This is a genomic window from Serratia sp. CY32780, from assembly GCF_052169135.1.
In the GTDB taxonomy this organism is placed as follows: Bacteria; Pseudomonadota; Gammaproteobacteria; order Enterobacterales; family Enterobacteriaceae; genus Serratia; species Serratia sarumanii.
Window position 1 is genome coordinate 1624540 of the sequence record NZ_JBJNLI010000001.1, and the last position, 113854, is coordinate 1738393.

At 61.0% G+C, this 113854-nt stretch carries 101 protein-coding genes and 1 riboswitch (2 of these 102 running past the window's edge); of the genes, 50 read left to right on the plus strand and 51 right to left on the minus strand.

Annotated elements, in window-relative coordinates; translation table 11 throughout:
- The 5 genes from ACJ8HH_RS07920 to ACJ8HH_RS07940 all read right to left on the minus strand — a co-directional run.
- Window positions 1-776: the 5' portion of an efflux transporter outer membrane subunit gene (locus ACJ8HH_RS07920; RefSeq protein ID WP_060451580.1), read on the minus strand. It extends 667 nt beyond the left edge of the window; 776 of the gene's 1443 nt are visible here — the first part of the coding sequence; it begins with the start codon at window positions 774-776; the stop codon falls past the left edge of the window.
- Between the two features lies 1 nt (window position 777).
- Window positions 778-3915, minus strand: a complete 3138-nt coding sequence (locus tag ACJ8HH_RS07925) for an efflux RND transporter permease subunit (RefSeq protein ID WP_060451581.1) — start codon at window positions 3913-3915, stop codon at window positions 778-780.
- 1 nt (window position 3916) lies between these two features.
- Window positions 3917-5059 carry an efflux RND transporter periplasmic adaptor subunit gene (locus tag ACJ8HH_RS07930; protein ID WP_033648354.1) on the minus strand — a complete coding sequence of 381 codons (1143 nt, stop codon included), beginning with the start codon at window positions 5057-5059 and terminating at the stop codon, window positions 3917-3919.
- A gap of 214 nt (window positions 5060-5273) precedes the next feature.
- Entirely contained in the window at window positions 5274-5954 is a 681-nt protein-coding gene (locus ACJ8HH_RS07935) for a class I SAM-dependent methyltransferase (RefSeq protein ID WP_060387771.1), read from the minus strand.
- 85 nt (window positions 5955-6039) lie between these two features.
- The gene (locus ACJ8HH_RS07940; protein WP_060451582.1) at window positions 6040-7170 is read right to left on the minus strand and encodes an agmatine deiminase family protein; all 1131 of its coding nucleotides are present in this window, start codon (window positions 7168-7170) and stop codon (window positions 6040-6042) included.
- 143 nt (window positions 7171-7313) lie between these two features.
- On the opposite strand from ACJ8HH_RS07940, the gene ACJ8HH_RS07945 reads away from it, so the two are divergent.
- From ACJ8HH_RS07945 to ACJ8HH_RS07955, 3 genes are all read left to right on the plus strand, one after another.
- The gene (locus ACJ8HH_RS07945; protein ID WP_033634584.1) at window positions 7314-8177 is read left to right on the plus strand and encodes a LysR substrate-binding domain-containing protein; all 864 of its coding nucleotides are present in this window, start codon (window positions 7314-7316) and stop codon (window positions 8175-8177) included.
- 161 nt (window positions 8178-8338) lie between these two features.
- Complete coding sequence (gene ggt, locus ACJ8HH_RS07950; RefSeq protein WP_060451583.1) at window positions 8339-10012, plus strand: gamma-glutamyltransferase; 1674 nt, start codon at window positions 8339-8341, stop codon at window positions 10010-10012.
- A gap of 206 nt (window positions 10013-10218) precedes the next feature.
- Window positions 10219-12513, plus strand: a complete 2295-nt coding sequence (locus tag ACJ8HH_RS07955) for an FdhF/YdeP family oxidoreductase (protein WP_060451584.1) — start codon at window positions 10219-10221, stop codon at window positions 12511-12513.
- A 63-nt stretch (window positions 12514-12576) separates the two neighbouring features.
- Here the strand turns inward: ACJ8HH_RS07955 and ACJ8HH_RS07960 are convergent, their stop codons facing one another.
- The 3 genes from ACJ8HH_RS07960 to ACJ8HH_RS07970 form a co-directional block, all read right to left on the minus strand.
- Window positions 12577-13347, minus strand: a complete 771-nt coding sequence (locus ACJ8HH_RS07960) for a DeoR/GlpR family DNA-binding transcription regulator (RefSeq protein ID WP_039566063.1) — start codon at window positions 13345-13347, stop codon at window positions 12577-12579.
- A 112-nt stretch (window positions 13348-13459) separates the two neighbouring features.
- A complete protein-coding gene (locus ACJ8HH_RS07965) occupies window positions 13460-14683 on the minus strand; it encodes an FAD-dependent oxidoreductase (protein WP_060451585.1) in 1224 nt (407 codons plus the stop codon).
- On the minus strand, window positions 14673-16076 hold the full coding sequence (locus tag ACJ8HH_RS07970; protein ID WP_039566058.1) for an NAD(P)/FAD-dependent oxidoreductase: 1404 nt from the start codon (window positions 16074-16076) through the stop codon (window positions 14673-14675). The genes ACJ8HH_RS07965 and ACJ8HH_RS07970 overlap by 11 nt, the downstream gene beginning before the upstream one ends.
- A gap of 257 nt (window positions 16077-16333) precedes the next feature.
- Here ACJ8HH_RS07970 and ACJ8HH_RS07975 point away from each other — a divergent pair, with 257 nt between their 5' ends.
- From ACJ8HH_RS07975 to ACJ8HH_RS07985, 3 genes are all read left to right on the plus strand, one after another.
- Complete coding sequence (locus ACJ8HH_RS07975; RefSeq protein ID WP_060430250.1) at window positions 16334-17794, plus strand: FGGY-family carbohydrate kinase; 1461 nt, start codon at window positions 16334-16336, stop codon at window positions 17792-17794.
- A complete protein-coding gene (eutH, locus tag ACJ8HH_RS07980) occupies window positions 17787-19019 on the plus strand; it encodes an ethanolamine utilization protein EutH (RefSeq protein WP_039566054.1) in 1233 nt (410 codons plus the stop codon). The genes ACJ8HH_RS07975 and eutH overlap by 8 nt, the downstream gene beginning before the upstream one ends.
- Before the next feature lie 101 nt (window positions 19020-19120).
- Window positions 19121-19477 (plus strand): DUF1937 family protein, encoded by a 357-nt coding sequence (locus tag ACJ8HH_RS07985; protein WP_039566053.1) that lies wholly within the window; start codon window positions 19121-19123, stop codon window positions 19475-19477.
- Between the two features lie 38 nt (window positions 19478-19515).
- Here ACJ8HH_RS07985 and ACJ8HH_RS07990 read toward each other — a convergent pair whose 3' ends face one another.
- Together ACJ8HH_RS07990 and ACJ8HH_RS07995 are read right to left on the minus strand one after the other, a co-directional pair.
- Window positions 19516-21441, minus strand: a complete 1926-nt coding sequence (locus ACJ8HH_RS07990) for a DUF3857 domain-containing protein (RefSeq protein WP_033648359.1) — start codon at window positions 21439-21441, stop codon at window positions 19516-19518.
- Window positions 21442-21564: 123 nt separating this feature from the next.
- Entirely contained in the window at window positions 21565-22134 is a 570-nt protein-coding gene (locus ACJ8HH_RS07995; RefSeq protein ID WP_033648361.1) for a helix-turn-helix domain-containing protein, read from the minus strand.
- 129 nt (window positions 22135-22263) lie between these two features.
- Here ACJ8HH_RS07995 and ACJ8HH_RS08000 point away from each other — a divergent pair, with 129 nt between their 5' ends.
- Complete coding sequence (locus ACJ8HH_RS08000) at window positions 22264-23160, plus strand: DMT family transporter (RefSeq protein WP_033648363.1); 897 nt, start codon at window positions 22264-22266, stop codon at window positions 23158-23160.
- A gap of 209 nt (window positions 23161-23369) precedes the next feature.
- On the opposite strand, the gene ACJ8HH_RS08005 is transcribed toward ACJ8HH_RS08000, so the two are convergent.
- The 4 genes from ACJ8HH_RS08005 to ACJ8HH_RS08020 form a co-directional block, all read right to left on the minus strand.
- A complete protein-coding gene (locus ACJ8HH_RS08005) occupies window positions 23370-23975 on the minus strand; it encodes a nitroreductase family protein (RefSeq protein WP_060451586.1) in 606 nt (201 codons plus the stop codon).
- A 69-nt stretch (window positions 23976-24044) separates the two neighbouring features.
- Window positions 24045-25343, minus strand: coding sequence for a c-type cytochrome (locus ACJ8HH_RS08010; RefSeq protein WP_060451587.1), 1299 nt, complete (start codon window positions 25341-25343; stop codon window positions 24045-24047).
- A gap of 27 nt (window positions 25344-25370) precedes the next feature.
- Window positions 25371-27629 (minus strand): xanthine dehydrogenase family protein molybdopterin-binding subunit, encoded by a 2259-nt coding sequence (locus ACJ8HH_RS08015; protein ID WP_060436337.1) that lies wholly within the window; start codon window positions 27627-27629, stop codon window positions 25371-25373.
- Window positions 27626-28099: a (2Fe-2S)-binding protein gene (locus tag ACJ8HH_RS08020; RefSeq protein ID WP_033634592.1), complete on the minus strand. Its 474-nt coding sequence runs from the start codon at window positions 28097-28099 to the stop codon at window positions 27626-27628. Before ACJ8HH_RS08020 ends, ACJ8HH_RS08015 begins: the two co-directional genes overlap by 4 nt.
- Window positions 28100-28585: 486 nt before the next feature.
- Between ACJ8HH_RS08020 and ACJ8HH_RS08025 the strand changes: the two genes are divergently transcribed.
- Entirely contained in the window at window positions 28586-29320 is a 735-nt protein-coding gene (locus ACJ8HH_RS08025) for a MurR/RpiR family transcriptional regulator (protein WP_060428033.1), read from the plus strand.
- 130 nt (window positions 29321-29450) lie between these two features.
- Entirely contained in the window at window positions 29451-30887 is a 1437-nt protein-coding gene (locus ACJ8HH_RS08030) for a 6-phospho-beta-glucosidase (RefSeq protein ID WP_086556920.1), read from the plus strand.
- 70 nt (window positions 30888-30957) lie between these two features.
- On the opposite strand, the gene ACJ8HH_RS08035 is transcribed toward ACJ8HH_RS08030, so the two are convergent.
- The 3 genes from ACJ8HH_RS08035 to ACJ8HH_RS08045 all read right to left on the minus strand — a co-directional run bounded on the left by ACJ8HH_RS08035 (window position 30958) and on the right by ACJ8HH_RS08045 (window position 35219).
- Window positions 30958-32136: a 4-hydroxybenzoate 3-monooxygenase gene (locus ACJ8HH_RS08035; protein WP_060428031.1), complete on the minus strand. Its 1179-nt coding sequence runs from the start codon at window positions 32134-32136 to the stop codon at window positions 30958-30960.
- A 4-nt stretch (window positions 32137-32140) separates the two neighbouring features.
- Window positions 32141-33490 (minus strand): MFS transporter, encoded by a 1350-nt coding sequence (locus ACJ8HH_RS08040; RefSeq protein ID WP_060451588.1) that lies wholly within the window; start codon window positions 33488-33490, stop codon window positions 32141-32143.
- Window positions 33491-33875: 385 nt separating this feature from the next.
- The gene (locus ACJ8HH_RS08045) at window positions 33876-35219 is read right to left on the minus strand and encodes a D-serine ammonia-lyase (protein WP_060426127.1); all 1344 of its coding nucleotides are present in this window, start codon (window positions 35217-35219) and stop codon (window positions 33876-33878) included.
- Between the two features lie 81 nt (window positions 35220-35300).
- On the opposite strand from ACJ8HH_RS08045, the gene ACJ8HH_RS08050 reads away from it, so the two are divergent.
- Window positions 35301-35447, plus strand: a complete 147-nt coding sequence (locus ACJ8HH_RS08050) for a hypothetical protein (protein WP_154618214.1) — start codon at window positions 35301-35303, stop codon at window positions 35445-35447.
- Window positions 35448-35477: 30 nt separating this feature from the next.
- On the opposite strand, the gene ACJ8HH_RS08055 is transcribed toward ACJ8HH_RS08050, so the two are convergent.
- The 8 genes from ACJ8HH_RS08055 to ACJ8HH_RS08090 form a co-directional block, all read right to left on the minus strand.
- A complete protein-coding gene (locus ACJ8HH_RS08055; protein WP_033634598.1) occupies window positions 35478-35951 on the minus strand; it encodes a VOC family protein in 474 nt (157 codons plus the stop codon).
- Between the two features lie 11 nt (window positions 35952-35962).
- A complete protein-coding gene (locus ACJ8HH_RS08060) occupies window positions 35963-36313 on the minus strand; it encodes a DUF1428 domain-containing protein (protein WP_060426124.1) in 351 nt (116 codons plus the stop codon).
- 104 nt (window positions 36314-36417) lie between these two features.
- Window positions 36418-37860, minus strand: coding sequence for a GGDEF domain-containing protein (locus ACJ8HH_RS08065; protein ID WP_033648375.1), 1443 nt, complete (start codon window positions 37858-37860; stop codon window positions 36418-36420).
- A gap of 433 nt (window positions 37861-38293) precedes the next feature.
- Window positions 38294-39613, minus strand: a complete 1320-nt coding sequence (locus tag ACJ8HH_RS08070; protein WP_033648376.1) for an NAD(P)/FAD-dependent oxidoreductase — start codon at window positions 39611-39613, stop codon at window positions 38294-38296.
- A gap of 249 nt (window positions 39614-39862) precedes the next feature.
- Window positions 39863-40552, minus strand: a complete 690-nt coding sequence (locus ACJ8HH_RS08075) for a GntR family transcriptional regulator (protein WP_033648377.1) — start codon at window positions 40550-40552, stop codon at window positions 39863-39865.
- Between the two features lie 96 nt (window positions 40553-40648).
- Window positions 40649-40954 (minus strand): hypothetical protein, encoded by a 306-nt coding sequence (locus ACJ8HH_RS08080; RefSeq protein ID WP_048321600.1) that lies wholly within the window; start codon window positions 40952-40954, stop codon window positions 40649-40651.
- Entirely contained in the window at window positions 40932-42434 is a 1503-nt protein-coding gene (locus tag ACJ8HH_RS08085) for an aldehyde dehydrogenase (protein ID WP_033648379.1), read from the minus strand. The genes ACJ8HH_RS08080 and ACJ8HH_RS08085 overlap by 23 nt, the downstream gene beginning before the upstream one ends.
- Before the next feature lie 9 nt (window positions 42435-42443).
- On the minus strand, window positions 42444-43346 hold the full coding sequence (locus ACJ8HH_RS08090; RefSeq protein ID WP_197766206.1) for a dihydrodipicolinate synthase family protein: 903 nt from the start codon (window positions 43344-43346) through the stop codon (window positions 42444-42446).
- Window positions 43347-43730: 384 nt separating this feature from the next.
- Here ACJ8HH_RS08090 and yddG point away from each other — a divergent pair, with 384 nt between their 5' ends.
- Together yddG and ACJ8HH_RS08100 are read left to right on the plus strand one after the other, a co-directional pair.
- The gene (gene yddG / locus ACJ8HH_RS08095; RefSeq protein WP_060425777.1) at window positions 43731-44648 is read left to right on the plus strand and encodes an aromatic amino acid DMT transporter YddG; all 918 of its coding nucleotides are present in this window, start codon (window positions 43731-43733) and stop codon (window positions 44646-44648) included.
- A gap of 216 nt (window positions 44649-44864) precedes the next feature.
- Window positions 44865-46250 carry an MFS transporter gene (locus tag ACJ8HH_RS08100; RefSeq protein ID WP_039566025.1) on the plus strand — a complete coding sequence of 462 codons (1386 nt, stop codon included), beginning with the start codon at window positions 44865-44867 and terminating at the stop codon, window positions 46248-46250.
- A gap of 30 nt (window positions 46251-46280) precedes the next feature.
- Here the strand turns inward: ACJ8HH_RS08100 and ACJ8HH_RS08105 are convergent, their stop codons facing one another.
- Window positions 46281-47300, minus strand: a complete 1020-nt coding sequence (locus ACJ8HH_RS08105) for a GlxA family transcriptional regulator (RefSeq protein WP_060425778.1) — start codon at window positions 47298-47300, stop codon at window positions 46281-46283.
- Between the two features lie 431 nt (window positions 47301-47731).
- Here ACJ8HH_RS08105 and ACJ8HH_RS08110 point away from each other — a divergent pair, with 431 nt between their 5' ends.
- Window positions 47732-47899 (plus strand): hypothetical protein, encoded by a 168-nt coding sequence (locus tag ACJ8HH_RS08110; RefSeq protein WP_164550866.1) that lies wholly within the window; start codon window positions 47732-47734, stop codon window positions 47897-47899.
- Between the two features lie 48 nt (window positions 47900-47947).
- Here ACJ8HH_RS08110 and ACJ8HH_RS08115 read toward each other — a convergent pair whose 3' ends face one another.
- The gene (locus tag ACJ8HH_RS08115) at window positions 47948-50377 is read right to left on the minus strand and encodes a DUF3772 domain-containing protein (RefSeq protein WP_048322081.1); all 2430 of its coding nucleotides are present in this window, start codon (window positions 50375-50377) and stop codon (window positions 47948-47950) included.
- Between the two features lie 450 nt (window positions 50378-50827).
- On the opposite strand from ACJ8HH_RS08115, the gene ACJ8HH_RS08120 reads away from it, so the two are divergent.
- Window positions 50828-52558, plus strand: a complete 1731-nt coding sequence (locus ACJ8HH_RS08120; protein WP_060451589.1) for an ABC-F family ATP-binding cassette domain-containing protein — start codon at window positions 50828-50830, stop codon at window positions 52556-52558.
- A gap of 188 nt (window positions 52559-52746) precedes the next feature.
- Here ACJ8HH_RS08120 and ACJ8HH_RS08125 read toward each other — a convergent pair whose 3' ends face one another.
- Both ACJ8HH_RS08125 and ACJ8HH_RS08130 read right to left on the minus strand, forming a co-directional pair.
- Entirely contained in the window at window positions 52747-53379 is a 633-nt protein-coding gene (locus ACJ8HH_RS08125) for a TetR/AcrR family transcriptional regulator (protein ID WP_060451590.1), read from the minus strand.
- A 22-nt stretch (window positions 53380-53401) separates the two neighbouring features.
- Window positions 53402-56506 carry an efflux RND transporter permease subunit gene (locus ACJ8HH_RS08130; protein WP_060451591.1) on the minus strand — a complete coding sequence of 1035 codons (3105 nt, stop codon included), beginning with the start codon at window positions 56504-56506 and terminating at the stop codon, window positions 53402-53404.
- Between the two features lie 178 nt (window positions 56507-56684).
- Between ACJ8HH_RS08130 and ACJ8HH_RS08135 the strand changes: the two genes are divergently transcribed.
- The gene (locus ACJ8HH_RS08135) at window positions 56685-57530 is read left to right on the plus strand and encodes an inositol monophosphatase family protein (RefSeq protein ID WP_060418779.1); all 846 of its coding nucleotides are present in this window, start codon (window positions 56685-56687) and stop codon (window positions 57528-57530) included.
- Here the strand turns inward: ACJ8HH_RS08135 and ACJ8HH_RS08140 are convergent.
- The 6 genes from ACJ8HH_RS08140 to ACJ8HH_RS08165 form a co-directional block, all read right to left on the minus strand.
- Window positions 57473-58849, minus strand: coding sequence for a cation diffusion facilitator family transporter (locus tag ACJ8HH_RS08140; RefSeq protein WP_043147506.1), 1377 nt, complete (start codon window positions 58847-58849; stop codon window positions 57473-57475). The two genes, ACJ8HH_RS08135 and ACJ8HH_RS08140, sit on opposite strands and share 58 nt — an antisense overlap.
- A 26-nt stretch (window positions 58850-58875) precedes the next feature.
- Complete coding sequence (locus ACJ8HH_RS08145) at window positions 58876-59055, minus strand: hypothetical protein (RefSeq protein WP_033634607.1); 180 nt, start codon at window positions 59053-59055, stop codon at window positions 58876-58878.
- 109 nt (window positions 59056-59164) lie between these two features.
- Window positions 59165-59257: a protein MgtS gene (mgtS, locus tag ACJ8HH_RS08150; RefSeq protein WP_004938109.1), complete on the minus strand. Its 93-nt coding sequence runs from the start codon at window positions 59255-59257 to the stop codon at window positions 59165-59167.
- A gap of 131 nt (window positions 59258-59388) precedes the next feature.
- Window positions 59389-60411 carry a magnesium transporter gene (locus tag ACJ8HH_RS08155; protein ID WP_060451593.1) on the minus strand — a complete coding sequence of 341 codons (1023 nt, stop codon included), beginning with the start codon at window positions 60409-60411 and terminating at the stop codon, window positions 59389-59391.
- A 77-nt stretch (window positions 60412-60488) separates the two neighbouring features.
- Window positions 60489-60662, minus strand: a riboswitch (M-box (ykoK) riboswitch).
- Between the two features lie 142 nt (window positions 60663-60804).
- Window positions 60805-62424, minus strand: coding sequence for an ABC transporter substrate-binding protein (locus ACJ8HH_RS08160; protein WP_039566014.1), 1620 nt, complete (start codon window positions 62422-62424; stop codon window positions 60805-60807).
- A 239-nt stretch (window positions 62425-62663) separates the two neighbouring features.
- Window positions 62664-64160, minus strand: coding sequence for an alpha/beta hydrolase (locus ACJ8HH_RS08165; protein WP_043147508.1), 1497 nt, complete (start codon window positions 64158-64160; stop codon window positions 62664-62666).
- 221 nt (window positions 64161-64381) lie between these two features.
- Between ACJ8HH_RS08165 and ACJ8HH_RS08170 the strand changes: the two genes are divergently transcribed.
- Together ACJ8HH_RS08170 and fusA are read left to right on the plus strand one after the other, a co-directional pair.
- Window positions 64382-64630, plus strand: a complete 249-nt coding sequence (locus ACJ8HH_RS08170) for a glycine zipper domain-containing protein (RefSeq protein WP_004938127.1) — start codon at window positions 64382-64384, stop codon at window positions 64628-64630.
- Between the two features lie 237 nt (window positions 64631-64867).
- A complete protein-coding gene (gene fusA / locus ACJ8HH_RS08175) occupies window positions 64868-66973 on the plus strand; it encodes an elongation factor G (protein ID WP_039566011.1) in 2106 nt (701 codons plus the stop codon).
- Window positions 66974-67000: 27 nt separating this feature from the next.
- On the opposite strand, the gene ACJ8HH_RS08180 is transcribed toward fusA, so the two are convergent.
- A complete protein-coding gene (locus tag ACJ8HH_RS08180) occupies window positions 67001-67969 on the minus strand; it encodes a DMT family transporter (protein ID WP_060418781.1) in 969 nt (322 codons plus the stop codon).
- Window positions 67970-68067: 98 nt separating this feature from the next.
- Window positions 68068-68895: an AraC family transcriptional regulator gene (locus tag ACJ8HH_RS08185; RefSeq protein ID WP_041035213.1), complete on the minus strand. Its 828-nt coding sequence runs from the start codon at window positions 68893-68895 to the stop codon at window positions 68068-68070.
- Between the two features lie 196 nt (window positions 68896-69091).
- On the opposite strand from ACJ8HH_RS08185, the gene ACJ8HH_RS08190 reads away from it, so the two are divergent.
- Entirely contained in the window at window positions 69092-70525 is a 1434-nt protein-coding gene (locus ACJ8HH_RS08190; RefSeq protein ID WP_039566006.1) for an NAD-dependent succinate-semialdehyde dehydrogenase, read from the plus strand.
- A 48-nt stretch (window positions 70526-70573) separates the two neighbouring features.
- On the opposite strand, the gene ACJ8HH_RS08195 is transcribed toward ACJ8HH_RS08190, so the two are convergent.
- The 3 genes from ACJ8HH_RS08195 to ACJ8HH_RS08205 are packed head-to-tail and all read right to left on the minus strand — an operon-like array spanning window position 70574 to window position 73440.
- Window positions 70574-71476: an alpha/beta hydrolase gene (locus ACJ8HH_RS08195; RefSeq protein WP_060451594.1), complete on the minus strand. Its 903-nt coding sequence runs from the start codon at window positions 71474-71476 to the stop codon at window positions 70574-70576.
- Window positions 71463-72359, minus strand: a complete 897-nt coding sequence (locus tag ACJ8HH_RS08200; protein WP_060451595.1) for an alpha/beta fold hydrolase — start codon at window positions 72357-72359, stop codon at window positions 71463-71465. The genes ACJ8HH_RS08195 and ACJ8HH_RS08200 overlap by 14 nt, the downstream gene beginning before the upstream one ends.
- 25 nt (window positions 72360-72384) lie before the next feature.
- Complete coding sequence (locus ACJ8HH_RS08205; RefSeq protein ID WP_039566001.1) at window positions 72385-73440, minus strand: sugar phosphate isomerase/epimerase family protein; 1056 nt, start codon at window positions 73438-73440, stop codon at window positions 72385-72387.
- A gap of 140 nt (window positions 73441-73580) precedes the next feature.
- On the opposite strand from ACJ8HH_RS08205, the gene ACJ8HH_RS08210 reads away from it, so the two are divergent.
- Entirely contained in the window at window positions 73581-74171 is a 591-nt protein-coding gene (locus tag ACJ8HH_RS08210; RefSeq protein WP_060425786.1) for a TetR/AcrR family transcriptional regulator, read from the plus strand.
- On the opposite strand, the gene ACJ8HH_RS08215 is transcribed toward ACJ8HH_RS08210, so the two are convergent.
- Window positions 74168-74470 carry a cupin domain-containing protein gene (locus tag ACJ8HH_RS08215; protein WP_047571614.1) on the minus strand — a complete coding sequence of 101 codons (303 nt, stop codon included), beginning with the start codon at window positions 74468-74470 and terminating at the stop codon, window positions 74168-74170. The two genes, ACJ8HH_RS08210 and ACJ8HH_RS08215, sit on opposite strands and share 4 nt — an antisense overlap.
- Before the next feature lie 78 nt (window positions 74471-74548).
- A complete protein-coding gene (locus ACJ8HH_RS08220) occupies window positions 74549-75481 on the minus strand; it encodes a LysR substrate-binding domain-containing protein (RefSeq protein ID WP_060451596.1) in 933 nt (310 codons plus the stop codon).
- 169 nt (window positions 75482-75650) lie between these two features.
- Between ACJ8HH_RS08220 and ACJ8HH_RS08225 the strand changes: the two genes are divergently transcribed.
- The 9 genes from ACJ8HH_RS08225 (at window position 75651) to ACJ8HH_RS08265 (ending at window position 83082) form a co-directional block, all read left to right on the plus strand.
- Window positions 75651-76601, plus strand: coding sequence for a branched-chain amino acid ABC transporter permease (locus tag ACJ8HH_RS08225; protein WP_060418792.1), 951 nt, complete (start codon window positions 75651-75653; stop codon window positions 76599-76601).
- Between the two features lie 10 nt (window positions 76602-76611).
- Window positions 76612-77724: an ABC transporter permease subunit gene (locus ACJ8HH_RS08230; protein WP_060451597.1), complete on the plus strand. Its 1113-nt coding sequence runs from the start codon at window positions 76612-76614 to the stop codon at window positions 77722-77724.
- Window positions 77721-78491, plus strand: coding sequence for an ABC transporter ATP-binding protein (locus ACJ8HH_RS08235; RefSeq protein ID WP_033648404.1), 771 nt, complete (start codon window positions 77721-77723; stop codon window positions 78489-78491). Before ACJ8HH_RS08230 ends, ACJ8HH_RS08235 begins: the two co-directional genes overlap by 4 nt.
- A complete protein-coding gene (locus ACJ8HH_RS08240; RefSeq protein WP_047567334.1) occupies window positions 78484-79197 on the plus strand; it encodes an ABC transporter ATP-binding protein in 714 nt (237 codons plus the stop codon). The genes ACJ8HH_RS08235 and ACJ8HH_RS08240 overlap by 8 nt, the downstream gene beginning before the upstream one ends.
- A 76-nt stretch (window positions 79198-79273) precedes the next feature.
- The gene (locus ACJ8HH_RS08245) at window positions 79274-80383 is read left to right on the plus strand and encodes a branched-chain amino acid ABC transporter substrate-binding protein (protein ID WP_371514366.1); all 1110 of its coding nucleotides are present in this window, start codon (window positions 79274-79276) and stop codon (window positions 80381-80383) included.
- A gap of 18 nt (window positions 80384-80401) precedes the next feature.
- Window positions 80402-80893, plus strand: coding sequence for an L-2-amino-thiazoline-4-carboxylic acid hydrolase (locus tag ACJ8HH_RS08250; protein ID WP_033634625.1), 492 nt, complete (start codon window positions 80402-80404; stop codon window positions 80891-80893).
- The gene (locus ACJ8HH_RS08255) at window positions 80890-82116 is read left to right on the plus strand and encodes a Zn-dependent hydrolase (protein WP_060437835.1); all 1227 of its coding nucleotides are present in this window, start codon (window positions 80890-80892) and stop codon (window positions 82114-82116) included. Before ACJ8HH_RS08250 ends, ACJ8HH_RS08255 begins: the two co-directional genes overlap by 4 nt.
- A gap of 81 nt (window positions 82117-82197) precedes the next feature.
- Window positions 82198-82545 (plus strand): ArsR/SmtB family transcription factor, encoded by a 348-nt coding sequence (locus ACJ8HH_RS08260; protein ID WP_004938187.1) that lies wholly within the window; start codon window positions 82198-82200, stop codon window positions 82543-82545.
- A 3-nt stretch (window positions 82546-82548) separates the two neighbouring features.
- Window positions 82549-83082, plus strand: coding sequence for an SRPBCC family protein (locus ACJ8HH_RS08265; RefSeq protein ID WP_033634628.1), 534 nt, complete (start codon window positions 82549-82551; stop codon window positions 83080-83082).
- On the opposite strand, the gene ACJ8HH_RS08270 is transcribed toward ACJ8HH_RS08265, so the two are convergent.
- Window positions 83083-84111, minus strand: coding sequence for a transporter (locus tag ACJ8HH_RS08270; RefSeq protein ID WP_033653089.1), 1029 nt, complete (start codon window positions 84109-84111; stop codon window positions 83083-83085).
- Window positions 84112-84297: 186 nt separating this feature from the next.
- Here ACJ8HH_RS08270 and ACJ8HH_RS08275 point away from each other — a divergent pair, with 186 nt between their 5' ends.
- From ACJ8HH_RS08275 to ACJ8HH_RS08295, 5 genes are all read left to right on the plus strand, one after another.
- Complete coding sequence (locus ACJ8HH_RS08275; RefSeq protein WP_033634630.1) at window positions 84298-85908, plus strand: inorganic phosphate transporter; 1611 nt, start codon at window positions 84298-84300, stop codon at window positions 85906-85908.
- Between the two features lie 26 nt (window positions 85909-85934).
- Window positions 85935-86849: a polyphosphate kinase 2 gene (gene ppk2, locus ACJ8HH_RS08280; protein WP_033648410.1), complete on the plus strand. Its 915-nt coding sequence runs from the start codon at window positions 85935-85937 to the stop codon at window positions 86847-86849.
- Window positions 86850-86969: 120 nt separating this feature from the next.
- Window positions 86970-87395, plus strand: coding sequence for a nucleoside triphosphatase NudI (gene nudI, locus ACJ8HH_RS08285; protein ID WP_033653086.1), 426 nt, complete (start codon window positions 86970-86972; stop codon window positions 87393-87395).
- 93 nt (window positions 87396-87488) lie between these two features.
- The gene (gene pbpG / locus ACJ8HH_RS08290; protein ID WP_033653085.1) at window positions 87489-88325 is read left to right on the plus strand and encodes a D-alanyl-D-alanine endopeptidase; all 837 of its coding nucleotides are present in this window, start codon (window positions 87489-87491) and stop codon (window positions 88323-88325) included.
- A gap of 138 nt (window positions 88326-88463) precedes the next feature.
- A complete protein-coding gene (locus ACJ8HH_RS08295) occupies window positions 88464-89450 on the plus strand; it encodes an MsnO8 family LLM class oxidoreductase (RefSeq protein ID WP_060451598.1) in 987 nt (328 codons plus the stop codon).
- Here ACJ8HH_RS08295 and ACJ8HH_RS08300 read toward each other — a convergent pair.
- A complete protein-coding gene (locus ACJ8HH_RS08300) occupies window positions 89447-90751 on the minus strand; it encodes an aminotransferase class I/II-fold pyridoxal phosphate-dependent enzyme (RefSeq protein ID WP_060451599.1) in 1305 nt (434 codons plus the stop codon). The two genes, ACJ8HH_RS08295 and ACJ8HH_RS08300, sit on opposite strands and share 4 nt — an antisense overlap.
- Window positions 90752-90817: 66 nt before the next feature.
- Between ACJ8HH_RS08300 and ACJ8HH_RS08305 the strand changes: the two genes are divergently transcribed.
- The 3 genes from ACJ8HH_RS08305 to pdxY are packed head-to-tail and all read left to right on the plus strand — an operon-like array spanning window position 90818 to window position 92631.
- Window positions 90818-91072, plus strand: coding sequence for a hypothetical protein (locus tag ACJ8HH_RS08305; protein ID WP_033634636.1), 255 nt, complete (start codon window positions 90818-90820; stop codon window positions 91070-91072).
- Complete coding sequence (locus ACJ8HH_RS08310) at window positions 91069-91785, plus strand: glutamine amidotransferase (RefSeq protein ID WP_039565986.1); 717 nt, start codon at window positions 91069-91071, stop codon at window positions 91783-91785. Before ACJ8HH_RS08305 ends, ACJ8HH_RS08310 begins: the two co-directional genes overlap by 4 nt.
- A 3-nt stretch (window positions 91786-91788) precedes the next feature.
- Window positions 91789-92631, plus strand: coding sequence for a pyridoxal kinase (gene pdxY, locus ACJ8HH_RS08315; protein ID WP_033653079.1), 843 nt, complete (start codon window positions 91789-91791; stop codon window positions 92629-92631).
- Between the two features lie 43 nt (window positions 92632-92674).
- Here pdxY and ACJ8HH_RS08320 read toward each other — a convergent pair whose 3' ends face one another.
- The 4 genes from ACJ8HH_RS08320 to ACJ8HH_RS08335 all read right to left on the minus strand — a co-directional run bounded on the left by ACJ8HH_RS08320 (window position 92675) and on the right by ACJ8HH_RS08335 (window position 96497).
- On the minus strand, window positions 92675-93388 hold the full coding sequence (locus ACJ8HH_RS08320; RefSeq protein WP_033634639.1) for a flagellar brake protein: 714 nt from the start codon (window positions 93386-93388) through the stop codon (window positions 92675-92677).
- Window positions 93389-93464: 76 nt separating this feature from the next.
- The gene (locus ACJ8HH_RS08325; RefSeq protein ID WP_033634640.1) at window positions 93465-94247 is read right to left on the minus strand and encodes an N-formylglutamate amidohydrolase; all 783 of its coding nucleotides are present in this window, start codon (window positions 94245-94247) and stop codon (window positions 93465-93467) included.
- A gap of 101 nt (window positions 94248-94348) precedes the next feature.
- Window positions 94349-96070, minus strand: a complete 1722-nt coding sequence (gene olsF, locus ACJ8HH_RS08330; RefSeq protein ID WP_033648417.1) for an ornithine lipid synthase OlsF — start codon at window positions 96068-96070, stop codon at window positions 94349-94351.
- A gap of 169 nt (window positions 96071-96239) precedes the next feature.
- The gene (locus ACJ8HH_RS08335) at window positions 96240-96497 is read right to left on the minus strand and encodes a hypothetical protein (RefSeq protein ID WP_139340178.1); all 258 of its coding nucleotides are present in this window, start codon (window positions 96495-96497) and stop codon (window positions 96240-96242) included.
- A gap of 260 nt (window positions 96498-96757) precedes the next feature.
- On the opposite strand from ACJ8HH_RS08335, the gene ACJ8HH_RS08340 reads away from it, so the two are divergent.
- The 6 genes from ACJ8HH_RS08340 to uspE all read left to right on the plus strand — a co-directional run bounded on the left by ACJ8HH_RS08340 (window position 96758) and on the right by uspE (window position 102286).
- A complete protein-coding gene (locus ACJ8HH_RS08340) occupies window positions 96758-97924 on the plus strand; it encodes an SIS domain-containing protein (protein ID WP_060451600.1) in 1167 nt (388 codons plus the stop codon).
- Between the two features lie 9 nt (window positions 97925-97933).
- The gene (locus ACJ8HH_RS08345; RefSeq protein WP_060451601.1) at window positions 97934-98788 is read left to right on the plus strand and encodes a tagatose bisphosphate family class II aldolase; all 855 of its coding nucleotides are present in this window, start codon (window positions 97934-97936) and stop codon (window positions 98786-98788) included.
- A gap of 306 nt (window positions 98789-99094) precedes the next feature.
- Window positions 99095-99406, plus strand: coding sequence for a hypothetical protein (locus ACJ8HH_RS08350; RefSeq protein ID WP_060451602.1), 312 nt, complete (start codon window positions 99095-99097; stop codon window positions 99404-99406).
- A gap of 219 nt (window positions 99407-99625) precedes the next feature.
- The gene (ogt, locus tag ACJ8HH_RS08355; RefSeq protein WP_004938274.1) at window positions 99626-100150 is read left to right on the plus strand and encodes a methylated-DNA--[protein]-cysteine S-methyltransferase; all 525 of its coding nucleotides are present in this window, start codon (window positions 99626-99628) and stop codon (window positions 100148-100150) included.
- A 281-nt stretch (window positions 100151-100431) separates the two neighbouring features.
- Window positions 100432-101196: an FNR family transcription factor gene (locus tag ACJ8HH_RS08360; protein ID WP_033634646.1), complete on the plus strand. Its 765-nt coding sequence runs from the start codon at window positions 100432-100434 to the stop codon at window positions 101194-101196.
- A gap of 127 nt (window positions 101197-101323) precedes the next feature.
- Window positions 101324-102286, plus strand: a complete 963-nt coding sequence (uspE, locus tag ACJ8HH_RS08365) for a universal stress protein UspE (RefSeq protein ID WP_033648422.1) — start codon at window positions 101324-101326, stop codon at window positions 102284-102286.
- A 54-nt stretch (window positions 102287-102340) separates the two neighbouring features.
- Here the strand turns inward: uspE and pntB are convergent, their stop codons facing one another.
- Window positions 102341-103735 carry a Re/Si-specific NAD(P)(+) transhydrogenase subunit beta gene (gene pntB, locus ACJ8HH_RS08370; protein ID WP_033634648.1) on the minus strand — a complete coding sequence of 465 codons (1395 nt, stop codon included), beginning with the start codon at window positions 103733-103735 and terminating at the stop codon, window positions 102341-102343.
- 10 nt (window positions 103736-103745) lie between these two features.
- Window positions 103746-105275 carry a Re/Si-specific NAD(P)(+) transhydrogenase subunit alpha gene (pntA, locus tag ACJ8HH_RS08375; protein ID WP_004938288.1) on the minus strand — a complete coding sequence of 510 codons (1530 nt, stop codon included), beginning with the start codon at window positions 105273-105275 and terminating at the stop codon, window positions 103746-103748.
- A 537-nt stretch (window positions 105276-105812) separates the two neighbouring features.
- Between pntA and ydgH the strand changes: the two genes are divergently transcribed.
- The 4 genes from ydgH to ACJ8HH_RS08395 all read left to right on the plus strand — a co-directional run bounded on the left by ydgH (window position 105813) and on the right by ACJ8HH_RS08395 (window position 109539).
- Window positions 105813-106763: a DUF1471 family protein YdgH gene (gene ydgH, locus ACJ8HH_RS08380; protein ID WP_004938291.1), complete on the plus strand. Its 951-nt coding sequence runs from the start codon at window positions 105813-105815 to the stop codon at window positions 106761-106763.
- Between the two features lie 244 nt (window positions 106764-107007).
- Window positions 107008-108399 (plus strand): basic amino acid/polyamine antiporter, encoded by a 1392-nt coding sequence (locus ACJ8HH_RS08385; protein WP_197766208.1) that lies wholly within the window; start codon window positions 107008-107010, stop codon window positions 108397-108399.
- A 225-nt stretch (window positions 108400-108624) separates the two neighbouring features.
- Window positions 108625-109110 (plus strand): hypothetical protein, encoded by a 486-nt coding sequence (locus tag ACJ8HH_RS08390; RefSeq protein WP_033634651.1) that lies wholly within the window; start codon window positions 108625-108627, stop codon window positions 109108-109110.
- Between the two features lie 33 nt (window positions 109111-109143).
- A complete protein-coding gene (locus ACJ8HH_RS08395) occupies window positions 109144-109539 on the plus strand; it encodes a pyridoxamine 5'-phosphate oxidase family protein (protein ID WP_043147521.1) in 396 nt (131 codons plus the stop codon).
- 99 nt (window positions 109540-109638) lie between these two features.
- On the opposite strand, the gene ACJ8HH_RS08400 is transcribed toward ACJ8HH_RS08395, so the two are convergent.
- Window positions 109639-110049 (minus strand): hypothetical protein, encoded by a 411-nt coding sequence (locus ACJ8HH_RS08400; protein WP_033648426.1) that lies wholly within the window; start codon window positions 110047-110049, stop codon window positions 109639-109641.
- A 184-nt stretch (window positions 110050-110233) separates the two neighbouring features.
- Between ACJ8HH_RS08400 and folM the strand changes: the two genes are divergently transcribed.
- The 4 genes from folM to ACJ8HH_RS08420 all read left to right on the plus strand — a co-directional run.
- Complete coding sequence (gene folM, locus ACJ8HH_RS08405; protein ID WP_033648427.1) at window positions 110234-110956, plus strand: dihydromonapterin reductase; 723 nt, start codon at window positions 110234-110236, stop codon at window positions 110954-110956.
- Between the two features lie 75 nt (window positions 110957-111031).
- Window positions 111032-111757 (plus strand): two-component system response regulator RstA, encoded by a 726-nt coding sequence (gene rstA / locus ACJ8HH_RS08410; protein WP_033634655.1) that lies wholly within the window; start codon window positions 111032-111034, stop codon window positions 111755-111757.
- Window positions 111754-113058 (plus strand): two-component system sensor histidine kinase RstB, encoded by a 1305-nt coding sequence (rstB, locus tag ACJ8HH_RS08415; RefSeq protein ID WP_060425795.1) that lies wholly within the window; start codon window positions 111754-111756, stop codon window positions 113056-113058. Before rstA ends, rstB begins: the two co-directional genes overlap by 4 nt.
- 34 nt (window positions 113059-113092) lie before the next feature.
- A protein-coding gene (locus ACJ8HH_RS08420; RefSeq protein WP_039565964.1) for a carboxypeptidase M32 crosses the window boundary here: on the plus strand, window positions 113093-113854 show its 5' portion. 738 nt of this gene lie beyond the right edge of the window; the window shows 762 of its 1500 coding nt (coding positions 1-762); its start codon is at window positions 113093-113095; the stop codon falls past the right edge of the window.

Below are 113854 nucleotides of genomic sequence, written 5' to 3' on the forward strand. Positions count from 1 at the left end.
GGCAGCAGGCTTTCCGGCACGCTTTGCCCCACCGCCAAATCCAGCGCGTTTTTCGCCTGCGCGGCGCTGGTAGCGTAGCTGGCGGCGTCCGATCGCGCCTGCTGATAGACGGTTTCCGCCGACGCCACGTCAACCAGCGACGCAATCCCGTGCTGTTGATTGTTGCGCGTGACGTCCAGCGACCGTTTGGCGCTCGCCATCGTCTGCTGCGCCACCGCCAGATTGCTGCGCTCGGCCGCCACCGCCACCCAGTCGGTGACGATATCGGCGATCAGCGTCAGGCGGGTGCTTTTCGCCGCCTCCGAGTTCGCCAGATAGGTTTCGAACGCCGCGCGCGACAGGCTGGCGTTTTTGCCGAACAGATCCAACTCGAATGCGCTGACGCCGGCCGCGGCTTCGTAGCTTTGGCTCAGCGCGGTGGCGTTGCCGCTGCCGGTCAGCGCTCGCCCGCGGCTGCCGTCGGCGGTGGCATTGATTGTCGGGAACAGCGCCGAGCGCTGCTCGCCGTACAGGGCGCGCGCCGACGCGATATTGGCGATCGCCTCGCGCAGATCGCGGCTGCCGTTCAGCCCCAGCGCCACCACCTGGCGCAGCCGGGCGTCCTGGACATAGTCGCGCCAGGCGACGTCCGGGTAGCTCAGCGCCTGGTTGCCGCCGGCCTCGCCCTGCGGCAGGTTGGCGGGCACCGGCGCCGCCGGGCGCTGGTAGTGTGGATCCAGCGACAGGCAGCCGGTCAGCAGCAGCGGTAAAGTTAACATCATGACTCGTTGCAACACGTTATTCTCCTGCCTGTGACGGCGGGTTGGCGGGCCGACGGGCAAACATGCGGCGCACCAACACATAAAACAGCGGGACGAAAAAGATCGCCAAGGCGGTGGCGGTGATGGTGCCGCCGATGATGCCGGTGCCGATGGCGATGCGGCTGTTGGCGCCGGCGCCGCTGGATACCGCCAGCGGCAGCACCCCGGCGGTGAATGCCAGCGAGGTCATCAGGATCGGTCGCAGGCGCATGCGCGCCGCGTGGACCGCCGCGCCAATCAGCGTTTCACCCCGCTGGTGCATCTCCTCGGCGAACTCGACGATCAAAATGGCGTTCTTCGCCGACAGGCCGATGATGGTGAGCAGCGCCACCTGGAAGTAGATGTCGTTTTCCAGCCCGCGCAGGGTGATCGCCAGCAGCGAGCCCACCACGCCCATCGGCACCACCAACATCACCGCGAACGGAATCGACCAGCTCTCATACAGCGCCGCCAGGCACAGGAACACCACGATCAGCGAAATGGCGTACAGCGACGACGCCTGGCCGCTGGTCAGCCGCTCCTGATAGGACAGCTCGCTCCAGGAGTAGCTGCTGCCGGCGGAGAATGTTGCCGCCAGCTTCTCCATCTCGCTCATCGCCGTACCGGAGCTGACGCCGGTGGCGCCCTGCCCGGTGATCTCGAACGACGACAGCCCGTTATAGCGCGACAGGTTTTCCGGCCCGTAGATCCAGTGCGAAGACGCGAAGGCGGAGAACGGCGTCATGCTGCTGGCGCCCGACGCGTTGGTGCCGCGCACAAACCAGCGGTCGAGATCTTCCGGCTTGGCGCGGTACTGCACATCGCCCTGCATATAGACTTTTTTCACCCGGTTGCGATCGATAAAGTCGTTGATATAGGTGCTGCCGAACGCGCTGCTGAGGGTGCTGTTGACGTCGGCGGCGCTCAGGCCGAGCGCCTGCAGCTTGCCGTTGTCGATCTCCACCTGCAGCTGCGGGGTATCCGGCAAGGTGTTGGCGCGCACCGCCAGCAGCGATGAATTGCCGGCGGCCGCGGCAACGATCTGGTCGCGCATCGCCTGCAGCTCGGCGCGGGTGGTCGCCCCTTTGGCCTGCAGCTCGAAGGTGAAGCCGTCGGACTGGCCGAAACCGTCGATCGCCGGCGGGCTCATGGAGAAGACCTGGGCGTCGCGCAGCGTGGCGAAGTGCGCCATGGCGCGTTTGGCGATGGCGTCGGCGGTGTTCGCGCTGCCGCTGCGCTGGCTCCAGTCTTTGAGGCTGACGAACGCCATGCCGGCGTTTTGCCCGCTGCCGCTGAAACCGAAACCGTTAATGGTAAAAATGGTGCTGACGTTGGCCTTTTCCTGGTCGAGGAAATAGGCGGTCACCGCCTCGCTCACCGCCGAGGTGCGCGCGTTGGTGGCGCCGGCCGGCAAGGTGTACTGCACCATCACCGTGCCCTGATCCTCGTTGGGCAGAAAGCCGGTCGGCAAGCGCAGGTACATCACGGCGGCGGCGATCAACAGCAGGCCGTACAGCAGCAGATAGCGCGTCGGCCGGTGGATCACCCCGCCGACCTTGTCGGCGTACTTCTCCTGCAGCCGGTCATAGCCGCGGTTGAATTTGCCCAGCCAGCCCTTGTCGGTCTGCGCGTCGTGCGCCGGTTTCAGCAGCGTGGCGCACAATGCCGGCGCCAGCGTCAACGCCAGCACCACCGACAGCACCATCGAGGAGACGACGGTGATCGAGAACTGGCGGTAGATCACCCCGGTGGAGCCGCCGAAGAACGCCATCGGCAGAAACACCGCCGACAGCACCAGCGCAATGCCGACCAATGCGCCGGTGATTTCACGCATCGATTTCTCCGTCGCTTCGCGCGGCGGCAGCTTATCCTCGCGCATCACGCGCTCGACGTTTTCCACCACCACGATGGCGTCGTCTACCAACAGCCCGATCGCCAACACCATGCCGAACAGCGTCAGGGTATTGATTGAATAGCCGAACGCCGCCAGCACGCCGAAGGTGCCCAGCAACACCACCGGCACGGTGATGGTCGGGATCAGCGTGGTGCGCAGGTTTTGCAGGAACACGAACATCACCACCACCACTAACGCCACCGCTTCGAACAGCGTTTTCACCACCTCCTCGATCGAGATGTTGATAAAGTCGGTGCTGTCTTTCGGGTAGGCCACCTTGTAGCCCTGCGGCATCGCGCTTTGGTATTCCGCCACCTTGGCCTTCACCAGCTTGGCGGTGTTGAGGGCGTTGGCGCCCGCCGCCAGCTTGACCGCGATCCCCGCCGCCGGGTGGCCGTTGAGGTGCGCGCTGGCGGAGTAGTCCTCGTTGCCCAGCTCAATCCGCGCCACGTCGCCCAGCCGCACCAGCGCGCCGCTGCTGTCGCTTTTCAGGATGATATTGCGAAACTGTTCCGGCGTTTGCAGCCGCGACTGCGCCTTTACCGTGGCGGTCAGCTGCTGATCGGCGGCGGCCGGCAGATCGCCGATCTTGCCGGCGGACACCTGGGTGTTTTGCGCTTCGATCGCCGTCTGCACGTCGGAAGGCATCAGCGCATAGCTCGCCAGCTTGGTCGGATCCAGCCAGATGCGCATCGCGTATTCCGAGCCGAACACCTGCACGTCCCCCACGCCCTCGATGCGCGACAGCGGATCCTGCAGGTTGCTGACTAGATAGTCGGAGATATCGGCCATCGTCGCCTTGTCGCTTTCGTCATACAGCCCGACGATCAGCAGGAAGCTGCTCTGGGATTTCTTGACCGTCACGCCCTGCGCGGTAACCGCGCTCGGCAAACGGCTTTCCGCCTGCTGCACCTTGTTTTGCACCTGCACCTGAGCGATATCCGGATCGGTGCCCTGATCAAAGGTGACGTTGATGCTGACCGAGCCGCTGGAGCTGCTGGTCGAAGAAAAATACAGCAGGCCGTCCAGGCCGGTGAGCTGCTGCTCAATCACCTGGGTGACGCTGTTTTCCAGCGTTTCCGCGTCCGCGCCCGGGTAGGTGGCGGAGATGGAGATCTGCGGCGGCGAGACGTCCGGGTACTGCGAAACGGGCAACGAATTGATCGACATCAGGCCGCACAGCATGATGATGATGGCGATCACCCAGGCGAATACCGGCCGCCGGATAAAGAACTGCGCCATATCACTGCTCCCCGCGTTGGGTTTTGTCGACCGAAACCTCAACCGGCTTCACCGCGGCGCCGATCGTCACCTTGCTGGTGCCTTCGACGATCAGGCGATCGCCTTCGTTCAGCCCGCTGCCGATCAGCCAATTGCTGCCCACCACCCGTTCGGCGCTGACGGTGCGCTGCGCCACTTTGTTTTGCTCGTCCACCACCAACGCGGTGGCTTCCCCTTTGGCGTTGCGGGTTATGCCCTGCTGCGGCGCCAGAATGGCTTTGGGATCGACGCCGTTATCCACAGTGGCATGGACATACATGCCGGGCAGCAGCTCATGTTCGGGGTTGGGGAACACCGCGCGCAGCGTGACCGAACCGGTGGCTTCGTCCACCGCCACCTCGGTCAGCTCGAGCTTGCCGGCGTGAGCATAAGGCGTGCCGTCCTCCAGCTTGATGGCGACCGGCGTGACCGCGCCGCGCTGTAACGCCACCTGCTGGCGCCGCAGTTTAAGCAGTTGGGCGCTGGACTGGGTCAGATCGACATAGATCGGGTCGAGCGCGCGGATGGTGGCTAACGCATCGCTTTGGCTGGCGGTGACCAGCGCGCCCGGCGTCACCGACGAGATGCCGATACGCCCGGCGATCGGCGCCCGCACCTGGGTATAAGCGAGGTTGATGCGCGCCGTCTCCAGCGCCGCCTGATATTGGGCCACCGACGCCACGGCCGCCAGATAGGCGGCTTTGGCATCGTCCGCATCCTGCTGAGAAACGCCGTTCTCTTTCACCAGCGCCGCATAGCGCTGCGATTTGAGCCGGGTAGATTGCACCGTGGCCTGGGCGTTTTTCAGCTGGGCCGCGGCCTGATCGTAGCTGGCCTGATAGCTGGCAGGGTCAATTTGATACAATACCTGCCCGGCCTTGACCTCGGCCCCTTCGGTAAACAGCCGCTGCTTGATGATGCCGTCGACCTGCGGCCGCACGTCGGATGTCATGGTGGCGTTGACCCGGCCGGTCAACTCGCTGCTCAGGGTCACTGACTGGCCGCGCAGCGTGACCACGCCGACCTCCTGTTCTGCGCCCGCGCCGGCTGGCGCACCGGCGTTTTGCCCATCGCAGGCGGCCAACAACAGCGACAGCCCGAGCACCAAAAGCGTTTTCCTCTGCATTGCAATACGATCCCATTGAGAATGACTATTCTCAATATATCGAATGCCGACATTCGCTTCTGAAAGGGTTGCGTAAGGATTCGGTAAAATCTTGTCGAAGCGGGAAATGGTGGAGCAATATCGCTCAGCGTGGTTTCAGCAAACTGGCGCAGCGGTTTTTAGCCAATGCAATAAAGCGTTCCACTTCAGCCGGGGGCTGCGCCACGTAGGATTTTTAGGGTTTAACCAGCCTGAACACCGTTTTGGTGTGCCAATAGTAGTCGATTGCCGCCGCGATATCCGGCATCCACCCGTCCGGTTCATAGGGCACGAAGCCGGAAAAGCCCAGCCTGCGGGCAGAGACCTGGAACCCCGCGGCGGAGAAAATGCGCGCATAGTCGGCCAGCGACCGATCCTGCACCACGGTATGGGTTTCTGCAGCCACCCGTTCACGCCACTGCGGCCACAGCGGGTTGCCGGTGTGGCAACCGGTCACCGCATAGTAAACGCCGCCCGGCTTCAGCACCCGCAGTATATCGGCAGCATGCTGGGCAATATCGTCGATCAGATAGATGACTTCATGACTGAAGGCGATATCGAAATGGTCGTCCCAGCCGTTCAGCCGCGTATCGGTTTGATAAACCACCGGCAGATGCCCTTTCAGCCGGTTGGCTTCATCGACGGACCGGCGAGCGATATCAACGCCAAGCCCCTGCTGAAATGGGCGGAGCTGGTACAGCAGGCGCAGAAAACCGCCCTGATTGCAGCCGAAATCCAGCACCTTCACGCCGGACAGTTCGTTTTCCGCCACCAGGCCGATAAGATGCCGCCAGATGGGCGCATGGCCATCGGCCATGGCCTCTTCCGCGCGCGGATCGCGATACCAGGTGGGAATGGTCGAGGGTGAATCGGTCATGATTTTCTCCTTGTGTCAGCGCTAAGCCAACCACAGCCGATCGTGACAAACAACCCGGTGCGCATTTTTTGAACATTGCGCGGTATTACCGGCCGTGCCTTGGCAGTTGGCTGGTCACGCAGTGAATGCCGCCGCCGCCGGCCGCGATGGCGTCGATCTCCAACTGCACCACCTTGCGCTGCGGATAGAGCGCCGTCAGCAGCGCAAGCGCCGCCCGATCCGCCTGCGGATCGCCAAACTCCGGGGCGATCACCGCGCCGTTGATGACGAAATAGTTGATGTAGCCCGCCGCAAAATCCGGGTTGTTGCGGCTGAATCGGCTGTCGCGCGGCGCCAGCGGCGGCGAAAGCGTATGCACCTGCAGCCGGCGGCCGTCGGCGTCGGTCGCGGCTTTGAGGATCGCCAGATGTTGCTGGGTAACCGCATGGTCATAAGAGGCCGGATCGGTGTCCAGGTTGGCCACCACCACGCCCGGCCGCACGAAGCGGGCGTAAAAATCGACGTGGGCGTCGGTGATGTCCCGGCCTTTAATGCCCGGCAGCCAGATTATTTTGCGCAGGCCGAGCATCGCTTTCAGCTCCTGCTCCACCCGTTCCCGGCTCCAGCCCGGATTGCGGTTCGCATTCACCCAGCTGCTCTCGGTCATGATGCCGGTGCCGTGCCCGTCCACTTCGATACCGCCGCCTTCACCCACCAATGCGCTGCGGCGCAGTTGGGCTGCACCGTAGCGGTTGGCGGCAAACGCCGCCAGGCGCGCATCCCTGGCATGCCGCTGTTTATTGCCCCAGCCGTTGAAGTTGAAATCCACCGCTCCGAGTTCGCCGGCGCCGTTGACGACGAAATTGGCGCCGAAATCGCGCACCCAGATGTCATCCAGCTCGGTGACGACATAGCTGACGTTGTGACTGCCGCAGGTGGCCTCGGCCAATTGCCGTTCATTGCCGCGGCAAAATACCGTCACCGGCTGAAACTCGGCGATGGCGCGGGCGATACGCCCCTGCGCCGCCTGCACATCCGCCGTGAATTCGCCCCAGATGGCCCGCTGCGCGCCGAAGGCGAGAAACGCCCGCTGCTGCGGTTCCCCTTCGTCGGGCATCCGCCAGGCCGGATTAAGCGCAGCTTCTGCGTGACTGCGTAACGGAATGCCTAACGAGGCCGTCAAACCGACCCCGGCAACGGCGGAAAGCTGTTTAATAAACACGCGACGAGTTGACATTGAAGACCTCTTTTAATTATTTATAATTCAAAAAGTTAAACGAATAATTCACGTTTATGCGGTTGAATCTTATGCTAGTCTTCCCCTGGCACCGCGACAAACGATATATTTAGCGGATATCTGATTAGACAGGCTTATCGATAATGTTAAAACACTGGCCCCCTTTGAGCGCGCTGCGCGGTTTCGAAGCGGCGGCGCGCCTGGGCAGTTTTCATCAGGCTGCCGAAGAGCTGCACCTTACCCAGTCGGCCATCAGCCAGCAGATCCGCAGCCTCGAAGCGTTTCTGGAGCAGCCGCTGTTCTTCCGCACCGGCCGCAGCGTGGCGCTGACCGACGCCGGCCACGATCTGTTCAGCACCGCGCAGGTGATGCTGCAACAGCTGGCGGTCGGCATTCGCCGTTTGGATCAGTACCGCAAACCCAACCAGCTGATCGTCAACACCACCCCGGCTTTCGCCCGCCACTGGCTGACGCCGCGGCTGGGCGACTTCAATCGGCAGCATCCGCAGGTCGACCTGTGGCTGTTCACCAGCTTTGAACCGCCGAATATGGCGACGGACAGTATCGATCTGGCGATCCGTGACGATCTCAGCGCGCAGGCGGACTGCACCTTTAACCTGCTCTGCAGCGACCGGCTTTATCCCGCCTGCCACCCCAGCCTGCTGGCGTTGGCGGCGGAGCAGCGCGTGACCCTGCACGGCGAACGGGAGATGGACTGGAGCCACTGGACGGTGGCGGGCGGCGCGCACGTCGGCCAGCGCGACAGCGGGCTGAACTTCTCCGATCCCGGTCTGCTGCTGGACGCCGCCTGCAATGGCCTCGGCATCGCGTTGGTCAGCCAACTGCTGGCGCAGCACGCGCACGACGCCGGGCTGCTGCAACCGTTAACCGAGCAACGCGTGCGCGGCGCCAACTGGGCGTGGCTGCTGCACCGCGACAGCGAACACAACCCGCTCGCCCGCCACTTCTGCCAATGGCTGCAGTCGGCGCTGCCCGCCGGCGCATAACGCGCCACGTCACGATTCGCCACTCTGGTCAGGCGGCCCCGCCTGACCGCTGCTACCTTCAATAAAGCGCCGCAACAGCCCGAAGAAAACGCGCTAACCTGCTGTTTCAAAATAATTAGTTGAATTCACCTGATAACTGAACATCGCTAAAAGGATCGTCTATGTCTGCCGGTTTATTGAAAACGATAGCTCTGAGCGTGGCCCTGGCCTGCCCCCTTCCCGCCGCCTTTGCCGCCGATCTCACCGCCGGTGCGGTCGCCGCCCCGGATCGGTATGGCGCTAACGTCGCCGCGCAGATTCTGCGGGCCGGCGGCAACGCGGTCGACGCAGCGGTCGCCACCGCCTTTACCCTGGCGGTCACCTACCCTGAAGCCGGCAATATCGGCGGCGGCGGCTTTATGACGCTGTACGTCGACGGCAAACCCTATTTCCTCGACTACCGCGAAGTGGCGCCCAAGGCCGCCGGCAAAACTATGTATCTGAACGAGAAAGGCGAAGTGATCGAAAATCTTAGCCTGGTGGGCAGCCGCGCCGCCGGCGTGCCGGGCACCGTGCTGGGGTTGTGGGAAGCGCATAAACGCTTCGGCAAGCTGCCGTGGGCCGAACTGCTGACGCCGGCGATCGGCTACGCCCGGCAAGGTTTCACCGTGGCGGATCAGCAGTATCAGTACCGTGAAGACGCCAACAAGCTGTTCGCCGGGAAAACCAACTTCGGCGACTATTTCGGCGCCATGAAGCCCGGCGCGGTGTTCAAACAGCCGGAGCTGGCGGCCACGCTCGAGCGCATCGCCAAGTCGGGCGCCGACGATTTTTATCACGGCGAAACCGCGCGCCTGCTGGTGGCGCAAATGCAGCGCGACAATGGGCTGATCGGCGCGGCGGATTTGGCCGACTATCGGGTGAAATGGCGTGAACCGATGCGCATCAGCTGGCGCGGCAACACCGTATATACCGCCCCGCTGCCCAGCTCCGGCGGCATTGCGCTGGCGCAGCTGCTGGGGATAAAAGAGGATCGCGCCGCCGATTTCAAGGGGGTGCCGCTGAACTCGGCGCGCTATATCCACCTGCTGGCGGAAATCGAAAAACGCGTGTTCGCCGATCGCGCCGACTACCTCGGCGACCCGGATTTCACTCACGTGCCGGAAGCGCAGCTGATCGCCCCCGACTACTTGAAGAAACGCGCCGCCGAGATCAACCCGACGGCGATCTCGCCGACCGAACAGGTGCGGCCGGGGCTGGAAACCCACCAAACCACCCACTTCTCGATCGTCGATGCCGCCGGCAACGCGGTCAGCAACACCTATACGCTCAACTGGGACTTCGGCAGCGGCGTGGTGGTTAAAGGCGCCGGCTTCCTGCTCAACGACGAGATGGACGACTTCAGCGCCAAACCCGGCGTCGCCAATGCCTTCGGCGTGGTGGGCAGCGACGCCAACGCCATCGAGCCGGGCAAACGCATGCTCTCCTCGATGAGCCCGACCATCATCACCCGCGACGGCGAGGTCAGCCTGGTGATCGGCACGCCGGGCGGATCGCGCATCTTCACCTCGATCTTCCAGGTGATCAACAACCTCTACGATTACCATCTGCCGCTGGCGCAGGCGGTGGCCGCCCAGCGCGTGCACCATCAGCTGTTGCCGAAGGACACCCTGTACTATGACAGCTTTGCCCCGCTGACCGGCAAACCGGCGGACGAGCTGAAAGCCATGGGCTACACCCTCGAAGACCAAGGCTGGAACATGGGGGATATTCAGGCCATCCGCATCGATGGCCGCACGCCGGAAACCGCGTCCGATCCGCGCGGCCGCGGCGTCGGCCTGGTGGTGAACAAGTAACGCCCCGGCGGCCCGCCTCCGGTTAGACGGGCCGCCGCTCTCCCCGCTCAGACTGCCGCTGCCCCCTTTTTCACTCATCTATACTGAATCGACAGGCCCGCGCTTAACGGCGACGGCGCCTGGGTTCCGTTTTGGACGATAAAGATAATATTCATGATAAATCAATCATCTGTAATTATCGTAAGCGATGTCGGAGGCAAGCAACCATGGCGAAAAGACGAGCAGTACCTGGAATTCATCCTTACGATGGGCCCGCCGGCGGTTGGGGCGCGCTGAAAGCGACGGCCATCGCCGTGCGCACGCAGATGGATACCTTGGAAGCGCCGGTGACGCTGATGCGCACCAATCAACCCGACGGGTTTGATTGCCCGGGATGCGCATGGCCGGATAAAGAACATCGCTCCACCTTCCAGTTTTGCGAAAACGGCGCCAAAGCCGTGACCTGGGAAGCGACCAGCAAACGCGTGACGCCCGAATTCCTGGCGCAAAACACCGTGACGTCGCTGCTGCAGAAAACCGATTATGAGCTGGAGGATTATGGCCGCCTGACCACGCCCCTGATCTATGACGCCGGAACGGACACCCTGCGCCCGCTGGCCTGGGACGAGGCGTTTCAACGCATCGCCGACGTGTTGCAGACGCTGCCGCCGGAGCAGGTGGAGTTTTATACCTCCGGCCGGGCGTCCAATGAGGCGGCCTACCTGTTCCAGCTGTTTGCGCGGGAATTCGGCAGCAATAACTTCCCCGATTGTTCCAATATGTGTCATGAGCCGACCAGCGTTGGCCTGCCGCAGTCCATTGGCATCGGCAAAGGCACCGTCTCGCTGGACGACTTTGACAGCGCGGAGCTGATTATCTCCATCGGGCACAATCCGGGCACCAATCACCCGCGCATGATGGGCACGCTGCATGAGCTGGCGCGCAAAAAGGTGCCGATCATCGTGTTCAACCCGCTGCGCGAACGAGCGCTCGAGCGTTTCACCGATCCGCAAAACGTCATTGAAATGGCGACCTACAGTTCGACCCCTATCGCTTCAACCTACTATCAGGTCAAAGCCGGCGGCGACGCCGCGGCGCTGAAAGGCATTGCCAAAGCGCTGCTGCAGCTGGATGAAACACAAGGCAATGCCGTGGATCACGCCTTTATTGCCGAGCACACGGAAGGATTTGCGGCTTTCGTCGCCGATCTGGCGGCCACCCGTTGGGAGGCCATCGAGGCGGAGAGCGGCCTGACGCGCCAGGATCTGGAACAGGTCGCCGCCGCCTACGCAAAATCCAACGCCACCATCGTGACCTACGGCATGGGCATTACGCAGCACAATAAAGGCACCGCCAACGTGCGCCTGATCGCCGATCTGCTGCTGCTGCGCGGCAATATCGGCAAACCGGGCGCCGGCATCTGCCCGCTGCGCGGCCACTCCAACGTGCAGGGCAACCGCACCGTCGGCATCACCGAAAAGCCCTCGGCCGATTTTTTGGCGAAGCTGGAAGCGGTGTTTGGCTTCACGCCGCCCAAAGCCCACGGGCATGATGCCGTGAAGTGCATGCAGGCGATGATCGACGGCGCCTCGAAAGCGTTGATCTGCCTGGGCGGCAACTTCGCCGTGGCGCTGCCGGACCCCGAGCAGAGCTTCCCGGCGATGAAAGCGCTGGAATTAAGCGTGCATATCGGCACCAAACTCAACCGCAGCCATCTGTTGGTGGCGAAACAAACCCTCATTCTGCCCTGCCTGGGGCGCACTGAGCTGGACATGCAGGCCGGCGGGCGGCAATCGGTGACGGTGGAGGATTCGATGTCGATGGTGCATGCCTCGTCCGGCAAACTCAAACCGGCGTCGGAACTGCTGCGTTCGGAACCCGCCATCGTCGCCGGCATGGCCAAAGCGGTGATGCACGCCAGCAAGGTGCCCTGGGATGAGCTGATCGAAGATTACGATGTGATCCGCGATCTGATCGAAAAAACCATTCCGGGCTTCGACGATTACAACGCGCGCATTCGTCAACCCGGCGGTTTCCGCATGCCGTTGCCGCCGACCGAACGCCAGTGGCCGACGGCGACGGGCAAAGCGATGTTTTCCGTGTTCAGCGGGCTGCATGAAGACGCGGCCATCGCAGAGAAAGACACGCTGCGGCTGATTACGCTGCGCAGCCACGATCAGTACAACACCACCATCTATGCCCTGGATGATCGCTACCGCGGGGTTTTCGGCCGGCGCGACGTTTTGTTCATGAATGACAGCGATCTGCAACGTTTGGGGCTGGAGCATGGCGACGTGGTCGACCTGGAAACGGCGCTGCCCGGCTGTACTCAGCGCCTGGAGGGCATCACGGTGATCGCCTACAACATCTCGGCCGGCTCGGTCGGCGCCTACTATCCGGAGGCCAACGTGCTGGTGCCGTTGCATTACATCGATGAGGAGAGCGGCACGCCTTCGTACAAATCGGTGCCAGTTCGCGTGACGCTGAGATCCAAAGAGGTGCGTGAGGTCAAGATCGCCTAGAGGAAAGCGGTTTGAAGGCCTTCTCCGGGTTGCTCGGCCCGGAGAAAGGCTGCTCATAACCCTTTATACCTGTGCGACCAACACATTGACGTTGGCCGGGAAAACCAGCCCCTCCAGCGCGTTGCCGCTGTCGGAGGTCACCAGATAATCGATCTCGGGCCATTTGGCCACCAGGGTCATCGCATGCCCGCGCAGCTTGTTTTCATCCGCCAGCACGATGCATTTGCGGCTCTGCGCAATCATTTTGCGCGCGATGGCCGCCTCATTGACGTTTTGATCCATCACCCCGGTCTGCACATTGACCGCGCCGGCGCCGATGATGGCGTAATCGGCGAAAAACGCCTCAATGTTATTCAACGCGATCGCCCCCAGGCACTCCATTTTGGAGCCGATGAACTGCCCGCCGATCAGCACCACGTCGATGGAGTCATTTTCCAGACAGACGTTGGCGATCAGCGGCGAATTGGTGATGACCGTCAGCTGATCGACGGTCGCCAACTGCCGGGCGAACTCCAGCGTGGTGGAGCCGAAATCCACGAACACCGTATCGCCCGGCTGGATCAGCGTCACCGCTTTCTCCGCGATGGCGCGCTTCTCGGCCTCGGCGATTTTGGCCCGTTCATTGAATTCATGCTCGAATTTGAACTGGCTGCTGACCGCGCCGCCGTGGATCTTCTTGATCAGGCGATAATCTTCCAGCTTGTTCAGATCGCGCCGAATGGTTTCCTGCGAAACCTGGAATTTATCCGCCAGCTCATTCACGTAAACCCGGCCGTTGGCCTGGATCAGCGCCAGTATTTCATTGCGCCTATCCACGGAATTAGAGATATCCATTCACATTACACTCGCTGCCTTAAGTAAGAGTGACTGCCTCCGCCGGACTCGCGGCGTCAACTGACCGAATACTACGGGTTTCATGGCGTTAGACGCAAGCCGTTGCCGTCGTTCACCCGGCGGATTCGATGCTGATGTGCAGCGCGTCACGCTCGCCGTCGGCCGGCAAAGCGATATTGCGCAGCAGGATCCGCCGTTCCGGCAGGCAGCGATGCGTTTTGCGATACAGCACTTCCTCGCCCAGCCGCACCACCACCGAACCGGACACCGCCCGCTCTACCCGCATATTGATCGTGACCGTGCTGGGTTTGCCGATCAGCGCCACGTTGGCAGGCGCGGTCAGGCGGATCCGCTCGTCGTGCCGCACCGGAAGCATTTGCCGCGCCGGCGGCAGCGTGCGCCGCAGCGAACGGGCAACGGCTTCGCCAACGCGCAGCCCTTCCTGATAACACTGGTCGCCCATGTCCGCCGGATGCAGCATGTTGCCGACGGCGAAATAGGCGGCGTCGGAACAGCGGCCGAACTGGTCTGTCAACGGGCAGCCGCTGTCCGGCCGCTGCGCCAGGTGGCTCTGGCGGATCAGCGTATACTCCCCGGTGAAGCGGCCGGTGAAGATCAGGCTGTCGCAGGCGATGCGCCGTTTCTCCCCGCGGCGGTTCTCCACCTCGATGGATTCGACCCGATCGCGGCCGGCAATATCGGTCACCCGCGAATAATAATGAATCGGCACCCCCATCATGCGCGCATAGAGCGCGCTCAGACGCCAGGCGACGGGTCTGCCGCCGCTTTCAATCATGGCGACGGCGCGCACGCCGGCGTTGCGCAGCGTCCACAGCGCGGAGAAACTGACCAGCTCGGTGCCGACCACCACCGGCGCCTTGCCCGGCTGCAGCCCGCGCAGATACACGAACTGCTGCAGCGCGCCGGCGGTCAGCACGCCCTGCGGCCGCAGGCCGCTCACCAGGCGCGGATGGCGCGGCGTCTCGCGCACGCCGGTCGCCAGGATCACCCGCTGCGCTTTCAAGGTGCTGACGCCGTGGCGATCCGTGATGGTCAGCTCGCCGTCCGGCTTGATGGCGAGCACCGTCACGCCGGTGCGGATCTCCACCTGCCCGGCGCGCGCCAGTATCTTATCGACATAGGTGGAGCCGAGCATCGGCCGGTAAAACGTTTGCAGCCCGAAGGTGGGGTGCCGGCAGTGTCTTGGCACGCCGCCCGCTTGTTGCTCCCGCTCCAGGATCACCACATCCTCGATCCCCGCCTGCCGCAGCGCGGTCGCCGCGGCGATCCCGGCCGGCCCGGCGCCGACAATCGCCACCTGATACTCAGTTTTCATCAATGCTCCCTACGGCCAGCGTCTGGCCAAAACGATCGCCCACCATTTCCGCCACCCGGCTGCTGCAATAAAAACCGTTGCAGCGCCCCATCATCACACGCGTGCGCCGCCGCAGCCCGCCGATGCACTCCGGCGGCACGGCGGAATCGAACGCCGCCTCGATTTCCCGCTGGGTCACCAGCTCGCAATGGCAAACGATGCCGCCGTTGTCCGGGCGCGCGTAATCGCGCAGCGCGTAGTCGGCAAGCATCGGCATCTGCGGCCAATGCACGGTCTGCGGCGCCGTCGGCGTGAAGCACGGCGTAAAATGGTCGCGGTAAAGCTGCTCCACATATTGCGCGATGCCGAGCGCCGCCGTCAGGCCGGTGGAACGAATGCCCGCCACGCAGATCCACTGCCGCTCGGGATAGTGCTGAATGCGATAGTGTTTCTGCTCTGTCGCCGGGCGCAATCCGGCATAGCTGGCGGTCACGCTGTAATTTGCCAGCGTGGGCAGCAGCCGTGTCCCCTGTTCGATCAGCTCGCGCATTTTGGTTTCGTCCACCGTCGCCGTCTCGCGATCCTGCTGTTCTTCGGCGGTCGGCCCCAGCAACAGATTGCCAAAGATGGTTTTCGACAGCAGCACCCCTTTGGTGATCGCCGTCGGTACCGGCAAGATGATGGCGTTGACCTGCCCGGCGGCGGCCTTGTCGAACACCAGGAACTGCCCTTTGCGCGGGCGGATTTCAAACTCGGGCTGATGGCAGAAACTTTCTACCCGGTCGCCCTGATTGCCGGCGCAGTTGATGACGATTTTGCCGTGAAACTCGCCCCGGTTGCTGGTTAGCCGCCAGCCGGTCGGCAAGCGTTCGGCGCCGGTCACCTCGGTATTGAAGCGATAGTCGCCGCCGTGTTTGACGCCCTGCGTCAGGTAAGCCAGCGGCGTGCTCCAGGGATCGATCACGCTCTCGCCCGGCACCTCTACCGCCGCCAATGCGCCGGGCGCCAGCTGCGGCTCACGGCGATACAGCTCGGCGGCGTCGATCTGCGCCACGTCCGGCACGCCGTTGTCATGCGCCTGCTGCACGATCGCGGGCAGCGCCGCCAACTGCTGCTCGTCCCAGGCCACGACCAGCGCGCCGGTGGGCAGCAGCGGCAGATTCATTCGTTCGCGAATGGCGATAAATTCTCGGTAGCCGGCCTGCATGCAGCGCAGCTCCAGGCTGCCGCTGGGCGCATCGAAGCCGGTATGCAGCAGCGCGCTGTTGGCTTTGCTGGCGCCGGACAGGATATCGCCCCCCTTTTCCAACAGCAGCGTACGGGCGCCCATCAGGCAGAATTTGCGGAATACCGCACACCCGACCACACCGCCGCCAATCACGACAATGTCCCAACCCGTTTGTTCTTCCATCATGCTGATGTCCCGTTTTGATGTGATAACCACAATAAAACCACACAATAACCGCATTTGAAATGACAAAAACAACATAACTCCCAAAAAAAAGCGGCAGAATGGGGTGATAAGCAAAAAGTATGAGGTCGATCACGCGGGGTTATTTTATCTTGTGATTTATGTTGCTTTAATGTGTGAAATTGAAGATAGATTATTAAAACAGTCACACAACCAACACCAGGCACAATAAAAAACAAAACCTATAAGAGAGCGAAGCAATGATGAATCAACGTTATGCCGCGATTGATCAGGGAACCACCGGCACCCGGGTCGTGGTGTTCGGCGAAGACGGCAGGCACCATTCGCCGGCCAGCATGCCGCACAAGCAGATCACCCCCAATCCGGGCTGGGTGGAACACGACGCCCTGGAGATTTTGGCGAATATCCGCCGCTGTCTCAGCCAGTGCGACATGGTGGACGCCATCGGTTTGGGGCATCAGGGCGAAAGCCTGCTGGCCTGGGACGCCGACAGCGGCCTGCCGCTGTACAACGCCATCGTTTGGCAAGATCAGCGCACCGAGCCGGAGATCCAGCGCCTGAAACGCGAAGGCGTCGAACCGCTGGTGATGGCGAAAACCGGCCTGCCGCTCGATACCTACTTCTCCGCCAGCAAGATGGGCTGGCTGATGAACAACGCCCCGGGGGCCAGGCAGCTGGCGCAACGCGGCCGCCTGCGGCTCGGCACCATGGACGCCTTCTTCCTGTTCCACCTGTGCGGCCGGCATCTCACCGACTATAACTCGGCCTCGCGCACCTCGTTGTTCAACATCCATACCCTGCAGTGGGACGAGGAGCTGTGCCGTTTGTTCGGCGTGCCGATCGACAGCCTGCCCGAGGTCAGAGACAACATCGGCCACTTCGGCGACGTGGCGCTCAACGGCAAGCCGGTGCCGCTGTCGGCCTGCATCGTCGACCAGTTTGCCGGCACATACGGCCACGGCTGCCATCAACCGGGGCAGATGAAGATCACCTTCGGTACCGGCGCCTTTTTACAGGCGATCACCGGGCCGCGCCCGATCGACGCCGGCGAGTCCGGCCTGTTGCCCACACTGTGCTGGAAGCTGCCCGGCAGCGAGCCGGTGTATGGCTTGGACGGCGGCGTTTATAACGCAGCCTCCGCCATTAACTGGGCGAGAAAGATCGGCCTGTTCAACGACTTCGATGAATTCGGCGATTTTCCGGCCCAGCCGGCCATCGCGCGCGGCCTGGCCTTTGTGCCCGCGCTTTCCGGGCTGGCCTGCCCGTATTGGGATCGCTCCGCCGCCGGGGTGTGGGCCGGCCTGTCGCTGGAAACCGAACGCAAGGATCTGCTGCAGTCGATCCTCGAAGGCATCGCCATGCGTTCCGCCGAGGTGATCAACGCCATGGATAAGTTGAAACCGATCGGCGACAGCATTTCGGTGGACGGCGGTCTGTCCGCCAACCGCTATTTCACGCAGTTCCTCGCCAACCTGATCCAAAAGCGCATCGTCACGCCCGCCAACAAAGAGATCACCGCTCAGGGCGTGGCGCAGTTGGCGCGTAAAGGGCTGGGTATGGAACAGCCGCTCAAGGTGCTCAACCGCTATGAAGTGACGGAGCCCGCCGAGGTCGATATGGCGGTCTGGTTCGCCCGCTATCAGGAAATCATCGCGCGCTCGCGCGGCTTACGTTCATCGCAGGAGGAGCACCATGGCTGAGTTCGGTAATTTCATCATCTATATCATCATGGCCGGCACCCTGATCGGCGCGCTGGCGTCGATCGTCAAACCGGAAGGTGAACTGGGGCGCGAGTTCGTCAACGGCATTCACGCCATCGGCCCGGTGTTTCTCGCCCAGGCAGGTATCATGGCGGCGATCCCGATCATCTCTTACCTGATCATGCACAGCATCGGCCCCTTCTTCTCGGCGCTGGGCTCCGACGCCTCAATCGCGGCGTTGGCGGTGATCGCCGTGGACATGGGCGGCTATCAGTTGGCCGACGCCATCGCCGCCAACCGCGACATGTGGATCGTCGCCATGCTGGTGGGGTACACCTCCGGCGCCAGCATCGTGTACCTGATCCCGGTCGGGCTTATCATGCTGAACCGCGACGACCATAAATATCTGGCGCTGGGCGCGATGGCGGGCCTGATCAGCATTCCGTTCGCCGTGCTGATCGCCCTGGTGACCATCACCTTCAATAACCTGCCGGTCAGGGAGATCATTTCCACCACCTCGCCCGCCGCGCACTACCTGCAGCTGGACTTCCTGCAGGCGCTGCGGCTGCTGTCGCCGCTGTTCGTCCTGTGTTTCCTGCTGGCGCTGGGCCTGAAGCTGCGGCCGGCGGCCATGGTGAAGGGGTTCCTGATCTTCGGCAAGGCGGCGGACGCCTTTATCAAACTGGTGCTGGCGCTGTGCATTATCGAGCATTTCACCGGCGTGTTTAAAAAGGTCTTCGGCGGCTGGGTATTCGATCCGTTATTCGCCGACAAAGACGAATTATTCCGCGCCATCGAGATTGCCGGTTACATCGGCATTATGTTGGCGGGCACATTCCCCATCTGTTATTTGTTCCAGCGCTATTGCCGCAAGCCGATGCATTTCATCGGCAAAAAACTCGGCTTATCAGATACCGGCGCGCTGGGCTTTATTATGGTGTTGGCCAATATCATCGCGGTTTATCACCTGTTCAAAGGCATGCGGGCGCGCGATAAGGTGCTGTGCGTCGCCTTCGGCATCTGTGCGCAGGCCACGTTGGGCGATCACCTGGCGTTTACCGCCAACTTCCAACCTTCGCTGGTGCTGCCGATCATGATGGGTAAATTCCTCGGCGGCATGATTGCCGTGCTGATCGCCATCAAGATCTCGGTGCCGGAAGCCGAATTGCTGGAAAAAGAACAGACGCAAAGGCAAGCGACGGCCATCGCCGCCGCCGCTCGCTGAATTTATCCCTGCACCATAAAAAATAAACGGGGCGCCGCCTCACGGGAAAACTGCGCCCTTTTTTTCCCCCCACGTTCTAGTTATTGAGAGAGAAAACGGTAATGAGAAAGATATTTTTGGCCTGCCCCTACAGCCACGCCGACGCCAACGTCGTGCAGCAACGCTTTATAGCGTGCAACGAGGTCGCCGCCGCTATCGTGCGCGCCGGCAGCGCCGTTTTTAGCCAGGTCAGCATGTCGCATCCGATCAACCTGTGTTTGCAAGAGCTCGACAAAACCGCCATCGGCAGGCTGTGGGCGCCGATCGACGCCCTGTTCATGGCGGCGATGGATGAGTTGATCGTGCTCGATTTGCCGGGTTGGCAAGAGAGCGGCGGCATCAAGCGCGAGATGGACTATTTCGCCGCGCGCGGCTGCCGCGTCAGCCTGTGGTCCGAGGTCGCGGGCGAGTTCAACTGAGGCGTGCGCCCCGCCGCTTAGCGCGACGGGGCATCGGCTTACTTGCCGGTGGCCAATTCGCCGTACACCACCTGGCCGCGGAAACCGCGCCGCACCTGCTGGAACAGCTCGCGGAACGCCGGGTAATCCTGCGCCTGGCACAGCGCCTCCTTGCCGCGAATGGCGTTCACCTGCAGCTGATGATTGACGATCACCTGCTGCCCGTCGCGCCGCCACGCCACGCGATAGTCGCCCGCCGCATTGCGGAACTGCCTGTCTTGCGGAATGGCGATGATCGGCACGTTGGCCGGCAGCTGCAGACGGTAGGTTTCGTCGTAGCGCTGCGCGCTGCAGTAGAACGGTGTTTCGTTGCCAGGCGCCGCCGTGGTGGTGTACAGCGTGCGGAACGATTTGCCGCCGGGCGGATTGGGCAGCGTCATGCCGCCCACCACGCCGAAATCGACGTAGTCGTCCGCCTTGAAGCGGAAGCGGTAACCGAACTGTTTTTTGAGATCCAGCGGATCGCTGTTCATCGCCACCTCGCCGCTGCCGTCGATGCCGGAGGCAGACATGATAGACGCTTCGGCCTGCGCCCGGTTCTGCCGGTTGATCTGCGAGAAGTAGCCCCGCAGGTCAATCTCTTCCACTTCGCTCAGCCGCCGCTCGGTTTGCCCGTGCAGATTGCCCGCTTTGTCGAACACGAAATCGACGCTCAGCGCGCTCTTGACCGGCTGCTCGTCGCTGCCCGGCGTACGCGCCAGTTTGGCGTCGCGCGTCAGCAGTACCGGCGCCCCCAGATCGCCTTCCGGCAGTTGCCCGAAGCGCGCCCACGGATTGGTGGAATCCAGGTACAGTTTGAATTCCGGCACGTAGGTGATGGCGTGATTAAAGCGGCTGAGCAGCGGCACTTTAGGCAGTATCGGGCCTTCGTCCATGCCGATCAGCACCGGCGAGCTTGCAATGCCTTTGGCGGCGAGCAACGCCTCCAGGATCACCACGTGATCCTTGCAGTCACCGTAGTGGTTGTCGAGAATGCTCTGCGCCGAATTCGGCTCCAGCCCGCCGTTGCCCAGATACACCGCCACGTAACGAATGTTTTGCGCCACCCAGCGATAGAGGGCCTCCGCCTGCTCGCGCCGATCGCTGATGCCGGCGGTGATGTTGTCCGCCAACGCCTGGATGCCCGGCGTCACCTTCGCCGCCGCGCCGGCCTTCAGCTGGTAGGCCTTGGCCAACTGCGGCCACTCGCGGTAGGTGCTGGCCATGATGGTCGGGCTGAAGGTCCAGCTGTCCGCCGCCCAGTTTTGCGATTTCATCGGCGCGCTGCGTGAATAATGCCAGCGCCAGTGCGCCTGCCCGTCGCGGATCTGCGGCTTGTCTCCGCCCGCCACGCCGCGCGTGAAAATATGCATCGGCAGCTTGGCGGGCGCCTGCAGGGTCACTTCGGCATCGTCGAACTGATCGAAAACGCTGAACGTCTCCCACAGGCCGAAATAGTCGGGGAAATACGGGGTGTTTTGCGTGCGGCGCAGCTCATACACCACGCGCGATCCCGGCGCCAGGTTGGAGAACACGATGACGCGCACTTTGCGGTCGGCATACAGCGGCGCCGTGGCGCTGGAGTAACTCTCCTGGGTATAGATGCGATCGGGCGCCACGTCGTGGCGCTGGCCGTCGGCGGTCAGCGTATAAGCGGCGACCACCTCCAGCGTTTCCATTTTTTCGCTGTAGCTCAGGCGGATCTGGCTGAATTTCTCGACCGCCGCCTTGGTCTTCAGCAGCACTTCGTAGCTTTCCGTCTTCACGTTGGTGGCGTTGGCGTTGACGCGGTAATCCGCGCGATAGCGTACGAAGCTGAAATCGTTGTTGGCCGTGTCGTTCTGGCCCTGATCCGCTGCGGCGGGCGGTGCGACGGCCAACACGGTGGCCGGGTGCGTCGCCGTCAAACCGGCGAATAACAGCAGGGAAGGAATAGCGATTTTCATCTTCGGTCCTTGAAGGGCAATAAACGGCGACGCCGGGCTACGCGCCCGTCCCGGCGTCAAAACAGGCGGGCACACTAATATAATTGAGAATCATTTTCAATAAACGAACCGTCAACGCCCAGGTTAGCCCTGTTCGATCAGCATCACGGCGGTGGTATCCGGCTCCAGCGCTTCGAAAACGTGCTCGCGATCGGCGGAATAGCTGATGTAATCGCCGGCGCTCAGCTCCTGCGGCTGGTCTGCCGGCCCCAGGCGCGCGCGCCCGCTGCTGATAATCACATGCTCGACGGTGCCGGGAGGATGCGGCCGGGAAAGCTTGGCTTCTCCGGGCTGCACCCGCAGCCGATAAATGTCGCGCTGCGCCCCCGGCGGGCAGGTGGCCAGCAGCGTGGCGGCGTAGTTACCCTGCTCCGACAGTGCCGGCGTTCCCTCATGGGCGCGGATCACCTGCACCTGCCTGCTCGGCTGTGAAATCAGCCGGCTGACCGGCACATCCAGCGCCATCGCCAGCGCCCATAGCGTTTCCAGGCTGGGATTGCCGCTGCCGGCTTCCAACTGCGACAGCGTGGACTTGGCGATGCCCGCGCGCTTCGCCAGTTCGGTGACGGACAGGTTCACTCGCTCCCGCTCGCGGCGGATCGCCGCCGACAAGAGGCCGATCGGCGTGATGTTCTGCATTAGGCTATCGCTCATTGTTCGCTATACCATCCACTTGTTCGACTTGACGAACACTCGTATTCATGTTCATCATAATGTTCGATTGTTCATTTTAATGATTGCACCGCTTTGCCGCAAGTGCGGGCAGGCAACGAGGGAAACCACATGAAAACGAAAACGCGCGGCGCAGTGCAAATGATCCTCGCCATGACCATCTCCGGCACCGTGGGGTGGCCGGTGCTCGTTTTAGGGCAGCCGCCCGCGACGGTGGTGTTTTGGCGCTGCGCGTTCGGCGCGCTGGCCATGCTGGCGACCTGCGCCGCACTCGGTCAGCTGAAATCAGGCGCGATCAACCGGCGCCAGCTGAGCTTCGCCATTCTGGGGGGAATAGCCCTGGTGCTCAACTGGACGCTGCTGTTTGCCGCCTATGCGCATGCCTCGATCGCGGTCGCCACCGTTACCTACCACGTTCAGCCGTTCATGTTGGTGGCGCTGGGGGCGCTGCTGTTCGGCGAAAAGCTGACGGCTAATCGGCTGGGCTGGCTTCTGCTGGCGTTCGCGGGAATGGTGTTGATCGTCACCGGCCGGCAAAACGGCGGCGGCGGCGATGACTATCTGCTCGGCGTGGCGCTGGCGCTGGGCGCGGCCCTGATGTACGCCATTGCGGCGGCGATCGTTAAACAGCTGGCCGCGCTGCCGCCGCAGCTGATCGTGTTGATTCAGCTGACCGTCGGCGCGCTGGTGATGGCGCCGTTCGCCGGCCTGGCCACGCCGCCTGCGGCCCCGATCGACTGGCTGCTGCTGGCGACCCTCGGCCTGGTGCATACCGGCTTGATGTCCACGCTGCTGTACGGCGCCATTCAGAAGATCCCCACCTCTCTGGTCGGCGCCCTGTCGTTCATCTACCCGGCGGTGGCGATCGTGGTGGACTGGGCGGCATTCGGCCACCGCCTCAGCCTGTTGCAGCTACTGGGCACGCTGGCGATCCTGGGCGCCGCGGCGGGCATGAACTTCGGCTGGCGGCTCTCGCCGGTCGCCCGGCGGGCTGATAAAACCGGTTAATCCCGTCCGGCGGGCAAGCTATGCACAATAAGGCATTCGTCTTGCGCCCGGCGCGGTGCTATTTATTTACACCGTGTAGGGTAGAAGGAGTGTTCTATGTGGCATCACCGCCTGCAACGGCGCATCCGTTTCAGCTACTGGAACGAACTGTGCGTCGTAAAAAAATAAGGGAAGGCGCAAGCCTTCCCTTTTGTCATTCACCGCTCAGCTCAGAAACGATCGGTTTTCACCACCTCGTCGAACGGCAGTTTGCCGATACGCGGATAAGGCTGCCCCGCCGCCTTGCCGATGGCGACCATCAGCGCGATCTGATAGTGCGCCGGTTTGTTGATGATCTCGCCCACGGCGTCGAAATCAAACCCGTCCATCGGGCAAGAGTCGTAGCCCTGCGCCTTGGCCGCCAGCATCAGCGTCTGGGCGAAGATGCCGCTGCTGCGCATCACTTCGTCGCGCTGCACCTGCGGCTTACCGCGATAATACTGATCGACGGCCGGGATCATGAACTGCTGTACCGGCTCCGCCGCCTCGGCCCAGACGTTTTTTACCTGTGACTCCCAGCTCGACAGATCGCCGCACAGCACGACCAGCATCGACGCATCGGTGACCTGTGTCTGCCCCCACGCCGCTTCGCGAATTTTCTCGCGCTGGGCGCGATCTTCGATCAGCAACGGGCGCCAGTGCTGCAGGTTAAAAGCGCTGGGTGCGCCCTGCAGCGCGATAGTCAGCAACGCTTTTTTCTCTTCGAGCGTCATCACGTGCTGCGCATCAAACTGTTTGGTGGCGCGGCGCTGGCGGATTGCGTCTAACGTATTCATTTTACTGCCCCTGTCCATGTGAAAGATCCTATTGTCGCCAACGCGACGCGGCTGTCCAGCCCCCGACGGCTATTTCTGCGCGGTTTCGGCGCGCAAACGGCTGACCTGCGCGGTCAGATCGGGCCACGGTGCCTGACCGGCGTAGTGCTGCCGCAGATAGTTGAGCAGGATGGCGATCTGCGCGTCATCCAGGTTATGGCGGAAGCCCGGCATATAGCCCAGTTCGGCGTTCGCCGGCCGCTGTATGCCATCCAGCACCACGCGAATGGCGTTGTCCGGCGCCTCGGCGAACAGGTTGGTGTTCAGCGCCAGAGAAGGCCGCACCCCCGCCATCTGCGCGCCCTTTTCCTGCGCATGACAAGCCATGCAGGCGCCGGAAAACAGCCGCGCGCCTTGCGAGCTCAGGGGCTCCACCTGCCGCTCTGCCTTAGCGTTCAACGTGGCCGCCGTCGCGCCCGCCGCCGTTTCAGGATGATAGCTGCGCAGATAGACGGCGATCGCCTGCAGATCGGCCTGCGGCAAGCGGGACAACCCTTCTTCGATCACCGGCGCCATCGGGCTGGCGGCCACGCCGTGGTTGGCCGAGTAGCCGGTACGCATGAAATCGACCAGATCCTGCTGCGTCCAATCGAGCGGCGCGGGCGAGCGGCCGGTCAACGCCGGCGCCATCCAGCCTTCCGCCACGCCGCCGGCCAGGTGGTCGCTACCGGTTTTCTCGCCGAACAACACGTTGCGCGGCGAGTGGCAGGCGCTGCAGTGCCCCAGCCCTTCGGCCAGATAAGCGCCGCGGTTCCAGGCGGCGCTTTGGGCCGGGTTTTCCTGCATCGCGCCCGGCGTCAGGAACAGCAGGTTCCAGGCGAAGATGCCCTGGCGGATATTGAACGGAAAGTGCAGATCGGTGGCCGGCGGCCGATAGTTGACCGGCGGTTGCGACATCAGGTAGGCGTACAGCGCCTGCAGATCGTCGTCACTCGTGCGGGTAAAGGCGGTATAGGGAAACGCCGGATAAAGGTAGCGGCCCTGGCGATCGACGCCGTGGCGCATGGCGCGTTCAAACGCCGCGTAGCTCCAGCTACCGATGCCGGTTTCCACGTCCGGCGTGATGTTGGTGGTGTAAATGGTGCCGAAGGGGATCGCCATCGCCAACCCGCCGGCGTTGCGCTCACCGCCCGAACGGGTGTGGCACACCGCGCAATCGCCGAGATCGGCCAGCGTTTTGCCGCGCGCAATCTGCGCCTCGCTAAAACTGTTCGTCGCGTCGGCGGCGAGCGGCGCGATTTCCGGTTGCCAACTGGCGACAACGCCGGCCACCACCACGGCGAGCACCGTAACCCCGCCCCACCCGGCGATCTTTTTCATCTTACTCATCTTTGCTGTCCTTGTTCGTGACGGGGATTAATGGCCGGCCTGGGCGCGCAGCGCGGCAAGCACCCGCGCCGGCGTAAACGGCACCTCGCGCAGCCGCACGCCGAGCGCGTCAAACAGCGCGTTGCCGATCGCCGCCGCGCTCGGCACCGAGGCGGATTCTCCGGCGCCCATCGGCGCTTCCTCCGGGCGATCGATCAGTTGGATATCGATTTGCGGCAGCTCGTCGAAACGCAGGATCGGATAGCCGCCCCAGTCCAATGACGTCACCCCCGTCTTGTTGAAGGTCACGAACTCTTTCAGCACCCGGCTGGCGGACTGGATGACGTTGCCGTGCACCTGATGGCGCACCCCGGCCGGGTTGATCATGCGGCCGCAGTCATGCGCCACGAAGATTTTATCGAGCGTGATCTGCCCGGAGCGGCGGTTGACGCTGAGATCGCACACCCAGGCCGCCCAGGCGGCGCCGAAGCCGGGGAATTTGCTGTGGAAATAGCGCGCGTAAGCGAAGCCGCGGCCGCTCACCACTTCGGCGCCGGCGGCGCGCGAGCGATGCGCCGGGCCGTCTTGCCAGTTCGCCTGCCGTTTCAGCGCTTCAATCAAGGCCACCGCGCGCGGATCGTTCAGATAGCGCAAACGAAACGCGATCGGATCCTCGCCGGCGCGCCATGCCAGCTCGTCGATCCAGGACTCATGGGCGAACACGTTGGGCAGCGCCGAAACGCCGCGCATCCACGAAGCCCGCACGATCGGCGCGGCGTCCTGGCAGATCACCCGCATGTGCGGATACTCGTATTGCGGAATGGCGGTGCGATCGCCCATCTGCTGCACGTCGGCCCGGTTGGCCACTTTGCCGGTCAGCACCAGCGGCAAGGTCACGGCATTGTTGGAGGGGTAGCTGGTTTTCAATTCGTAGGCCGCCACCCGGTTTTGCGCGTCGAGGCCACCGCGCACCCGAATCAGCTGGCCGGTGCCCTTCGGCTCCCAGCCTGATTCCTGTTCGCGCATCAGCTGCACGCGCACCGGCCGGCCGGTGGCCCGCGCCAGCAGCGCCGCGTCCGCCGAGACGTCGTCGGCGCAGTTGCGGCCATAGCAGCCGGAGGCCTCCATGCGGGTGATGTGCACCTGCCCAGGCGGCAGCTCGAGCAGCCTGGCGATGTCTTTGCGCAGATCGTGCGGGTTTTGCGTGCCGGACCACACCTGCGCCCGCCCGTCTTTGACTTCCGCCACCGCGCAGGAAGGGCCGATCGAGGCGTGCTGATGGTAAGGCCAGACATAGTCGGCCTGCACTGCGGTATGCAGCAATGCCAGCGCGGCGTCAGTGCCCGCGTCGTCGCGCAGCACGCGGTCGGTTTTCGGATTGGCCTCCAGCGCGGCGGGCAGCGCTTCCGGCGACAGATCCGGCAACCCGGCCCAAGGTTTCCATTCGGTTTTCAGTTGGCGCATGGCGGCGATCGCCTGCTCCTCGCGCTCGGCCACGATGCCGATGAAATCGTTGATCACCACCAGTTTCACGATGCCCGGCAGGTGCGCGATCGAGCTTTCATCCACCGACAGCAGGCCGCCGCCCAACGGCGCGCTGCTGTCGGCGCCTACGTATGGCGGACGCACCACCCGGCCATGCAGCATGCCGGGCAAGCGCAGGTCGTGGACGTAGGTCAGCCCACCGCTCACTTTGGCCGGAATATCGACCCGGGGCACGGCGCGGCCCACATAGCGGTTCTGCCGTTCGCTGTTCAGCTGCACGTTTTTATCCAGCATCACGTGCAGATTTTGCCCACTCGCCAGCTGCGCATAGCTCAGCGATCGCCCTGGGTTCCTGGTCACAAATACCTGCCCCGCCGCCGCCGTCAGCTGTTCGGCCGGCAGTTCGAAGGCTTTGGCCGCCAGCGCCGTCAGCAGGCACCGCACCTGCGCCGCCGCCTGTCGCAGCGGTACCGACGTCACCTGAAGGGTGGCGCTGGCGATGGTCGGCCCCTGATCCGGCGTGCGTTGCGTATCGCCAAGGATCATCGTGACTTGCTCGAACGGCACGCAAATTTCATCGGCGACGATCTGCGCCAGCGCGGTGCGAATGCCGGTGCCCAGATCGACGTGGCCATTGAACGCCGTTACCCGGCCGTCGGCGGTAAGGCTGATAAAGCTGTCCACCCGATCCAGCGGCAGATCGGCGGGCGATGCAACCGCCTCGGCGGCGAAGGCGCTCAATGGCGCAGGCAGCAGGCTGCTGACCATCACCACACCGCCGGCCTGCAGCAGCTGGCGGCGGGTCAGTTCGAGGCGGCTCATGCTTGCCTCCGCGCGGCCAGCAGATCGCGGGCGCGCTCGGCGGCGTGCAAGATCTCGATATGCGTGCCGCAGCGGCACAGGTTGTAGGCCAATTCTTTCTTGATGGTTTGTTCGTCGGCCTGCGGCTCCCGTTCGAACAGCGCGACCAGCGTCATGATCATGCCGTTGGCGCAGTAACCGCACTGCGCCGCCTGCTCATCGATAAACCCTTGCTGTACCGGATGCGGCGCTTCCGCGGTGCCCAGGCCTTCCAGCGTGGTGACGGATTTGTTTCCTACGGCGGACAGTGGCATTGAGCAGGAGCGTGCGGCGACGCCGTCGATCAGCACCGTGCAGGCGCCGCACTCCCCCAGGCCGCAGCCGTATTTGGGGCCGTTCAATTGCAGATCGTTGCGTAAAACATACAGCAGCGGGGTCTCGGGCGAGATATCGCCGAGTGGAACCACCCGGCCGTTAACATTGATTTCCATGGTGAAACTATCCCTTAAGCAAACGGATTTAATCCGTAACATCACTGCGATGAATAATTTCGCAGCGTGCTAATAATTATCATCAAAAGGCTTGATAATGTTAAGGGAATGTAGCCGTCGTGGCTTTAACGAAAAGTGGGTATTTTCTATAAATTTCCTATAGATAAGCTCGGTTTTATGATTGCAGCCCGTGATTATTGGCGTTCGCCAACGCGGCCTCGACGCCATAACTTTGCCGATCTTTCACTTTAGAAAGCAGAAACCGGCATTTTGCCGCCGGGATCCGCTGACTTATGCTAACCCGGTGTGATGAAACGCGTTTTCATGGCATGTCTTCCGGAACGTTTTGCTTTATTTGTTCGTCGTGAACCCTGGGCCGCGCCTGACTGGTGCGGCTTTTCTTTTTGCCCGGCAGTGCCAGCGGCGGTGAGTTTTGCTATGTTAAGCCGCAGATAAGCTTCCCGTTTTCAGCCGCCGGACCGACTCATGTTTACCCATAAAGCAATCGCCGAGCTCAACGCCCTGGAGCTGATGGTTTATAACTACGTCAGCAAACACAAGAATCAAGTGATGTACATGACCATCCGCGAGCTGGCCGAGGCCGCCGGCGTGTCCACCACCACCGTGCTGCGGTTTTGCAAGAAAATGGGCTGTGATGGCTATTCGGAATTTCGCATCCGTTTCAAGCTGTATCTCGAACAGAACGATGCGCCGCCGGTCGATTCCGGCATCGGCGAAATCCTCAGCTTTTTTAAAAGCGTCAGCAACGATGAGTTTAATCAGCTGATCGATCAGGCGGTGCAGCATATCGCCGCCGCCGAGCGAATTATTTTCGTCGGCATCAGCACCTCAGGCGCATTGGGGAAATATGGCGCGCGCTTTTTTTCCAACGTTGGGAAATTCAGCACTCACATCGACGATCCTTATTATCCCGTCAACAGCGACATGTATAAAAACGCGGTGGCGATCGTGCTGTCGGTTACCGGCGAAACCGAAGAGATCCTGCGGCTGGCCAGCCAGTTCAGCCTGCACCACTGCAAGATCATCAGCATTACCAACAACGAAACCTCTTCGCTGGCGCGGCTGGCGGACTTCAACCTCTCCTACCACGTTCCGCAGCATTTGATCGGCGGGCATCACAATATCACCACGCAGATCCCCGTGCTTTACATTATTGAAACCATCGGCAAACGGCTTGGGCATATTAATTCGGCCAAATAAAACAGGCTGTTTTTTTATTGTGACAAATCACTTTCCACGGTGATTTGTTATATCGTGACATTTCTTTCGCTCTTGCTACTCTATTCTCAACGCAGCGTTATTACCCTTCATTAAATAAACCGATGAGATATTGACGATGAAACAGTTGCCGAAGGATTTTCTGTGGGGGGGCGCGGTCGCCGCGCACCAGGTTGAAGGCGGTTGGGATCGGGGCGGTAAAGGGCCAAGCATCGCCGACGTGCTGTCCGGCGGCTCGCACGGCGTGGATCGCGTGATGACCGACGGCGTGCTCGACGGCTATCGCTACCCCAACCACGAAGCGGTGGATTTCTACGGCCGCTATAAGCAGGACGTGGCGCTGTTCGCCGAGATGGGCTTCAAATGCTTCCGCACCTCGATCGCCTGGACGCGCATCTTCCCGAACGGCGACGAAGCGGCGCCGAACGAAGCCGGCCTGCAGTTTTACGACGACCTGTTCGACGAACTGCTGAAATACGGCATCCAGCCGGTGATCACCCTGTCGCACTTCGAAATGCCTTACCATCTGGTGAAGGCCTACGGCGGCTGGAAAAATCGCCGGGTGGTGGAGTTCTTCGTGCGCTTCAGCGAGGTGGTGATGCGCCGCTACCGCGAAAAAGTGAAGTACTGGATGACCTTCAACGAGATCAACAACCAGAGCAACTACCGTTATCCGCTGTTCGGCTACTGCTGCTCCGGCGTGGACTACACCCGGGAAGACAACCCGGAACAGGCGCTGTATCAGGTGCTGCACCACCAGTTCGTCGCCAGCGCGCAGGTGGTCAAACTCGGCCATCAGATCAACCCGGAATTCAAGATCGGCTGCATGCTGGCCTGCGTGCCGTTCTACCCGTACTCCTGCAAGCCGGACGACGTGATGTACGCCGTCGAGGCGATGCACCAACGCTATCTGTATACCGACGTGCAGATGCGCGGTTACTACCCAAGCTACCTGCTGCGCGATTGGGAACGCAAAGGGCTGAAGATCGAGATGCAGCCGCAGGACGCGCAGATCCTGCGCGAGGGCTGCGCCGACTACATCGGCTTCAGCTATTACATGAGCAACGCCCTGCAGGCTAACGCGGTGGACGGCAGCGACGGCATGTTCGGCTTCCCGGGCAACGTGCCGAACCCGCACGTCAAGGCCTCCGACTGGGGCTGGCAGATCGATCCGGTCGGGCTGCGCTATTCGCTGAACGTGCTGTATGAGCGCTATCAGAAGCCGCTGTTTATCGTGGAGAACGGCTTCGGCGCCTTCGACAAGGTGGAAGCGGACGGCCGGATCAACGATGACTACCGCATCGACTATCTGCGCGCCCATATCGAAGAAATGAAGAAAGCGGTGATTGAAGACGGCGTAGACCTGATCGGCTACACGCCGTGGGGCTGCATCGACTGCGTGTCGTTCACCACCGGCGAGTACAGCAAACGCTACGGCTTCATCTACGTCGACAAACACGACGACGGCACCGGCACGCTCGAGCGCTCGCGCAAGAAGAGCTTCGACTGGTACCGCCGGGTGATCGCCAGCAACGGCGAACAGCTGTAACCGCACGCAGGCAATCAGGTGGCCCTGCTCGCCGCACGCCGCCCATGCCTCACGGCATGGGCATTTTCGCTTATAGTGCCGGGAATGGCGCCCCGACATAATTCTCCGCCAGCATCGTCATGGCGCTGCGCGATTTCACCGTGTACTGCAATTCTGACAGTTGCAGCCGATGCTCGAAAGGCGTGTCGTCCCGACGGGTATGCAGCATGTGGGTCATCCACCAGGAAAAATGCTCTGCGCGCCAGACCCGCTGCAAAGCGGTGTCGCTGTACTCGTCCAGCCGTTGCCAGTCGCCTCGCCGGTAAAACGTCTCCAGCGCCTGGGACAACAGGCAGACATCGGCCATCGCCAGATTCAGCCCTTTGGCGCCGGTCGGCGGCACGATATGCGCCGCGTCGCCCGCCAGCAGCAGGCTTCTGTAGCGCATCGGTTCTGTAACGAAGCTGCGCATGCCGACCACGTTTTTCTGGAAGATACGGCCCTTTTTCAGCGCCCAGCCTTCATGGTTTTCCAGCCGCTGTTCCAGTTCGTGCCAGATGCGATCGTCCGACCATTGATCGACCTGTTCCGCCGGATCGCACTGAAAATACATGCGCTGTACGCCGGCCGAACGGGTGCTGATCAGCGCAAAGCCGCGCGGATGGCAGGCGTAGATCAGCTCGTCGCTGGACGGCGGCGCTTCGACCAGAATGCCGAACCAGCCGAACGGATAGATGCGGGTGTAATCCTGCCGCAGCCCGCCGGGCATCGCCGCGCGGCTGATGCCGTGGAATCCGTCGCATCCGATGACGAAGTCGCAGCGGAGCTGGCGCGGCTGGTCACCGTGACGGTAGTGAACCTCGGGCTGTGCGCTGTCCAGCGCCTTCAATTCAACCTGCTCCACCTCGAAAAACAGTTGCCCCTGCGCCGCCACACGCGCGGCGATCAGGTCTTTCAAGACTTCGTGCTGGGCATAAACGGTGACGGCGCGGTCGGTCAATCCCGCCAGATCGATGCGGTGCTGACGGCCACCGAATGCCAGCCGGATCCCCTGATGCCGCGCCCCTTCCCGCCGCATCCGCTCTCCCAATCCGACCTGGTTGAGCAGATCGACCGTCCCTTGTTCGAGCACCCCGGCGCGAATGGTCGATTCCACCGCCGCCCGGCTGCGCGTTTCCAACACCACCGATTCCACGCCATGCAGATGCAGCAGATGAGACAACATCAAGCCGGCCGGGCCGGCGCCGATTATCGCAACCTGTGTGCGCATAGTATTATTCCCTCACAGCATTTTTATTGAGCGGCGCCGGCAGCGCCGGGTAGCCGGAAAGGTGCTTGGCGATCAACGCCAGCGCCGCGATCAGCGCCGGGATGGCCAGCAGTGTGAATATGGTGCTGAACGACAGCTGCATCAGCGCACCACCGCTCATCGCCCCCAGAATGCCGCCAAAACGCCCGAGACCGAGCATCCATGCCACGCCGGTCGCCCGGCTCTGGGTGGGATAAAATCCGGCCGCCAGGGCCGGCATGGATGACTGCGCGCCGTTCATGCAGGTGCCGGCGATGAACACCGTGATCGCCATCAGCGGCGGGTAGCTATAGACAAAGCCGATGATGCCGACGAACAGGCCGGTGAGCAAATAGCCGACGGCCACCACCTTGTGCGGGTTCATGCGATCCATCAACCAACCGATAATCAATACGCCGAGCCCCCCGCCGAGCGGAAACAGCGCGGTGATTAGCGACGCCTGCGTGACGGAAGCGCCGGTTTCACGGATCAACAGGGGCAGCCAACTGGTCAGCAGATAGAAAATCATCAACCCCATAAAGTAAGTCAGGCACAGCATCAAGGTGCCCAGCAGATAGCGACGGGAAAAAATCATCCCCAGCGGCGAGGCCGCCTTTATCTGCCCCTCTTCCTGCAACATGAAATGCGGCGTCTTTGGCAGTGGCGCAATGCGCTTCAACACTTTGGCGATGCGTTGTGCGGCATAGCCGCGCGCAACCATAAAGCGCGCGGATTCGGGCAAGGCGGCGATCAAGACCAGCGCCAGCAGCAGCGGCATAACGCCACCCAGCACCATCACGCTCTGCCAGCCGAAATGCGGGATCAGCCAGGCGGAAGAAAAACCGCCCAGCGATGATCCGAGAGGAAAACCGCAAAACATCAGATTCACCATCAGAGCCCGGCAGCGCTGAGGCGCATATTCCGACATCAGCGTGGCGGCATTGGGCATGGCCGCCCCCAATCCCAGCCCGGTCAGGAAACGCAACAGCGTCAACGTCGACAGCGAGCCGGCGAAGGCGGTCAACAAACTGAAGCCGCCGAACAGCAGCAGCGAGATCACCAGCACTTTCTTACGCCCGATACGGTCCGCCAACGGCCCGGCGGCCAACGCGCCCACCGCCAGGCCGACCAAAGCAGCGCTCATCACCGGCCCCAGAGAGGTTTTTTCTATTCCCCATTCCTGCACCAGCGACGTGGCAATGAAACCGATAATGGCGGTATCGAAGCCGTCCAGCGCTACCGCCAAGAAACACAAAACCAGTATCAACCACTGGTAGCGAGAAAATGGCTGGTCATCGATAAACCCTCGGATTTCTACGTTGTTATCGTGTGGCATGGCTTGCTCCTCAGGGGGTGCGGCAACCCTCACCGCACAGAACAACCGGCTGCGTACCGGCAAGAGGGTTAATTTGTGCGATTATCGGAACATAGTTCGTTAATCGACAATTAAATCAAACCACCCCACGGCGAATGCTTCAATATTGTTAAAACAATAAGCGTGCGATAAACGAACATCAGAGGACGGTAAATAAAATAATTTTATTTACTATTAATGGGATGGGGTTGTTTTTTCCGTTACCACAGAATGAGGGTTTGTGATTCAATTAACATTTTAGAAACATTAACGCTGCCCTGTTTGGCGCTGACCATAGGCCTGAAGGCACAGTCGCTTTTCGAACGGCGCTCGCCCTCTAAAAAGGGAGCGAGCGCAAGAAACGCCCTTATTGACTCAGAGACGCCTGCCCGGCGGCGAGATACTTCGCCATTTCCGCCGGCGGCACCATGCCGCCACCGGTCGCCCACACCAGGTGCGTCGCCTGCGCCAGGCTCTCTGTGCTCACGCCTTGCTCGCCGAGCTGCCGCGCTTGGGCCGCAACGCGCCACGGCCCGGCCATGCCGGCCAGCGCGGATGGCTCCAGCTGGATATGCTCGTGCTTGTCCAACAGCCCGAGCAGCGCAAACATCTCTTCGTCGCTCAGGGTGTAAAACGCGCTCAGCAGGCGCTCCATCGCCCGGCCGACAAAGCCGGAGGCGCGTCCCACCGCCAGCCCGTCCGCCGCGGTGCGGTTATCGATGCCAAGATCCTGCACCGCAATGCCGTCGTGCAGCCCGCTGTAAACGCCGAGCAACATGCAGGGCGAATGAGTCGGCTCGGCGAAAACGCAGTGAACATGGTCGCCGAAGGCCAGCTTGAGGCCAAACGCCACGCCGCCCGGCCCACCGCCGACGCCGCACGGCAGATACACGAACAGCGGATGCTGTGCGTCCACCACGATGCCCTGTTGGTCAAACTGCCGTTTCAGGCGGCCGCCGGCCACCGCGTAGCCGAGAAACAGGGTTTGCGAGTTTTCATCATCGATAAAGAAACAGAGCGGATCGCTCGCCGCCTGCTTGCGCCCCTGCTCGACCGCCACGCCGTAATCTTCGGCGTACTCCATCACCGTGACGCCGTTGTCGCGCAGCTTTTGCTTCTTCCACGCCCGCGCATCCGCCGACATGTGGACGCTGACGTCAAACCCCAGTCGGGCGCTGATGATGCCGATAGAGAGCCCCAGGTTGCCGGTCGAACCGACGGCGATGCGGTACTGGCGGAAGAACTGGCGAAACTCGTCGGAAAACAGCCGGGCGTAGTCGTCGCCAATCTGCAGCAGCCCCGCCTCCAGCGCCAGCGTCTCCGCGTGCGTCAGCACCTCGTAAATGCCGCCGCGCGCCTTGATTGAGCCGGAGATCGGCAGATGGCTGTCCTTTTTCAGCAGCAGCTTCCCGCCAAGCCGCAGCCCATAGCGCAGGTCCAACGCCTGCTGCATGGCGGGGATCGCCACCAGCTCGGATTCGATGATCCCCTTTGTCGGCCGGGTTTCCGGGAAGGCCACGGCGAGATAAGGCGCAAAGCGCGCCAGGCGCTGCTCCGCGGCGGCGACGTCGGCGGCGGTCAGGCCGACATGGGGCAAGCCTGCGGCCAGCGTTGTCGCGCGCGGATTGAACCAGGTGATAGGCTCGAGGGCGACCATTCGTTGCAACAGCGGGTGCTGCGCAACCCACGGTTGAATCTGTGATTTTTGCATAAGTGTCCCTGACTGATTTGGCGTTGCCGTCACCATGCCGCGAACGCCGGCGGCTGACAAATGATAAATACTGAGCTTGAGATGCAACAGATTGATGCAAGCGCGGCGCTACCCGGCCGCGACGCCAAACCAGATCAGAATATCCGCCACGCCCGGCAAAATCGGCGCACCGCCGGTTTTCGCGGCGATGCCGCCGGGAATGCCGAGAAACCAGCGCCGATGCGTTAAGTGCTGCGCTCTCGATGCATCTTTTATCCGCTAACCCCGCGCCGCTGCTTCCAGGCCGGCGATATCGATTTTGCCCATCAGCAGCATCGCTTCCGTGACCCGCCGCACGCGCGCGGCGTCGGGATCGTTCATCAGCTCGGTCAGGCGCCGCGGCACGATCTGCCAGCACAACCCCCAGCGATCGCGCAGCCAGCCGCACTGCTCCGCCTCGCCGCCCACGCACAACGCGTCCCACAGCCGGTCGACCTCCGCCTGATCGTCGCATTCCACCATCACGGAGAAGCTGTGGTTGAACGGATCCAACGGCCCGGCTTCGATCGCCGCATAGCGCTGGTCGCCCAGGGTGAAGGAAGCCAGCTTCACGCTGCCGGCCGGGCCGCTCGGCGTATCCGCCGGCAGATCGGAAAACCAGTTCACGGACGAACCGGGGATCAGCGCGACATAGCAATTCAGCGCCGCCTCCATGTCTTTTTCAAACCACAGATGTTGCGTAATTCTGGCCATCTGCGCCTCCTTCAGGTATCGAGGATCGGCGCGAACCCGCCAAAGATCATGCGCTTGCCGTCAAACGGCATCTCGCCCAGCGCCTTCATACGCGGATCGTTCATCATTTTCTCGTTGGCGGCGTCGCGCACCGCCTTGGAGGGGTACTCTATCCAGCTGAACACCACCACTTCGCCTTCCTGCGCCTTCACCGCGCCGCGAAAGTCGGTAAGTTTGCCGTCGGGCACATCATCGCCCCAGCACTCCACGACGCGCGTGGCGCCAAACTCTTTAAACAGCGGCGCCGCTGCGGCCGCCAACCGGAGATATGCCTCCTTATTGGCGGCCGGCACCGCCACCACAAACCCGTCTACGTATTTCATTCTGATATCCTCTTGTCTGATTAAGGACAGTCGGTTCAGCGCGGGCAAAGTAGTCCGCGCCCCCTACCAGTTTAGACGGCGGGCGTGCGGCACGGATCGGAAGTTCAGCGGTCAGGATCGTTCGGCGGGCAAGATTCCGGCGTGGCGACCCGGTTACGGCCGGCGTTTTTCGCTTTGTATACCGCCAGATCCGCCAGTTTGAGCAGGTCGGCCAGGCTGTGGCCGGAACCGCCCGGGCAGGTTACCATGCCGATGCTGACGGTGATCTGCAGCGGATGGCCGGCCGGCATGGTGATCGATTCCGCCTCAATGCGTTGCCGCAGCCGTTCGGCCAGCTGCACCCCCTGCTGCGGCTGGCCGAGCGTCGAGACGATGGCGAACTCTTCCCCGCCCATGCGGCCGAACAGATCATCGACGCTCAGATCGGCGGCAATCGCACGGGTAAACGCCATCAGCGCCTGATCGCCACCGGCGTGGCCGAAACGGTCATTGATCGATTTGAAGTAATCGATGTCGAGCATCATGACGCACACCAGCTCGCCTTTCTGGTCTATCACTCGCTCGCCGCGCTGCATAAACGCATTGCGCGTCAGCACGTGGGTCAACGCATCGTGACTCGCCACGTGCTCCAGCGTGCGCAACAGCGCGTTGCGCGCATAGTTCATGCTGGCGACGGCAATCGGCCCCAGCGCCAGCAGCGCGATGCCCAAACGCATCGATACCGTGTTCTGCAGCACCTTCATGTCGAGCGTGGTGCTCAGTAACCCGAAATCGATCGCCAGATGGCACCACAGCACATAAACCAGCACCGCGATCATGGTGCTGAACAGCGAAAAGGACATCGCCAGCCACAGCAGCACCGGCATGGGAAAGATCACCGCGCCGGGGCCGCCGATCAGCACGCTGCAGACCGCCGCCAGCGCCAGCAGCGCCAACACCGCCATTTTCCGCCCCGCCTGCGGCCATTGGCTGCGCTGCGTCAACATGGCGCAGGCCACGCGCAGGCGATAGCGCCAATCAGCGGGAAACACCAGAATAAACGGCATCAGCGTGACGTAGTTGGTGAATTCGGACGAGAACCACAGCGCCAGCGAGGTTAAATAGGGCCTGCCGAACAGCCACTGCGAGACTCCCGCGCCCACTACACCGGTCGCGGCGGCGGCGGCCAGGCAAATACCGAACAGGTACATACTGGAGGCGCCGCGCTGTAGCATGCGCGCCGGCGGCGACAGCCGCATGAACAGCAGATACCCCACCACCACGCCGGTCAGATTGGCAGCGTTCAGCAGCAACGCCTTTTGCAGCGAGCTGCCGGTCAGCAGATCCGCCGCCAGATACCCCAGCACCGCCATGCCCCAGCCGGCGCGCGTAGCCCACTGCGGGCAGCGCACCAGAACCGCCAGCAGTACGGCGTTGACCGGCCAGAATACCGCCAAAAATCCGACGGGACGGCTGACGATGCCCAGCAGGCAAGCCGCGAACACCAACAAAAAGACGGTGAGTGCGGGCCAGATTTTCCGGGTATCGGACAACGAGGTGGTTTGCATCTTGGATCCAGAGACTTCTGCTGTGTAAGGTGACAATCTGTTCGTGTCACAACCGTCGACGATGAGGAGAAGATAAGCGGCCGACCCGCCTATTATTGCCAGTTTTAGCGGCCCGAGCACCTGTTTATTCATCAAGGGAAAATATATTTGTGTATCACTGTATTGACGGCAGTTGCTCGTCTGGCGCAGAAACTGCTGAAGCAGCCGCGCCCCAGACGGCCTGACACCGGCAAAAACCGCCGTCTTGTTCCTAAAAAGTAAAATAAGATTGGGCGATGTGCGGAGATTTTTTCCCCCCACGTCAAAGCGCCTTGCGGTACATCACAAAACCGGGGCGCTCCGCCATCTGGTCATACAGCCGCATGGCGGTCTGGTTGGTTTCGTGGGCATTCCAGTAAACGCGCGGCAACGATGATGGTTCGGGTGAGAAAGACTAAACTTCTGAGCCTGCTCTATATTGCCCCCATTTCAGTACTGAATTAACGCCGATGGAGAGGAACGGCTCCGGCGGGGTTTTATTCGGGCCCGGTGACGCCACAAGGAAGTCGATCAACTCATTGCGCTCACCGGCAATCATATCCGCCAGCAGTTTGCCGGTAGCCGTGCCGCGCGTGATACCCAACCCGTTGCAGCACAGCGCGCCGTACACGTTGGGTGCCAGCTGGCCGAAGAAACCCTCATGATTCTCCGACAGACAAATAGCCCCACTCCAGGAATAGGCGAAATCAACCTGGTCAAGCGTCGGAAAACGGCGCTCAAAGGATTTACGGTGGTTAGCGATAAAGTTCTTCAGATGGTGCTCGCGCGGACGACCATCTGGGTGGAAGCTGAAGCTGTTGCGTACCAGTATGCGGTTATCTACCGTCCGGCGTACGGTGCTGCCAAACGGATGCGCGGGGATAACGCCCCAGACCGGTTTGCCGCCCAGCCGGGTCTGCTCATCGGCGGTCAGCGGGCGGGTCAGGCTACCGTACAGGAAGGTCGGCAGCAGGCGTCCGCGCAGGAAGCCAAAGTGCGCCGCAAATGCGTTGTTCGCCAGAATCAACTTATCTGCCGTGATGCTGCCTTTGTCATGCACCAGCGTCACTTTGTCGCCATAATTAATAGCCGTGATCGGCGTATACTCGTAAAGTGTCACGTTCGATGGCAGATTGTTCGCCAGCCCTTTCACCAGCGCCGACGGTTGCAGCAGGATGGTGCCGGGAATATAAAGCGCCTGTTTGTAGTAACGGGTGCCGATGTGGTCAGGTAGCTCCTCGCCCGTTATCATCTGCGTTTCACGGCCAATCTTCTCTAGCCCGCGGCGGTAGGCCTCAAGAATCGCCACGCCCTGCTCGCCCACGGCAGCTTGATATTTCCCGGATTCTGACATCTGACACTCAATTCCGTGCTCCTGCACAATAGCACGCAGATAGTTCTGCCCCAGCGTATTGAGCTGCAGGATAAGCCTGGCGGTTTTGACATCGCCGATGTAGTCCTTGGCGCCGATATCGTGCGGCACATCAATGGCAAAACCCGCATTGCGCCCGGCAGGGCCATAGCCCACTTCCTGCGCTTCAATCAGTACAATTTCATCGTCAGGAAAGTGGATCGCCATCTGGCGGGCGGCTGCCAGCCCGGTTAACCCGGCCCCCACAATGGCCCAGCGAGCGTGTTTTTGCCCCACGTGAGCAGGCCGTGGGGGGCGAGATGGGCTGGTGTGATACCACCCTGGCAGGGCGTCATCAGCAGGGAGAGAAGTGATCTTTTGCACGCTGTTTACTCCGGTTCGCTGTTATTTTTCTTTTGCGCTTAGCAGGTCAGTAAGCGCGGTATGAACTCATGTTATCCATGTCGAAAAAATGAATACGTGATGAATATCTCATGTATACAACAAGTATAAAAATAGTTAAATCCAGGTTAATTTGGACGTGGAAAAGCCCCGAGCGAGTAACGCTCAGGGCGTGTTACGATTTGAAAGTAGCCCCCAAGCGAATGCCTGGGAGCACGCCATCAGGTGGGGTTATTCAGGTGACTGGATACGCTCATCGGCCTTGAGTCCCTGCGGCGCAATAAAGATCTCCATGTTTTCCCGGGAGAGTTCCCAGTGTTCGAACACCAGATCCACTACCGCCTGCTCATCGTGCGCTTCCAGTGCGACGATAAACGCATCGTGATGATCGGCAGCCAGTTGTAAACGCCGCTCCATGTCATCATTACGTGGACGGAAAAAGGTGTGACCGATACGACAATGATCGATCAGCAAGCGTCCGAGGCTCGGTTGCAAATAGGGGTTAGCCGCCATTTCCCCCATGATCTCGTGAAAGCGGTTGTTCTCCAGAGCCAACGCTTCGACATCATGGCTCTGAACCGCTTTGCGAAAGCGCTTTTGAGTTTCTTTTAGCGCCTTCAACTGCGCGGGTTTGTAGTGCTGAGCTGCAAGGCGCCCGGTGGCCGCATAGATCATCGGTGCCACCAGGAAAAAGTTGCGCAGCGTGGCATGGCTCATGGGAATCACGCGTACGCCACGCTTTTCAACGATCTCGAGATACCCTTCACCTGCCAGGCGCTGAAACACTTCGCGCACCGGTGTCCGTGACAGGCCGTACTGAGCGGTCAGACTGGCTTCATCCAGCAGCTCATCCGGGTCGAGTTCCATCGTTAAGATAAGCCGCTTGAGATCCTCGTACAGCGCTGTCTTACCCGTTCTCATTACCGCCTCCTGAAAATCGACCCGTGATGCTTAACTATGATGCTGCTTAACCTACAGATAAAGGTAAGCTACGGCAAAATTTATCCGCAACGGCGATCACGTTCTGTGCATTTTACTGGCTGTCCGGTAAATCAGCATCAGAACCGGTTCCGGGTCCCGATCGGGCGAATGACGCAGGATCTCCCCACGCAGCCAGACAATTTCACTGTCGGCGCACTGATGGAAAGATCCCATCTCCCGAGCATTCTTTAGCCATTTAATAATAAAGGAATTTTTTTGCCGGTTGGAGGTAATGCGTCCCAGCTTCTTCGACAGCCCCACCGCCACCAGAAGACAGAAATAGAAATGGATTCTGTCTTCCAGGCCGCGAAGCACGGCTTCAGGCGTCGTCTTCAGCAACATCAACCCAGATGGTCTTCAGCTCGGTGTACTGGTCAAGCGCAAACACTGATTTATCGCGACCGCCAAAACCGGACTGCCGGTAGCCGCCAAACGGCGTGGTTGCGTCCCCCTCTCCGAAGCAGTTCACGGTCACTGTTCCGGCGCGAATAGCGCGAGAAACGCGGATGGCGCGATTAAGCTTGCCGGTATAAACCGACGCCGCCAGGCCGTATGGGGTGTCGTTGGCCAGCGCGATGGCCTCGCCTTCGGTTTTAAACGTGGTGACGCACAGCACCGGGCCGAAAATCTCCTCCCGGAACAGCGCGCTTTCCGGCGTCACGCCATCGATGATGGTCGGCTGCACGTAAGCCCCCTGCTTCGTGTTACCTCCGTGCAGAATAGGTAACCCTTCCTGGCGCGCGATATCAAGATAGCGGCTCACCTTACTAAAGTGCTCAGGAGAGATCATCGCACCCAGCCGATTGCGCGGATCGAACGGGTTACCCATCGTCCAGTTACCGATTTGCTTCGCCATTTCCGCCAACAGCGCCTCCTTCACATCTTCCTGCACCAGCAGGCGCGAGGTCGCGGAGCAGTTCTCGCCCATGTTCCAGAACGCACCGTTAAGCACATGTCCGGCAACCGCAGCGATATCGTCGGCATCGTTAAACACCAGCGCCGGGTTTTTGCCGCCGCACTCCAGCACGACCTTTTTGAGATTGGATTCCGCCGCATAGTGCAGGAAGCGACGTCCGGTGGCGGTGGAGCCGGTAAAGCTCACCATATCAATATCCGGATGCAAACCAATCGGCTCGCCGACTTCTTTTCCGGTACCGGTCACAATATTCAATACCCCCGCAGGAACGCCCGCTTCAAACGCCAGTTCAGCCACGCGCAGCGACGTCAGAGACGTTTGTTCAGCCGGTTTCACCACCACCGAACACCCTGCCGCCAATGCCGGGCCAATTTTCCAGGCGAGCATCAGCAGCGGGAAATTCCACGGCAGAACGCAGCCCACCACGCCAATCGGTTCACGCACTATCAGCGCCATCGCATTATTGCCTACCGGCGCCGTGTGGTCGTAAAGCTTGTCGATGGCTTCCGCATGCCACTTCAGCACATGGATAGTCTCCGGTACGTCCACCGCCAGACACTCGCTGACCGGCTTACCGCTGTCGAGGCTTTCCAGCACAGCCAGCGATGCGAGCTGCTGTTCCATCAGCGCCGCCAGTTTTAGCAGCACCGCCTTGCGTTCGCCCGGAGCCAATTTGCTCCAGCTTCCGGCCTCAAAGGCTGTGCGAGCCGTGCTCACCGCCGCGTTAACGTCGGATTCATCGCAGGCAGCAAGATTTACGATGGCTTCACCGGTCGCCGGGTTGTACGTCGTCAAGGTTTTACCGGAACGCGCCGGGGCGAAACGGCCATTGATAAACGCCTTGTCCGGAAGCGTAAGTTCATGCGCCAAGCGCGTTACATCGTTGAGTGTCTGAAGCTGTTTCATTTCGCCCCCTTACGCCGCCGTGGCCGCAGCCACGTTGCGTTTCACCCCGGCAATCACCACTTTCAGCTGTGCTTTCTCTTCTTCGTCCAGACTTTGCAGCGGCGCACGCACCTGGCCCGAGGTCAGACCGTTCAATTCGCAGCCATAGCGGATGGACTGCACAAACTTTCCGCCGTCGAGGAAGTTCATCAGCGGCATCATGGCGGCCATAATTTTGCGGCCTTTCGCGAAGTCCTTTTCCACTACGCAAGCCTCATACAGCGCCACATGTTCACGCGGAATAAAGTTAGAACCGGCGCACACCCAGCTGCGTGCTCCCCAAGCAAAGAACTCCAGCGCCTGATCGTCCCAGCCGCAGGAGAGCGCAATGTTCGGAAATTTACAGGCCAGCAGATGCAGGTTATTGAAATCGCCCGAGCTTTCTTTAATGGCGACCACGTTGGACGAGCGGCTTACCTCGCGGAAGTAGGTTTCACCCATGGTGATCCCCATACGGCCTGGGTAGTTGTAGAGCATGATCGGCAGCTGCGCGGCTTTATCCACTGTTAGCGCGTGATGGGCATTTTCCTGCTCTGTAGGCAGCGCGTACGGCGGCGAGGTCACCAGAATAGCGTCGGCTTTAATCTCGCGGGCATGCTTCGCGTAGTCCACCGCATCTTCGGTACGGATTGCCCCGGTTCCAACAATCAGCGGCAGACGGTTGCCAATGACTTGACGCGCATGCTCGGCCAGCGCCTTACGCTCTTCGGCGCTCTGGGCATAGTATTCGCCGGTTGAACCGCCAATGATGATGCCGTGAACTCGAGCTTCAATCAGGGATTCCAGCACATCCGCAAAGCGGGCGAAATCAATACTGCCATCGGCCGCGTAAGGGGTAATTGCCGGGGTGTAGATACCTTCAAATGTCAACACGATAACCTCCAGGGGGGGATTCACGACCGCGATGGTCTGTTCAGCAGCTCGAGGCTGCGTTTGTTAAGAATTTGCACACAGATGTGAAAGGGGTCAATGAATGAATATTTTTTGTATACATTGAAAATACAACGTAAATACCAATGAGTAGTAAAATCCTACACCGATGTTATTTTTAATCATTAATAATCAATAAATTAAGAACTAAATTTTGATGTAGTAATTTTATACATGATTTCAGATAACGATCACATTCCGGAATTTTTGCCTCCAGAGACATATTTACAGCACCAATACGGAGGCATAGCTTTAAGTCTGGATTTAACCAGAATTTAACAGCAAGCCGGTTCGGTTGTGATGGAAATGTAAATAGAGGTACAGGGTATGCCCCAGAAAAAAGCGACGTTCATCGGACTGATAGCCATCCTGCTGTGGAGCGCAATCGTTGGGTTGATTAAAAGCGTGAGCGAAGGTTTTGGCCCGGTGGGCGGTGCGGCGCTGATCTATACCTGTAGCGCAGTCCTGCTGTTATTCACCGTTGGCTTCCCGAAATTGCGGCTGTTTCCACCGAGCTATCTGATCCTCGGCAGCATCCTGTTTGTCTGTTATGAACTCTGTCTGTCGCTGTCGCTGGGCTTCACCCATTCCGGCCGTCAGGCCATTGAGGTCGGGATGGTGAACTATCTCTGGCCGAGTATGACCATATTACTGTCGGTTATCGTGAACCGACAAAAGACCAGCCCGCTGATTATTCCGGGCGTCATTTTAGCCGTCGCCGGAATTTGCCGGGTATTAGGAGGCGAACAGGGTTTCTCTTTCACTGAGATGACCCATAACGTAATGGAAAATCCGCTCAGTTATGGCCTGGCATTTAGTGGTGCCATTATTTGGGCAATATATTGCGTGGTCACCAAAATCATCGCCAATGGCAATAACGGCATTACCCTGTTCTTTATTTTGACCGCACTGACGTTATGGGGGAAATACCTCACTTCCCCGCAACCAGAATTTATTCTCTCCTGGCATACATGGATAAGTTTATTGCTGGCCGCCATCGCCATGGGGTTTGGTTATGCCGCCTGGAACGTCGGCATTCTACACGGCAATGTGACAGTGCTGGCGGCCGCTTCGTACTTTATCCCGATTATCTCGGCGGTACTGGCTGCGGTTATGTTGAAGTCACACCTGAACATCGCGTTCTGGCAAGGCACTGCCATGGTGAGCCTGGGCTCGCTGCTCTGCTGGTGGTCTACCCGCCGTTCTGCGCCGAAAGCCTTACCTGTAATAAAAGAAAGTAAGTAAGGCCCTAATAATAAAAAACATCTTACCCGACCATCCTGCACCGGAGGAGTATTTATAATGAACGACCAAAATTAACAGAAAAAATATTCATTACGTTCGATTTAACAATATTACCTGACCTACATTTAAACCGCGATCGTCGGATTAGCGGCAATGGCTTCGTGTACCCGTTGCAGGCCGTTAATCCGACGACATCGGGGAAAGACAGGAGTTACCATGTCAAATACCATTTCTGTAGAAGACGTTCCCCTTAACCGCTTTCACCGGTTGCTGACCGTGCGTTCGGGAGGTGGATCCTTTGTCGATGGCTACGTGCTCAGTATTATCGGCATCGCCATGATGAAAGTCTCACCTGCACTAGGTCTGAGCGCATTCTGGGAAGGATTGATTGCCGCCTCGGCGCTGATCGGTATCTTCTTCGGTGGTTTTATCGGCGGTGCGCTGACTGACCGTCTTGGCCGCCGCGTACTCTATTTCGTTGGGCCGACGCTGTTTGTCGTCTGCTCTCTGGCGCAATACTGGGTGCAAAGCGGTGAAGTGCTGTTTGCGCTGCGCTTTATGAATGGCGTTGCCGTCGGGATTGAATACCCGGTCGCGACCGCTTTCCTGGTGGAGTTTCTGCCGAAGAAAAACCGCGGCCCCTGCCTCGCGACGCTGACCATCCTCTGGTTCGCAGGCGCAGCCGTGGCGTACCTGGCCGGCGAAGCCATTCTTAATTTTGGTGGACCTGACGCCTGGCGCCTGACGCTGGCGAGTACGGCCGTCATTGGCGCTCTGCTGTTCATCGTGCGTCTGGGCACCCCTGAATCCCCGCGCTGGCTGTTAAGTAAAGGCCGCCATGCCGAGGCAGAAGCGATCATCCGCCGCGTTTACGGCCCTGAGTTTGGTCTGGATAACTTACCGGTACAGGCTGAAAGCAAAAACCTTTCTTTTGCCAACCTGCTCCATTCCGGTTACGGCAAGCGCATGGCGTTTGTGGCGATTTTCTGGACCTGCTCCGTCATTCCGGTATTTGCCGTCTATGCCTTTGCCCCTAAGGTGCTGGATGCGCTGCACCTCAGGGGCAACTGGGCATCCTATGGATCCGTTGCCATTACCCTGCTGTTCGTGGTGGGCTGCGTCATCGCGACTCGCCTGATTAATGTCCTGGGACGCCGTAAGCTGCTGCTGCACAGTTTCCTGTGGTCAGGCCTTGCGCTGTTGCTGCTAGGCTTTCTGCGTGATGGTCCGTCTGCGGTGATCCTGCTGATGTTCGGTCTGTACGCGCTGTTCATCGGAGGGGCGCAGGTGCTGCAGTTGGTCTATCCCAATGAGATCTTCCCGACTGAAATTCGCGCCGGTGCCGTAGGCGTAGGGACGTCGCTGTCGCGCATCGGCGCGGCGGTGGGCACCTGGCTGGTGCCGCTTTCGTTGCAGAATATTGGGATTGGTCCGACGATGTATATCGCTGCAGCGATCACCTTCTTTGGTCTGATAGTGTCGTGGTTTATGGCACCGGAAACCAATGCACGCAGTCTGGAAGACGCCTCCTCATTAGAGGAGGAACCTCCGCGTAACAAGGTTTCAATGCAGGGGGTCATGCCGAAACGACACTCTCTTTGATTCACCAGGGCTGCATAACTGCAGCCCTATTTACTCCTTCACCAACTTTTCCACTTCCCTGCGTCGCTTGCGGAACGAACTCGGTGTCTCACCGTATTGCTTACGAAACCACGAAATGAGATGCGACGCGTCCGAAAATCCGGTCGCGGTGGCAATTTCGTTAATACTGTTACTTGAATCGGTCATCAGCTTCCGCGCCTGCTCCAACCGCATACTGCGCCAGTAAACGGCTGCTGAGTGGCCAGTGCATTTGGTGAATATCAGATTGAGCTGACGAAAGGTCACACCCGCAAAATCCGCCACGTCGGCGAGCGGGATCGGTGAATCAAGGTGCTGTTTCATAAATTCAATGACCTTACTGACCCGTTCGTTCTCATACACATCCGGCGCATTAAGCGGGGCTTTCTGCTTCGTCTTTCCGGCAGGTTGTGGCGCGTCCATCAGTAGATATTTCAGTACCTTCTGCGAGCGTACCAGGCCGCAATGCTGACGGATCAGATCGGCCGCCAGGTCAATTGCCATGCCGCCCGGACAGGAGATAATCCCGCCGTCTTTAATATAGGTTTTGTCGATTACCGGAATGGCTTTTGGAAAACGAAGCCGAAACTCGTCGCGGGTAGTGAAGTGGATCGCACAGTGATGATTATCCAGCAGCCCGGCGTTACCGGCAACGAACGCTCCGCTGCACAGCGTAATGATTGGAATATTGCGGGCGTGCAGATCCCGCAGCGCCTGTAACAACCATTCTGGCGGGGTGCGAGTCTCTTCGAGCAATCCGCCAGCGACCACGAAATAGTCCCAGTCTCTGGAAAAATCGAGCTTCGCAGTCGGTGATACCGGCAAACCGCAGCTGGCAGTGACCGGCCGATCGTCGCAGGTCATCCACTCCCACTGACAAAAAATCTGCCGGCTGGAGAAGGATTCATCCGCCGCAAAGCGCAGAGATTCCACCAGGCCGGCAACCGAAGCCAGCGTAAATTGCTTCATCAGCAAAAAACCCATTGTCAGGTCGGGTTTTGGCTCGATGTTTTTTTCATAGGCGTTCTTCATCAGACTCCTGCAATCCTCCAGCTTGTTCAGAAGACATTATGGATCGGCGATGTCCCGAGTATTTAGACCAACGGCGATCGGCTTTTCGGCGCTATTGCCCAACTTTTACTGGTCGCATAACGTTTTCCACCAGTATGGCGTACTACCCTGTGCGGTGCATTAATGGACAATCACGGAGCGATAGCAGAGAGACAGCCAGGAGCCGAATGTGCAGATTTACACACATATTGCTGAACGGAACAACCGTTGTATAGCAAAGTGATCCGTCTTGTGTGTGACTCCACCCGCGGACTTATGGTCTGCTGTATCGCGTAAGTCATCAGGAGATATCAGGACACTACCGATACCGCTGTATAGATCGCACCGGCGAGCGGTGCCGTTCGCTTTCCCGACATATACTTAAGGGAGGAATCGCAATGGAGGACGGTGAGATGAAGAAGATTATTCTCGTGTTTTTGATGCTGATGCTGAGCGGGTGCATCGGCGGCGGTGGCGGCCCGTCGAATGCGCCTTCGGCCTCGCCGAATGAGCCTTATACCTGCACCAAATCCAGCGCCAACAGCGACTGTTCGCAATCGGTGGAGCCGTCGATGTACTAGCCGCATTCGGCGGGCCGTCGCTTAACGGCCCGCCGCCTCAGGGCTGAACTAGGAGGAGTGTTCCTCTTCGTTGGCCTGATATCGCGTCGCCTGCTGCTTCATAAACACCACTTCCTGCGGGCTGGACAGGCTGACACGCTGCGCGCGCAGCAGCTTGAGGATGTTGAACAGCAGTTCGCTCTTGGTCGCGCCGACCATGCGCGGGCTCGGCACATAGCCGGTCACGCTCAGGATAATGCCGTCCGGCCCCAGCTGGCTGAAGCGCACGTAAGGCGCCGGCGTTTCCAGGATGTTTTCGTATTCGTGGTAAGCGTTAAGCAGAATATTGCGCACCTGCTCCGGATCAATGTCGGTCGGAAACGTCAGCGCGATGGTCACCACCCCTTGCGCGTTGCCCATGGTGGCGTTGCGCACGTTCTGCGAGATCAGCTGCGAGTTCGGTACGATCATGGTGGAGCGGTCGCTGAGCTGGATTTCAGTGGCGCGCACGTTGATGCGCCGCACGTCGCCTTCCACGCCGCCGATGCCGATCATATCCCCCACCTTCACCGGGCGCTCGGTCAGCAGGATCAGGCCGGAAATAAAGTTCTTCACGATCTCCTGCAAACCGAAACCGATGCCGACCGACAGGGCGCTGACGATCCACGCCAGGTTGCTCCACTGGATGCCCAGCGCCGCCAGGGTGATCAGTATCACCAGCACATAGCCGATATTGCTGAACAGCGTCACCAGCGAGGCGCGGATGCCGACGTCCGAGATGGTTTTCGGCAGCAGTTCAGATCCCAGCCAGCGCCGCACCGCGCGCAGAATATAGATGCCGATCGCCAGGCAGATCACGGCGTTGAGCAGGTTGCCGGGCACGATGTTGAAACGCTGCAAGCCTTCACCGGTCAGGATGGAGACGATTTTCTCCATCAGCGAGCCCGGCGTGGTGCTGCCGAACGAGCCGTTGAACAGCGAGACAATCATCAACAGCAACAGCGAACATTTGGCCAGCGCGGTGGTGATGATCGCCATCTGCTCCAAATGGCGATCCTTGAAGCTGAGCGTTTTTTTCAGCATCTTGCCGCTGACGGTCTGCGGCGAAAACAGCGCGGCGCACAAATCGGTGGCGAACAGCACCATAAAATAGAACGCCATCAGCACCAGCACCACCCAGATCAGTTGGTAGGTCAGGAAGCGGGCGAAGGCGATGTAGCCGATAAGCAGGGAAAACAGGATCACCACCGAACAGACCAGGGTGACGAGGTGCACCAGCCCGCTGACCAGCGTGCGTTTTTCCAGGTGCGCGCCCTGCTGTTCCAGCCGGCGCCGAATGCGCTGGCCGCGCAGCGGCGCCGCCAGCAGCACCATGCCGATCAGCCCCGCCACCAGGCCGTTGCCGAAGATGGTGGTGGCCAATGAGGCGCTGACGACGTTGTTGATCAGCTCCACGGTGCCGAACGCCAACGCCAGGCCGGCCAGCAGCGGCGAGAAGTAACGCAGCCCGGCGGCCACCTCGTTATCCATGGAAGCCAAGCGCCACGACGGGCGATTCAGCGACAGCGCCGCACGCCCCAGCCCGGCGATCAGCGCGCAGAAAATCCCCAGACGGTTAAAGCCTTCGGCGAAGTCCTCCAGCATCACCGGCAGCGGCTGCACGCGAACAAAGACGTAATACAGCAGGTTCAGCGCGATAGAGGTGGTGATCACCGTCACCACCACGGTGACGAGCGCCATAAAGCTGCGGCGCAGACGCCCGTCCGGCAGGAAACGGATGCTGACCCAGGCGAGGAAACGCTCGGAGAAATAGCGCCCCCAGGACCAGACAATCACCGCCAGCGCCAACAACGCCAGCGTGCCGTAACGCCACTCGTCCTGCCAACTGGCATCCCAGGCCGCTTTCATCTCGGCGTTGAACTGATCCAGCCGCTGCACGTCATTTTCGGACGGCTGCAGCACCGGCGCCCAGAATTTGATGCCCAGAATGCTGCCGGTATTCAGCGCCAGCTGGGTTTTAAACGCCACCCGGCGCAGATCGCCGATCTGTTGCCCGAGCTCGAAGGCGCTGGTCTTGATGGCCTGAGCGCGTTTTACCGCATCGTCCAGCTGTTTCTTGCTGTTGTTCAGCGCGTTGCGCTGCTGGGCCACCGCCGGGGTTTCAGGCAGCGCGCCGGCCGCCGGGGCCGGCCCCAGGACGTCCAGCTGCGCTTTCAGTTTGTCCTGCTCGGGTTGCAGATCGGTGGCGAGCTTTTCCATGCTGGCGACCAGATCGTCGGTCGCCAGCCGCAGTTTGCTGAGCTGGTTATCGGTGGTCGCTTTGGAAACCAGCTGCTTCATGCTGTCCAACTGCTTTTGCGCGGCTTTCAGCTGCGTAGCGGGATCGGGCGCGCTTTCGGCGGCGGGATCATCCTGGGCGGCGGCGACGGCGCCGAACGGCGTCAGTTGCAAACCAAACAGCAATAACAACAACAGCAGGAACGGGCGAGGCTTTAACATAAATTCAGTGCTCAGCATCATTATCTGATAGACAGACGAACAGGCGGCGGATGAACCGTCGCTTAACCATAAACGCTAATTATAATAGCTGCTTAATGTCGGCCGAAATACAGTAATTATTCCCATTGTGTGCCACGCGCGCGCGCCCTCCTTAGCCTGCTGATTATTCAGGCGCTTTTACACTGGCGATACGGCACAAGGCGCTCTATACTCCAGCCACCGATTAACCTGCAACCAATAAAAGGAGACTTACTATGCTGACGTGTGAATTGTTTTTTCACTCACACTTCTTTGGTAATCGTCGCCGCTCAAGCATTACCGGTATCGTGCTGCGATAACCCAGCTTGAGCGAAGCTTACTAAAATCCAGGATCTTCCCTCCGGCTTACCGGGTTGTCGTCAGCGATGTTTGACGATAGGCATTGTCATGCCTGTAACTCTTGAGTAAGCAATGAGCACACTACTGTCTGCACAATCTGTCGGTTACGACAACGCGTTCGGCGTCCTGCTGAGCGAGATTTCCTTCACCCTGAAAAAAGGCGATCGCATCGGTTTGATCGGCGACAACGGCTGCGGCAAAAGCACCCTGCTGCAACTGCTCAGCGGCGCCCTGCCCATCCACAGCGGAACGGTGACATTGTCACAACAATGCCTGATGGCGCGCATCGAACAACACTTGCCGCCCGAGCTGCACGCCTGCACTCTGCTGGATGCGGTGCTGGCGCGGCTTCCGGCGAGCCAACACCTCAGCGAACGCTGGCGCTGTGAAGCGCTGCTCGCCGAGCTGGGGTTTGAACCGGCGAGGTGGACGTTGACCGCCGGCACCCTCAGCGGCGGCCAGCACACCCGCCTGCTGCTGGCGCGCGCGCTGATCCGTCAGCCCGATCTGCTGCTGCTCGACGAGCCCAGCAACCACCTGGATCTGCCCACGCTGCTGTGGCTGGAGCAGTTCTTGCGCAGCTGGAACGGCAGCTTCGTGCTGGTGTCGCACGATCGCTATCTGCTCGATCAGGTGACCAACTGTACCTGGATCCTGCGCGACAAAACGCTGCAGTTTTTCCGCTTGCCCTGCTCCGCCGCGCGTCAGGCGCTGGCTGAACAGGACGCTGCGGACGAGCACCGCCGTCGGGCCGAGCAAAAAGAGATAGACCGGGTGGAAAAAAGCGCCAAACGTCTGGCGACCTGGGGCAAGGTCTATGACAACGAAGATCTGGCGCGCAAAGCCAAGCAAATGGAAAAGCGCGTCGATCGGTTGAAGGAAGAACAGACCACCCTGACCGCCGGCAGCCCGTGGCGGCTGCGACTGCAGGGAGAGGCGCTGGACGCCGATCGCCTGCTGGCGCTGCCGCAATGGGCCGTGCGCCCGGCGCCGGAGGCGCCGGTGCTGTTCAGCCTGGCACATCTGCGGGTGAAAAGCGGCGATCGCATCGCCATCGTCGGGCGCAACGGCTGCGGCAAATCGTCGCTGCTGCGCTTGCTGTGGCAGGCGTATCAGCAGCCCACGGAACGCCCGGCGATCTTCCACCCGCGCGTGCGCATCGGCTATTACGATCAGAGCCTGCAACAGCTGCGCGATGAAGACACGTTGAGCGAAGCGCTGGCGCAGTTTGCGCCGCTGACCGAGGAACAGCGGAAAATGGCGCTGATCGGCGCCGGCTTCCCTTACCTGCGCCATCATCAGCAGATCCGTTCGCTGAGCGGCGGCGAGCGTTCGCGGCTGCTGTTCGTCGGCCTGACGCTGGCCAACCATTCGCTGCTGCTGCTGGACGAGCCCACCAACCACCTGGATATGGCGGGCAAAGAAGAGTTGGCGGAAACGCTGCGCCAGTTCGCCGGCGCCGTCATGTTGGTCACCCATGACCGGATGCTGATCGAACAAAGCTGCAACCGCTTTTGGCTGATCGACCAGCAAAAACTGGAGGAGTGGCACGATCTGGCGCCGGTGTATCAACGCCTGGCGGGCGAAGCGCCGGCGCTGCCGACGGCGGGCAAGGCCACCGCAGACGGCCCGACGCCGCACGAGCGGCTGGAAGACGAAGAAGCGCTGTTGGCCGCGCTGTTGGCCCTAGAAAGCAAACTGGAGGACGACCTGGCGCGCAAGCCCAAGCACCAGAAACCGGCGCTTCAGGCGCGCTGGCGCCGCGAGATTGCCGACATCACCGCCCGGTTGAATCTGGGCTAACCCCACAGGCCGCCGAACGGCGGCCTGTTTATTGATGTATTGATGGAAAGCCGCTTGTCGCTTTCCCTTGGTTCTCACGGCATCCCGATTGCTGGTCACTGTCGGCCAGCCAGGATAATCCGCGCGGGCGGCGATACCGGCCGTGGCTTTGCGTATGCAGCAAAGCGCCAGGATCACGTTCTCTTTCGTTATTCGGTAATGGCCGGCGGCGAATATCGCCAGGCTAAAAGAAACGCGGTGATAGCCGCTTCGGCCATCTGTTGCAACTGTTCCGGCGTCGGCCACTGGTCGGATAACAGAGCTGCCGGCAACGGATACCCCATCACCGCGCCCAGAAATGCCATAGCCTGAGGCTGCGCATCAGCAAATTGGACTCGCCCATGTTGCCGCGCCTGTTCCAACATTTTCACAAATGCCTGCAGCACCCGTCCGGCATTGCGTTCACGCAACGTGGCGTACAACTCAGGTTTCTGCAACAGCAGTTGCACCATCAGCCGCTGAAAATGCACGTTATCAACGCTGAAAAAATGCGCCTGCACCACCGAAGCGAAACGCGCCAGCACCTGCGGTAAATCCATACTCTCCTGAGCCAAAATGGCGGCGATCGGCGGCTGCATCTTCTCGATAAGATGGTTGAACGTCTCCAGCACCAGGGCGTCTTTGCTCGGGAAGTGATTATATAAGGTTTGACGGGTGGTTCCCGCCTCGTTGGCTATCTCGTCCAACGAGATATCCAAGCCCTGCTGCAAAAACAGAACGCAGGCGGTTTCCAGTATCCGTGGCCTGGCCTTCATCGGCCGTCCCGGTTGGCGGTTGATCATGCTCTCTCTCCAGCCCAGAGGCTCATTTTCGCGCCTTAAGTCGTGCCAACCCTTGTTTGGTCAAAACAAAAAACAACGGTACGAACAATAATGTCAGCAGTGTGCCAGAAATCATGCCGCCGATCACCGCAATCCCGATTTCGCGCCGGCTGGCGGCCCCGGCACCGACAGAAAGCGCCAGGGGGATCACACCCGCGACAAACGCCAATGAGGTCATCACGATGGGCCGCAGACGCATTCGCGCCCCTTCCAGGGTCGCCTGCAACAAAGCGGATCCCGCTTTGAGCCGTGTTTCAACAAACTCGACGATCAGGATAGCGTTTTTCGCCGACAGGCCAATCGTCGTCAACATTCCCACCTGGAAGTAAATATCGTTTTCATACCCCGCAAGGCGCGCGGCGACAACGGCTCCGATAATCCCGAGGGGAATGATCAACATCACGGACAATGGGATAGACCAACTCTCGTACAGCGCGGCCAGGCAGAGGAAAATGAACAACACCGAAGCCAGATACACCAGCAATGTTTGCCCGGCGGCCAATTGCTCCTGATATGAGAGCCCGCTCCACTCAAGGCGGTAGCCGTCTACACCGCCGATGATGCTCTGCATACGCGCCATCGCGGTGCCGGAGCTTTCGCCCTCGGTTGCCGTCCCCTGTAACTGCGTGGCCGACAGCCCGTTAAAGCGCTGCAGCATTTGTGGCCCTGAGAGCCAACGCGTAGTCGCGAAGCTGGCAAAGGACGCCATGCTGCCGCTTTCACCACGTACGAACCAATTATCGATATCATCCGGCGCCGATCGCCAGGCCGCGTCCCCCTGCATGTAGACCCGCTTTACGCGGCCGCGATCGATAAAATCGTTAATATAAGCGCCCCCCCAGGCGGCAGAAAGCGTGTTGGTGATGTCAGCCTGCTGCAGCCCTTGTGCGCTGGCCTTTTGCTGATCGATATCGACCTGCAATTGTGCTTTATCTTCGAGGCCATTGATGCGTACCGCCGTTAACAACGGATCTTCGGCAGCGGCGGCGATCACTTGCCTCTGCGCAGCTTGCAGCGCGTCATGCCCAACGCCGTTTTGATCCTGTAACCACAGTTCAAATCCACTGGACTGCCCCAATCCGCGCACCGCCGGCGGCGACAACACATTGATCTGCGCGTCGCGATAGCTTTTGAAATGGCGATTGGCGCGGCTAATAATCGCCAGCGCGTTATTCTCATTACCGCTGCGCAGCGACCAATGTTTAAGTTCGGCAAACGCCATGCCGACATTCTGACCACTGCCGGCGTTATTGCGCCCGACAACCATGAAGATCACATTCAGGTTGTCCCGCTCGGCGGTCATGAAATAGTCGGCGATAGCGTCAGCAGTCTGTTGCGTTCTGGCCATCGGGGCGCCTGGCGGCAGAGAAAACTGGACCATTACCGAGCCCTGATCCTCGACTGGGAGAAAACCGGTAGGCATCCGCAGATATTGCCAGATCATGAAACCGACCAGCAGCAGCGCCAACATGCAAAAACACCCTTTGCGCGCCATCACATGGTTCAATCCCAACCCATAACGCCGCTGTCCGTATTCCACCAGGCGGTTAAAGCCGCGAAAAAAGCGGCTGCGCGGCCGCTGCACCGACGGTTTTAGCAAACCGGCGCACAATGCCGGCGTCAAGGTCAACGCCACCAACACCGACAGCACCATAGCGGCAACGAGCGTGATGGAAAACTGTCGGTAGATTATGCCGGTTGAACCGCCGAAAAATGCCATCGGAACAAATACCGCCGAAAGTACCAGCGCGATGCCGATCAGCGCACCATTGATCTCCCGCATCGAATGCAACGTCGCCTCGCGCGGTGGCAATTGCGCTTCTTCCATCACGCGCTCAACGTTCTCAACCACCACTATCGCGTCATCCACCAACAGGCCGATCGCGAGCACCATGGCGAACAGTGTCAAGGTGTTTACGCTGTAACCCAACAGCGCCAAAATGCCGAAAGTGCCGAGCAGCACTACGGGTACCGTAATGGCGGGGATCAATGTGGCGCGCCAATTTTGCAAAAACAGATACATCACCACAATCACTAGCGCGATCGCTTCCAACAAGGTTTGCACGACGCCTTCAATGGACACCAGTACGAACGGCGTGCTGTCACGCGGATAAGCCACCTGCAGCCCCGGCGGAAACTGCGGCGCCATGCGTTCCACTTCAGCCCGCACCCGTTCGGCAACCTCCAGCGCATTGGCGCCGGAAGCCAGTTGAATCGATATGCCGGCCGCTGGGTACCCGTTGAGGCGCGTTTGGTTTTGATAGTTTTCCGCACCGATCTCTACGCGCGCAACATCGCGCAAATACACCGCCGAACCGTCGGTATTGGTGCGCAGAATAATATTCTCAAACTGCTCCGGCGTTTCCAGCCGCGATTGCGTGGTCATGGTCGCGTTCAGCGCCTGGCCATCCATCGTAGGCAATGCGCCGATCTCACCGCTGGTGACCTGGGCATTTTGCGCTTCTATCGCGGCTTGCACGTCAGATGGCATCAGGCCATAACCGCTCAACTTGATCGGATTGAGCCAAACGCGCATCGCATATTGAGCGCCAAATACCGTCGTCTCCCCGACGCCATCCACCCGGCTCAGCGGGTCTTGCAGCGAACTGACCAGAAAATCATTGATATCAACGCTGTCCATGCGGCCTTGCGTGTCGTACAGGGCGACTACCATTAGGCTATCGCCCTGCGATTTTGTCACCGTGATCCCTTGCTGCTGCACTTCTTGCGGCAATCGCGACGTTGCCTGATTGACCGCATTTTGCACTTGAACCTGAGCAATGTCCGGGTCGGTTTGTTGTTCGAAGCTAAGGCTGATGCGAGCCTGACCCGCAGAACTGCTGGTTGATGAGAAATACAACAGGCCATCGATCCCTTTAATTTGCTGTTCGATAATCTGAGTTACGCTGTCCTCTACCGTTTTGGCCGAAGCGCCGGGGTAATTGGCGGTCACCGTGACGCCGGGTGGGGCGATGTCGGGATATTGCTCAACCGGCAATGTCCAGAGCGCCAGTGCGCCCGCCGCCATAATGCAGATGGCCAGCACGGCCGCAAATACCGGTCGAAAGACGAAAAAATGCGCTAGCATGCCTGACTCCTCTGATTATCTCGCTTACGGATGCTTTGATGATGCATCTAATGACGCCAATTACTTTACAGTAAAGTAAATAAATTAAATCAAATCTGAAATCAAGCAGGAATCAACACCGTATTGTCATCTGACTATGGCACCCTGCACGCTAAACTTTGTTCGGAACATTGCCGCCATGACTTCACTTTCCCCACGGGACATCGAGGCGCGTTACCGCTTCGCGCGTGAGATCGCCCGCGCCGCCGCCGATCTCGCCTTCAGCTTTTATCAACGGCGGCAAACCCTGGCCATCGACTTCAAACAGGGGCTGCAGGACGTGGTCAGCGAGGCCGATCGCCGCGTCGAAGCGCTGATCCGCCGCATGATCAGCCGCCGTTTTCCCCAGGATGGGTTTCTCGGCGAGGAAAGCGGCAGCGCCGGCGAGAATGCCGCCTGCATTTGGGTCGTCGATCCGATTGACGGCACCGCCTGCTTCCTGAACGGATTGCATACCTGGTGTATCGCGATAGGCGTGGTGATCGACGGCGAGCCGACGATAGGCGTGGTCTACGATCCCAACCACCGCGAGATGTTCCGCGCCTGTCGCGGCGGCGGCGCCTTTCTCAATGGGGCGCCGATCGCTGTGCATGCCGGGCGCAGCGTCGCGGATGGCGTGATGGGCGTCGGGATTTCCCCGCGCGCCTCGGCGGCGGAATTCAGCGGTTTTCTCTGTCGCCTGCTGCAGGCGGGCGGGATGTTCGTGCGCAGCGGCTCCGGCGCGTTGATGACCGCCCAGGTGGCCGCCGGGCGGCTGCTGGGCTATTACGAACCGCATATGAACGCCTGGGACAGCCTGCCTGGGTGGGTGCTGACGCGCGAAGCCGGCGGCGTGGCGAATGACTTTATGCACAACGACGGGCTGCGGCGCGGCAACCCGCTTCTGCTGGCCAACGCGGCGCTCTACCCGCAGTTGGCCGAGCTGATTCACATGCCGGGCTTGATCGGCTCGACGTGCCCTATCGCGCGCGTGATGGCCGGATAAAGCGCGCGCAGCCGGCGCTCGACCCGATCGACCGCATCGTGCGCGGCGGCGATGGTCACCGCCGGCGACACCCGGCAGTGGAAGTTGACGATGATGCCGCCGTCGCTCTTGCGCGCGCGGACGTTGTGTACGTCCTGCACGTTCTCCCCTCGCTCCAGCGCCGACTGCAGGATCCGCCGAATATCGGCCAGCTCCGTCGCATCGACATCCTCGCTGGTCAGCCAGTGCGGCGTCTGCGGCTCCAGGTGCGTCTCTATCTCGGTGTCCTCACCGATCGCCTGGCGCAGGATCCCCTCTATCTCCGTGGCGATGTCATGCGCCTGCGCCACGCTGGCGTTGGCCGGCACCGCCAAATCCATGCCGATCGCCATGCGCGTCGGCAGCTGCTGCAAGGTCACATTCTGTACCTGCGCGCCGTGGTTGGCGGCGATCGCCCGAATGCGCGTCGCCATGTCTTCATCGCTGCGGGTCTGCGGCACCGCGATGACGGTGAATTCCGCCCTGGCGTAGTGCTCCCGCAGTCGCTCGACGATCTCTTGCTTCAGCGCGTCGATGCGCTCCAGCGGCAAGGTGCGGCACACCGCCACCGTGATCTCGACGAACAGCACCGCGCCGGCATTGCGAATGCGCACGCTGTCGCAGGCCAGCACCGCCGGAAAACGCGCCAGCGTGGCGCGGATCGCCTCAGTAGCCCCGGCGGGCGCGGCATCCATCAGTGAATCGAAGGAGCGTTTACCCAGTTTGATCGCGGCGACAAAGATAAAGCCGGCGACGATCAGCGCGGCGATGGCGTCCGCGCGGCCAAAGCCCAGCAGCACAAACACCATGCCCAGCAGCACCACGCCGGACGAAAGCATGTCGGAGAAGAAATGCAGCGCATCCGCTTCCAGCGCCGCGCTGTCGGTCGCTTTGGCGACGCGGTTGAGCGCCCGCACGCGGAAGAAATCGACGCAGATGGAAATCAACAGCACCGCGATCACCACCGGCGCGGCGACGATCTCATGCGGCTGCCCGAGCAGGCTGCTGCCTGCCTCATAGACAATCCAACCGGCGGCGCCCAGCAACAGCAGCACCTCAAACAGCGCCGCCAGGTTTTCCACCTTGCCGTGGCCGAAGTGGTGATCGTCATCGGCGGGCTTATCGCTGATGCGCACCGCCAGCCAGGTGATGCTGGTGGCGATAAAATCGGTGAAAGAGTGGATCCCTTCGGATATCAGGCCAATACTGCCGGTAAAAATGCCGGCGACAAATTTGCCCGTGGCCAGTAACCCGCTGGCGATCATCGAGTTTCTGGCCACGGCCTGTTTTTCATTCTGCATTATGCTGCTCACATTCGGACGGTGATTTATTTTTTTATTTTAGAGGATAATTGCCATACAACGGCGATCAGCAACATACTGCCAGAGAATGTCAGCATGAGGCTAGTAAGAAAATTGGATTTTCCGGTGGAATAAAAATAAATCTCATTAACGCCAACCGAGATCATTAAAATGGCGTAGAGCAATCCCAGAATAAGAATCGTCATTATTATCAACTCCCGTATCAGGCCGCGCGTTCGGCGCGCCGCTAAAAATCCTCCCCATAATAAATAACGGTTACGGGGAGGATGCATCTAGGCGGATCTTTTGCGTTCATCAATCATCCCATTTGGTGCTCATATAGGCCGCCAACAGGCCCAGTGAGCTGATCATTGCCAGGAATCCCATAAAAATAGTCATGTTTCCCATTGTTTTTTCCTCAGGTTAAATGTTATCGATAAAAGCCCCTCGCGTTAAATATCGGGGTTGGTCGGTATCCATATTTTTTAACGCCCTCCTCTTTTTTGTCACACTCCCGCCCTTTTTAGAGCGGGAACCGTTTAAATCCCCAAAACGTACTGGGCAATTTTGAAATAAATAATCAGGCCGGTGCCGTCGATAAAGGTGGCGATAAACGGCGCCGACACCACCGCCGGATCGATGCCGAGCCGTTTCAACAGCATCGGAATGATCGACGAGACAATCGCGCTCCACACGGTGATCGCCACCAGCGACAGGCTGACCACCAGCGTCACCTCCATGCCGACGCCCATGATCCAGGCGCGCACCCAGGCCGCCAGGCCAATGGTGACGGCGATCAGCAGCGAGGTCGTGACCTCTTTGCGGATCACCGCGCCAAGATTGCGCAGGCTGACCTCGCCCAGCGCCATGGCCCGCACCAGCGTCGAGGTGATCTGGGTGCCGCTGTTGCCGCCGGTGCCGATCAGCAGCGGGATAAAGAACGCCAGCGCGATCGCCGCTTCGAGTTGCTCTTCAAACGCCTTGAGCACGTTGCCGGTGTAAGCCTCGGCGACGAACAGCATCAGCAGCCACACCGAGCGTTTGCGCCACAGCGCCCACGGGCTGGTCTCCAGATAAGGCTTGTCCAGCGGCAGGCTCGCGCCCTGGCGCTGCGCGTCTTCGGTGTTTTCAGCCTCGACCAGCCGGGCGATCTCTCGCTCCCCCAGCACGCCGACCAGCGTGTTGTTCGCCACGACCGGCACCACGTCCAGGCCGCCCTTGCCGAGCAGATGCGCCACGTCGTTGCGATCGTCGTCGGGTGAAACCTGAAAATAGCTGTGATCCATCATCACGCCGACCGCTTTATCCTGCTCGTTGCACTGCAGCAGTTTTTTCACCGACAGCGTGCCGCGCAGATGATAATCGTCCGCGGTAATAAATACCCGGGTGGGAATTTCGTCCGTTTTAAGCTGTGAAAGTAAATATTCCCGGGCATGATTGACCGTCATCGTCGCGGGAACGGTAATAAAATCGGCGTTCATATAACCGGCGACCGATGTCTCGTCGAGAGTTTCAGTCGCGCTCAGCGCCGGAGAAGAATAATGTTGATGTGACTTTATCATTTTGTCAGTCCCTATTTCTGTTTTGAACTTCAACAGCGAATCGCATAGGGGCGTAACCACAGAGGGGGAGTGCAGACTGCCTATCTCCGCGTCCAGGTTTTAGCACTATACAACGTATCCGAATTGTTGCTCGGAAGTTACTTTGGGCTGAACCTTAATCCGATAAAGCCTGTCTTAACCTTGGGCATCTCTCGATGTCGTCAGATCAGTAACCTGTGTTTGTATAGGAGCCTCGCCAAACGAGATACTGCATATAAACTACCGGCGCAGTATAGGCGGTGTTTTATCCGGCGGGAAGAAAAGATTGCCCGTCGTTTATGGAGTATTTAGGATAATGTTATTAAACACGAATCTATAAAAACGGCTGATATAAATCAGCCGTTTTTTTATTTCTCAGTGCTCGAGAAGGTAGACGTTTTTATCGTACAAAGCGCCCTGGCGGGTAAAGTCGATCCCCTTCACGTAGGGTTTAATGAGCGTAGCGTTGGCCTCGTAGTACACCGGCGCCACCGGCGTATCGGCGGCCAGCACCGCCTCGGCCTGCTGGAAGTAGCGCTGCACCTGCTGCGGCGTCTGCGCCGCCGTCGCCTGGTGCAGAATGCGGTCATAGTCCGGGTTGCGGTATTTGGCGCTGTTCTCGCTGCTGTCGGAACGGAACACGTTCAGAAAAGTAGACGGATCGTTATAGTCCGCCAGCCAGCGGGTAAAGGCCACGCCGTACTGCCCGCGGTTGATATTATCCAGCGTCACTTTACGCTCCTGGCTTTGCAAGCGGGCTTCTACCCCAAGGTTCTTTTTCCACATGGCGGCGGCGGCGATGACGATCTTCTTGATGGTGGCGTCGTTGCTGTACAGCACGGTAAACCGCAGCGGATTCTCGGCGTTGAAACCGGCCTGCGCCAGCAACTGCTTCGCCTGGGCGTGCCGCTGTTCCGGCGTCCAGCCGGCCGCAGCGCCGGGCTGCAGGCTATAGCCACCCGCCCCCGTTGGGGTAAAGGTCCAGGCCGGCTGTTGGCCGTATCCCAGCACCTTGCCGGCGATGATCTCTTTGTCGAGCGCCAGATTCAGCGCCTGGCGCACCCGCAGGTCGTTAAATGGCGCCTGGCGATTGTTGAAGGCGAAGTAACTGGTGGAGAGCAGCGGATAGGTCACCAGCTGTTGCTCGCCGAGCGTTTTTTTCAGCTGCTGATACAGCTCCGGCGGCGTGGTATACCCCAACTCAACCTCACCGGCGCGAAAACGCGCCACTTCCGGGAAACCCTGTATCGGCAAGAACGTCACCTTGTTGAGCACGGTGTTGGCGTTGTCCCAATACTGCGGATTACGTTCCACCACCACCTTTTCGTTCACCACCCACTGGCTGAGGCGGAATGCGCCGTTGCCGACAAAATGCGCCGGTTGAGTCCAGTTCTTGCCGTACCGCTCCACCACCTTGCGGTTAACCGGCAAGACCGGAAAATGCACCAGTTGCTTGAGCAGGTAGGAGTTGGGCTCCGACAGCGTCACCTGCAGGGTGTGCGCGTCCAGCGCCCTGACGCCCAGCTCGCTCGGCGGCTTGCTGCCGGCGTTGATCGCCGCGGCATTCAGCACGTAGGCCGAAGCCAGATAGCTGCCGTACGGCGACGCGGTTTTCGGATCGGTGAGGCGCCGCCAGCTGTAGACAAAATCGTCGGCGGTCACCGGATCGCCGTTCGACCATTTGGCCTGCGGCCGCAGATGGAAGATCCAGACGTTGCCCTGATGCTCCCATTTCTGCGCCAGCGCCGGGACCGCTTCGCCGTCTTTACCGACGCGCAGCAGCCCTTCGAACAGATCGTTAAAGATGTAGAACTCCACATTGCTCTCGGCCAGGTTCGGATCCAGCGTCGCCGGCTCATACCCGTTGGCGCGCACCAGCTCTTGCACCTCCGCCAGTTTAGCACCCGCCGGCACCTCGGCCGCCTGAGCGTTCGCCGCGTTAAAAGCCAGGAGGATTAAACCAGCCAAAATCTTGCCATTAAATGAATATTTCACGTCGATATCCCTGATTAGTGTTTTATCGCGTTCAATATGCAATGAGGCAGTGGAATAAATTAAATCATTAATCGCTATGAGTCATAACCAAAAGCGGTGTTGAATTTCTTTCATTATCAAAGGTGTAGTGGCGACAGAACGACGAAAAACGGCAGTTCGGACACGGCGGCGCTCGGCGCCGAAGCCATGATCCTTCATCACCATCAGCCCCTGTCAGGCCGGCATTCCGCCCGGCCTTCTCAACGGCAAATTTTGTCGCGACGCGGCTTTTTCGGCGCCAGCAGATAATCCACTACGCTTTCGTCAACGCAGCTGTCGATGCCGTTCAGCGCCAGCGTATGCCCGTCGCGTTCGCGGGTGATCAGCGGGCTTTTAAAGGCGGCGGCCATCACCTGCGCGTTGCGGTACGGCGTGGTCGGATCGTAGCGCTGGGCGACGAACAGCAGCGGCGGCAGCGCGGCGGGCGCCACCGGCGTGTGCGGCCGATCTTTGCCGCGATACGGCCACAGATCGCACATCTCCAGCGGGTATTCGTGCAGCGGCAGATAGTGGGCATACAAAGCGGCGGTATTGATCTCCTGCCGCTGCCGGCGCAACTGCTGCGGATCGGCCGTCGGGTTGGCGACGTCGGCGCAGGTGATGACGTTCAGGGCGTCATCGGCATCCGGCGAATAGCTTTCGTCGATCAGATCGGAAACCTGCTGCCCGGCGATGCCGGCATCAAGCTGGCGCAGCACGGTCGCCAGCTCATGCCAACGCTCCGGCCACAGCAGCAGCGAACGCGTGACCGTCAGCACGTCGTCGGCGGAGATTTCATAACCCGCCGCGGTGACGAACGGCTGCTCATGCAGCTTGCGCAGCAAGGCGTGATAGCGCTGCAGCGCCTGATTGGCGCCGCCACCCAGCTGGCAGCTGTCGGTTTTGCCGCAGTAGGCGGCGAAGCGCAGGAAGCTTTGCTGGAAGCCCCGCTCCTGGTTCAGCCGCTGGGTGAAATCGTCCTCCGCCAGATCCACCACCCCGTCGAGCACCAGCGCGCGCGTTTTCTTCGGAAAACGCTCGGCATACAGCGCCGCCACCTTGGTGCCGTAAGAGTACGCCACCGCCGTCAGCCCCGGTTCGCCCAGCGCGTGGCGGATCGCGTTCAGATCGTTGACCGCTTCGTCGGTGCCGATATGTTGCAGCACGTCCGCGCCGGTCTGTTTGATACAGGCGGAAATCAGGGTGCGCGTCTGGCTCTCCGCACCGGCCACGTCGTTGTCGTCCGGTGACGGGGTTTCGTCGCCTTCGGCCAGCTGGCAGGAGATTTTCGGCGTCGATTGGCCGACGCCGCGCGGATCGTAACCGATGATGTCGTAGGATTTTCGCAGTCTGGCGACGTGGGCGTCGTTGCCCAAATAAGGGTTAATGCCCGGCAGACCCGGCCCGCCGCTGATCATCACCACGCTGCCCTTTTTCGGCCCGGTAGCGGGCAGCAGGGTCAGCGCCAGCCGCACGGTCTGTTCGCCCGCCCGCGCCGCATGAGCAGGAGGCGTAGCGTACGCCAGCGGCGCTTCAAGGTAACCGCAGCGCAGCCCCGGCAGCGGCGGCTCATCGAACCAGCGTTGAAAGCCGCTGTTGAGACAAGATTGCCAACGAATGCCGTTCTCGGCCGCCGCGCCGTGAGCCGCAGGCCTGGCCTGGGCGGGCAATGCGGCGGCGGTCGCGGCGAGCAGCGCCAGAATACGCAGTACTGACATGAGGAGTCCTTTCAACGCAACGAATCGGTCAAAGGTTAACGGTACTCGGTTAAACCGCTAGCCAATAGAACACAAAAAACCGCGCGGGTGAAGCCGTCACCGCGCGCCCGGCAAGACGTTTCTCTGCTCGGATTGCTCTTATAACGCACAGAATGCTGCAAAAAGTGCCGTTCACCTGCTAGGCTTAAGGTTCGTTAACCCACAAGGAACAGGAGAGCAGCATGTTTGGAAAAGCGGAAGACAAAGCCAATGAAGCCGCAGGCGCGGTAGAAGAAGCGTTCGGCAAAGCCGTCGATTCGCCGGAGCATCAGGTGCGCGGCGCGGCGCGCAAATACGCCTCCCAGGCCAGCTATGCCGCCCGAGACGCAGCGGACAGCGTAAGAACCCAGGTGGAAGCCAACCCGCTGGCCGGCGTGGCCGTTGCGGCGGCGGTCGGCATCGTTTTCGGCTTCTTGCTGGGACGCAAATAACGGCGAATTCGCCGCTCGACAACAGGCCCGTTACGGGCCTTTTTTTCGCCCTCTCCTCCACCTGCTTGCTAACTTTCATCTATCACAGCCATCGCTTAAAAAAACCAACGCCTTCAACTACGATTAGTTTGTGACCAGAGCGAGGCTCTGCGATCCGGCAGATAACCCTATGAGGATTATCACCATTATCCATGCTGTTTAAGCCGCTCTCCTTCACGCGGCTAAGAAAGGTTGATTATGGCTCGCACCACCCCTATCGAACGTTACCGCAATATCGGCATCTCCGCGCATATCGATGCCGGCAAGACCACCACCACCGAGCGGATTCTGTTTTACACCGGGGTCAGCCACAAGCTGGGTGAAGTGCATGACGGCGCGGCGACCATGGACTGGATGGCGCAGGAACAGGAACGCGGCATCACCATCACTTCGGCGGCCACCACCTGCTTCTGGAACGGCATGCAGCATAATTATCCGCAGCACCGCATCAATATCATCGACACCCCCGGCCACGTCGATTTCACCATTGAAGTGGAGCGCTCGATGCGCGTGCTGGACGGCGCCGTGATGGTCTATGACTCGGTGGGCGGCGTGCAGCCGCAGTCGGAAACCGTCTGGCGCCAGGCCAATAAATACAAGGTGCCGCGGCTGGCGTTCGTCAACAAGATGGACCGCATCGGCGCGGACTTTTTCCGCGTGCGCAAAATGATGATCGAACGCCTGAAAGCCAACCCGGTGCCGATCGTTATTCCGATCGGCGCCGAAGACCACTTCAGCGGCGTGGTGGATCTGGTGCGGATGAAAGCCATTCTGTGGGACGAGGCCTCGCAGGGCATGAACTTCAGCTTCGAAGAGATCCCGGCCGAGCTGCGCGATTCGGCGCAGGAGTGGCGCGAAAACATGATTGAGGCCGCCGCCGAAGCCTCGGAAGAGCTGATGGAAAAATACCTCAACCAGGTGCCACTGAGCGAAGAGGAAATCGTCCACGGGCTGCGGGTGCGCACCGTCGCCGGCGAAATCCAACCGATGCTGTGCGGCTCGGCGTTCCGCAACAAAGGGGTGCAGCGCATGCTGGATGCGGTGATCGAGCTGATGCCCTCGCCGCTCGACGTGCCGCCGATGGAGGGCCACGGCGAACATGATGAAATCATCACCCGCAAAGCCGACGATAATGAAAAATTCTCGGCGCTGGCGTTCAAGCTGATGACCGACCCGTTCGTCGGCCAGCTGACCTTCGTGCGCGTCTACTCCGGGGTGCTGGCCAAAGGCAGCAGCGTTTACAACCCGATCAAGGGCAAAAAGGAGCGCATCGGCCGCATCGTGCAGATGCACGCCAACGATCGTAAGGACATCGACGAGCTGCACGCCGGCGACATCGCCGCCTGCGTCGGCCTGAAGGACGTCACCACCGGCGATACGCTGTGCGACCCCGGCGCCATCATCACGCTGGAACGCATGACCTTCCCCGAGCCGGTGATCGCCCAGGCGATTGAGCCGAAGACCAAGGGAGACCAGGAGAAAATGGGCATCGCGCTGCAGCGCCTCTCTTCGGAAGATCCGTCGTTCCGCGTGCGCACCGATGAAGAATCCGGCCAGACCCTTATCTACGGCATGGGCGAGCTGCACCTGGAGATTATCGTCGATCGCATGCGCCGTGAATTCGGGGTGGAGACCACCACCGGCAAGCCGCAGGTGTCGTACCGCGAAACCATCCGCAAACGGGTGGCCAACGTGGAAGGCAAGTTTGTGCGCCAGTCCGGCGGTAAAGGGCAATACGGCCACGTGGTGCTGACCGTCGAACCGAACGAACCCGGCAAAGGCTTCGAGTTCTTCGATGAGATCAAGGGCGGCGTCATTCCGGGCGAGTTTATCCCGGCGGTGAAAAAAGGCGTGCTCGAGGCGCTGAACAACGGCGTGCTGGCCGGTTATCAGGTGGTGGACGTCAAGGTGCACCTGACCTTCGGTTCTTACCATGACGTCGACTCGTCGGAACAGGCGTTCCGCATGGCGGCGATTTTCGGCTTCAAAGACGCCTGCCGCCTGGCGGATCCGGTGATCCTTGAGCCGATCATGTCGGTGGAGGTGGAAACGCCGGAGGATTACGCCGGCAACGTGATGGGCGACCTCTCCTCACGCCGCGGTCTGGTGCAGGGCATGGAAGAGATCCCGGGCGGCGGCGGCAAGGAAATTCGCGCCAAGGTGCCGCTGTCCGAGATGTTCGGTTACTCGACCACCCTGCGTTCGATGTCGCAGGGCCGCGCCACCTACACCATGGAATTCAGCCACTACGCCGAAGCGCCGCGCAACGTGGCCGAAGAGATCATTCACCACAGCAAGCGTTAACCCTCGCGCCCGCCTTCGCGGCGGGCGTCACCCCTGCTTGTCTTCCAGCGCCACCACCACCGGCTGCGGCTTGATGCGCATGGCGTACACCACGCCGGCGATCAGGCAGACGATGCCGGCCAGCGTCAGCTGCGGCGGCCAGGCCTGGCGCAGCAGAAAGGTATAGGCCAACCCCGCCAGAATTTCGAACACGATGAGCGGCCCCACCAACACCGTCGGCAGCCGCTGGCTGGCTTCGTTCCAGCACAGCGCCCCCAGCCAGGAGCAGAACACGCCGATGACCAGCATCAGCGGGATAAACACCTCGGGGCGCGGGCCGAACGGTAAGGCGAACGCCGGTTCGCTCAGCGCCAATTGGCCGCAGACCGCCAGATAGCCCAGCAGCGCCAGCGGCAGCGTCACCAGCCCTTGCGCCGTGGCCCAGGTGGCCGGCCGCTGCGTCGGGTTCTCCCGCAGCCAGCGCGAGTTGCGCAGCGGGAACCAGGTCCAGCACGCCACCGCCAACACGGCCAGCCCCAGGCCGCTGAGATAGCGCCAGCCGTCGACCGGCAGCGCATTGCCGCGCAGCTCGGCGACGTTCACGCACGCTAACCCGCAGACGATCAGCAGCAGCGCCGGCGCCAGCTTGCCCCACGCCAGCCGCCCGTCGTGCCGGCCGTAAAACAGATTGGCGCAGAGGGCGATCACCACCGGCAAGGTGCCGATGATCATGGTCGACACCGGTGCGCCGGTACGCTGAATGGCGCTGGCCAGGCACAGGTAGTACAGCAGGTTGCCGATGGCCGTCAGCTTGAGCGCCTCCAGCCAATCCTGGCGCCGCAGCTTGCGCAGGCGGCGACGATCGAGCCAGGCCAGCGGCAAGGTGATCAGCCCGAAGGCCAGATAGCGCCCGGTGGACTGCAGCGCGGCGGGATAATCCGGCACCAGCAGCGGGCCGACGAAGATCAATCCCCACATCAGCCCGGCGGCCAGGGCAAACACAACGCCAATGAACATAACGACTCCGACAAACGGCCGGCGCGGCCAACCCGCCCGACAAGACAGCGGCAGAGTAGCGAAAACGCGGGGAGGAATTATTGTAGCAGGTTGCTGTTTTAACCCAATTTCACCTGTTTCTGGAAACGCACCGGCGTGACGCCGTAACGATTGGCGAAGGCGCGCGTCAGGTGCGCCTGATCGGTCAGCCCCGCCGCCGCCGCCACCTGTGCGGCGGGCATGCCGCGCTCCAGCATGCGTTTGGCCTGCGACAGCCGGATCGCCATCAGCATCTGCTGTGGCGAAACGTGGTATTCGGCCTTGAACTTGCGCAGAAAATGGTACGGGCTAAGCGACACCAGCTCGGCCAGTTGATTGAGGGTCACCGCCTCGGCGAAGTTATCGTGCAGGTAGCTTTTCACCACCTCGAAACGGTGCGCCGCCTCGGCTTTTTCCCGCTGCCCGGTGCGGATATGCGGGTACAGCAGCTCGACTGCCTCCAACAGCAGGCCGTCCAGCGTAAGCGGATCGTCGGTTTGCCACAGCGTGGCGAGAATGGCGGACAGGCGCTGCGCCGCCCGCGGATCGTGGCGCACCGCATCGGTGAACCACTGGCTCCGATCGCCGGACAGCTGCTCCAGCGCCTCGGGCGCCAGATAGAGCATGCGGTAACACCAGCCGCCCGGCGTTTCGGCTTCGCCGGTATGCAGCTCGTCGGGGTTCATCAGTACCAGCGCGCCCGGCGCCGCCAGATGCTGCGCGCCGCGATAGCGGAAACGCTCCGCCCCGGTGTCTACGGTGCCGATAGCGAAGGCGTCGTGGGTATGCGGCTCGAAGGCATAGCGCTCAATGTGCGCCTGATAGAGTTCGACGCCCGGCAGATGCGACAAATGGCGGAACTGCGCGCAATCCTTCTCGAACGGAAACTGTTGCGGTACCCCTTGCACTCGACCTCCTCGTCCGTGCTGACAATCTGCTCAGCATAGCCAAAACATCGCCGGTTGAGTAGCCGCCCTGGCGCTTTCGTGCCCCTCGCCTGGACGATCGCCGCCATTCGGCGTAGGGTTAAGGTCCCTGTCCCTTTCAGGCGCGCCGCATCGCGAAGCTCATCGGCCCCTGACACTCCGCAAACAAGAGGCAACAATGTATCCGGATACTCAACTGTATATCGATGGACAATGGCGCAACGCACTGGCAGAGAAAACCCTGCCGGTCACCAACCCCGCCACCGACGAGGTAATCGGTCAAGTGGCGCACGCCGCCACAGAGGATCTCGATCTGGCGCTGGCCGCCACCGAGCGCGGATTTAACGTCTGGCGCGACACCGCCGCGCACCAGCGCGCCAACCTGATGCGCAAAGCGGCGGCGCTGCTGCGCGAACGCGCCAACGCCATCGCCGCCGTCATGACGCAGGAACAGGGTAAACCGGTGGCGCAGGCCAAAGTCGAAATTCTCAACGCCGCCGACGTTATCGACTGGTTCGCCGGCGAAGCCACCCGCACCTACGGGCAGATCATTCCGTCCCGCGCCCGCGACGTGCAGCAGCAAACCCTCAAGCTGCCGGTCGGCCCGGTGGCCGCCTTCACGCCGTGGAACTTCCCGATCAACCAGATCGTGCGCAAGCTGTCCGCCGCGCTGGCCGCGGGCTGCTCCATCATCGTCAAAGGCCCGGAAGAAACGCCGGCCTCGCCGGCTGAGCTGATCAAAGCCTTCGCCGACGCCGGGATCCCGGCCGGGGTGATCGCGCTGGTGTACGGCACCCCGGCGGAAATCTCGGAATACCTGATCCCGCATCCGACCATTCGCAAGATCTCCTTCACCGGCTCCACCCGCGTGGGCAAGCATCTGGCGGCGCTGGCCGGCCAGCATATGAAAAAGGCCACCATGGAGCTGGGCGGCCATGCGCCGGTGCTGATCTTCGACGACGCCGATCTCGACGCGGCGGCCAAAGAGCTGGCGCAGTCCAAGTTCCGCAACGCCGGTCAGGTCTGTATCGCCCCAACCCGCTTTCTGATCCAGCAAGGCGTTTATGAAGCCTTCGTGGAGAAATTCACCGCCGCCGTGCGTGAACTCAAGCTCGGCAACGGGCTGGAAGACGGCGTCACCATGGGGCCGATGGTGCTGGGCCGCAGCGTCGACAATATCGAGGCGCTGGTGCAGGATGCCGTCGCCCACGGGGCAAAAGCCTGCACCGGCGGCAAGCGCGTGGCGGGCAAAGGCAACTTCTTCGAGCCGACGGTGCTGCGCGACGTGCCGCTGAGCGCCCGCGCCATGTCGGAAGAGCCGTTTGGCCCGGTCGCCCTGCTGCGCCCGTTCGCCACCTATGACGAGGCGATCGCCGAAGCCAACCGCCTGCCGTACGGCCTGGCCGCCTACGCTTACAGCCGCAACATCGCCACCGTCAATGCGCTGGGGCGCGACGTGGAGAGCGGCATGCTGAGCATCAACCACATCGGTTTCGGCCTGCCGGAAACGCCGTTTGGCGGCGTGAAGGACTCCGGTCACGGCACCGAAGGCGGCAGCGAAGCGATCGAGTCCTACCTGGAAACCCGCTTCGTCACCGTCGCCGGCCGTTAATCGCACGCCTGATGAATGGCCAAAAGCCCCGCTGTGTGGGGCTTTTTTTTACTCGCGAGCCAGTTCGAACAGCCGCCGCGCCGCCGGGGTCAGCCCCAGCATGTGAATGCAGGCATGCACCATGCCCGGCAACCGTTCGCAGCGCACCGGCACGCCCGCCTCGCGCAGCCGCTGCGCATACTGCTCGGCCTCATCGCGCAGCGGATCATATTCGCAGCTCAGAATGGTGGCCGGCGGTAACCCGCGCAGCGTGGCGGCGTGCAGCGGTTCGGCGCCGGGATCGCGCCGCTGGGCCAGATACTGCTGCCAACAAAATACCATCGCGTCGCGCGTCAGAAAGTGCCCCTCGGCAAACTCGCGATAGCTCGTCGTCGCCATCTCGCGGCTGAGCGCCGGGTACAGCAGCAGCTGGCTCTCGATGTGCGGGCCGCCGCGATCCCGCGCCAACAGCGCGACGGCCGCCGCCAAATTGCCCCCGGCGCTGTCGCCGCCCACCGCCAGGCGCTGCGCGTCGATCCCCAACTGCGGTGCCTGTTGCGCCGCCCAGCAGAGCGCCTGATAGACATCTTCCAGCGGCTGTGGAAACGGGTATTCCGGCGCCAGACGATAGTCGACCGACAGGATCACCCGGCCGGTGGCGTTGGCCAGCGCCTGACAGGGCCGATCGTACAGCGCCAGCGAACCGAGGCACCAGCCGCCGCCGTGGGCGAACAGCATTGCCGGCTGCGCGGCGGCGCGGTTTTCCCCCGCCGGGAGATAGGCGCGCAGCGCGATCCGATACCCATCGGCGGCGACCACCGTATAGTCCCTGACGCCGCCGCTCGGTTCCGCCTCGCCCTGCAGCCGGCGTAAACCGGTTTCCGTGGCCGCGCGCATTTCCGCCAGCGACGCGGGGGGCGGCGCATCGGCCGACGCTGTCAAAAAGGCGGCGATGCGTTCATCGAGCGGCATGAGGCTCTCCTGTCAGGAACGGCGTAATCAGTGCGATAAACGCCTCGTGACACTCCTCGGTAATGAAATGCCCGCAGCCGGCGACCGTTTCGCCCCGCAGATCGTGCGCATTGCCCCGTAGCGTCGTCAGCGGCGCATCACCGGTCGCGTGCTCCGCCCCCACCGTCAATACCGGCATCGTCAGGGGCGTGGCGGCGCGCAGGCGGTTCTGCCGCACGGTCTCCGGGATCGCCCGGTAATAGTCGAACCCGGCACGCAGGCCGCCCGGCGCTGAGTAAGCAGCGATATACACCTGCGCCGCCACCCGATCGCGCCGATAGGACCAGCGATTGAAGATATAGCCAAGATATTCCCGCTCACGACCCTGGGTCAGGGTCTCCGGCAAATCCGCCAGCTGGTTGAACATGAAATGCCACAGGAAGATGTTCTCCTCCGGCGCGACGAAAATCGGCGGCGGCGGCGCCAGCCCGGGGATCACCGCTTCCGTCAGCACCAGACGTTCCACCGCCTGCGGGAAATCGCTCGCCATGGCGTAACCGATCCACATGCCGATGTCGTGGCCAACCAGTTGGTAACGTTCATGGCCCAGCTGCGCCATCATCGCGTGCAACGTCGCACCAACGCTGCCGGTGTCGTAGCCGCCAGCGGGCCTGTCAGAATCGCCGATGCCCGGCGGATCGACGGCGATCGCCTGAAAACCGGCCGCCGCCAGCGCTTGCATCACATGGCGCCAGGTGTACCAGGTTTGCGGCCAGCCGGGGATCAGCAGCACCGGCCGCCCTTCACCGGCCACCACGCAGTGAAGGCGCCGGCCGTTGACCTGGAGATAGACGTGTTCCGCCGCGAGATCCGCCAACGGGACCTCGTTCTGTAGGTATTGCATGGGGTGACTCCCTGAAGGATTAGGCTCAGCGAATACCGAGCAACGCGTTGATTTGCTGTGGGTTGACCGGCGCGCCGGCGAAGTCGTCGAACACTTTATCGGTGACGCGGATAATGCGATCGCGAATGAAGGCTGCGCCTTCGCGCGCGCCGTCCTGCGGATTTTTCAGGCAACATTCCCACTCCAGCGCCGCCCAGCCCGAATAACCGTACTGCGTCAGGCGCGAAAAGATGCCGTTGAAATCGACCTGGCCGTCGCCCAACGAGCGGAAGCGGCCGGCGCGAGCGATCCAGGATTGATAGCCGCCGTAAATACCCTGGCGACCGGTCGGATTGAACTCGGCGTCCTTGACGTGGAACATGCCGATAACCTCTTTATAGATATCGATAAACTCCAGATAGTTGAGCTGCTGCAGCACCATATGGCTCGGATCGAACAGCACCCGGCAGCGCGGATGATGGCCAACGCGCTCATGAAACATTTCGAATGTCACGCCGTCGTGCAGATCCTCGCTCGGGTGAATTTCGTAACACAGGTTGATCCCCTGCTCGTCGCAGGCGTTAAGCACCGGCAGCCAGCGCCTGGCGAGCTCGTCGAACGCGGTGTCGATAAGCCCTTCCGGGCGCTGTGGGAACGGGAACAGATAGGGCCAGGCCAGCGAACCGGAAAAGGTGCCCAGCTCGCTGAGCCCGAGCCGCGCCGACGCCTTCACCGCCAGCAGCATTTGCTGCCGCGCCCACTCGCCGCGCGCCTGCGGATTGCCCTGCAGCGCCGGCGGCGCGAAGCTGTCAAACAGCGCATCGTAAGCCGGGTGTACCGCCATCAGCTGGCCGAAGATATGGCTGGTCAATTCGCTGACCACCAACCCCTGTTCCGCCAACATGCCGGTCAAATCATCGCAGTAGGTTTGGCTTTCCGCAGCGGTGGCCACGTCGAATAAACGCCGATCCCAGGCCGGGATCTGCAGCGCGCTAAAGCCGGTCTGCGCCGCCCACTCGGCAATGGCGGGCAGGCTGTTGAACGGCGCTGTCTCATCGCTGAACTGCGCGAGATGCAGGCTTGGACCTTTGAGGGTTTTCATCGTAAACTCCTATTTGTTGTCGATTGACAAACAATAGGAGCAAAGCGCGATGACCGCAAGTGAAATTTATAAAGACATTGGTATTCCCGACGATTTAAGCGATCCTATGTCGCTGAATGGCAGGTAAATTGGAGCAGCAAATGGCAGGCAGACCGCGCGAGTTCGACCGCGAACAGGCGCTTTTGAAGGCGCGAAACTTATTCTGGCGACAGGGTTACGAAGGCACTTCGATGTCGGATCTGGTGGCGGAATTGGGCATTGCTTCCGCGCGCATCTACAAGGCGTTCGGCTCCAAAGAGCAGCTGTTCCGCGAGGCGATCGCCAGTTATGAAACCGAGGAAGGTGGCTTCGCCGATCGCGCCTTCGCGCAGGAAAGCGGCATTCGCCCGGCGATCAAACGCCTGCTGGAAGACGCCGTGCGGCTCTACAGCCGGCCGGATCTGCCGCAGGGCTGCATGGTGGTCTCCTCCGCCGCCAGCGTCAGTGCGGAAAACGACGGGCTCAAAGTCTGGCTGGCTGAGCATCGGTTGCAGCGCACCCAGCAGATCGTCGAACGGCTGCGGCAGGCGGTGCAAGCCGGCGAACTGCCGGCCGGCACCGACGCCGACAGCCTGGGGGACTATTTCGCGGTCTTCCTGCACGGCCTGTCGATTCAGGCGCGTGACGGCGTCACTGAAACACGACTGTTGGCGGCGGTAAAGGTGGCGCTCAGCGCCCTGGGCAACGCTTAATCTTCCGGCAAATCGAAAATCACCAGCGTGCCTTCGCTGCCCGGCAACACGCGGTGCGCTACGCCGGCCGCGGCCTGATACAGCTGGCCGGCCTGCACCACAATCGTTTCCCCCGCCACCTGCAGCCGCAGCTGCCCGCGGATCACCAGCAGCCCTTCGCTGTAATCATGCACTTCATCCGCAATGCTGCGCTCATCCATGCGCAGCACTTTGATATTGGCCGCACCGACGCGGCCCAGCACGGTAGAAAGCCAGGCCTCAGGCAGTTCGGCCGCCTGCAGGTTTAAATCGAACAGCATCGTCATACCTTATCGCTACAGAGGAACCGGCACTTTACTGCAAAGCCGTCACGTGCTGAAAGACGCATTGGTTGCAGATTATGCCCCGGCGTTCTGAGCCGCCGCCTCACGGCGCAGCCACTGCCGCAAATTTTCGCCTTCCTGCGACAATTCGCTATCCAGGCGAACGCACAGGTAATAATCGCGGCCGTCGTCGATCGGCAGATCGAACATTTTGATTAACTCACCGCTCTCAAGGTAGTGGGCGATTAACGGCTCACGCATCAGCGCGCATCCCAATCCCGCCTGCACCGCCGCCAGCGTCAACAATCCGTCTTCGAACATCGGGCCGATACTGCGCAGCGGGCGTTTAACGCCGACCTGCTGAAACCATTGCATCCAGGTATTGCGCTCCTCGTCGTGCAGCAGCGGCAGCGTCGCCAGCTGATCCGGCGTATCGAGCAAACCGTGCAGTTTACTGAATGCCCGGCTGCACACCGGCACCATTTGGCCGGACATCAGCTTTTCGCTGCGATAACCGGTCCACTGCCCAACGCCGAAGCGGATCGACAGATCGGCGGCGTCGCTCAGGTAATTGCGGTGGTTGGCGTAAACCACATTGATGTCGATATCCGGATTTTCGCGCAGAAAGCCACGCAGCCGCGGAATGAACCATCCCATGCCGAACAGCGGGATCAGGCTGACGGTGACCTGCCGCGATGCGGACTGCTCGCGCACGTGTTCGGTCGCCTGGCGCAGCACGTTAAACGCCGAGCGGATCGAACGGTAATACTCCCGCCCCTCGCTGCGCAGCACCAAATGACGCCCCTGCCGTTCTGTCAGCGGCATCTGCAAAAACGCCTCCAGCGTTTTCAGCTGATGGCTGACCGCCGAAGGCGAAATCATCAGCTCCTTCGCCGCCGCGCTGATGCTGCCCAGGCGCGCGATGGCTTCGAACACCCGCACGGCGCGCAGCGGCGGATCGTTCGGCAGCATCGGCAACGGCTCATCATACTGTTCTGTTTTTTTCATATATCTATTGTTTTATGGAAGTCACGGAGAGAAGACTTATTTAATATACATAAAAATCAACAAATTAAAATCACTCGTTTTTTGTATAAGAAAGTGTTTTTCCGTATTTTACAATTTTTTTAAATTCTCTACTGTGAGCCTCCTGACTCATTATCTCCGGACTCTCCTTATGGATACGCTGGTACAGCAGACCGTCAACGGTTTGATGCTCGGCAGCATCTATGCGCTGATCGCGCTCGGCTACACCATGGTGTACGGCATCCTGCGCATCATCAACTTCGCGCACGGCGACGTGCTGATGGTCGGGGCGCTCAGCGCGCTGTCGGCGATCGGCGTGTTGCAGCATCATTTTCCCGCGCTATCGCCCTACGCCATGCTGCTGCTGGCGGCCCTGTTCGCCATGGCCGTCTGCGCCATCACCTCGATGGCGATCGAGCGCCTGGCCTATCGCCGGTTGCGCAATGCGCCGCGCCTGGCCCCGCTGATCAGCGGCATCGGCGTCTCGCTGCTGCTGCAAACCCTGGCGATGCTGATCTGGTCACGCAATCCCCTGATGTTTCCGCAGCTGTTGCCGATGGCGCCCATCGCCCTGACCGCAGGCAGCGCCGAACATGCGCCGGCGGTGATAACCGGCACCGCGATCGTCACGCTGGCGGTGGCCGTGGCGGTCATGGCCGGCCTCTGGCTGCTGGTCGAACACAGCCGTTTCGGCCGCGCCATGCGCGCCACGGCGGAAAACCCGCAGGTCGCCGGCCTGATGGGCATCAGTCCTGACCGCATCATCGTTCTGACCTTTGCGCTCGGCGGCGCGCTGGCGGCGGTAGCCGGCATCATGATGGCCAGCAACTACGGCAACGCCGGTTTCTCGATGGGCTTTCTGCCCGGCATCAAAGCCTTTACCGCCGCCGTGCTCGGCGGCATCGGCAACCTGCGCGGCGCGATGCTCGGCGGTTTGCTGCTGGGGCTGTTCGAATCGCTGGGCACCGGCTATCTCGGCGAGCTGACCGGCGGCGTATTCGGCAGCAACTACCAGGACGTCTTCGCGTTTCTGGTGCTGATCGCCGTACTGGTCTTCCGCCCCTCCGGGCTGTTGGGCGAACGCATCGCCACGCGTGCATAAGGACATCATGATGACCGTTTTAACTTCCACGCTTCCCCTGACCACGCCTCGGCGCGCCAGGCTGGGGCTGACGCTGTTCATTCTCGCTCTGCTGCTGGCGCCCTGGGTCGCGGGCGCCGCCGGCGGCAACTACTGGGTGCGCGTCGTCGACTTCGCGCTGCTGTACCTGATGCTGGCGCTCGGGCTGAACATCGTGGTGGGCATGACCGGCTTGCTGGACATGGGCTTTATCGCTTTTTACGCCGTTGGCGCCTATCTGGCCGCGCTGCTGTCGTCACCGCATCTGACGCAGCAGTTCCCGCTGCTGCTGCAGTGGTTCCCCGACGGGCTTCATCTGTCGATGCTGTGGCTGATCCCGCTGGCGGCGCTGCTGGCGGCCGTGTGCGGCATTCTGCTTGGCGCGCCGACGCTGCGGCTGCGCGGCGACTATCTGGCGATCGTCACGCTCGGTTTCGGCGAGATCGTACGTATTTTGATGCGCAATCTCGATCGCCCGGTCAACCTCACCAACGGCCCCAAAGGCATTTCCGGCATCGACCCGGTCAGCCTGTTCGGCCTGAAGTTTTCCGGCATGCATGAATGGTTCGGCGTGCGTTTCTCCGGCCTGTACCTCTATTACTACCTGTTCGCCGCCCTGCTGCTGGCGATCCTGTTTATCAGCCTGCGGCTGCAAAATTCGCGCATCGGCCGCGCGTGGACGGCGATCCGCGATGACGAGGACGCCGCGCGGGCGATGGGCATCAACACCCGCAACTTCAAGCTGCTGGCCTTTGCCATCGGCGCCACCTTCGGCGGCGTGGCCGGCGCGCTGTTCGCCGCGTTTCAGGGCTTCGTGTCGCCGGAATCGTTCACCCTGCAGGAATCGATCGCCGTCCTGGCGATGGTGGTGCTCGGCGGCATGGGGCACATCCCCGGGGTGATCCTGGGCGCGCTGCTGCTGGCCGCCCTGCCGGAATTGCTGCGCAGCAGCATGGGGCCACTGCAGCAGGCGCTGTTCGGCCAGGTGCTGATCGACCCGGAAATCATTCGCCAACTGTTTTACGGCCTGGCGCTGATCCTGGTGATGTTGTATCGCCCGGCGGGCCTGTGGCCGGCACGCCATATAAGGGGGAACGCCGCATGACGCCTTTGCTCGCTTTAAATCACGTCAGCAAACGCTTCGGCGGCCTGACGGCGGTGGATGACGTCAGCATGAGCATCCGCCAGGGGGAAATCTATGGCCTGATCGGGCCGAACGGCGCCGGTAAGACCACCTGCTTCAATCTGATCACCGGTCTGTATCGCGCCGACGCGGGCGAATTCCGCCTGTCGGGCCAGCGCTATAGGCCCCAGGCGATCGATAAAGTGGCGCAGGCCGGCATCGCCCGCACCTTCCAGAACCTGCGGCTGTTCAACGAAATGAGCGTGCTGGAAAACGTGATGGTCGGCTGCCACGTGCGCACCCGCAACGGCCTGTGGGCGGCGATCGCTCGCCACCGCCGCGCCAGGGAGGAGGAACAGGCGGTGCGCGATAAGTCCCATGCGCTGCTGGAGTACGTCGGCATCGGCCAATTCGCCCATTACCGCGCCGGCGATCTCGCCTATGGTCATCAGCGCCGCCTGGAGATCGCCCGCGCGCTGGCGACCGAGCCCCGGCTGCTGGCGCTGGACGAACCGGCGGCCGGCATGAACGCCGGAGAAAAAGTGGCGCTGCGCGAGCTGCTGCTGCGCATTCGCGACAGCGGCAAAACGCTGCTGTTGATCGAACACGACGTCAAGCTGGTGATGGGCCTGTGCGATCGCCTGACGGTGCTGGACTACGGCAAAGCGATCGCCGAAGGCGAACCGGCGCAGGTTCGGCGTGAACCGGCGGTCATTCAGGCCTATCTGGGAGGTGGCGCGCATGTCTGAAGCCCTGCTGAGCGTTAAACGACTCAAAGTGTCCTACGGCGGCATTCATGCGGTCAAAGGCATCGATTTTACGGTCAACGCCGGCGAACAGGTCACGCTGATCGGCGCCAACGGCGCGGGCAAGACCTCCAGCCTGCGGGCGCTGACCGGGCTGCAACCGTTCGAGGGCGACATCCTGTTCGACGGCCGTTCGATTCGCGGCATGGCGCCGCACCGCTTGCTGCAACAGGGGCTGGTGATGGTGCCGGAAGGTCGCGGCATTTTCACCCGCCTGACGGTGCGAGAAAACCTGCAGCTGGGCGCGTATGCGCGGCGTGACAAACCGGCGGTACGGCACGATTTCGAACGAGTATGCGCCACCTTCCCGCGCCTGAACGAGCGCCTGAACCAACCGGCCGGGCTGCTTTCGGGCGGCGAGCAGCAGATGGTGGCGATGGGCCGCGCGCTGCTCAGCCGCCCGCGCCTGTTGATATTGGACGAGCCGTCGATGGGGCTGGCGCCGATTGTGGTGGAAGCCATTTTTTCGGTCATCAAACAGCTGGCACGTGACGGCGTCACGCTATTGCTGGTCGAGCAAAACGCCCGCCTGGCGCTGGAATCCACCGATCGCGCCTATGTGCTGGACAGCGGCAGCCTGAGCCACACCGGCCGCTCCGCCGACATGCTGGACGATGAAAAAATCAAACAGATCTATTTGGGTGAATAACCGTTGTTACCTTTAACCGCACCAGGAGTATGACATGCAGCAGAACTTTCGCATCAAGCCGTTGGCGCTGGCCGCCATGACGATGATCCTGAGCCTCCCGGCGCTGGCGGACGACACCGTGCTGATCGGCCTGGCCGGGCCGCTGACCGGCCCTTCCGCGCGCATCGGCAAAGATCTCGAAAACGGCGCGCGGCTGGCGATCGCCGACGCCAACGCGCAAAAGCCGACGCTGAACGGCAAACCGGTCACCTTCAAATTGCTGTCCGAGGACGATCAGTCCGATCCGCGCACCGCCGTGGCCGTCGCGCAGCGTTTGGTCGACGAAGGCGTCGCCGGCGTGGTCGGCCACTGGAACACCGGCACCAGCATCCCGGCGGCGCGCATCTATCACGATGCCGGCATCGCCCAGGTGGCGCCGGTCGCCACCGGCCACGGCTACACGCAACAAGGCTTTGACACCAGCTTCCGCGTGATGGGCCATGACGACGACGGCGGCAACTATGCCGGGCAGTATGCGGTGAAAACGCTGAAAGCCCAGCGCATCGCGGTGATCGACGATCGCACCGCCTTCGGCCAGGGCCTGGCGGACGAGTTCATCAAATCGCTGCAGGCCCAAGGCGTGCAGCCGGTCACCCGCGAATACGTCGACGACAAGACCGTCGATTTCAGCGCCGTGCTGACCACCGTGCGCAGCAAAAACGCCGATCTGATCTTCTTCGGCGGCGTGGACTCCCAGGCGGCACCGCTGGCGCGCAAACTGAAACAGCTGGGCATGAACGCGCAGCTGATGGGCGCAGGCGGCTTTGTCAGCCAGACCTTCCTGACGCTGGCGCAGCGTGAAGGCGAAGGCGTCGTCGCGCTGGAGCCGGGGCTGCCGCTGGAACAGATGCCGGGCGGCAAGGCGTTTGAACAAGCCTACCGCGACCGTTACCACACCCACATCGAACTGCATGCGCCCTTCGCCTACGACGCCACCCGGGTGCTGATCGCCGCCATCGAACAGGCCGGCTCGGCCAATCCGGCCGATTACCTGCCGAAACTGCGCGCCATCCATTATCAGGGCGTGACCGGCGCCATCGCCTTCGATGCGCAGGGCAACCTGCAACAGCCGAGCTTCACCCTGTACCGGGTAGTGGACGGCAAATGGCAGCCGCAAACCGTGTTGGGCGGCGCCAAACCACAATAAATCAAGAGGAGCAAGGCGATGAGCTGTGCAAACAACGAATTGGGCATTTTGGCCCGCAGAAAGATCGAAGCGGAGATCATCAAACCGATCTACCAGATCCTGGTGCGTGAAATCGGCAAGGCGCGCGCTCAGGCGGTGATCGGCGAAGCCATCGAGAATGCCGCCATCGAGGCGGGCAAACGGTTCGCCGCACAGGAACCGAACGGCGCGGATCTGCGCAGCTTCGCCGCCTTGCAGTATCTGTGGGAAAAAGACGACGCGCTGCGCGTTGAGGTGATCAACCAGGACGAACAGCACTTCGACTATAACGTCACCCGCTGCCGCTACGCCGAGATGTACCACGAGATGGGGCTGGGGGAAATCGGCCACCTGCTCTCCTGCGCGCGCGACAGCCAGTTTATCGTCGGCTATGCGCCGGAGGTCGAGCTGCAGCGCAGCCAAACCATCATGTCCGGCGCCCCCTGCTGCGATTTCCGCTACACCGCCAAAACGCCGGGAGAAGAGCAATGACGTATCGGGTCAACGGCGAGCGCCTGTGGCAAAGCCTGCACGCGATGGCGCAGTTCGGCGCCATCGCCGACAACGGCGTCACCCGCCTGGCGCTCAGCGAAGAGGATCGCCAGGCGCGCGACCAGCTGCGCCTGTGGGCACTGGAGGCCGGTTGCAGCGTGCGCGTCGATCGAATGGGCAACATGTTCCTGCGCCGTGAAGGCGCGCGGCCCGAGCTGGCGCCGGTGGTCACCGGTTCTCACGGCGACTCGCAGCCCCGCGGTGGCCGTTTCGACGGTACCTACGGCGTGCTGGCCGGATTGGAGGTGATTCGCAGCCTTAACGATCGGCAGATCGTCACCGAACGCGCGATTGAAGTGATCAACTGGACCAACGAAGAAGGCGCTCGCTTCGCGCCGGCGATGATCGCCTCCGGGGTGTTCGCCGGGGTCTTCGAGCTGGAATACGGTCTGACGCGCCGCGACGAGCACGGCGTCAGCCTCGGCGACGCGCTGGAACGCATCGGCTACGCCGGCGAACACCCGGTGGGCGGCACGCCGATCCATGCCGCCTTCGAGCTGCACATCGAACAGGGGCCGATTCTGGAAGCGGAGCACCTCGACATCGGCGTGGTAACCGCCGCACAGGGGCAGCGCTGGTACGAACTGGAGGTCGTCGGCTTCAGCGCCCACGCCGGCACCACGCCGATGGATCGCCGCCGCGACGCCCTGCTGGGCTTCACCGAGCTGGTGACGGCGGTCAACCGCATCGGCTGGGATTTCGCGCCCGACGCGCGCGCCACGGTGGGCATGGCGCAAATTACCCCCAATTCACGCAACGTGGTGCCGGGCCGGGTCTTTTTCAGCGTCGAATTCCGCCATCCGCAGGAGTCAATTCTGGAACAGATGGAGCAGCGCCTGCTGGCGGCGGTAAACCACGTCAACGGCGGCGGCCTGACCGCTCGCGCCGAGCGCATTTTCCAGTATCCCCCGATCGCTTTTGATCGGGGCTGCATCGACAGCGTACGTCATGCCGCGCAAGCGTTGGGCTACCGCCATCGCGACATGATTTCCGGCGCCGGCCACGATGCCTGTTACCTTAACCGCGTCGCCCCAACCGCCATGATTTTCATTCCCTGCGTGGACGGCATCAGCCACAACGAGCGGGAAGACATCACCCCCGCCTGGGCAACCGCCGGCGCCGACGTGTTGCTGAACACCCTGCTGGCGCACGCCGGCGCCTGATCCCCGCCCCGGTTTTCGCCGGGGCAAAAAATATTCAACAAAACGGTTGAATATTAGCCCGCCTGTTCTATATTCAACCATATGGTTGAATTATCTTCCTCACAGCTGGACGCCATTTTTCATGCGCTGGCCGACCCGACCCGCCGCTCGATGTTGCGCGCGCTGGCCGGCGGTGAGCGCAGCATCGGCGAACTGGCCGCGCCGCTGCAGATGTCGTTCGCCGGCGCCTCCAAGCACGTGAAAGCACTGGAACATGCGGGCCTGGTGCAACGCACCGTGCAAGGAAGAAACCATATCTGCCGGCTCGAACCCGAGCCTATGGCGCAGGCCATGCACTGGCTGCAAACCTATGAACATTTCTGGACTGAACGGCTGGATGCGCTCGAACAGGCGCTGCTGCAGCCCGAACAGCTTCCTCCCAAGGAGTGAACCATGAATGATTACGGCATGATTATCGAACCCGGTACGCTGCGCATCCAGCGGCTGCTGCCCGGCCCCATCGAGCGGGTGTGGGCTTACCTGACCGAATCCGACAAGCGCGCCACCTGGCTGGCGGCCGGCGCCATGACGTTGGAGAACGGCGCGCCGCTGGAGCTGGAATTTCGCAACTCCGATCTGGCGGGCGAGCACGAACCCCCGCCGGCCAAATACAAACAGCACGGCGGCTGCGTCAGCAACCGCGGCCACATCACCTGCCTGTTCCCGCCGCGCCTGCTGAGCTTTACCTGGGCCGAACAGGATCAGGGCCGCCCTTCCGAAGTGACCTTCGAACTGACGGAACAGGGAAGCGCGGTGCTGCTGACGGTCACCCACCGGCGTTTGGCCAACCGCGACGAGATGCTCAGCGTCGCCGGCGGCTGGCACACCCATCTGGATATCCTGCAGGATCGCCTGCACGATCGGGCGCCGCAGCCGTTCTGGAGCACCCATGCCCGGCTGGAAGAAGAGTACCGCGCCCGCCTGTAATTACGACTCGTCCCTGCGCCTGAACGCCAGATAACCGGCGATCAGCGTAAAACTGCCGACCAGCAACACCAGCAGGATAAAACCGTGGTGATTGCTGGCCAGCGGGATCCCCCCCACGTTCATGCCGAAGAAACCGGCGACGATATTGATCGGCAGCGCCAGCACGGTGATTACCGTCAGCGTGTAGAGCGTGCGGTTGTTCTGCTCCATCAGCTTGGCGCCCAGCTCCTCCTGCAGCAGCCGGATGCGTTCGGTCAGGCTGGCGAGATCGTTCAACACCACGGTGAACTCTTCGGTAAACTGCCGCAGATCCTGCACCACCTCACGGCTCAGCCAGGTCGGCGGCCGGTTCAACAGGCGAAACAGCGCGGCCGGTTCGGGCGCCAACAGGCGCTGAAAGCGCAGCAGCATGCGGCGCATGCGCCCCAGCTCGGTGCGATTGCGTTTGACGCGGCGCGTCAGCAGGCGATCCTCGATGGTATCGACATACTGGTTGGCCTGCCGCACCACCTGCTCCAGCACGTCCTCCTGCTCTTCCAGCAGGTGCGCCAGCAGTTCGGTGGACGAGGCCAGCTGCAGCGCCGTCAGGCGGCCGAGCAGCCGTTCAATCAGCCGCACCGGTTTATGGCGCACGGTCACCACCAGCCCGCGGCAGCAATAGAGCCACAGCGTCGCCGTTTCCGGGTTGCTGTCCTCGGGGTGGAAGATCACATCGTTGAGCACCGCGAACAGATCGTCGCCCTGGCGCTCAATGCGCGTGGTGTGCGAACCGTGGCGAATCTCGTGGAAGAAAAAATCGGAAATGGCAAAATGATTTTTCAACCACTTCTCCGCCGCCGCGTGGTTGAGATTGAGGTGCAGCCAGATAAAACCGTCGCCGGGCGGCAACGTCTGATAGGCCTGGCAGACCTGCTGCGAGTTCAGGCGCCTCGGCGGCTCACCGGAACGAAACACATGGCCGTAGATCAGCCCGGTCACTTCATCATCAAAATCCAGCTTGTGCATCTTTTCCGCTAACCGTTGCACCATAACGCCCTATCCTGCCTGTTGCCGTTAACCCAAGACCGTCCCCGCTGTTATAACAATCTTTATTTATCGGCGTTAATGATTTTCGCCGTTCCCGATGATTAATATTTTCGTCATAAAAAAGCCACATTCATTCAGAATACTTTTCAGGCGACAGCTACCGCATCCAATCCTCTCAGGAAGGTCATTATGAGCGATAACAGCGCCGTTCAACCGGACATGCCGGCCGCCTCCAGCCTGCCCAAACTGCATCAAAAGAACAGTCGACTCACTGTTCTTTTTTTTGTGTTCTTATTAATTCTGGGGATCGCGTTCGCCGGGGTGAACTTATTTAACGACGTCAGCGACGCCGGCGCCGTCTATACCAGTTACGTTCCGTTTTTATTATTGGGGCTGGCGCTATTGATCGCGCTGGGCTTTGAATTCGTCAACGGCTTCCACGATACCGCCAATGCGGTCGCAACGGTGATTTACACTCATTCGCTCTCGCCGATGGTCGCCGTGGTGTGGTCCGGTTTCTTCAACTTTCTCGGCGTGTTGCTCTCCAGCGGCGTGGTGGCCTTCGGCATCATTTCGCTGCTGCCGGTCGAGCTGATCCTGCAGGCCGGCACCGGCAACGGTTTCGCCATGGTGTACGCCCTGCTGTTCTCCGCCATCATCTGGAACCTCGGCACCTGGTGGCTCGGGCTGCCCGCCTCGTCGTCGCATACGCTGATCGGCTCGATTATCGGCGTCGGCGTAGCCAACGCCCTGATCCACGGCCGCACCGGCACCAGCGGCGTGGACTGGGGCCAGGCGATCAAGGTGGGCTACGCGCTGCTGCTGTCGCCGGTGATCGGCTTCGTGTTCGCCGGCCTGCTGCTGCTGGCGCTAAAGCTGTTCGTCAAGAACCGCCAGCTGTACAGCGCCCCTAAGGGCAATACCCCGCCGCCGCTGTGGATCCGCGGGCTGCTGATCCTCACCTGCACCGGCGTTTCCTTCGCCCACGGCTCCAACGACGGCCAGAAAGGCATGGGCCTTATCATGCTGATCCTGGTGGGTACCATGCCGATCGCCTACGCCCTGAACCGTTCGATGCCGCCGGAGCAGATTCCCCGGGTGGCGGCGCTGGCGGAGGTGACCCAAAACCAGCTGCTGCGCCAGTTCCCGGCCGGCGGCCAAACGCCGCCGCGCGAGGTGCTGACCGGCTATGTGCGCACCAGCGAGCTGACGCCGGAGGTGGTGCCGGCGTTGGCGCAGCTGGCCGGCGCGATCGGCGATCAAATCCGTCAGTACGGCTCGGTCGACAAGATCCCGGCGCAGGCGGTGTCGAACACCCGCAACGACATGTATCTGGCGTCCGAGACCATCAAGCACCTGAAGGCAGAGCATCAGCTGCAGATCAATCCCGACGCGCAGCGCAACCTCGACGCGCTGAAGGGCGAACTCGACAACGCCACCCGCTTCATTCCCTTCTGGGTGAAGGTGGTGGTGGCGATTGCGCTGGGGCTCGGCACCATGGTCGGCTGGCGCCGCATCGTGGTGACGGTGGGCGAAAAGATCGGTAAATCGCACCTGACCTACGCCCAAGGCGCCAGCGCCGAACTGGTGGCGATGACCACCATCGGCGCGGCCGACGCCTTCGGCTTGCCGGTTTCGACCACGCACGTCCTGTCGTCCGGCATCGCCGGCACCATGGCCGCCAACCGCTCCGGGCTGCAGATGGCCACCCTGCGCAATCTGCTGATGGCCTGGGTGCTAACCCTGCCGGCCTCGGTGCTGCTGTCGGCGGTGCTGTACTGGATCTTCAACCATTTCTAACACCGGGCCGATACGGAGAAAATCTGATGACCATGCATGAAGTCAACCGCGATGACGGTTTCAACCAGCGCCTGCTGCAAGAGTTTTACGACAGCTACGACGAAGAGCTGGAAATGGAGCTGGACGACCTGCGCTTCGACGCGGCAGAAGTCGACAGCGACGCGAAGAAAGCCTGGCGCAAGCAATACTTCCGCGAGTTGCTGCGCCTGCAGGGCGAGCTGGTGAAGCTGCAGGATTGGGTGATGCGCACCGGCCACCGGCTGGTGATCATCTTCGAAGGCCGCGACGCCGCCGGCAAGGGCGGCGTGATCAAGCGCATCACCCAGCGCCTCAACCCGCGCACCTGCCGCGTGGCGGCGCTGCCGGCGCCGAACGATCGCGAACGCACCCAGTGGTATTTTCAGCGTTATATCGCGCATCTGCCGGCCGCCGGTGAAATGGTGCTGTTCGACCGCAGCTGGTATAACCGCGCCGGCGTGGAGCGCGTGATGGGCTTTTGCAACGACGAAGAGTATGAGGAGTTTTTCCGCAGCGTGCCGGAATTCGAAAAAATGCTGACGCGCAGCGGCATCCAAATCGTCAAATACTGGTTTTCAATCACCGATGAGGAGCAGGAGCTGCGTTTCCTCAGCCGCATTCACGATCCGCTCAAGCAGTGGAAGCTCAGCCCAATGGATCTGGAAAGCCGCCGCCGCTGGGAGGACTACACCGAGGCCAAAGAAATCATGTTAGCGCGCACTAACATTGCCGAAGCGCCCTGGTGGGTGGTTCAGGGCGTCGACAAGAAAAAGGCCCGTCTGAACTGCATCACCCACCTGTTGCAGCAGGTGCCTTATGAGGAAGCCGAAGGCAACGTCATCACGCTGCCGCAGCGCAAACGCAGCCCGGAATACCACCGTAGCCCGGTGCCGGACAACATGGTGGTGCCGGAAATCTACTGACCTTAGCGCAGAGAGGCGGCTACCGCTTCTCTGCGCTAATACAACGCTTTGATTTCTCTCACGCTAAGGGGCTAAACCCCATGTTAAAGTGGTTGCTTTCCATTTTGACAGGAGTCTTCCATGCGCCAGCGCATCATTGTCTGCCCGCTGATTGAAAACGATAACGCCTTCCTGCTGTGCAAAATGGCGGCGCACAAGGGCGTGTTCCCCGGCCAGTGGGCGCTGTCCGGCGGCGGCGTCGAGCCGGGTGAACAGATAGAACAGGCACTGCGGCGCGAAGTGCGCGAAGAGCTGGGCGCCGCGCTGATCCTCGACGGCATCACGCCCTGGACCTTCCGCGACGATGTGCGCATCAAAACCTATGCCGACGGCAGCCGGGAGCAAATCTATATGATTTACCTGATTTTCGACTGCCATGCCGCCAACCGCGACGTGACGATCAACGACGAGTTCGACGACTACGCCTGGGTGCCGCGCGAGCGTCTCGCGGACTACGATTTGAACGAGGCCACACGCTTCACGCTGCAACAAAAGGGATTGTTGTAACAGTTTGAGCGATTATCGCCCTATTTTCTTCACATTTGCCGGGCAGACTCTTTTGATATTTTTTAATCACTTAGGGTCACTATTGCCGCCGTTATGCTTTTATCTCACGCTTTTCTCCGTCTGCCCGCCCGGCGCTTCGGCGCCGCCCTCCTGTTCAGCCTGCTGTTCGTTTTGGCGCCCGTGCATGCCGCTGCGCCGCCGCTGGTGCTGAACGCCAAATCGGTGCTGGTCGTCAATCAACGCACCGGAAAGACGCTCTATCAGAAGCAGCCGAACCGCGTGCTGCCGATCGCCTCGCTCACCAAGCTGATGACCGCCATGGTCGCCCTGGACAGCAAACGCCCGATGGGCAGCAGGCTGAAAGTCACCGCCGCCGATCGCGATCTGCTGAAGAAAACCCACTCGCGCCTGACCATCGGCTCGGTGCTCAGCCGCCGCGACATGCTGCACATCGCCCTGATGTCTTCGGAGAACCGCGCCGCTGCGGCGCTGAGCCGCAGCTATCCCGGCGGACGCAAGGCCTTCGTGGCGAAAATGAATCAGAAAGCGCGCACCATCGGTATGAAACGCGCACGCTTCTACGATCCGACCGGGCTGACGCCGCGCAATGTGGCGACCGCCAACGATCTGCTGAAGATGGTCAATCACGCCTATCGCTATCAATCGATTCGCCGCTTCAGCACCGACAAGCAGCAGATCGTGCGTCCTGGCCGAGGCCAGTTGGTCTACCGCAGTTCCAACGGCCTGATCAACAACCCAGCCTGGAAGATCCAGCTGCAGAAAACCGGCTTTACCGACGAGGCCGGCCACTGCCTGGTGATGCGCACCACCATCAAAGGGCAGCCGGTGGTGATGATCCTGCTCGGCGCGCAGTCGCGCTACGGCCACTACCGTGACGCCATTCGTCTGAAGGCCTGGCTCGAAGGATAATATCGCGGCGCTTTACCGATCTGCGCATATCCAAATTCGTTTTGGATCAATGGAATATCCTATCGCCAATCAGTATTAAGGCGCGCGCCGCCCGCATGGTATTTGTCAGGCATATCTGATGAGGAAAGGAGCGGGAAAATGGCTTATGCCTTGAGCATATTGGAAAAGAGTCCGATCGCCGACGGGGAAAGCGCCGCCCAGGCGCTGGCGCGCACGCTGCATCTGGCGCAACAGGCGGAACGCTGGGGCTATCGGCGTTTCTGGCTGGCGGAGCACCACAACACGCCGCAGCTCGCCTGCCCGTCGCCGGAAGTGCTGATCGGCTACCTGCTCGGCCAGACGTCGCGCATCCGCATCGGCTCCGGCGGCGTGATGCTGCAACACTACAGCGCCTACAAGGTGGCCGAAAACTTTAACCTGCTGGCGGCGTTGGCGCCGGGGCGCGTCGATCTCGGGGTGGGCAAAGCGCCCGGCGGCCTGCCGCTCGCCACCCAGGCGCTGCAGGCTGCCCATGACCGGCAACACAAGCCGGCTTTCCCGCAGCAGCTGTCGCAGCTGACCGCCTATCTGAACGACGACGCCGAGCCCGGCCTGAGCGCCACGCCGCTGCCGCCGCACGGCGCTCAGCGCTTCCTGCTCGGCGCCAGCAAAGAGAGCGCGGCGCTGGCGGCCGAATCCGGCTGGGCCTTCGTGTTCGCCGCGCAACTGAACGGCAATCCGCAAGATATCAGCGCAGCGCTGGCGCACTACGCCGCACACAGCGGCGGCCGCAAGGCGCTGCTGGCGGTAGCGGCGATCGCGGCGCCAAGCGCGGAACAGGCCGCGGCGCTGGCGGCGGATATACAGCAATACCGCGTCCACGTCGCCGGTGAGCAGAGCGTGACCGTCGGCAGCCTGGCGCAGGCCGAGAGTTTCGTGCAGCAGGCCGGCGCCACCGACTACCGCATCGAGCCGCGGGAAAGCCATATCCTGCTCGGCACCGCGCCGCAGGTGCATCAACAACTGGCGCAGCTGCAGCAGCGGTACGGCGTGGACGAGTTCATCATCGACACGCCGATCGCCGAACCGAGCGCCCGGCTCACCTCACTGCAGCTGCTGGCGGAGGAGAGCCTGACGCCGGCCTAGTTGATCGCCGTACTGGCCCGCATGGCGTCGGCCAGATCCTGCGCCAGAGCCGCCAGTTGCGCCGGCGCCACGTTGGCCAGGCTGACGCGGATCGCAGGATCGCTCTTCAGACGAAAAGGCTCGCCGCCCTGCACCAGCCACCCCCGCTGCGCCATCAGCTGCGCGGCGGCGGTTTCCGACCGCACCGGCAACCACAGGTGCAGCCCTTCACCTACCGCCAGCGCCGTGTGATTCAGCGCGTTGAGCCGTTGCACCAGTTCATCCCTTCTGGCCTGATACGCCTGCTGCGCCCGCTGCAGCTGCCCTTCCTGCAAGGCCTGCCCCCACAGCCTGGCGGCGATCTGCTGCAAGATATGGCTGACCCAGCGCTCGCTGATGTACTGATCGGCGCGCATTGCCTGCAGCAACGTCGGGTTGCCGCAGGCCAGCGCGATGCGCAGATCCGGGCTGAGAAACTTGCTCAGCGACAGCACGTACAGCCCGCGATCGCCGTCGAACGGCAGATGCAGCGGCAGCTGCGACAGCGGCCCCCAGAAGTCGTCGACGATCGCCAGACACTGCGGATTTGCGCTGAGAAAACGCCGCCACTGCTGCGCGCGTTGCGCAGAGAGCGAGGCGCCGGTCGGATTGTGGGCGCGCGGCGTCAGGATCACCGCGCCCGCCGCTCCGCTTTCCGGCAACCGACACCCCTGTTCATCCATCGCCAGCGGCAGCGGCCGCAGACGCAGGTGGCGCAGCAGCGTCAATAGCGGCGGCCAGCAGGGATCTTCCACCCACACCGCCGCGCCCGGCTGCATATGGCAGCGCAGCGCCTTTTCCATCGCGTCCAGCGCGCCGGAGAACACCGCCGGTTCCCCCAGCGTGACGCCCTGGCGGCCGAGCCACTCGCGCCCCAGGCCGGTCAATACCGGCAGATCGCCGCTGATGTCATAGCCGTTTTGCTGCGGGAACGCCTCCGCCGCGCCCAGCGCCAACGCCGGCAACAATGCGGCATCGAGATTGCCGCTGGCCAGATCGCACATCCCCGCCGGCACCTGGCGCGGCGCATAGGCCGCACTCACCGCCGCCAGCGGCGGCTCCAGCACCACCGTTCCCGCCCGCCCGCGCGTCGCCACCAGACCGGCATCGCGCAATCGGGCGTATGCGCTGGCGACGGTATTCGGATTGACCTCCAGCTCCGCCGCCAGCTGGCGTACCGGCGGCAACAGCTCGCCCGGCCGCAGCGCGCCGTCTTTGATGCGTGCGGCGATCTGCTCGGCAATCTGGACAGCGCCGCCGCCTTTTGCATACAATGAAGTCATACATAAATCCTTTTGTACTAGTTCAAAATAGATTAACAGCTTCCGCGGCCAAAAGTAAGGGGTTCCATGGATAAACATTACGTGCTCGACATTCAGTATGCAGGAAAGGCCTTTGCCCGCCTGCAGATGTTCACGCCCTGGGCGGCCGATCAGCTAGAGCAGGCTTGCGCGCTGTTCCCGGCTGCGCAGGGTTATCAGGTGCAGCTCAGCCAGGTCAGCGAACGCCGCATCGTCTACCAGAGCGGCGCGCAAGGCATCGCGGTGCTGGGCGAGTCGCTGGCGCTGACGCCGTTCACCCACGCTCACGAGGTTAAACAATGAAAAAAGCCGTCGCCATTCGACACGTCAATTTTGAAAACCTGGGCATCCTCGGTTCCCTGCTCTCGCTGCGCGGCTATCAGATCGACTATTACGATGCCGGCCGCGATGATATTCGTGCTATCAATAATGAAGAGACCGATCTGTTGGTGGTGCTCGGCGGGCCGATCAGCGCCGCCCAACACTTTTCCGGCGCGCAGCGCTATGATTTTCTCGACCATGAATTGGCGCTGGTCAAACAGCGGCTGGCGCAGCGGCGGCCGACCCTTGGGGTGTGTCTCGGCGCGCAGGTGATCGCCCAGGCGTTGGGCGCCGACGTGATCTCGCTCGGCGTCAAAGAGATCGGTTTCACCCCGCTGACCACGCTCACGGCGCAAGACGACTCGGTGCTGGCACCGCTGGCCGATACGCCGGTGCTGCATTGGCACGGCGATATGTTCACGATCCCGGAGGGCGCCCGCTGCCTGGCCGGCACGGCGGTTTGCCCGCATCAGGCCTTCGACTATCAGGGGTTCGCGCTCGGGCTGCAGTTCCATCTGGAGGCGGATCATCGCGATATCGAACGCTGGCTGATTGGCCATGCCTGCGAACTGGAACTGGCCGGTATCGCGCCCCAGAGCCTGCGCGAACAGGCGGCGCGCCACGGCGCACAGCTGGAACAGCGCGCGCGGCAGGTGTTCGCCCGCTGGCTGGATAATAACGAACCAAGGATGTAACTCATGCAACAGACTTCACCCTTGCGATCACCGTCCATCGACGTGATCAGCATTCAATCTCAGGTGGTCTACGGCAGCGTCGGCAACGGCATCGCCTACCGCGCCCTGCTGAAAAAAGGGCTGGAAGCGCTGCAGGTGCCCAGCGTGCTGTTCGGCTGCCCGCCCTATTACGGCAAGCCGCACGGCGGCGTCATCTCCGGCGAGTGGTTCGGCGGCTTTCTCGACGATCTGATCGCCCGCGGCGTGATGAAGCGCGCCCGGGCGGTGATCGTCGGCTATCTAGGCGACGTGATGCAGTGCCATATTCTGGCCAACTGGCTGCAGCGGGTGCGCGCCCTCAATCCGCAGATAAAGATCTATATCGATCCGGTGATGGGCGATTACGGTGAAGGGATCTACGTGGATGAGCGCATCGTCAACTGCTATCGCTCACCGTTCCTGCGGCTGGCCAACGGCCTGACGCCGAACGGTTTCGAACTGGAGCAGCTGTGCGGCCGGCAACTGAGCAGCCAAGAGCAGACGCAGCACGCCGCGCAGGCGCTATTGAACGACACCACCGAATGGGTGCTGGTCACCAGCGCGCCGGGCGTGGCGCAGCACGAAGACGAAGTGGGATTGATGCTGGTCACCCGGCAGGAAACGCAGTGCTTTACCCATCCGAAGGTCAAATCGGCGGTCAAAGGCACCGGCGATCTGTTCGCTGCACTGCTGGTGAGCCATCTGCTGCACGGCGCCGCGCTCGACGCGGCCGTGGTCGCCGCCGGCGGCGAAGTGTGCGACGTGCTGGCCGAAGCGGCGCATTTCGGTTGGGAAGAGATCGGCAGCCTGCGGGCGTTACAGCCGTAAGGCCTGTGAAGAGTCAGGGGCAGCGTGCCGCCCCTGATAAATATCAGCGTTTTTTCTTTTTGTTGAAATCCAGCTCGAAGGCGAACACCGCGCTTTGAATTTTGCGCTCCATCGCCAGCCCCAGCTTGAGGAAGCGGCACGACAAGCGCGAGAAGTGCACCACCTGATCGTTATCGTCGGTTTCCTGATCGTCGTTGACTACCACCAGCTCCATGTTGACCTTGAAGCTGCCGTAGCTGCCCAAATCCAACTCCGCTTTCTTGAACTGCAGGCCCGGCTGGAAGAAATCCGGCAGCGGGCCGTCGAAACGCAAACCGACGCCGCCGGCGGACAGATCGTGGATCCGCAGCTCATAAGGCGTGCCGTTCGGGTATTCGCCGGTACAGAAGAATTGGCGCCAGTGCGGCGTGGTGATGCGGAACTGGCGGCGGCGCTGGATGTAAACCAACTCCTGCGGCAGCCGGGTCGAGCAGGCCTGGACGCCCTGATGTTCGGTCAGTTCCGCCTGGCCGACGGAAAACTCGATTTTGGCGTCGTTGCTTTCAATCACGATGGTGCAGGCGCCGTCGATGGCGTTTTCCGCTTCCTCACCGCTAAACACGATATTGTCCGGCCCGACGCTCAATAACAGACTTTGAAACCGGTGCTGCTGATTTTCTACGCGCAGCGGCGTGCGTTGTTTGCAAATTTCACGCAGAATCGCCAGAACTTCAAAACGCTCCCGTTTGATGAACAGTCCGTTATCGCTGTGCTCCACACGTCTCTCCTGACTTTTTTTCTAATGACGTATTACGTATTCCTTACGGTTATCATCTCTGGGAATATTCCTAAAGTCAAATTTGCCAGCGCTGCCAGGCCTGCGGCAGCAGGCGTGCGAAACGTTTCGCCCACGCCTGTTGCCCACGTTCGTCGGCGATCAGATCCTGGCGGATTTCGATGCCGACATAAGGCAAACCGCGGCGTTCCGCATGGACCGGCAACGTGTAGTCGGTGGCATCGGTCATCGCATAGGGTTCGTTGATCCCCACCTGCAAATCTCCCTCTTCGCGCAGCAGCTCGGCCAGCAGATGGGCAAATTCCGGGTAACGGTTAAACAGCAGCCCCACCTGCCAGGGGCGCGATGCCCCTTTGAACACCGGCGTGAAACTGTGCATGGCGATCACCGCCGTCGGCAGTTCGCGCAGTTGGCGTTGCCCCAGATGATCGTCGATGGCGTGGTGATACGGCAAAAACACCTCGCGCTCGCGCGCCAGCGCGTGCTCGGCGTCGATACCGATATTGCCGGGGATCGGCGTCAGCTCGGACAAATGCGGGATCGAGCTGGCGATGCCGGGCGCCCGGTTGCAGTCGATCACCAGCCGTGAGTAACGCTGGTGGATCAGCGTGGCGTCCAATTGGCGGCTCAGATGGCGCGACACGCTCAGCGCGCCGATGTCCCAGCCGATGTGGCGTTCGATCTCCCCCGGCGGCAAACCGAGGTCGCCGAGGGATTGCGGGATCGCCTTGCCGGCGTGATCGCACAGCAGCAAAAAGGGCGCTTTGCCGCGCGGGATTTCAACGGCGGCGGCAGAGGGTTCGTCGGCGGACAATAACGGCGGGATAAACGAGTGAGGCATGACGGGCTCCGGCGGTGGAAAGCAAAACGTTTATCGTAGCGCTATCCCGTCGCCGGCCCCAAGGTCGTGCTTAGATCAAAAAGGCATGAGTCAGACTGTAGTCATGCCGTCTCGGCTGGCTGCGGCTGGTGCACCGCGATATAACGCTGATACCGCGACGGCTTGAGCCGCGTGGTATCCACCAGCACCAGCCCGTCGATGCAGTTGTTGAAAGCCGGATCGGTGCCGAAGTCGATAAACTGTACCCCGCCCGGCTCGCACAGTTCGGTGTACTGCTTGTACAGCGTCGGGATCGAGCAGCCGATATTGCTGAGCAGGCTCTTGAGCCGCACCAGATCTTCCTGGTAGTTATCCCCGGCAAACTGCGCCAGCACCTGCGGCAGCGACGCCGGATAAGGCCGGCGCGATTGCGCGAAGGCGTGGTCCGGCGAGAAATAGAGCCGATAGAAGGCGATCAGCAAATCGCGCGCCGCCAGCGGCATGCCGCCGGAGATCGACACCGGGCCGAACAGATAGCGATACTGCGGGTATTTCGCCAGGTAGGCGCCGATGCCCAGCCACAAATAGTCCAGCCCGCGCTTGCCCCAATAGGCCGGCTGAATGAAGCTGCGCCCCAGCTCGATCCCCTGCGCCAGGATCGGCTCCATATCACGATCGTAGTGGAACAGGCTGTTGCTGTAGATGCTTTCCAGCCCTTTGCGCGCGATTTGTTCGGCGGTGGGGATAAAACGATAGGCGCCGACGATCTCCAGCTCCTCCTCATCCCACAGCACCAGGTGATAGTAATCGTCGTCATAGCTGTCCAGATCGCGGCGGCGGCCGGAGCCTTCTCCTACCGCGCGGAAGGCGATCTCGCGCAGACGCCCCAGTTCGCGCAGGATCGGCGTGCGCGCTTCGTCGTGGCGGCGATAGAGGTAGATGGTTTTACCGTCCGGCGTTACCCCCAACCGCTCGCAGTTCGCCAGCGCCTTTTTCAGCTCCAAACGCTCTTCCGGTAGCGCGATCGGCGATTCGCTGGCGAACAGCCCCGGCTTGCCCTGCCCCAGGCGATACACGTGGCGGCGAAAACGCTCCGCCAGATCCTTGGCGCTGGTGTGGCCGTCGTGCCAGCTGGCGAACGGCACGCGGCCGCCGACGCGGATCTTGATGCGCCCGCCCCGCTGCTGGAACATTTCGCGCACCAGCAGCAGCGTCGACAGCGGCCGGTAGACCAGCGAGGTAAAGTAGAACAGGTTGCTGTTGCGCGCGCTGATGTGGATCGGCACGATCGGCGCGCGCGCCTTGGCGGCCAGGCGCAGAAAACCGGTATGCCAGTGGCCGTCGCGGATGCCTTTCGGGCTCATGCGCGACACTTCGCCGGCCGGGAACAGGATCAGTGCGCCCTGATTGTCCAGCTGCCGCTGCATGCCTTCAATCTGTTTGCGGCTGGTTTTATAAGCGACGTTATCCACCGGCACGAACAGGTTGCGCAGCGGTTCGATGTAGGTCAGCAGCTGGCTGGCCACCACTTTCACATCCGGGCGCACCGCCGCGACGGCGCGCAGCAGCACCAGGCCGTCGAGCGAGCCGATCGGGTGATTGGCCACCAGCACCACCGGCCCCTGGCTCGGGATGTTTTCCAGATCGCCGTCCACCAGCTCGCAGCTGAGGTTGAAGTAGTCCACCACCTGCTCGATCAGATCGAGCCCTTTCAGGTGGGGATAGTCGGCGGCGAACTGTTTGAATTCTTTTTCGAAGAGAAGGGTTCTTAGCAGGCTGCGCTGCCAGGCAGGGGTATTGCGGTGTGGAAATGCATCTTGCAACAGAGAATCCAGGCTGAACATCGCGTTATCTCCTGACGTAGTCGCTGCAAACTTAAGCCAGAGCCGTGACTCTGACGTGTCAGTTACATGACAATAAAATGAATCCATCGACTATCAGGTATAGCAAAGTAATGGCGATTTGGGAGCGAAAGACGCATTTTCGTCCCCACTTGCCCTCACATCGGCGCCGCTAGCGGCGTACGCGGAACAGCACGGTTACGCGCGCCGGCATAAAAAAACAGTGAAAGCCCGGCGATTGTCGAATTACCGCTGCGGCTTTCGTCATCGGCAGACTGAATAAATAGACGCCGAGAATTGTCGACTGATAAATAACGAATTTGCCGTTTTCACTTTGCGTTAACACCGCTTTCGCTTGCCGCTCAATCGAAAGCAAAAATAAATATAACCAACTGATAGATATAAGTATTTTTAAAATAACCGATTGCATTTCAGCGTTTCGTTTGCTGTAATTCGCCATAACTAACTGAAAGCGTTCCGGTCGGTATCGCCGCGGCTTATTAAGCCGTGGTCGGGCACGGCTACCGGTAAATCAGGAGTTTGCGTTAATGCCCAATACCGCAACACGCCGGGAATTAATTATCGACCCGCAGCAGTGCAGGATCGGTGCTTGCCAACAGGCGCTGCACCATTGAGGGAGCGACGTGATTATCGCCGACCGTTAACCAAGGCTTTTAAGGAGTTGTCATCATGAACGCGTATTTCTCTTACGAGGCGGATTGGCTGAAGCAGCGCAACGCCTGGCACACCGCCGCAGAGATTTGGCAGCAGCCGGATCTGTGGGCCGCGCTGCACCGGCAATTGCAGGATCAACAGGCGCAGTGGCAGCCGTTCCTGGCGCCGCTGCTGGCCAATCCGCGCCTGCAAATCGTACTGTGCGGCGCCGGCAGCTCGGCGTTCGCCGGCCGCGCCCTGGCGCCCTGGCTGCGCGAACGAACCGGCCGCAACGTGGCGGCCTACGGCACCACCGATATCGTCGCCAATCCGTTGCAGTATCTCGACCCTGAGCGGCCGACGCTGCTGGTCTCCTTCGCCCGCTCGGGCAACAGCCCGGAGAGCGTGGCGACGGTGGAGCTGGCCGACCAGCTGCTGCCGGAAAGCTATCACCTGATGCTGGTGTGCAACCCGGACAGCCGGCTGGCGCAGTATGCGCATCGGCGGGATAACGTCTGTTCGCTGGTGATGCCGCAAGGCTCCAACGATCAAAGCTTCGCCATGACCTCCAGCTTCAGCTGCATGATGCTGAGCGCCGCGCTGTTGCTCGGCCCGGCTTCGCTCGGGGCCACCCAGACGCCGCTCAACGCCATGGTGCAGCGCTGCCGTACACTGCGCGAAACGCTGCAGCCGCAGGTGAAGGCGTTGGCCGCCAGCGGTTTCCGCCGTTATATCACCCTCGGCGGCAGCTGTTTTACCGGCCTGGCGGAAGAGGCCTCGCTCAAAATGCTGGAGCTGACCGCCGGCCGTATCGTTACACGCTACGACTCGCCGCTCGGCCTGCGCCACGGCCCGAAATTCATGGTCGACGGCCAGACGTTGGTGGTGCTGATGTTCTCCCGCGACGACTACGCCCGCCAGTATGACCGCGATCTGTGGAACGAACTGCAGCGCGACGGGCTGGCGATGCAGTTGGTCGGGTTGAGCGGCGAGCGCCAACCCCTGTCCGATGCCCTGCTGCCTATGCACGACGCGGCCGACGATATCTGGCTGCTGTTCCCGTATCTGCTGTTCACCCAGATGCTGGCCTTCGAGAGTTCGCTGGCGCTGGGGCTGACCCCGGACAATCCTTGCCCGACCGGCGAGGTCAACCGGGTGGTGAAAGGCGTGACGATTTACCGTTTTCCTTCCCCGGTGCTGTAAGGAGATCCCATGTATCTGATAGCCAACCGAGAAATGCTGCTCAAGGCGCAGCGTCAGGGTTACGCCGTCCCGGCGTTTAACGTCCACAATCTGGAAACCGTGCAGGTGGTGGCGGAAACCGCCGCCGAACTGCGCTCGCCGGTGATCATGGCCGGCACGCCCGGCACCTTCAGCTATGCCGGCACCGACTACCTGATCGGCATTTGCCAATCTGCCGCGCACCGCTTCGATCTGCCGTTGGCGCTGCATCTGGATCATCACGAAGCGCTGGACGACATCGAGTACAAGGTGAAAAGCGGCATCCGCTCGGTGATGATCGACGGTTCGCATCTGCCGTTCGAGCAGAACATCGCCAAGGTGGCCGCCGCAGTGGCCCTGTGCCATCGCTACGGCGCCAGCGTGGAAGCGGAGCTGGGGCGCCTGGGCGGGCAGGAAGACGATCTGATCGTCGAGACGGCGGACAGCTTCTATACCGACCCGGCGGCGGCACGCGAGTTCGTCGCCGCCACCGGCATCGATTCGCTGGCGGTGGCGATCGGTTCCGCCCACGGCCTGTATCACGGCGAGCCGAAGCTGGACTTCGAGCGCCTGGCGCTGATCCGCGAACAGGTGGACGTGCCCCTGGTGCTGCACGGTGCCTCCGGTATTCCGGAAGCGATGGTTAAGCGCGCGATCTCGCTCGGCGTCTGCAAGGTCAACGTCGCCACCGAATTGAAAATCGCCTTTGCCGATGCGGTGAAAAGCTACTTTTCACAGCACCCGGATGCCAATGACCCGCGCAAATACATCGTCCCCGGCAAGCTGGCGATGAAAGAAGTGGTGGCGGAAAAGATCCGCATCTGCGGCAGCAGCGGTATGCTGTAACCCCCCGCTCGCCCCTGGTTCCTGCGGTTGCGGCACGGGGGCGAAAACATCCCGCCCTTTCCCGCTTTCCTGAGAGAACGATCACAGCCTTTTACCCTGCCCGCGCCGGAAACCATTAACCGGTCTTCACTATGATCCAAATCATGGTTTTACTCACCCTACCTCCTTACTATCAAATTCATTGAATGCAGGCAGTAGGATTTTTGCCCATTCGTTTTTATTTCGCCAGGCGAAATAGCTTATTTTATGAAAACAAGGGCGCTTGTTTTTAATTGGCAGTGTTTTTTACTCTGAGAGGAACAGCGTATGAACCATTACTTAGCCGTATTAAGCGCATTGGTCATTCTGCCCTTCGCTCTGCAAGCAAAACCGCTTTCCGGCAGCCAGGTCGCCTCCGGCGTCGTGCGCTTCACCGGCGCCATTACCACCCCGGCCTGCACCATCACACATCAGGATGAACAGCTTGTCTCCAACTGCTTCGGCAAAGTGACCGAATATCAGAACGGATATATTTCCTCTTCGTTAAAAGAGATGCCAAAAGAATTAGTCTCTGCCGTCAGCAGCGAAATAGTGAATAACGATCCCCATTTAAAGCGCGTGACCATCAGCTATAAGTAACGCCAACGCGTTAATGCCTGGTGAAATAATAAACAGAACACAACTTGCCTTGATTAATTATAAATTTATTTTATAAATTCATCGGGCAATGACTCCCCGTATTTCCCTGATCCGGCTATTTGGGCAACCCTGCGGTTGCCCATCAGCATGTCCGAAATCCGCCATCGCTTCCCCCGCTTTCGTGCGATAATCGCCATACCAAACCGAGGAGTGATCCAGATGCAGACTTTTTTGATTGATCGTACCGCCACGCCGGTGGGAGAACTGGTGCTGATTGCCGATGAACAGGGGCGCCTGCGGGCGATTGACTGGACCGATCACGAAGCGCGCCTGATGAAGCTGCTGAATACCCACTACCGCGCCGATCGCTTCACCCTGCGCGAGCAGCGCGATCCCAGCGGGCTGACTGACGCGATGCAACGCTATTTCGCCGGTGAGCTGAGCATTATCGATCGGCTGCCGGTGATGACCGCCGGCACCGAGTTCCAACGCACCGTATGGCAGCAGCTGCGCCAAATCCCGTGCGGCGAGATCCTGACCTACGGCCAGCTGGCGCAACGCATCGGCCGTCCGACCGCCTCGCGCGCGGTCGGCATGGCCAACGGTTCGAATCCGATCAGCATCGTGGTGCCCTGCCACCGGGTGATCGGTTCGCAGGGCGCGCTGACCGGCTATGCCGGCGGCGTACAGCGCAAGCAGTGGCTGTTGCAGCATGAAGGCTACCTGCCGAAAAGTTTGCTGTAGCCGCGGCGATGAGCTCATCCAGCGCCATTGTTTGGCGCTGCTTAATAAAGCACGTTGCTCAACGCCGCGCTCGTCCCCGCTTTGGCACTATCAATAACTTGTGTGAATAAGACGCATAAGTCACAAATAATACTCATAACTTCAGTCCCATACAGAATAATCGGCGGCATGTGTGCGCAAAATTCGCACACAATACCCCTATTCATGCTAATGCCACCCTTATCAGCTGCTGCAAAAGATGTTAAAATTGACTCATATCAATTATTGAATGAGCGTAATCTATGATCCCGGAAAAACGCGTGATTCGTCGTATCCAGTCTGGTGGTTGTGCGATCCATTGCCAGGACTGCAGCATCAGCCAGCTGTGCATTCCTTTCACCCTTAATGCCCACGAGCTGGACCAGCTCGACAACATTATCGAGAGGAAAAAGCCCATCCAGAAAGGCCAGACCCTGTTCAAGGCCGGCGACGAGTTGAAGTCGCTGTACGCGATCCGTTCCGGGACCATCAAAAGCTATACCATCACCGAGCAAGGCGACGAGCAGATCACCGGCTTCCACCTCGCGGGCGATCTGGTGGGCTTCGACGCCATCGGCGGTCTGAAGCACCCGAGTTTTGCCCAGGCGCTGGAAACCTCGATGGTGTGTGAGATCCCGTTCGAAACCCTCGACGATCTGTCCGGCAAAATGCCTAACCTGCGTCAGCAGATCATGCGGCTGATGAGCGGCGAGATCAAAGGCGACCAGGACATGATCCTGCTGCTGTCGAAGAAAAATGCCGAAGAGCGCCTGGCGGCGTTCGTTTACAACCTGTCGCGCCGCTTCGCGGAGCGCGGCTTCTCACCGCGCGAGTTCCGTTTGACCATGACCCGCGGCGACATCGGCAACTACCTCGGCCTGACGGTGGAAACCATCAGCCGCCTGCTGGGCCGCTTCCAGAAAAGCGAAATCCTCAGCGTGAAAGGCAAATACATCACCATTGAAAACGCCGACGCCCTGTCGGTGCTGGCCGGTACGCCGCGCATCAACGTGTCCGTTAACGCCTGATTCTCCTGCCGGATCAACATTTCACTGAAATTGTTGATCCGGCGCCGCTTCTGTTGTTGTTCTGTTTTTCAATGTTGGGTTACTCTGTAAATTAACAGACTGTTGATTTCAGCTGTAAGGAGGCCCTATGGCGAAGTATCAGAATCTTCTGGTGGCTATTGACCCCAATCAGGACGACCAGCCGGCATTGCGCCGCGCCGTGTACCTGGTGAAACGGAACGGCGGGCGCATCAAAGCCTTCCTGCCCATTTATGACTTCTCTTACGAAATGACGACCCTGCTCTCTCCGGACGAAAGAACGGCGATGCGGCAAGGTGTGATCAGCCAACGCGCCGCCTGGATCAACGAGCAGTGCCGCTTTTACCTCAACGACGGCGTGCCGATCGAAATCAAAGTGGTCTGGCACAACCGCCCCTTCGAAGCCATCATTCAGGAAGTGCTTTCCGGCCAACATGACCTGCTGTTGAAAATGGCGCACCAGCACGACCGGCTGGAGTCGGTGATCTTCACCCCCACCGACTGGCACCTGCTGCGAAAATGCCCTTGCCCGGTGTGGATGGTGAAAGACCAGCCCTGGCCGGAAGGCGGTAAAGCGCTGGTGGCGGTCAACCTGGCCAGCGAAGAACCCTATCACGATCCGCTCAATATCAAACTGGTGCAAGAAACCGTCGAACTGGCGCAGAACGTCAACCAGACCGAGGTTCACCTGGTCGGCGCCTATCCCGTTACTCCGATCAACATCGCCATCGAGCTGCCCGATTTCGATCCGAGCGTCTACAACGACGCCATCCGCGGCCAGCATCTGATCGCCATGAAGGCGCTGCGGCAGAAATTCTGCATTAAGGAAGAATTCACCCACGTGGAAAAAGGCCTGCCGGAAGAGGTGATCCCCGATCTGGCCGAACACCTGCAGGCCGGCGTGGTGGTTCTGGGCACGCTGGGCCGCACCGGCATTTCGGCGGCCTTTATCGGCAACACCGCGGAACATGTGATCGACCATCTGAAATGCGATCTGCTGGTGATTAAGCCGGAGAACTTCAACTGCCCGATTGAGACGGATGAAGACGATGAGCACGATGACGAAGATTAACCCTCGCGCATAAAAAACGGGCCGCTAAGCGGCCCGTTTTTTTTGGTTGCTCAATTACTTCTGCAATGCCCGCAGAATCGCTTCCACGCTGTCTTTGGCGTCGCCGAACAGCATCTGGGTGTTCTCTTTGAAGAACAGCGGGTTCTGCACGCCGGCGTAGCCGGTGTTCATCGAGCGTTTGAACGCGATCACGTTCTGCGCTTTCCACACTTCCAATACCGGCATGCCGGCGATCGGGCTGCGCGGATCCTCCAGCGCCGCCGGGTTCACCGTGTCGTTGGCGCCAATCACCAGCACGGTGTCGGTATCCGGGAAATCTTCGTTGATTTCATCCATCTCCAGCACCACGTCGTACGGCACCTTCGCCTCCGCCAGCAGCACGTTCATGTGGCCCGGCAAACGCCCCGCGACCGGGTGAATGCCGAAACGCACCTTCACGCCGCGCGCCCGCAGTTTCTCGGTGATTTCCGCCACCGGATATTGCGCCTGCGCCACCGCCATGCCGTAGCCCGGGGTGATGATCACCGAGGTGGAGTTCTTCAGCTGCTCGGCCACCTCTTCCGCCGTGGTTTCACGGTATTCGCCCATCTCTTCGGCGTCGCCGGTAGACGAACCGTCACTGCCGAAACCGCCGGCGATCACGCTGATAAACGAGCGGTTCATCGCCTTGCACATGATGTAAGACAGGATCGCACCCGAAGAGCCCACCAGCGCGCCGGTGACGATCAGCAGATCGTTGCTCAGCATGAAGCCCGCTGCGGCGGCCGCCCACCCCGAATAGGAGTTGAGCATCGACACCACCACCGGCATGTCGGCGCCGCCGATCGAGGCCACCAGATGCCAGCCGAACGCCAGCGCGATCGCCGTCATCAGCAGCAGCGTCACCACCTGCCAGCCCACGCTGTCGGTACGCACGAACGCCACCAGCAGCAGGAACGAGATCACCAGCGCCGCCAGATTCAGCTTGTGGCGGTTCGGCAGCATCAGCGGCTTGGAAGAGATGATGCCACGCAGCTTGCCGAAGGCGACGATCGAACCGGTGAAGGTGACCGCGCCGATAAAGATGCCGAGGAACACTTCGGTCAGATGGATGTTCGCCATCACCGGCTCCATCGGCGCGCCGTGATCCAGGTAGCTGTTGAAGCCGACCAGCACCGCCGCCAGGCCAACGAAGCTGTGCAGCACCGCCACCAGTTCCGGCATTTCGGTCATCTCGACCTTCCTGGCCAGATAGACGCCGATTGAGCCGCCGATGATCATGGCGATGATGATCCAGCCGACGTTGCCGGAATCCGGCCCCAGAATGGTGGCGATCAGCGCGATCGCCATGCCGGCGACGCCGAACAGGTTGCCCTGCTTCGACGTTTCATGGCGCGACAGGCCCGCCAGGCTGAAAATAAACAAAATAGCGGCAACAATGTATGCAGCTGTAACCAATCCTCCAGACATTTGCTACCCCTTAGTTCTTGCGGAACATCTTCAGCATGCGCTGAGTGACGGTGAACCCACCGAAAATATTGATGCTGGCGATCAGCACGGCGATAAAGGAGAGGAAACTCACCCAGCCGCCATGGCCGATCTGCAACAGCGCGCCGACCACGATAATCCCTGAGATCGCGTTGGTGACCGACATCAACGGGGTATGCAGCGCATGGCTGACGTTCCAGACCACGTAGTAACCGACCACGCAAGCCAGCGCGAACACGGTAAAGTGCGACAGGAACTCTTTCGGCGCCGCGTCCGCCAGCCAGCCGAACAGCAGGATTGCCAGAGCCATCAGGCCGTACTTCAGCCACGGCGAGGTCGGTTTGGCTTCGGGTTTGGCGGCCGGTGCGGCGGCGGGGGCCGCTTTCGGCTGGGCGGAGACCTGGATCGGCGGCGCCGGCCAGGTGATTTCACCGCTGCGCACCACGGTAACGCCGCGGATCACCGTATCGTCGAAATCGATGTCGATCTCGCCGTTTTTCTCTTTCGACAGCAGCTTCAGCAGGTTGACCAGGTTGGTGCCGTACAGCTGCGAAGATTGGGTCGGCAGGCGGCTCGGCAGATCGGTATAGCCGATGATTTTCACGCCGTTGTCGGTCACGGTAATGGTGTCGGCCACGGTCAGCTCGCAGTTGCCGCCGGTTTGCGCCGCCAGATCGACGATCACGCTGCCCGGTTTCATCGACGCCACCATCTCTTTGGTGATCAGTTTCGGCGCCGGTTTACCCGGGATCAGCGCGGTGGTGACGATGATATCGACCTCCGCCGCCTGCGCGGCGAACAGCGCCATCTCGGCCTTGATAAAGGCTTCGGACATTACTTTGGCGTAACCGTCGCCGCTGCCCGCTTCCTCTTCAAAATCCAGCTCGAGGAATTCCGCGCCCATGCTCTGCACCTGCTCTTTCACTTCCGGGCGGGTATCGAAGGCGCGCACGATGGCACCGAGGCTGCCCGCGGCGCCGATCGCCGCCAGGCCGGCCACGCCGGCGCCGATGATCATCACCTTGGCCGGCGGCACTTTGCCCGCGGCGGTGATCTGGCCGGTGAAGAAACGGCCGAACTCATGCGCCGCTTCGACGATCGCGCGGTAGCCGGCGATGTTGGCCATCGAGCTCAGCGCGTCCATCGACTGGGCGCGCGAGATGCGCGGCACCGAGTCCATCGCCAGCGCGGTGACATTGCGCGCCGCCAGCTTGGCCATCAATTCGGGGTTTTGCGCCGGCCAGATAAAGCTGACCAGCGTGCTGCCTTCGCGCATCAAGGCGATCTCGTCGTCTTGCGGCGCGTTGACTTTCAGAATCAGATCCGACTGCCACACTTCGCTTTCGTCGACCAGCGCCGCGCCGGCGGCTTCGTAGGCGACGTCCTCAAAACTGGCCAGTTTGCCCGCCCCGCGTTCAATCGCGACGGTAAAACCCAGCTTCAGCAGTTGTTCCACCGTTTTCGGCGTGGCTGCGACCCGGGCTTCATTGGCCAACCGCTCTCTTGGTACACCAATACGCATAATGTTCCCTTCTCACCTGTCTTGGATGATGTTTATTATTTTCCTGCCCATAGCACGGCGTCACCGGCGGGCGTGGCATTAACTTGCCCGCACTGATTTCAGACGCCAACTATAACCTACTGAAAATAAGGTCGATGATCCATAATTGCTTACGCATTCAGCTCTGTTTTTACATAAAAACGCCGCGCGTGATATGACAAATCGCAATTTACTGTGAAAAAATCCATACAGAACAGCGCATTCTGCGTGACAAGAGATTTACGCCCGGCGTAACGATTTATGGCCATGCGCGGTGTAAAAGCATAAAAGTTATCATTTTGTGAATAATTAACATTAATGACACCAAAGCCGTTATTATGGAAACTTATGGCTATGGCGCCATCCGTGCGCCCGGCGTCACCGTCGGCGATTTGTCGCACGGGATAACATAAAATGCTGAGACAGTTTTCAGAATTACATGTAATAATCGACGGCTGAATTACACTTAAACAGTTCAGTACGTTATAAACGTTAATGCGCTAGGCGAAAGGATTTTTTATGAAGCTGAAGACCACGATCATCGCGTCAGCCTTGTTATCACTCACCGCGCTGTCTGCTCATGCGGCGCAAGAGTTAACTCCTGAGAAAGCAGCGGCGCTGAAGCCGTTTGATCGCATCACGATTACCGGCCGCTTCAATGCCATCAATGAAGCCGTCGACGCCGTATCCCGCCGTGCAGACAAACTGGGTGCCGATTCCTTCTATATCCAGGACAGCAACAACAGCAACAACGGCGGCAACTGGCGCGTCACCGCAGACCTTTATCATAAAGATGCGCCAGAAGTGAGCAAAACACCAAAATACCGCGTATTTAACGGCGTGAACGAACTGCCTAAAGAGGAAGCCTATCTGCTGGAGCCTTACGATACCGTGAGCGTCAGCGGTTTCTACCGCAGCCAGCCGGACATCAACGACGCCATCTCCAAAGAAGCGAAGAAAAAAGGCGCCGCCTCGTTCTTCATCGTGCGCCAGGTTGACGCCAACTCCGGCGGCAACCAGTTCGTTACCGCCTACATATATAAGGCCGATGCGCCAAAACGCCGCGTGCAGAGCCCGGACGCCATTCCGGCCGATTCTGACGCCGGCCGCGCCGCGCTGGCCGCCGGCGGCGCCGCTGCCGCGAAAGTCGAAATTCCTGGCGTCGCGTCTTCCGGTTCGCCAAGCCGCGAAGTGGGCCGTTTCTTTGAAACCCAGTCTTCTACCGGCCAACGCTATACCGTCACGCTGCCTAACGGCACCAAGATCCAGGAAGTGAACAACGTGACCGCCGCGCAGATGGTGCCGTTCGATTCCGTCACCTTCACCGGCCACTTCAACAGCATGACCGATGTCTCCACCGAAGTGGCGAAACGCGCGGCCGAGAAAGGCGCCAAGTACTACCACGTCACCCGCCAGTGGCAGAACAAGAGCGGCGGCAACCTGACCGTCAGCGCCGATCTGTTCAAATAAAACCCGCTTTTCGGTTTACCATCGGGCAGCCCTTGAGCTGCCCGTTTTTATTGCCGCTTTTTTCATCACGCGTTGAATAGTTTTTTGTAAATTCCGCATATTCAATCATTGCATCTCTAATCATCCCTCCGTAAAATTTGCGCCAATTTTTAGGGCTATTGTCTATTCGCGCAGTGGTAGTTAATACATTGTTGCCACCAAGCAGTTCCCTTCCAGTTGTTTATTCTGCGTTCAGGATCCGTCATTGGAAAAAAAACTCGGTCTTACCGCGCTAACCGCTTTGGTGCTCAGCTCAATGCTGGGTGCCGGCGTGTTCAGTCTGCCGCAAAACATGGCGCAGGTCGCCAGCCCCGCCGCGCTGCTGCTGGGTTGGGGGATCACCGGCGTCGGCATTCTGTTTTTGGCCTTCGCCATGCTGTTGCTTACGCGTTTGCGTCCGGATCTGGACGGCGGCATTTTCACCTACGCCAAGGAAGGGTTCGGCGAGCTGGTGGGCTTCTGCTCCGCCTGGGGTTACTGGCTGTGCGCCGTGATCGCCAACGTCTCGTATCTGGTGATCGTGTTCGCGGCGCTGAGTATCTTCACCGATCGCGGCGGCAGCGTGATTCTCGGTGACGGCAATACCTGGCAGGCGCTGATCGCCGAATCCGCCCTGCTGTGGATCGTGCACGCGCTGGTGCTGCGCGGCGTGCAAACCGCCGCCAGCATCAATCTGGCGGCCACCCTCGCCAAGCTGTTGCCGCTGGGAATGTTCGCCGTTCTGGCGGCAATCGCCTTTAAAATGGACGTGTTCACGCTGGATTTCAAAGGCATCGCCCTCGGCAAGCCGGTGTGGGAACAGGTCAAGGACACCATGTTGATCACCCTGTGGGTGTTTATCGGCGTGGAAGGCGCGGTGGTGGTTTCCGCCCGCGCCCGCAATAAGAAAGACGTGGGCCGCGCCACCATGCTGGCGGTGCTGTCGGCGCTGGCGGTGTATCTGATGGTGACGCTGCTGTCGCTGGGCGTGGTGCCGCGCAGCGAACTGGCCGAAATGCGCAATCCGTCGATGGCGGTGCTGATGGTGGAACTGATTGGCCCGTGGGGAGACGTGATCATCGCCGCCGGCCTGATCATTTCCGTATGCGGCGCCTACCTGAGCTGGACCGTCATGGCGGCGGAAGTGCCGCTGCTGGCCGCGCAGCACGGCGCATTTCCACGCGTATTCGGCAAGCAGAACCGCCATCACGCCCCGTCCTCTTCGCTGTGGCTGACCAACATCGCGGTGCAGCTGGCGCTGGTGCTGATCTGGCTGACCGGCAGCAACTATAACTCGCTGCTGACCATCGCTTCGGAAATGATCCTGGTGCCTTACTTCCTGGTTGGCGCGTTTCTGTTCAAGGTGGCTTACCGCCGCCGCGACAAACGCCTGATCTTCGCCGCCACCGGTGCCTGCGTCTATGGCCTGTGGCTGCTGTACGCTTCCGGGCTGATGCACCTGCTGATGTCGGTGCTGCTGTATGCGCCTGGGCTGTTGGTGTTCATGTATGCCCGCCGCGGCCATCGGGACATCAATCTGCTCAACCGGCTGGAAAAGAGCAGCATCTTCTTGCTGCTGGCGGCCACGCTGCCTGCCGGTTGGCTTATGCTGCACTAAAATCGCCTGTCAATGCGGCTGCCCGTCAGCCGCATTTCGTTTCCCCCTTCTTTCTTCTTTCCCCGTTACCCCGCTACCCGTTGTTGATCCGTCAGTTGCTCCTCTTGCGATCTTAAATGCAATTAATTATCATTATCATCTGAGCATTAACGGCAAGACGCGAGCGCCCCCTGCCGAGAGGCGTCAGGAGGCGGGTTTAGACCGGCTGAAAATGGAAGGCATTTCATGGCTGAAAAACTGCTGCACGCATTACCCTTGTTTACCGCCTGGGAAGCGCTGATCGCCGAGGGCAACACGGCATTCAATCAGCGGCGCGATCGCCTGGCGATGGCGCACTACCAGCAGGCGCTGGAGGCCGCTCAGGCGCTCGTCGCCGAGCGGCCCTGGCAAAACGCGGAATATACCGAACGGTTTGACGCACTGCATCTTTTCGAATCCGCCCTGGCCGCGCTGATCGTCACGTTCAACAACATCACCCATCTGCGCCTGCGGCAAAAGCCGCTTCGCGGCGTAGAACCCCACGTGCATCAGGCCCGGCTCGCCATCGAGCAACTGATGGACGACACCTCGCTGTGCGAACAGATGCAGCAGATCGCCGAACGGCACCTGCTGCGGTTCCGAATTGAAACGCTGCAGGCGCTGCGCGAGCACCGGCTGCCGGAAACCAGCGTCTGCGCGCCCGCGGCGAACCATTCCGCCACCGTGCATTAACAACGCCACCACGACCTGAGGGGTAATCTGCCAATGAATGAATTGAATGATGAGATGAAAAAGATGCTGGCCAAACAGCTGCCTGTGCAGGCGACCAGCAGCCCAAGCGGCATGCCCGATATCGGCCCCAAGCGCTCTTTGCGCCTGTATGACGACCGTACGCTGATTTACAACGAAAATACCGGCGGCCAGACGCTGCAAAATATCAGGGAAGGATCGAAAATGGCCGTCGTGGTTATCGATCGCGAGGCGCTGGACGGTTACCGCTTCGTCGGCACCCCGGAACTGTTCCTGGCGGGCAAGCCGTTTGACGATGCGCTGGCGTTTGCAGAAAAAAATGGAATGAAGCCGCCGAAATACGCAGTGCTGATTCATATAGACGGCATTTATACCCTACGCTCCGGCCCCAATGCCGGGACCCGGCTTTAAAGGCAGGCCGCTACGCGGCGCGGAATATCTCGTTCATGGTTAGGCTATCGCGGCAAGTCAATTGCCTAACCATCAACGAGTGGCCGGGTTGATTCCCGGTCAGCTTTTAGGGGGAATGGTGACGGTCATGCGCTCACCCACCAGGGCGATCGCGATGCCTTCCGCGCACTCTTTCTGAATGGCCGCCAGCTGCTGCGCCTCCAGCTCATAGGGCAGCTGAATATCAAATACCGTCAGACCCTGCTGCTGCGCCAGGTCAATCAGGCGCACGATATTGGTTTCATCGCTGACCTGGGTTGACACCACCTGCAGCGCCAGCTCTTTCAACTGCTCTTTGCGCGTTTGTGACGTGGTCACGCGCGATTTCAACACCATGCCGAAGATCGGCATCACACCATAAATAGCATCAACAAAGCGCCAGTGCTTCCTGCACGATGCGGACAGAAAATCCATATAGTCGAAACAGATTTTCTCACTGCGCGCGATGGATGCAAGGTGATTGCTGTTCATCCCCTCATTCCTCTCATGGCCAGTGTTAACCCGTGGTCTTTCAAGCCGCCGCCGGGCGACAACCTGAAATGCATTGGGGATCTTACATCCAGAAATGGATAATCATGCGAAGCTTTAACGACTTTCCGCCGTATGATGGCATAATTCCCCTATTGTTTGCCAGTCTGTCCAGGAGCTTTAATCAATGGAACACCCCAACTCTGCCCCGGTGCTGATTACCGGCGGCGCGCGGCGCATCGGGCTGGCGCTCGCCAGAGCGTTTCTCCAGCGCGGCGTTCCCGTCATCATCGCCTATCGCAGCGAATATCCGGCGATGGCCGAGTTGAAAGCCTTGGGCGCCTGCTGCATTCAGGGCGACTTTTCCACGCACGAAGGCATCTACCGTTTCGCCGACCAGGTGCGGCAGGTGGCGCCCAAATTGCGCGCGGTGATCCACAACGCCAGCGCCTGGCAGGCAGAGTCGCCGCAGGTGCCGCCGGAACAGGTGATGGCGGCGATGCTGCAAATTCACGTCTATACGCCCTATTTGCTCAACCAACTGCTTGAAACCTGCCTGACCGGCCAGGGCCAGGCCGGCGCGGACATTATCCATCTCACCGACTACGTGGTGGAAAAAGGCAGCGACAAACATATCGCCTACGCCGCCAGCAAGGCCGCGCTGGACAATATGACCCGTTCGTTCGCCCGCAAGCTGGCGCCGGAGGTCAAGGTCAACGCCATTGCGCCGGCGCTGATCATCTTCAATCCTGGCGACGACGAGGCTTATCGCCAGCAGGCGCTGGCGAAATCGCTGATGAAGGTCGCGCCGGGCGAGAGCGAAGTGGTCAACCTGGTGAACTACCTGATGGAGAGCCGCTACGTCACCGGCCGCACCCACGGCGTCGACGGCGGCCGGCCGCTGCGCTGAGGCCAAGATCCGCATGGCGCATCGCCTCGGGCCGCGCTATGCTGAAATCCGCTTTTCTTATTAAAACACGGGCATATGCATAAAATTGTTTTTGTGGAAGACGATCCCGAAGTCGGCAAACTGATCGCCGCCTATCTGGGCAAACACGACATCGAGGTGTTGATCGAACCGCGCGGCGACAGCGCGCAGGCGCGCATCGCGCACGAGCAACCCGATTTGGTGCTGCTGGACATCATGCTGCCCGGCAAAGACGGCATGACGCTGTGCCGCGATCTGCGCCCCACCTTCCCCGGCCCGATCGTGCTGCTCACCTCGCTCGACAGCGACATGAACCATATCCTGTCGCTGGAGATGGGCGCCAACGACTATATCCTGAAAACCACGCCGCCGGCGGTGTTGCTGGCACGCCTGCGTTTGCACCTGCGCCAACACGGCCAACAGCCGAAAGAAGAGTCGGTTCAGCCGCTCACCCAGCACAACGCGCTGCATTTCGGGCTATTGTGCATCGATCCGGTCAACCGGCAGGTCACGCTGGGCGAAGAAACCGTCACGCTGTCCACCTCGGATTTCGATCTGCTGTGGGAGCTGGCGACCCACGCCGGGCAGATCATGGATCGCGAGGCGCTGCTGCAAAACCTGCGCGGCGTGAGCTATGACGGTATGGACCGCAGCATCGACGTGGCGATCTCCCGCCTGCGCCGCAAGCTGTACGACAATGCGCTGGAGCCGTTCCGTATCAAGACCGTGCGCAATAAAGGCTATCTGTTCGCCCCTAACGCCTGGGCATCGGTGCAACAATGAGAAAACTTTTCGTCCAGTTCTTCCTGTTGCTATTCGTCTGTTTTCTGGTGATGGCGATGCTGGTCGGCCTGGTGTACAAAGTGACCGCCGAGCGCGCCGGCCGCCAGTCGATGGACGATCTGATGAAAAGTTCGCTGTACCTGATGCGCAGCGAGCTGCGCGAAATCCCGCTGAAGGACTGGAACAAGACCATCGCCACGCTGGATCTCAACCTGTCGTTCAAGCTGCATATCGAGCCGCTTGGCAAACAGGAGCTGAGCGAGGATCTGAAAAAACGGCTGCGGCTGGGGGAAATCATCGCCCTCGACGATCAGTACACCTTTATGCAGCGCATTCCGCGCAGCCACTATGTGTTGGTGGTCGGCCCCATTCCTTATCTGTTCTACCTGCATCAGATGCGTCTGCTGGATCTGGTGTTGCTGGTGTTTATCGGCATGTCGCTGGCGCTGCCGGTGTTTCTGTGGATGCGGCCGCACTGGCAAGATCTGCTCAAGCTGGAAAACGCCGCCCAGCGGCTCGGCGCCGGGCATCTGGATGAACGCACCCACTTCGATCCCACCTCCAGCCTGAGCCGGCTCGGCGTGGCGTTCAACCAGATGGCCGACAACGTCAACACCCTAATCGCCAGCAAAAAACAGCTGATCGACGGCATCGCCCACGAGCTGCGCACGCCGCTGGTGCGGCTGCGTTACCGGCTTGAAATGAGCGATAACCTGTCCGACAGCGAGCAGCAGGCGCTGAACCGCGATATCGGCCAGTTGGAGTCGCTGATCGACGAGCTGCTGACCTATGCCCGTCTGGACCGTCCGCAGGTTGCGTTAAACATTGAACCCATCGATCTGCCAAAGTGGCTCGAGGACAAGGTCGATGATATCCGCCTGCTCCATCAGGATCGCGACATCCAGCTCGATATCCCGCACGTCGGCGACTTCGGCGGCGTCGATCTGCGCCTGATGGAGCGCGTGCTCGACAACCTGGTCAACAACGCGCTGCGCTATTCCGAACAGCGGCTGCGCGTTGGCCTGTGGTTTGACGGCGACCTCGCCTGCTTGCAGGTCGAGGATGACGGGCCGGGTATTCCGCCGGAAGAGCGCGAACGGGTGTTTGAACCTTTCGTCCGTCTCGATCCCAGCCGCGATCGCGCTACCGGCGGCTGCGGGCTGGGGCTGGCCATCGTCCATTCCATCGCCGTCGCCCACCAGGGACAGGTGTTCGTCGAAGGCAGTTCGCTCGGCGGCGCCAGCTTCCGTTTCTGCTGGCCGGTGAAGCCGACATTCAGTTTAAAAGCCGATCTGGCGTAATGCCGCCAGACCTTCTCATTGGAGCCGAAAAATAATGACATCTGCACATTCCAACACGTCTGCTTACGATCACCTGCGCGCCCTGTTCAGCCGGCTGTCGCGTTTCGGCCACCTGTCCGCCATCGCCGGTTGGGACATGCAAACCATGATGCCGCCGGGCGGCAGCAAGGCGCGCTCCGAAGCGCTGGCCGAGCTGAGCGTGCTGCAGCACCAGATTTTAACGGCACAAAGCACCGGCGCGCTGTTGGATCGCGCGCAGCAAGAGACGCTGGACGAACTCGACCGCGCCAACCTGCGCGAAATGCGCCGCCAATATGAAGACGCCGTGCTGCTGCCGGCCGCGCTGGTCGAAGCCAAATCGCTCGCCGGCGCACGCTGCGAACACGCCTGGCGCGCCCAGCGCCCGGCCAACGACTGGGACGGCTTCGCCGACAACCTGCGCGAAGTGGTAAAGCTCAGCCGGGAAGAAGCGCAGATCCGCGCGCAGGCGGCCGGCACCAGCCGTTACGACGCCCTGCTAAACCTGTATGAACCGGGCATGCGCAGCAGCGATCTCGACCGCATCTTCGGCGATTTGAAAACCTGGCTACCGGATCTGCTGCAGCGCGTGGTGGCCAAACAGGCTAACGAGCCCTGCCAGGCGCCGCAGGGTCCGTTCAATGTAGACACCCAGCGCCAGCTTAGCCTCAGCGTGATGAAGCTGCTCGGTTTCAACTTCGACAACGGCCGCGTCGACGCCAGCGCCCACCCGTTCTGCGGCGGCGTGCCGGAAGATGTGCGCATCACCACGCGTTAC

Bases quoted from the DNA above. Each gene is read 5' to 3' on its own strand.
- ACJ8HH_RS08165 (WP_043147508.1), bottom strand. From the start codon at position 64,160: ATGTCAGTACTGCGTATTCTGGCGCTGCTCGCCGCGACCGCCGCCGCA.
- ACJ8HH_RS08305 (WP_033634636.1), top strand. From the start codon at position 90,818: ATGGATAAACATTACGTGCTCGACATTCAGTATGCAGGAAAGGCCTTT.
- ACJ8HH_RS08130 (WP_060451591.1), bottom strand. From the start codon at position 56,506: ATGCTAGCGCATTTTTTCGTCTTTCGACCGGTATTTGCGGCCGTGCTG.
- ACJ8HH_RS07945 (WP_033634584.1), top strand. From the start codon at position 7,314: ATGTTAAAACACTGGCCCCCTTTGAGCGCGCTGCGCGGTTTCGAAGCG.
- ACJ8HH_RS07985 (WP_039566053.1), top strand. From the start codon at position 19,121: ATGAGAAAGATATTTTTGGCCTGCCCCTACAGCCACGCCGACGCCAAC.
- ACJ8HH_RS08300 (WP_060451599.1), bottom strand. From the start codon at position 90,751: ATGACTTCATTGTATGCAAAAGGCGGCGGCGCTGTCCAGATTGCCGAG.
- ACJ8HH_RS08140 (WP_043147506.1), bottom strand. From the start codon at position 58,849: ATGCAGAATGAAAAACAGGCCGTGGCCAGAAACTCGATGATCGCCAGC.
- ACJ8HH_RS08075 (WP_033648377.1), bottom strand. From the start codon at position 40,552: ATGAGAACGGGTAAGACAGCGCTGTACGAGGATCTCAAGCGGCTTATC.
- ACJ8HH_RS08220 (WP_060451596.1), bottom strand. From the start codon at position 75,481: ATGAAAAAAACAGAACAGTATGATGAGCCGTTGCCGATGCTGCCGAAC.
- ACJ8HH_RS08295 (WP_060451598.1), top strand. From the start codon at position 88,464: ATGGCTTATGCCTTGAGCATATTGGAAAAGAGTCCGATCGCCGACGGG.
- ACJ8HH_RS08065 (WP_033648375.1), bottom strand. From the start codon at position 37,860: ATGCAAACCACCTCGTTGTCCGATACCCGGAAAATCTGGCCCGCACTC.
- ACJ8HH_RS08240 (WP_047567334.1), top strand. From the start codon at position 78,484: ATGTCTGAAGCCCTGCTGAGCGTTAAACGACTCAAAGTGTCCTACGGC.
- ACJ8HH_RS07960 (WP_039566063.1), bottom strand. From the start codon at position 13,347: ATGGATATCTCTAATTCCGTGGATAGGCGCAATGAAATACTGGCGCTG.
- ACJ8HH_RS08085 (WP_033648379.1), bottom strand. From the start codon at position 42,434: ATGAAACAGCTTCAGACACTCAACGATGTAACGCGCTTGGCGCATGAA.
- ACJ8HH_RS08155 (WP_060451593.1), bottom strand. From the start codon at position 60,411: ATGATAAAGTCACATCAACATTATTCTTCTCCGGCGCTGAGCGCGACT.
- eutH (WP_039566054.1), top strand. From the start codon at position 17,787: ATGGCTGAGTTCGGTAATTTCATCATCTATATCATCATGGCCGGCACC.
- ACJ8HH_RS08325 (WP_033634640.1), bottom strand. From the start codon at position 94,247: ATGCCTCACTCGTTTATCCCGCCGTTATTGTCCGCCGACGAACCCTCT.
- ACJ8HH_RS07970 (WP_039566058.1), bottom strand. From the start codon at position 16,076: ATGATGGAAGAACAAACGGGTTGGGACATTGTCGTGATTGGCGGCGGT.
- ACJ8HH_RS08050 (WP_154618214.1), top strand. From the start codon at position 35,301: ATGCAACAGATTGATGCAAGCGCGGCGCTACCCGGCCGCGACGCCAAA.
- pntA (WP_004938288.1), bottom strand. From the start codon at position 105,275: ATGCGTATTGGTGTACCAAGAGAGCGGTTGGCCAATGAAGCCCGGGTC.
- ggt (WP_060451583.1), top strand. From the start codon at position 8,339: ATGTCTGCCGGTTTATTGAAAACGATAGCTCTGAGCGTGGCCCTGGCC.
- fusA (WP_039566011.1), top strand. From the start codon at position 64,868: ATGGCTCGCACCACCCCTATCGAACGTTACCGCAATATCGGCATCTCC.
- ACJ8HH_RS08005 (WP_060451586.1), bottom strand. From the start codon at position 23,975: ATGAATACGTTAGACGCAATCCGCCAGCGCCGCGCCACCAAACAGTTT.
- ACJ8HH_RS08215 (WP_047571614.1), bottom strand. From the start codon at position 74,470: ATGCTGTTCGATTTAAACCTGCAGGCGGCCGAACTGCCTGAGGCCTGG.
- ACJ8HH_RS08235 (WP_033648404.1), top strand. From the start codon at position 77,721: ATGACGCCTTTGCTCGCTTTAAATCACGTCAGCAAACGCTTCGGCGGC.
- pbpG (WP_033653085.1), top strand. From the start codon at position 87,489: ATGCTTTTATCTCACGCTTTTCTCCGTCTGCCCGCCCGGCGCTTCGGC.
- ACJ8HH_RS08010 (WP_060451587.1), bottom strand. From the start codon at position 25,343: ATGAGTAAGATGAAAAAGATCGCCGGGTGGGGCGGGGTTACGGTGCTC.
- ACJ8HH_RS07965 (WP_060451585.1), bottom strand. From the start codon at position 14,683: ATGAAAACTGAGTATCAGGTGGCGATTGTCGGCGCCGGGCCGGCCGGG.
- ACJ8HH_RS08255 (WP_060437835.1), top strand. From the start codon at position 80,890: ATGACGTATCGGGTCAACGGCGAGCGCCTGTGGCAAAGCCTGCACGCG.
- ACJ8HH_RS08115 (WP_048322081.1), bottom strand. From the start codon at position 50,377: ATGTTAAAGCCTCGCCCGTTCCTGCTGTTGTTGTTATTGCTGTTTGGT.
- ACJ8HH_RS08100 (WP_039566025.1), top strand. From the start codon at position 44,865: ATGTCAAATACCATTTCTGTAGAAGACGTTCCCCTTAACCGCTTTCAC.
- ydgH (WP_004938291.1), top strand. From the start codon at position 105,813: ATGAAGCTGAAGACCACGATCATCGCGTCAGCCTTGTTATCACTCACC.
- nudI (WP_033653086.1), top strand. From the start codon at position 86,970: ATGCGCCAGCGCATCATTGTCTGCCCGCTGATTGAAAACGATAACGCC.
- ogt (WP_004938274.1), top strand. From the start codon at position 99,626: ATGCAGACTTTTTTGATTGATCGTACCGCCACGCCGGTGGGAGAACTG.
- ACJ8HH_RS08060 (WP_060426124.1), bottom strand. From the start codon at position 36,313: ATGAAATACGTAGACGGGTTTGTGGTGGCGGTGCCGGCCGCCAATAAG.
- ACJ8HH_RS08345 (WP_060451601.1), top strand. From the start codon at position 97,934: ATGTATCTGATAGCCAACCGAGAAATGCTGCTCAAGGCGCAGCGTCAG.
- ACJ8HH_RS08190 (WP_039566006.1), top strand. From the start codon at position 69,092: ATGTATCCGGATACTCAACTGTATATCGATGGACAATGGCGCAACGCA.
- ACJ8HH_RS08400 (WP_033648426.1), bottom strand. From the start codon at position 110,049: ATGAACAGCAATCACCTTGCATCCATCGCGCGCAGTGAGAAAATCTGT.
- ACJ8HH_RS08120 (WP_060451589.1), top strand. From the start codon at position 50,828: ATGAGCACACTACTGTCTGCACAATCTGTCGGTTACGACAACGCGTTC.
- rstA (WP_033634655.1), top strand. From the start codon at position 111,032: ATGCATAAAATTGTTTTTGTGGAAGACGATCCCGAAGTCGGCAAACTG.
- yddG (WP_060425777.1), top strand. From the start codon at position 43,731: ATGCCCCAGAAAAAAGCGACGTTCATCGGACTGATAGCCATCCTGCTG.
- ACJ8HH_RS08210 (WP_060425786.1), top strand. From the start codon at position 73,581: ATGGCAGGCAGACCGCGCGAGTTCGACCGCGAACAGGCGCTTTTGAAG.
- ACJ8HH_RS08230 (WP_060451597.1), top strand. From the start codon at position 76,612: ATGACCGTTTTAACTTCCACGCTTCCCCTGACCACGCCTCGGCGCGCC.
- rstB (WP_060425795.1), top strand. From the start codon at position 111,754: ATGAGAAAACTTTTCGTCCAGTTCTTCCTGTTGCTATTCGTCTGTTTT.
- ACJ8HH_RS08350 (WP_060451602.1), top strand. From the start codon at position 99,095: ATGAACCATTACTTAGCCGTATTAAGCGCATTGGTCATTCTGCCCTTC.
- ACJ8HH_RS08105 (WP_060425778.1), bottom strand. From the start codon at position 47,300: ATGAAGAACGCCTATGAAAAAAACATCGAGCCAAAACCCGACCTGACA.
- ppk2 (WP_033648410.1), top strand. From the start codon at position 85,935: ATGACCATGCATGAAGTCAACCGCGATGACGGTTTCAACCAGCGCCTG.
- ACJ8HH_RS08275 (WP_033634630.1), top strand. From the start codon at position 84,298: ATGAGCGATAACAGCGCCGTTCAACCGGACATGCCGGCCGCCTCCAGC.
- ACJ8HH_RS08125 (WP_060451590.1), bottom strand. From the start codon at position 53,379: ATGATCAACCGCCAACCGGGACGGCCGATGAAGGCCAGGCCACGGATA.
- ACJ8HH_RS07940 (WP_060451582.1), bottom strand. From the start codon at position 7,170: ATGTCAACTCGTCGCGTGTTTATTAAACAGCTTTCCGCCGTTGCCGGG.
- ACJ8HH_RS07975 (WP_060430250.1), top strand. From the start codon at position 16,334: ATGATGAATCAACGTTATGCCGCGATTGATCAGGGAACCACCGGCACC.
- uspE (WP_033648422.1), top strand. From the start codon at position 101,324: ATGGCGAAGTATCAGAATCTTCTGGTGGCTATTGACCCCAATCAGGAC.
- ACJ8HH_RS08250 (WP_033634625.1), top strand. From the start codon at position 80,402: ATGAGCTGTGCAAACAACGAATTGGGCATTTTGGCCCGCAGAAAGATC.
- ACJ8HH_RS08000 (WP_033648363.1), top strand. From the start codon at position 22,264: ATGAAAACGAAAACGCGCGGCGCAGTGCAAATGATCCTCGCCATGACC.
- ACJ8HH_RS07995 (WP_033648361.1), bottom strand. From the start codon at position 22,134: ATGAGCGATAGCCTAATGCAGAACATCACGCCGATCGGCCTCTTGTCG.
- ACJ8HH_RS08045 (WP_060426127.1), bottom strand. From the start codon at position 35,219: ATGCAAAAATCACAGATTCAACCGTGGGTTGCGCAGCACCCGCTGTTG.
- ACJ8HH_RS08015 (WP_060436337.1), bottom strand. From the start codon at position 27,629: ATGAGCCGCCTCGAACTGACCCGCCGCCAGCTGCTGCAGGCCGGCGGT.
- ACJ8HH_RS08200 (WP_060451595.1), bottom strand. From the start codon at position 72,359: ATGCAATACCTACAGAACGAGGTCCCGTTGGCGGATCTCGCGGCGGAA.
- ACJ8HH_RS08335 (WP_139340178.1), bottom strand. From the start codon at position 96,497: ATGCAATCGGTTATTTTAAAAATACTTATATCTATCAGTTGGTTATAT.
- pntB (WP_033634648.1), bottom strand. From the start codon at position 103,735: ATGTCTGGAGGATTGGTTACAGCTGCATACATTGTTGCCGCTATTTTG.
- ACJ8HH_RS08035 (WP_060428031.1), bottom strand. From the start codon at position 32,136: ATGCGCACACAGGTTGCGATAATCGGCGCCGGCCCGGCCGGCTTGATG.
- ACJ8HH_RS08025 (WP_060428033.1), top strand. From the start codon at position 28,586: ATGTTTACCCATAAAGCAATCGCCGAGCTCAACGCCCTGGAGCTGATG.
- ACJ8HH_RS08195 (WP_060451594.1), bottom strand. From the start codon at position 71,476: ATGCCGCTCGATGAACGCATCGCCGCCTTTTTGACAGCGTCGGCCGAT.
- ACJ8HH_RS08245 (WP_371514366.1), top strand. From the start codon at position 79,274: ATGACGATGATCCTGAGCCTCCCGGCGCTGGCGGACGACACCGTGCTG.
- ACJ8HH_RS07925 (WP_060451581.1), bottom strand. From the start codon at position 3,915: ATGGCGCAGTTCTTTATCCGGCGGCCGGTATTCGCCTGGGTGATCGCC.
- ACJ8HH_RS08205 (WP_039566001.1), bottom strand. From the start codon at position 73,440: ATGAAAACCCTCAAAGGTCCAAGCCTGCATCTCGCGCAGTTCAGCGAT.
- ACJ8HH_RS08265 (WP_033634628.1), top strand. From the start codon at position 82,549: ATGAATGATTACGGCATGATTATCGAACCCGGTACGCTGCGCATCCAG.
- ACJ8HH_RS08020 (WP_033634592.1), bottom strand. From the start codon at position 28,099: ATGGAAATCAATGTTAACGGCCGGGTGGTTCCACTCGGCGATATCTCG.
- ACJ8HH_RS08080 (WP_048321600.1), bottom strand. From the start codon at position 40,954: ATGTTGCTGAAGACGACGCCTGAAGCCGTGCTTCGCGGCCTGGAAGAC.
- ACJ8HH_RS08360 (WP_033634646.1), top strand. From the start codon at position 100,432: ATGATCCCGGAAAAACGCGTGATTCGTCGTATCCAGTCTGGTGGTTGT.
- ACJ8HH_RS08260 (WP_004938187.1), top strand. From the start codon at position 82,198: ATGGTTGAATTATCTTCCTCACAGCTGGACGCCATTTTTCATGCGCTG.
- mgtS (WP_004938109.1), bottom strand. From the start codon at position 59,257: ATGGGAAACATGACTATTTTTATGGGATTCCTGGCAATGATCAGCTCA.
- ACJ8HH_RS08040 (WP_060451588.1), bottom strand. From the start codon at position 33,490: ATGCCACACGATAACAACGTAGAAATCCGAGGGTTTATCGATGACCAG.
- ACJ8HH_RS08110 (WP_164550866.1), top strand. From the start codon at position 47,732: ATGAAGAAGATTATTCTCGTGTTTTTGATGCTGATGCTGAGCGGGTGC.
- ACJ8HH_RS08225 (WP_060418792.1), top strand. From the start codon at position 75,651: ATGGATACGCTGGTACAGCAGACCGTCAACGGTTTGATGCTCGGCAGC.
- ACJ8HH_RS07990 (WP_033648359.1), bottom strand. From the start codon at position 21,441: ATGAAAATCGCTATTCCTTCCCTGCTGTTATTCGCCGGTTTGACGGCG.
- ACJ8HH_RS08310 (WP_039565986.1), top strand. From the start codon at position 91,069: ATGAAAAAAGCCGTCGCCATTCGACACGTCAATTTTGAAAACCTGGGC.
- ACJ8HH_RS08390 (WP_033634651.1), top strand. From the start codon at position 108,625: ATGGCTGAAAAACTGCTGCACGCATTACCCTTGTTTACCGCCTGGGAA.
- ACJ8HH_RS08270 (WP_033653089.1), bottom strand. From the start codon at position 84,111: ATGGTGCAACGGTTAGCGGAAAAGATGCACAAGCTGGATTTTGATGAT.
- ACJ8HH_RS08145 (WP_033634607.1), bottom strand. From the start codon at position 59,055: ATGACGATTCTTATTCTGGGATTGCTCTACGCCATTTTAATGATCTCG.
- folM (WP_033648427.1), top strand. From the start codon at position 110,234: ATGGAACACCCCAACTCTGCCCCGGTGCTGATTACCGGCGGCGCGCGG.
- ACJ8HH_RS07955 (WP_060451584.1), top strand. From the start codon at position 10,219: ATGGCGAAAAGACGAGCAGTACCTGGAATTCATCCTTACGATGGGCCC.
- pdxY (WP_033653079.1), top strand. From the start codon at position 91,789: ATGCAACAGACTTCACCCTTGCGATCACCGTCCATCGACGTGATCAGC.
- ACJ8HH_RS08395 (WP_043147521.1), top strand. From the start codon at position 109,144: ATGAATGAATTGAATGATGAGATGAAAAAGATGCTGGCCAAACAGCTG.
- ACJ8HH_RS08340 (WP_060451600.1), top strand. From the start codon at position 96,758: ATGAACGCGTATTTCTCTTACGAGGCGGATTGGCTGAAGCAGCGCAAC.
- ACJ8HH_RS08170 (WP_004938127.1), top strand. From the start codon at position 64,382: ATGTTTGGAAAAGCGGAAGACAAAGCCAATGAAGCCGCAGGCGCGGTA.
- ACJ8HH_RS08055 (WP_033634598.1), bottom strand. From the start codon at position 35,951: ATGGCCAGAATTACGCAACATCTGTGGTTTGAAAAAGACATGGAGGCG.
- ACJ8HH_RS07930 (WP_033648354.1), bottom strand. From the start codon at position 5,059: ATGCAGAGGAAAACGCTTTTGGTGCTCGGGCTGTCGCTGTTGTTGGCC.
- olsF (WP_033648417.1), bottom strand. From the start codon at position 96,070: ATGTTCAGCCTGGATTCTCTGTTGCAAGATGCATTTCCACACCGCAAT.
- ACJ8HH_RS07935 (WP_060387771.1), bottom strand. From the start codon at position 5,954: ATGACCGATTCACCCTCGACCATTCCCACCTGGTATCGCGATCCGCGC.
- ACJ8HH_RS08180 (WP_060418781.1), bottom strand. From the start codon at position 67,969: ATGTTCATTGGCGTTGTGTTTGCCCTGGCCGCCGGGCTGATGTGGGGA.
- ACJ8HH_RS08135 (WP_060418779.1), top strand. From the start codon at position 56,685: ATGACTTCACTTTCCCCACGGGACATCGAGGCGCGTTACCGCTTCGCG.